The sequence below is a fragment of the Allofranklinella schreckenbergeri genome (assembly GCF_003703475.1).
Taxonomy (GTDB): domain Bacteria; phylum Pseudomonadota; class Gammaproteobacteria; order Burkholderiales; family Burkholderiaceae_C; genus Lampropedia; species Lampropedia schreckenbergeri.
The window spans coordinates 1-83410 of record NZ_RDQM01000013.1 but is presented as its reverse complement, the minus strand read 5'-3'; the positions used below and the strand labels follow the sequence as shown (position 1 = coordinate 83410).

Annotated in this window: 70 protein-coding genes, 2 tRNA genes and 1 pseudogene; 40 read left to right on the top strand and 33 right to left on the bottom strand. The window is 62.0% G+C overall.

Features of this window, described 5'->3' with window-relative positions; genetic code table 11:
* From EBQ26_RS10325 to hemB, 3 genes and pseudogenes are all read left to right on the top strand, one after another.
* Window positions 1–118: pseudogene (locus EBQ26_RS10325) on the top strand (IS5/IS1182 family transposase); the annotation flags it as partial.
* A 159-nt stretch (window positions 119–277) separates the two neighbouring features.
* The gene (locus EBQ26_RS10320; RefSeq protein WP_122238937.1) at window positions 278–2740 is read left to right on the top strand and encodes a CAP domain-containing protein; all 2463 of its coding nucleotides are present in this window, start codon (window positions 278–280) and stop codon (window positions 2738–2740) included.
* Window positions 2741–3019: 279 nt separating this feature from the next.
* Complete coding sequence (gene hemB, locus EBQ26_RS10315; protein ID WP_122238936.1) at window positions 3020–4039, top strand: porphobilinogen synthase; 1020 nt, start codon at window positions 3020–3022, stop codon at window positions 4037–4039.
* 170 nt (window positions 4040–4209) lie between these two features.
* Here hemB and EBQ26_RS10310 read toward each other — a convergent pair whose 3' ends face one another.
* Window positions 4210–5175: a helix-turn-helix transcriptional regulator gene (locus EBQ26_RS10310; protein WP_122238935.1), complete on the bottom strand. Its 966-nt coding sequence runs from the start codon at window positions 5173–5175 to the stop codon at window positions 4210–4212.
* Window positions 5176–5338: 163 nt separating this feature from the next.
* On the opposite strand from EBQ26_RS10310, the gene EBQ26_RS10305 reads away from it, so the two are divergent.
* Window positions 5339–7630 (top strand): TonB-dependent siderophore receptor, encoded by a 2292-nt coding sequence (locus EBQ26_RS10305; protein WP_238944300.1) that lies wholly within the window; start codon window positions 5339–5341, stop codon window positions 7628–7630.
* Window positions 7631–7664: 34 nt separating this feature from the next.
* Window positions 7665–8798, top strand: coding sequence for an alpha/beta hydrolase (locus EBQ26_RS10300; RefSeq protein ID WP_122238933.1), 1134 nt, complete (start codon window positions 7665–7667; stop codon window positions 8796–8798).
* A 70-nt stretch (window positions 8799–8868) separates the two neighbouring features.
* Here the strand turns inward: EBQ26_RS10300 and EBQ26_RS10295 are convergent, their stop codons facing one another.
* Complete coding sequence (locus EBQ26_RS10295) at window positions 8869–9798, bottom strand: recombination-associated protein RdgC (RefSeq protein WP_122238932.1); 930 nt, start codon at window positions 9796–9798, stop codon at window positions 8869–8871.
* Window positions 9799–9920: 122 nt separating this feature from the next.
* Between EBQ26_RS10295 and EBQ26_RS12730 the strand changes: the two genes are divergently transcribed.
* Window positions 9921–10085, top strand: a complete 165-nt coding sequence (locus EBQ26_RS12730) for a hypothetical protein (protein ID WP_238944299.1) — start codon at window positions 9921–9923, stop codon at window positions 10083–10085.
* Window positions 10086–10179: 94 nt separating this feature from the next.
* Here EBQ26_RS12730 and hisA read toward each other — a convergent pair whose 3' ends face one another.
* The 3 genes from hisA to hisB all read right to left on the bottom strand — a co-directional run bounded on the left by hisA (window position 10180) and on the right by hisB (window position 12498).
* The gene (hisA, locus tag EBQ26_RS10290; RefSeq protein ID WP_122238931.1) at window positions 10180–10923 is read right to left on the bottom strand and encodes a 1-(5-phosphoribosyl)-5-[(5-phosphoribosylamino)methylideneamino]imidazole-4-carboxamide isomerase; all 744 of its coding nucleotides are present in this window, start codon (window positions 10921–10923) and stop codon (window positions 10180–10182) included.
* Window positions 10924–11001: 78 nt separating this feature from the next.
* Window positions 11002–11697 (bottom strand): imidazole glycerol phosphate synthase subunit HisH, encoded by a 696-nt coding sequence (gene hisH / locus EBQ26_RS10285; protein WP_122238930.1) that lies wholly within the window; start codon window positions 11695–11697, stop codon window positions 11002–11004.
* Window positions 11698–11871: 174 nt separating this feature from the next.
* On the bottom strand, window positions 11872–12498 hold the full coding sequence (gene hisB, locus EBQ26_RS10280; RefSeq protein ID WP_122238929.1) for an imidazoleglycerol-phosphate dehydratase HisB: 627 nt from the start codon (window positions 12496–12498) through the stop codon (window positions 11872–11874).
* Window positions 12499–12700: 202 nt separating this feature from the next.
* On the opposite strand from hisB, the gene EBQ26_RS10275 reads away from it, so the two are divergent.
* Both EBQ26_RS10275 and EBQ26_RS10270 read left to right on the top strand, forming a co-directional pair.
* The gene (locus EBQ26_RS10275; RefSeq protein ID WP_122238928.1) at window positions 12701–14500 is read left to right on the top strand and encodes a hypothetical protein; all 1800 of its coding nucleotides are present in this window, start codon (window positions 12701–12703) and stop codon (window positions 14498–14500) included.
* A 163-nt stretch (window positions 14501–14663) separates the two neighbouring features.
* Window positions 14664–16406, top strand: a complete 1743-nt coding sequence (locus tag EBQ26_RS10270; RefSeq protein WP_238944298.1) for a hypothetical protein — start codon at window positions 14664–14666, stop codon at window positions 16404–16406.
* A gap of 162 nt (window positions 16407–16568) precedes the next feature.
* Here the strand turns inward: EBQ26_RS10270 and EBQ26_RS10265 are convergent, their stop codons facing one another.
* The 5 genes from EBQ26_RS10265 to EBQ26_RS10245 form a co-directional block, all read right to left on the bottom strand.
* Entirely contained in the window at window positions 16569–18113 is a 1545-nt protein-coding gene (locus EBQ26_RS10265) for an acetyl-CoA hydrolase/transferase family protein (RefSeq protein ID WP_122238926.1), read from the bottom strand.
* A 63-nt stretch (window positions 18114–18176) separates the two neighbouring features.
* Window positions 18177–19067, bottom strand: a complete 891-nt coding sequence (locus EBQ26_RS10260; protein WP_122238925.1) for an ABC transporter ATP-binding protein — start codon at window positions 19065–19067, stop codon at window positions 18177–18179.
* Window positions 19064–19981, bottom strand: coding sequence for an ATP-binding cassette domain-containing protein (locus EBQ26_RS10255; protein ID WP_122238924.1), 918 nt, complete (start codon window positions 19979–19981; stop codon window positions 19064–19066). The genes EBQ26_RS10260 and EBQ26_RS10255 overlap by 4 nt, the downstream gene beginning before the upstream one ends.
* 6 nt (window positions 19982–19987) lie before the next feature.
* Window positions 19988–20767, bottom strand: a complete 780-nt coding sequence (locus EBQ26_RS10250) for an ABC transporter permease (protein ID WP_122238942.1) — start codon at window positions 20765–20767, stop codon at window positions 19988–19990.
* A gap of 116 nt (window positions 20768–20883) precedes the next feature.
* Complete coding sequence (locus EBQ26_RS10245; RefSeq protein WP_122238923.1) at window positions 20884–21852, bottom strand: ABC transporter permease; 969 nt, start codon at window positions 21850–21852, stop codon at window positions 20884–20886.
* On the opposite strand from EBQ26_RS10245, the gene EBQ26_RS13040 reads away from it, so the two are divergent.
* The 3 genes from EBQ26_RS13040 (at window position 21851) to EBQ26_RS10235 (ending at window position 23644) form a co-directional block, all read left to right on the top strand.
* Window positions 21851–22051 carry a hypothetical protein gene (locus EBQ26_RS13040; protein WP_238944297.1) on the top strand — a complete coding sequence of 67 codons (201 nt, stop codon included), beginning with the start codon at window positions 21851–21853 and terminating at the stop codon, window positions 22049–22051. The genes EBQ26_RS10245 and EBQ26_RS13040 overlap by 2 nt on opposite strands.
* A 208-nt stretch (window positions 22052–22259) precedes the next feature.
* Window positions 22260–22901 carry an NYN domain-containing protein gene (locus EBQ26_RS10240; protein ID WP_122238922.1) on the top strand — a complete coding sequence of 214 codons (642 nt, stop codon included), beginning with the start codon at window positions 22260–22262 and terminating at the stop codon, window positions 22899–22901.
* A 251-nt stretch (window positions 22902–23152) separates the two neighbouring features.
* Complete coding sequence (locus tag EBQ26_RS10235; protein ID WP_122238941.1) at window positions 23153–23644, top strand: peroxiredoxin; 492 nt, start codon at window positions 23153–23155, stop codon at window positions 23642–23644.
* Window positions 23645–23939: 295 nt separating this feature from the next.
* Here EBQ26_RS10235 and rpsJ read toward each other — a convergent pair whose 3' ends face one another.
* The 4 genes from rpsJ to rpsG all read right to left on the bottom strand — a co-directional run bounded on the left by rpsJ (window position 23940) and on the right by rpsG (window position 28277).
* Window positions 23940–24251, bottom strand: coding sequence for a 30S ribosomal protein S10 (gene rpsJ / locus EBQ26_RS10230; RefSeq protein WP_046741059.1), 312 nt, complete (start codon window positions 24249–24251; stop codon window positions 23940–23942).
* Between the two features lie 26 nt (window positions 24252–24277).
* Entirely contained in the window at window positions 24278–25468 is a 1191-nt protein-coding gene (gene tuf, locus EBQ26_RS10225) for an elongation factor Tu (protein WP_095543731.1), read from the bottom strand.
* 145 nt (window positions 25469–25613) lie between these two features.
* The gene (gene fusA / locus EBQ26_RS10220) at window positions 25614–27722 is read right to left on the bottom strand and encodes an elongation factor G (RefSeq protein WP_122238921.1); all 2109 of its coding nucleotides are present in this window, start codon (window positions 27720–27722) and stop codon (window positions 25614–25616) included.
* Window positions 27723–27803: 81 nt separating this feature from the next.
* Window positions 27804–28277, bottom strand: a complete 474-nt coding sequence (gene rpsG, locus EBQ26_RS10215; protein WP_122238920.1) for a 30S ribosomal protein S7 — start codon at window positions 28275–28277, stop codon at window positions 27804–27806.
* A 40-nt stretch (window positions 28278–28317) separates the two neighbouring features.
* On the opposite strand from rpsG, the gene EBQ26_RS13035 reads away from it, so the two are divergent.
* Window positions 28318–28464 (top strand): hypothetical protein, encoded by a 147-nt coding sequence (locus EBQ26_RS13035; RefSeq protein ID WP_238944296.1) that lies wholly within the window; start codon window positions 28318–28320, stop codon window positions 28462–28464.
* Window positions 28465–28475: 11 nt separating this feature from the next.
* Here the strand turns inward: EBQ26_RS13035 and rpsL are convergent, their stop codons facing one another.
* Complete coding sequence (rpsL, locus tag EBQ26_RS10210) at window positions 28476–28853, bottom strand: 30S ribosomal protein S12 (protein ID WP_095540275.1); 378 nt, start codon at window positions 28851–28853, stop codon at window positions 28476–28478.
* Between the two features lie 269 nt (window positions 28854–29122).
* Window positions 29123–29212 (bottom strand) — tRNA-Ser (locus tag EBQ26_RS10205).
* A gap of 105 nt (window positions 29213–29317) precedes the next feature.
* Here EBQ26_RS10205 and ypfJ point away from each other — a divergent pair.
* From ypfJ to EBQ26_RS10190, 3 genes are all read left to right on the top strand, one after another.
* Window positions 29318–30169 carry a KPN_02809 family neutral zinc metallopeptidase gene (ypfJ, locus tag EBQ26_RS10200; protein WP_122238919.1) on the top strand — a complete coding sequence of 284 codons (852 nt, stop codon included), beginning with the start codon at window positions 29318–29320 and terminating at the stop codon, window positions 30167–30169.
* A 472-nt stretch (window positions 30170–30641) separates the two neighbouring features.
* Window positions 30642–31205, top strand: a complete 564-nt coding sequence (locus tag EBQ26_RS10195; protein WP_122238918.1) for a DUF2946 family protein — start codon at window positions 30642–30644, stop codon at window positions 31203–31205.
* A gap of 4 nt (window positions 31206–31209) precedes the next feature.
* The gene (locus EBQ26_RS10190) at window positions 31210–31482 is read left to right on the top strand and encodes a YfhL family 4Fe-4S dicluster ferredoxin (protein WP_122238940.1); all 273 of its coding nucleotides are present in this window, start codon (window positions 31210–31212) and stop codon (window positions 31480–31482) included.
* On the opposite strand, the gene EBQ26_RS10185 is transcribed toward EBQ26_RS10190, so the two are convergent.
* Complete coding sequence (locus EBQ26_RS10185; protein WP_122238917.1) at window positions 31471–32133, bottom strand: RlmE family RNA methyltransferase; 663 nt, start codon at window positions 32131–32133, stop codon at window positions 31471–31473. The genes EBQ26_RS10190 and EBQ26_RS10185 overlap by 12 nt on opposite strands.
* A gap of 71 nt (window positions 32134–32204) precedes the next feature.
* Window positions 32205–32930: an RNA pyrophosphohydrolase gene (locus EBQ26_RS10180; RefSeq protein ID WP_122238916.1), complete on the bottom strand. Its 726-nt coding sequence runs from the start codon at window positions 32928–32930 to the stop codon at window positions 32205–32207.
* A gap of 162 nt (window positions 32931–33092) precedes the next feature.
* Between EBQ26_RS10180 and EBQ26_RS10175 the strand changes: the two genes are divergently transcribed.
* From EBQ26_RS10175 to EBQ26_RS10160, 4 genes are all read left to right on the top strand, one after another.
* Window positions 33093–34844, top strand: a complete 1752-nt coding sequence (locus EBQ26_RS10175; protein ID WP_122238915.1) for a proline--tRNA ligase — start codon at window positions 33093–33095, stop codon at window positions 34842–34844.
* Between the two features lie 67 nt (window positions 34845–34911).
* The gene (locus EBQ26_RS10170; protein ID WP_122238914.1) at window positions 34912–35643 is read left to right on the top strand and encodes a lytic transglycosylase domain-containing protein; all 732 of its coding nucleotides are present in this window, start codon (window positions 34912–34914) and stop codon (window positions 35641–35643) included.
* Window positions 35644–35852: 209 nt separating this feature from the next.
* Window positions 35853–36065 (top strand): 30S ribosomal protein S21, encoded by a 213-nt coding sequence (rpsU, locus tag EBQ26_RS10165; RefSeq protein ID WP_122238913.1) that lies wholly within the window; start codon window positions 35853–35855, stop codon window positions 36063–36065.
* 107 nt (window positions 36066–36172) lie between these two features.
* Window positions 36173–36625 carry a GatB/YqeY domain-containing protein gene (locus EBQ26_RS10160; RefSeq protein ID WP_122238912.1) on the top strand — a complete coding sequence of 151 codons (453 nt, stop codon included), beginning with the start codon at window positions 36173–36175 and terminating at the stop codon, window positions 36623–36625.
* A 141-nt stretch (window positions 36626–36766) separates the two neighbouring features.
* Here EBQ26_RS10160 and cobA read toward each other — a convergent pair whose 3' ends face one another.
* From cobA to EBQ26_RS10110, 10 genes are all read right to left on the bottom strand, one after another.
* Window positions 36767–37627 (bottom strand): uroporphyrinogen-III C-methyltransferase, encoded by an 861-nt coding sequence (gene cobA, locus EBQ26_RS10155; protein WP_122238911.1) that lies wholly within the window; start codon window positions 37625–37627, stop codon window positions 36767–36769.
* A 30-nt stretch (window positions 37628–37657) separates the two neighbouring features.
* A complete protein-coding gene (gene rlmD / locus EBQ26_RS10150; RefSeq protein WP_122238910.1) occupies window positions 37658–39166 on the bottom strand; it encodes a 23S rRNA (uracil(1939)-C(5))-methyltransferase RlmD in 1509 nt (502 codons plus the stop codon).
* A gap of 184 nt (window positions 39167–39350) precedes the next feature.
* The gene (locus EBQ26_RS10145; protein WP_238944301.1) at window positions 39351–40820 is read right to left on the bottom strand and encodes a sensor histidine kinase; all 1470 of its coding nucleotides are present in this window, start codon (window positions 40818–40820) and stop codon (window positions 39351–39353) included.
* A gap of 160 nt (window positions 40821–40980) precedes the next feature.
* Window positions 40981–41790 carry an osmolarity response regulator transcription factor OmpR gene (gene ompR, locus EBQ26_RS10140; RefSeq protein WP_122238908.1) on the bottom strand — a complete coding sequence of 270 codons (810 nt, stop codon included), beginning with the start codon at window positions 41788–41790 and terminating at the stop codon, window positions 40981–40983.
* Window positions 41791–41952: 162 nt separating this feature from the next.
* Window positions 41953–44595 carry a [protein-PII] uridylyltransferase gene (locus EBQ26_RS10135; RefSeq protein ID WP_122238907.1) on the bottom strand — a complete coding sequence of 881 codons (2643 nt, stop codon included), beginning with the start codon at window positions 44593–44595 and terminating at the stop codon, window positions 41953–41955.
* A gap of 240 nt (window positions 44596–44835) precedes the next feature.
* On the bottom strand, window positions 44836–45324 hold the full coding sequence (bfr, locus tag EBQ26_RS10130) for a bacterioferritin (protein WP_122238906.1): 489 nt from the start codon (window positions 45322–45324) through the stop codon (window positions 44836–44838).
* A gap of 257 nt (window positions 45325–45581) precedes the next feature.
* Complete coding sequence (gene hisC, locus EBQ26_RS10125) at window positions 45582–46667, bottom strand: histidinol-phosphate transaminase (protein WP_122238905.1); 1086 nt, start codon at window positions 46665–46667, stop codon at window positions 45582–45584.
* Between the two features lie 49 nt (window positions 46668–46716).
* On the bottom strand, window positions 46717–47682 hold the full coding sequence (locus EBQ26_RS10120; protein WP_147474045.1) for a CobD/CbiB family protein: 966 nt from the start codon (window positions 47680–47682) through the stop codon (window positions 46717–46719).
* Between the two features lie 138 nt (window positions 47683–47820).
* A complete protein-coding gene (locus EBQ26_RS10115; RefSeq protein ID WP_122238903.1) occupies window positions 47821–48693 on the bottom strand; it encodes a PP2C family protein-serine/threonine phosphatase in 873 nt (290 codons plus the stop codon).
* Between the two features lie 42 nt (window positions 48694–48735).
* Complete coding sequence (locus tag EBQ26_RS10110; RefSeq protein ID WP_122238902.1) at window positions 48736–49740, bottom strand: serine/threonine protein kinase; 1005 nt, start codon at window positions 49738–49740, stop codon at window positions 48736–48738.
* 91 nt (window positions 49741–49831) lie between these two features.
* Here EBQ26_RS10110 and EBQ26_RS10105 point away from each other — a divergent pair, with 91 nt between their 5' ends.
* The 3 genes from EBQ26_RS10105 to EBQ26_RS10095 all read left to right on the top strand — a co-directional run bounded on the left by EBQ26_RS10105 (window position 49832) and on the right by EBQ26_RS10095 (window position 55124).
* Window positions 49832–50755, top strand: a complete 924-nt coding sequence (locus EBQ26_RS10105; protein ID WP_122238901.1) for a YicC/YloC family endoribonuclease — start codon at window positions 49832–49834, stop codon at window positions 50753–50755.
* A 146-nt stretch (window positions 50756–50901) separates the two neighbouring features.
* Complete coding sequence (locus EBQ26_RS10100; protein ID WP_122238900.1) at window positions 50902–53265, top strand: cyanophycin synthetase family protein; 2364 nt, start codon at window positions 50902–50904, stop codon at window positions 53263–53265.
* A 401-nt stretch (window positions 53266–53666) separates the two neighbouring features.
* Window positions 53667–55124, top strand: coding sequence for a DASS family sodium-coupled anion symporter (locus EBQ26_RS10095; protein WP_122238899.1), 1458 nt, complete (start codon window positions 53667–53669; stop codon window positions 55122–55124).
* A gap of 339 nt (window positions 55125–55463) precedes the next feature.
* Here EBQ26_RS10095 and EBQ26_RS10090 read toward each other — a convergent pair whose 3' ends face one another.
* The 3 genes from EBQ26_RS10090 to EBQ26_RS10080 form a co-directional block, all read right to left on the bottom strand.
* Entirely contained in the window at window positions 55464–57038 is a 1575-nt protein-coding gene (locus EBQ26_RS10090; protein WP_122238898.1) for a TolC family outer membrane protein, read from the bottom strand.
* Between the two features lie 4 nt (window positions 57039–57042).
* Entirely contained in the window at window positions 57043–58455 is a 1413-nt protein-coding gene (locus tag EBQ26_RS10085; protein WP_122238897.1) for an HlyD family type I secretion periplasmic adaptor subunit, read from the bottom strand.
* A gap of 65 nt (window positions 58456–58520) precedes the next feature.
* Complete coding sequence (locus EBQ26_RS10080) at window positions 58521–60254, bottom strand: type I secretion system permease/ATPase (protein WP_122238896.1); 1734 nt, start codon at window positions 60252–60254, stop codon at window positions 58521–58523.
* A 262-nt stretch (window positions 60255–60516) separates the two neighbouring features.
* Here EBQ26_RS10080 and EBQ26_RS10075 point away from each other — a divergent pair, with 262 nt between their 5' ends.
* The 14 genes from EBQ26_RS10075 to argF all read left to right on the top strand — a co-directional run bounded on the left by EBQ26_RS10075 (window position 60517) and on the right by argF (window position 77344).
* Window positions 60517–61968 (top strand): glycosyltransferase family 4 protein, encoded by a 1452-nt coding sequence (locus EBQ26_RS10075; RefSeq protein WP_122238895.1) that lies wholly within the window; start codon window positions 60517–60519, stop codon window positions 61966–61968.
* Complete coding sequence (locus EBQ26_RS10070) at window positions 61965–62738, top strand: ABC transporter permease (RefSeq protein WP_122238894.1); 774 nt, start codon at window positions 61965–61967, stop codon at window positions 62736–62738. The genes EBQ26_RS10075 and EBQ26_RS10070 overlap by 4 nt, the downstream gene beginning before the upstream one ends.
* Window positions 62739–62898: 160 nt before the next feature.
* Entirely contained in the window at window positions 62899–63069 is a 171-nt protein-coding gene (locus EBQ26_RS13030) for a hypothetical protein (protein ID WP_238944295.1), read from the top strand.
* A gap of 13 nt (window positions 63070–63082) precedes the next feature.
* On the top strand, window positions 63083–64336 hold the full coding sequence (locus tag EBQ26_RS10065) for an ABC transporter ATP-binding protein (protein ID WP_122238893.1): 1254 nt from the start codon (window positions 63083–63085) through the stop codon (window positions 64334–64336).
* Window positions 64337–64343: 7 nt separating this feature from the next.
* The gene (locus EBQ26_RS10060; protein WP_238944294.1) at window positions 64344–65516 is read left to right on the top strand and encodes a glycosyltransferase family 4 protein; all 1173 of its coding nucleotides are present in this window, start codon (window positions 64344–64346) and stop codon (window positions 65514–65516) included.
* A gap of 22 nt (window positions 65517–65538) precedes the next feature.
* Window positions 65539–67185, top strand: a complete 1647-nt coding sequence (locus EBQ26_RS10055; RefSeq protein ID WP_122238891.1) for a class I SAM-dependent methyltransferase — start codon at window positions 65539–65541, stop codon at window positions 67183–67185.
* A gap of 4 nt (window positions 67186–67189) precedes the next feature.
* Window positions 67190–68218 carry a glycosyltransferase family 4 protein gene (locus tag EBQ26_RS10050; RefSeq protein ID WP_122238890.1) on the top strand — a complete coding sequence of 343 codons (1029 nt, stop codon included), beginning with the start codon at window positions 67190–67192 and terminating at the stop codon, window positions 68216–68218.
* 301 nt (window positions 68219–68519) lie between these two features.
* Window positions 68520–69932, top strand: coding sequence for a cysteine--tRNA ligase (gene cysS, locus EBQ26_RS10045; RefSeq protein ID WP_122238939.1), 1413 nt, complete (start codon window positions 68520–68522; stop codon window positions 69930–69932).
* A 59-nt stretch (window positions 69933–69991) separates the two neighbouring features.
* The gene (locus EBQ26_RS10040) at window positions 69992–71005 is read left to right on the top strand and encodes an acetyl-CoA carboxylase carboxyltransferase subunit alpha (protein ID WP_122238889.1); all 1014 of its coding nucleotides are present in this window, start codon (window positions 69992–69994) and stop codon (window positions 71003–71005) included.
* Window positions 71006–71092: 87 nt separating this feature from the next.
* Window positions 71093–72070, top strand: coding sequence for a tRNA lysidine(34) synthetase TilS (gene tilS / locus EBQ26_RS10035; protein WP_122238888.1), 978 nt, complete (start codon window positions 71093–71095; stop codon window positions 72068–72070).
* A 313-nt stretch (window positions 72071–72383) separates the two neighbouring features.
* The gene (locus EBQ26_RS10030; RefSeq protein ID WP_122238887.1) at window positions 72384–73634 is read left to right on the top strand and encodes an ABC transporter substrate-binding protein; all 1251 of its coding nucleotides are present in this window, start codon (window positions 72384–72386) and stop codon (window positions 73632–73634) included.
* Window positions 73635–73820: 186 nt separating this feature from the next.
* Window positions 73821–74639 (top strand): acyl-CoA thioesterase, encoded by an 819-nt coding sequence (locus EBQ26_RS10025; RefSeq protein WP_122238886.1) that lies wholly within the window; start codon window positions 73821–73823, stop codon window positions 74637–74639.
* A gap of 530 nt (window positions 74640–75169) precedes the next feature.
* Entirely contained in the window at window positions 75170–76378 is a 1209-nt protein-coding gene (locus tag EBQ26_RS10020) for an aspartate aminotransferase family protein (protein ID WP_122238885.1), read from the top strand.
* 33 nt (window positions 76379–76411) lie between these two features.
* Window positions 76412–77344 (top strand): ornithine carbamoyltransferase, encoded by a 933-nt coding sequence (gene argF, locus EBQ26_RS10015; protein WP_122238938.1) that lies wholly within the window; start codon window positions 76412–76414, stop codon window positions 77342–77344.
* Between the two features lie 79 nt (window positions 77345–77423).
* On the opposite strand, the gene EBQ26_RS12725 is transcribed toward argF, so the two are convergent.
* A complete protein-coding gene (locus EBQ26_RS12725) occupies window positions 77424–77705 on the bottom strand; it encodes an LIM domain-containing protein (RefSeq protein ID WP_147474044.1) in 282 nt (93 codons plus the stop codon).
* A gap of 33 nt (window positions 77706–77738) precedes the next feature.
* A complete protein-coding gene (locus tag EBQ26_RS10010; protein WP_147474043.1) occupies window positions 77739–78176 on the bottom strand; it encodes a hypothetical protein in 438 nt (145 codons plus the stop codon).
* Here EBQ26_RS10010 and EBQ26_RS10005 point away from each other — a divergent pair.
* From EBQ26_RS10005 to EBQ26_RS09990, 4 genes are all read left to right on the top strand, one after another.
* Window positions 78171–79745 (top strand): 16S rRNA (cytosine(967)-C(5))-methyltransferase, encoded by a 1575-nt coding sequence (locus EBQ26_RS10005; protein ID WP_122238883.1) that lies wholly within the window; start codon window positions 78171–78173, stop codon window positions 79743–79745. The two genes, EBQ26_RS10010 and EBQ26_RS10005, sit on opposite strands and share 6 nt — an antisense overlap.
* A gap of 167 nt (window positions 79746–79912) precedes the next feature.
* The gene (locus EBQ26_RS10000) at window positions 79913–82243 is read left to right on the top strand and encodes a sensor histidine kinase (protein ID WP_122238882.1); all 2331 of its coding nucleotides are present in this window, start codon (window positions 79913–79915) and stop codon (window positions 82241–82243) included.
* A gap of 28 nt (window positions 82244–82271) precedes the next feature.
* Complete coding sequence (locus EBQ26_RS09995; protein WP_122238881.1) at window positions 82272–82946, top strand: response regulator; 675 nt, start codon at window positions 82272–82274, stop codon at window positions 82944–82946.
* Window positions 82947–83068: 122 nt separating this feature from the next.
* Window positions 83069–83144, top strand: a tRNA-Phe gene (locus EBQ26_RS09990).
* The last annotated feature ends 266 nt before the right edge of the window (window positions 83145–83410 follow it).

The following is an 83410-nucleotide window of genomic DNA, read 5'->3' as shown; positions in this document are numbered from 1 at the left end:
CAGCTTTGCCTGGCTGGACAAGAACAGACGCTTGTGGAAGAACTGCGAGCGCCTGCTCAATACCAGCTTGCAATTCATCCACTTGGCTTTCCTGGCGCTTATCCTAAAAAGATTTTGAACAGGCTCTAAGAGGATGTGTGCGCACACAATCCCAGCCCACCAAACAACGCGCTTACCACAGCGGGCTGCATGGCCTCTGGGGCGGTTGGCCCAAGTTTGCGCAAATCCCTCTCAAAACGTAACGCGCCACGCCTTTTTGTAAAAGGCTGCCGTTATCATGTCCCGTGACACGCTTTCATTGCTGCTCACTTCAGGAGGAGATATGCCGTTTACCCTGCCCCCCCGTCAACACGCCGCCTGGGCTGGCACTTGCGCCCGGCGCGTCGTCCATGGTTTCTGCACCAGCGCATTGGCCGTGGCCGCCTCTCAAGCCCTGGCGCAAGCGCCGCTTTTGCCGGACTTTGCCGAACCCAGCCTGGGCGCGCCACCCCAAGCCCAGCATGCCACGGGCCAAGCCCCGCAAGCCGGCGTGGCCAAATCGGCGCTGACGGGCTTTTCCGTCAACATCCGAAGCCGCGAGGCCGTGCGCAATTTTCACAACGCCATTTATTCCGCCTCTGAAAACATCGCCGCCGGCTGGACGGGCAGCGCCGCAGGCTGCGTCGCCGGGCAGGTCTCCGCCGCTTACCAGGACGCCACGCTGCGGCGCATCAACTACTTTCGTGCCATGGCGGGCGTGCCTGCCACGGTAACGCTGGATGCGACCTACACCCGCAAAGCCCAGCAAGCCGCCCTGATCATGCTGGCCAACAACGCGCTTTCGCACAAGCCGCCCAGCAGTTGGCGCTGCCACACCAGCGAAGGCGAGGAGGCCGCAGGCCGCTCCAACCTGTCGCTGGGTATGGCTGGCGCCACCTCCGTCACCGGGCAAATGGAAGATGAAGGCGACACCAACCTCGCCGTGGGCCACCGCCGCTGGCTGCTGTATCCGCCCACCAAGGTCATGGGCGCGGGCCATGCCGTGAACGACAGCACCAGCGTCAGCGTCGTGTGGGTGCTTGATGGCCCGCACTCCACACGCCCGACCGTACGCGATGACTTTGTCAGTTGGCCACCGCCGGGCTATGTGCCGCAAACGCTGGTTTTCCCGCGCTGGTCGTTCTCCTACCCCGATGCGGACTTTTCCCAGGCCAGGGTGGAGATGCGCTCAGGCGGGCACAACATCTCCCTGCGGCTGGAGCCTTACCAGGCTTTCATGGGCGACAACACCTTGGTATGGGTGCCCAATGCCCGCCCCAACGCCGCCAGCGCCGACGTCAGCTACGAGGTGCAGGTGCGCAATGTGCGCATCCAGGGCGTGGCGCGGGATTTTCACTACACCGTCACCGCCATCAATCCCGACCGTTACGGCGCTGACACCGTGCTGCCCGCCCTCACCGCCCAAGGCGGAGGCGCGTACGCCATCACCCCGGTGCCTGGCGCCACGGGCTATCAGTGGGCGGCCTTCAGCCTGCGTGATTTCACGCAAACCGAAGGCGCTGAAGCAGGCATGGGGCTGCTGCAACCCAATGTGTCGGGCTACTCCCCGCGCGATACCCGCGTCAAAGCCAGCGGCTCGGCCTCCTTCCATTTGGCCCACCCCATCCCGCAACGCCTGCAAATGCTGACTTTTACGCCCCAGTTCTACGTCCAACCCGGCGCGCAACTGCAATTTGCCAGCCAGTTGGGCTGGGCCACCCCCACGCAACGCGCCCTGGTGCAAGTCTCGCTGGATGGCAAATCCTGGCAAACCATCCACTCCCAGGCAGGCTCTGGCGGGGCTGGTGAACAGAGCTTCCAGCGCAAAACCGTCAGCCTCTCGGCCTTTGCCCACAAAAGCATCCAACTGCGTTTTGCCTACGAGCACCAAAGCGGCGCCTATTACCCGCAAAGCGATGTGGGCGTGGGCTGGTACATCGACGACATCCAGCTCACCAACGTCGCCCAACGCAGCGACCAGGCCCTGCAAAACACCAACGCGCCCAGCTTCCGCCACCAGCCCACAGGTTCGGAACGCCAATTTCTCGTAGCGCGCGCTCTGATGCATGGCTACCCGCTCGAATGGGGCCCCGCGCTGGAGGTCAAAAGTAACGGCGGGCCTGGCCCTCTCCCGCCCGGCCTGGATCCCAACGACCCCGCCGTGCAGGACGCCCAAAAGCTCTACCTGAGCTTTTACCAGCGCCCCTCCGACCCCGCAGGGCTGATCTATTGGGCCAAGACAATCAAGCGAGAAGGCCTGAGCACCCCCATGCTGCAAGGCTTTGCCAACTCCGAGGAGAGCAAGCGGCTGTATGGCGACATCAATCACAACACCATCGGCAACGTGCTGGACAAGATTTACCAGGCCCTGTTTGGCGTGCTGCCCGATGCTGCTGGCAAGGCTTACTACGTCAACGAATTCCGGCAAGGCCGCATGACCGCCGCCAGCATCACGCTCAACGTGCTCAACGGCGCCCAAAACGCCGACGCCCAGGCCGTGCGCAACAAGCTCGAAGCAGCCAAGCTGTTCACCCTCGTCATCGACCCTGAGCTGGACGAGAAAAATCCGCAAGCGCGTTACGCAGGCCCTGCCGATGAAGTCGCCGCCAGGGCTTGGCTGGCCCGCGAAGCCACCAGCGTCAAGCGCGTCACCGCCGCGCAGGCGCGGCAATTCGTGCGCGAGACCATTGCCGATCCGGGCGACCCCATCAAAAGCCCTTGAGCGATGACATGACCGCCAACGCCTTGTGCAGCGGCGCTGGCCCCACCGCCCACCATGGCGCAGGTTGATTGCCTGCGCCATATTTTTATATCAAAGCAAAACAATACAAATACCATATTGCCGAAATAAGGTTGTTTTATTTCTTTTTGATCGATAAAAAACCATCCCGGAAGGCTATTCAGGCCCACGCCCGCGCGCCATCGCCGACAATCGCAGGCCTTCTCGCCAGCGGCCATGCCGCCCATCTTCTTGCCACCAACTGCTTACCCCTGACGCACCATGCCCGCATCCAACCACTTCTTCGCCCCCTACCCCCTCACCCGCCCGCGCCGCATGCGGCGTGATGATTTCTCGCGTCGGCTGATGCGGGAAAACCGCCTCAGCGCCGATGACCTCATCCTGCCCGTTTTCGTACACGAGGCGCCCGGCTGCGCGCCCGTGCCCTCCATGCCTGGCGTGCAGCGGCTGGATATTGACGGCCTGCTGCGCACCGCCGAGCAGGCGCTGGAGCTGGGCGTGCCCGTCATCGACCTCTTTGGCGTGCCCGATCCCGCCGTCAAAACCGCCGATGGCCGCGCCGCCTGGGACGAGGGCGGCATCGTGCCGCGCGCCATCCGCGCCGTGAAAAGCCGCTTCCCCGAGCTGGGCGTGATGAGCGACCAAGCGCTGGACCCCTACACCACCCACGGCCAGGACGGCGTGATCGACGACAGCGGCTACATCCTCAACGAAGCCACCATCGAGGCGCTGATCCGCCAATCGCTGGTGCACGCCGCCGCCGGGGCCGACATCCTTTCGCCCAGCGACATGATGGACGGGCGCATCGGCGCCATCCGCGCCGCGCTCGAAGCCCAGGGCCACATCCACGTGCGCATCATGGCCTACGCCGCCAAATACGCCAGCGCGTTCTACGGCCCTTTTCGCGACGCCGTGGGCAGCGCCGCCAACCTGGGCAAAGGCAACAAATACACCTACCAGATGGACCCGGCCAACAGCGACGAAGCCCTGCGCGAAGTCGCCCTCGACCTGGCCGAAGGCGCGGACATGGTGATGGTCAAGCCCGGCCTGCCCTATCTGGACGTGCTGCACCGCGTCAAGCAAACCTTTGGCGCGCCCACCTACGCCTACCAGGTCAGCGGCGAATACGCCATGATCAAAGCCGCCGCGCACAACGGCTGGCTCGATCACGATGCGGTGATGCTGGAAAGCCTGCTGGCCTTCAAACGCGCAGGCGCCGATGGCGTGTTGAGCTACTTCGCCCTCGACGCCGCCCGCCTGCTGCGCCAGGGCGCGCGCTGAATACGCTGAATAAGCACCAAGGCAAATTATCAATCATTGTAAAAATGTCTTGATTCTCAACATGCCGAAAAAGGCACATTTTATTGCCCAATGATTTGAAATAAATTGCCAACCCAAGGCATTCAAACCCTCCACGGCCTGCGGCGCCCACAGCCTGCAGGCCGTTTTTTTCACCCCCGCGCCTGCAACGGGCTGATGCCGAACTGGCGGCGAAACGCAGTGGAGAAGTTGGCCGCATGGCGGTAGCCCGCCAGCGCAGCGGCGCCGGCCACATCCACCTCGCCACGCGCCAGGGCCGCCCGCGCCTGCTGCAAGCGGCGGCGGCGCTGGTAGGCAAAAACGCCCATGCCAAAAGCCTGCTGGAAGTGGCGTTGCAGCGTGGCCGCGCTCATGTGGTGGTGGCGCGCGATGGCCTCCAGCGACCAGCGATCGGCCTGGCCGCTGTCGAGCAGCTCACGCACCTGCTCCATCGGGCGGCGGCGCAGGGGCGCAGCGGCCCCGCGCCCGGCATCAGGGCCTGCCAGCCCCTGCAAAGCGTGGGCAGCCAGCATCTGGAAACAGCCTTGCAGATACAGCGCGTGCAGCTCGGGCGCCAACCCGGTGTCACCCAGCAGCCCTTGCAACACGGCATGCAGTGCGGGCGGCGTTTGCCAATGGGCGCGCTGCAAATGCTGCTGGCTCAGGCGGCTGACCGCATCGGCGCTGCTGCAAGCGGCTTGCGCCAGCCAATCGGGCGTCAGGCACAGGCTGACGGTGGACTCGCGCCCTCCCGGCGTGGCATAGCGCGTGAACGACTCGCCTTCAGCCAGCGCCACGGCATGGGCCGTGGGGCCGCCGCGCCCCGGCTGCATCAGCACGCGCTGCGAGCCGTAACGCACATCGGCACGGCCACGCAGCACCCAGGCGATGCGCAAGCCAGGTTTGAGCTGGATGTGGACGTTTTGCGCGTGCTCATCCACCACATCCACCAAATGCAAGGTTGCGCCCGCCGTCATGGGATGGGTTTGCACGCGCCCACGCAGAGCAAACGGCTGGACAGCATCCGGGCCGCACAGGCGATAGGCGCTGCCGGTGTGGCGGCTTTGGCGAGCCAGATCCCCCAGCGGGATCAGCGGTGACGGGCGGTTAGAGGGCATAGGCAAAGAGACCGCGCCATGCCGAAGTGCGTGGCGATGGGGCGGTACGCGATTGAGGGGCGCGCAAAGTTTTTTGCATTTTTCGCAAAGGTGGGGGCTGGCGCCAGTTTCTAGAATGAATGCGACAAATTATCAATTGAACCGCCGAACTCTCGCCTGTGCCATGAATAAAAAGAAGACCGTGCTATCCCCAACCTGGCTCGCCCTGGCCGTTTTGCCCGCCTCGCTGGCGCTGGCGCAAGCGCAACCCGCTCAAGAAACCCACTCCGGCAGTGCCACGCCGCAGCCACCTGCCACGCAGCTCAATGCCAGCCATGCCAGCGCCAGCGATGCCGATAGCCGCAACAAGCAGCGCGGCGTGGCTGCGGCCACGCTGCCCGCAGTCACCGTCACCTCCACCAGCCAGGAGTGGCAATCACCGCCCGGCTACGTCGCCCAGCGCAGCGCCACCGCAACCAAGACCGACACCCGGCTGGCCCACACGCCCGCCTCCATCTCCACCATCACGCGCACGCAAATGGACGAGCAAGCCGTGCACAGCGTGGCCCAGGCCTTGCGCTACACGCCCGGCGTGGTGGCCGAGGCGCGCAGCTCGGTGCGCTACGACACGGTATTTCTGCGCGGCTTTGGCGGCTTCGGACAAACGGCCAATTACGTGGGCTATCTCGATGGCCTGCGCCTGCCGCGCGGGCTGTCCTACCTCGTGCCGGGTGTGGACGCCTGGGCGCTGGAGCGCATCGACGTGGTGCGCGGACCCAACTCGGTGCTGTACGGTCAGGTCAACCCCGGCGGGCTGGTCAACCTCGTCGGCCGCCGCCCGGTGTTTGAAACCGTGCGCGAGCTGCGCCTGCGCGCGGGCAATCTGGGCCTGCGCGAGCTGGCAGCCGATCTGGGCGGCGTGATGGATGCGCACGGCACGCTGGCTTGGCGCTTGACGGCCCTGGCACGCGATGGCGAAAGCGCCAGCGGCCTGCCCGAGCGGCGCTATCTGCTCGCGCCCGCGCTGACCTGGCGCGCGCAGCCCCACACCACGCTGACGTTGCAAGCCTGGCTGCAACGCGACCCGCAAAGCGGCGACTACAACGGCCTGCCCGCCCACGGCACTTTGCTGCCGCACGCGCTGGGGCGTATCCCCCACAATCTGTTCACCGGCGAGCCAGCGTTTGAGCGCTTCGAGCGCAACCAGAACGCCCTCGGCTGGCGACTGGAGCACCGCTTTCACGACGGCCTCAGCCTGCTGCACCAAGGCCGCTGGCTGAGCGCCGATTCGCGCTATCGCAACGTCTCCGCCGCGCTGCTCAACCCCGCGCGCAGCATCCTCATGCGCCAGGCCAGCGCCGCCGACGAGGACCTGCACGGCCTGAGCACCGACACGCAACTGCGCTGGCAATGGCACACCGGCGCGCTGCGCCACACGTTACTGGCCGGGCTGGACTGGCAACGCAGCCGCGCCAACCGCCAGCTCGGCAGCGGCAAGCCGGGCCTGCCGCTGGACTTTCTCCAGCCCCGCTACGGCGTAGCCGTGCCCTTGCCAGCCTTCAACACCGACTCACAGCGCCGGCAAAGCCAATTCGGCCTGTATCTGCAAGACCAAATGCAATGGGGGCCGTGGCTGGCCCAATTGGGCCTGCGCCGCGACCGCGCCAGCCACCACGACCGCATCACGCGCTTGCCTGCAGGCACGCTCACCCGCCACGATCAGATCGACCGCAAAACCAGCATCAGCGCCAGCCTGATGTACCGCAGCGCAAGCGGCCTTTCGCCCTATGTGAGCTACGCCACCTCGTTTGAGCCAACCACCGCCATCAACTTGCACGGCGCGCCCTTCCAGCCCGGCACGGCCAAGCAAATCGAGCTGGGCGCCAAATACCAGCCCGACGGTGCGCCCTGGCTGCTCAGCGCCGCCGCCTACGAACTCACGCGCCGCAACGTGCTCACCAAAGACCCCACCCCTGGCGCGCCAGCCAACAAGCAAATCCAGACCGGCGAAGTGCGCGTGCGCGGCCTGGAACTGGAAGGGCGCACCGAGTGGGCGCACAACCTCAGCGCCATCGCCTCGCTGAGCTGGCTGGATGCCCAAGTCACCCGCAGCCACATCCCCGGCGAGCAAGGCAAAACCCCCGTGGCCGTGCCACGCCTGAGCGCCTCCGCCTGGCTGGATTGGCGCTTGCTGCAAGGCCATCTGGGCCTCTCTGCCGGGGTACGCCGCAGCAGCGCCACCTGGGCCGATGTGGCCAACACGCTGAAAGTGCCCGCCCACACTTTGCTGGACGTGGGCCTGCGCTACGACCTGGGCCATTGGCGCGGCGACCTTGCCGGTGTGCAACTGGCGCTGAACGTCAGCAACCTGAGCGATAAACGCTACCTGGCCAGTTGCGCCCCGGCGGGCGTGGGCATTGGCTGTTTCGCAGGCCCCGGACGGCGTTGGACGGCCAGCGTGCGTTACGCTTGGTAAAAAAGCCGCCCAACATCCCCAATCGCCCCTTCACATGGCCAAACCTTTGCTGACCCTGCTGATGCTGGCGTTGCCCTTGGCAACCCTGGCAGCCCCGCAAGCCCCGGCGCAAACGCCGCCAATGCCGCCCACATCCCAAACAGCGCCAACAGCGCTGCCTGCGCCACCTGTGCCACCACCCCAGGCCGCCGCCGCAACAGCCGCGCCCTCCTCCCCGCTGGGCGCGGCCATGCCGGCGCGCCTGCCCGGCGCGCACGCCTACTCCGTGCGCGCCAAAGCCACCGGGCGGCCCTACCGCATCCAGGTCAGCGCCATCGGCCGCCCGCCCGCCCAGGGCTACCCGGTGCTGTATGTGCTCGATGGCGATGCGCTGTTTCCCGTTGTCTCCATGGCGGCCCAAGGCATGGCTATGCGGGCTGATGAGAACGGCACCATCCCCATGCTCATCGTCGGCGTGGGCTACGACGATGCGCAATTGCTCGACATCCAGGCCCGCGCGCAGGACTACACCCCGCCCGCGCCCGACCTCGCCAACACCGGCGACCGCTGGGCCAAGCAACAAGGCGGGGCCGATGTGTTTTTGCAATTTCTCACCCAGGAGCTGCAACCGGCCATTGCCCAAAGCTACCCTGCAGACCCGTCGCGCCAAGCCCTCATGGGCCACTCCTACGGCGGCCTGTTCGCGCTCTATGCCATGTTGCAGCAGCCGCAGCACTTTCAGGTCTATATCGCCTCCAGCCCCTCGCTGTGGTGGAACGGGGGCTATCTGCACCAGGTGCGCGAGCGCACCTTGCCGGTGTGGCAGGCGGCCAGCGCCCTGCAAAACACCCCAAGCCCAGCCCCTGCTGGCAGCGCTGCGGCGCTGGCCTTGCCCACGGGCCTGCACATCAGCATGGGCAGCTATGAGCAAACCCCCTCACCTCGCATTGATGCGCAGTCGCCACGCGCACGCATGATGCAAGAGCGCGGCCAAGTCACGCACGCGCGCCAATTTGCCCAGGCCATGCAAAAAGCCCTGCCCGACCTGCCCGTGCAATTTGCCCAATACCCCCAGGCCACCCACGCCACCGCGGCATTGCACGCCGTGATCGACGGCCTGCGCTTTGCCAGCGATTGCTGGCAAACACCAAACTGCCAGCCGCCCGCAATACGCCACAAGCCCCATTGATGTGACAAATCACCGCACATCGCCCTGACCCCGGAGCGCAATGATTGGCAAGGCACACAACGCCGGTCGCTCAAGCCCCTTCGCTGCTGGCTTGGTCGCTAGTTTGGTCGCTGGCCTGCTCGCCGCCCAGCGCTTGCAGCAATTGCGGGATCAGCTGGCTTAGCTCGCCCGTGGTCAGGGCCACATCGGCGTCGAAATGGTCGTCGGCCTTGTCGCGGTCTTCATGCACGGTATCGGTGAAGGCCAGGCGTTTGATTTGCAGGCTGTCGGTGAGCAGGAATTGGCTGCGATCGCCCCAGCCCAGGGCCAGGCGCGTGGGGCGTTTGCCCGCTTGCAGGTGGCCGCGGATTTCGTCGATTTCCAGCGCATGGCGGGCGTAGCGCACGCTGGCTTTGGTGTCGTCGGCGGCTTTGAGTTCGCACTCGTCGCCAAGCTGGAAGGCGCCGGGGGCGCTTTGCTCCTCCAGCCAGGCGCTCATGGCGGCGGCGGGGGTTTCCTGCGTCTGGATCAGGCGCGGCACGAAGCCGGGCCATTGCTCGACCAGGGCGGTGAGGATGTCGTCGGCGCGCGGCAGGCTGGCGCTGTCGATGGCCAGCAGGCGCTGGCGCGGGTCGATCCACACCCATGTGCCCTGGGTTTTGGTGAAGGCCAGCGGCAGCAGGCTCAGGCGGATTTCGTCTTTCAAATCGCGCAGTTCTTTGCGGCCGGGTTTGCGGCCGGTTTGCGCTTCGATGGCCTGGGCTTTTTCGTCCAAATGGGTTTGCACCACGGAGGCGGGCAGGATTTTGGTCTGCGTGACGTGGCGCAAGATCCAGTGCCCGCCCACGGATTCGATCATGGCGCCGTGCTCGGCGCCGCGCGGGGGCTGCCAGCCGGTGGATTTTTCCTGGGTGGCGCTGCACGGGGTGAAGGCGAAGTTTTCCAGCGCGGCGGTGGCGGCAGAGAGGTCATCGCCCGTCCAGCTTTGGGCAATGCGAAACAGCAACAGGTTTTTGAACAAGGGGGTGGGTCCTTTGCGTCTTGGTAACGGGGGCGAAAGCGGCTTGGCGCGGTTTTAAAAAGGGCATGCAGCCAGGCGATGGGCGTCTGCCGCAGGCTTTTCCAATGAGGAAAAAGCACCTTATGCCCACGTTGCCGAAACAGGGGGATTTCTTTTCGGATGATCGAGAAAAAAATCCTGCCCAAGAGGGTTGTGCGTTGCATCCGCACAGCCTCCATATTACCAATCAAATTGAAATCAATTCAATACCCATCATGCCGAAACATGGGTATTTTATTTCTTTTTGATTTGTATAAATAAGCGTTATCGCCCTGCACGGTGCACGACGGTGCACGACGGTGCGATTGCGGGTGCAGGGCGGGGGCGTTGGCTCGCCTTCGCTCAAGCGCCTGAGAGTTCGTCGGCGCGCTCCTGGGCGCTGGCAAAGTCCAGATCGCCGGTGTAGATGGCGCGCCCGCAGATCACGCCTTCGATGCCTTCGGCTTCGACTTCGATGAGTTTTTCGATGTCGTCCATGCCTTTGAGGCCGCCGCTGGCGATGATGGGGATGTCCACGGCCTGGGCCAGGCGCACGGTGGCTTCGATGTTGATGCCGGTGAGCATGCCGTCGCGGCCAATGTCGGTGTAGATGATGGATTCGACGCCCAGGTCTTCAAACTTGCGCGCCAGATCGGTGACTTCCACGCCGGTGACTTTGCTCCAGCCGTCGGTGGCGACTTTGCCGTCCTTGGCGTCCAGCCCGACGATGATGTGGCCGCCAAAGGCGCTGCACGCATCGCGCAAGAAGCCGGGATTTTTGACGGCGGCGGTGCCGATGATGACGTATTGGATGCCCGCGTCGATGTACTGCTCGATGGTGTCCAGATCGCGGATGCCGCCGCCCAGTTGCACGGGCACTTCGCCGTCCACTTCTTTCAGGATGGCTTTGATGGCGGCCAGGTTTTTGGGCTTGCCTGCAAATGCGCCATTGAGGTCCACCAGGTGCAGGCGGCGCGCGCCCTCATCCAGCCAGCGCTGGGCCACAAGGGCTGGCTCTTGGCCGAAGGTGGTGGATTGGTCCATATCGCCTTGCACGAGGCGTACGCAATGTCCGTCTTTGAGGTCTATGGCAGGGATCAGCAGCATGGTGATCTGGGGGGCAGGAGTGGTTGCGCGCTGCGGCGCAGTGGGTTGAAGAAAGGGGGCAGCCTTTGAAATGCCGCTTCAGGGCTGCCAGTGCAGGAAGTTGCGGTACAGGGCAATGCCTTGGGCGGCGCTTTTCTCGGGGTGAAATTGGGTGGCAAAGAGGTTGTCTTTGGCGATGGCGCAGGTAAACGGGCCGCCGTAATCGGCCACGCCCGCGCAGTGGCTGGGATCGGCCAGCTCGGCGTAGTAGCTGTGCACGAAGTAGTACCAACTGCCGTCGGGGATGCCTGCCCACATGGGGTGCTGGGCGTTGGGGTGCTGGCCCTGCGCCTGCTGCGGGCGGTGCACGCGGTTCCAGCCCATTTGCGGGATTTTGAAGCGGCTGCCGTCGGCCTGGCGTTGCCCGTCGTCAAAGCGAAAGCGGCGCACGCGCCCGCCGATCAGGCCCAGCGAGGCGGTGCCTTGCGGGCCATCGCCCTCCTCGCTGCGCTCCAGCAGCATTTGCATGCCGACGCAAACGCCAAACAGCGGTTTGCTGCGCGCGGCTTCAAGCACCAGCTCCAGCAGCCCGCTGGCGCGCAGCTCGCGCATGCAGTCGCCCATGGCGCCCTGGCCGGGGAGGATGAGGCGATCCGCCGCAGCGATTTGCGCCGGGTCTTGGGTGAGGAGAACATTCCAGCTTGTGTCTTGCGCGGCATGGCGTGCGGCCTGCCAGACCGAGCGCAAATTGCCGCTGCCGTAATCCACAATGGCCAGGGTGTGACTGGGTTGCATGCAAGGTTCCAGAAAAACCGGGAATTCAAGAAAAGCGCCAGTGCCGCTGCGCGGGTGCATCCGTGGCGCATCGCCTATTCATGTTGCCACTCTTGGCGCGGGTGCAAATACCGATACAGGCCATCGCATATGCAGGCAACGCGCACGCCGCCAAGGCTGGAGATGCCACAGGGCTTACAACACCCCCTTGGTGGAGGGCACCTGGCCGGCCATGCGCGCGTCGTGCTCCACAGCCTGGCGCAAGGCGCGGCCAAAGGCTTTGAAGGCCGTCTCTGCCTGGTGGTGGGCGTTCTCGCCCTTGAGGTTGTCGATGTGCACGGTTGCCAGCGCGTGATTGGCAAAGCCCTGGAAAAATTCGCGCGTCAGTTGGGTGTCGAACTGACCCACCATGGCGCTGGTGAAGGGAATATCGAAAAACAGGCCTGGCCGCCCAGACAAGTCGATCACCGCGCGGCTGAGCGCCTCGTCCAAAGGCACATAGGCATGGCCATAGCGGCGCAGCCCCTTTTTATCGCCCACGGCCTGGGCCACGGCCTGGCCCAGGGTGATGCCGACATCCTCCACCGTGTGGTGGCCGTCGATATGCAGATCGCCCTCGCAATGCACATCCAGATCCAGCATGCCGTGGCGGGCGATTTGATCGAGCATGTGGTCGAAAAAACCAATGCCCGTGCGCAGGTTGGAAATCCCGCAGCCATCCAGGTTGACGCGCACGTGGATGCGCGTTTCTGCCGTATGGCGGTTGACTTCGGCCACGCGCGCGGCGTTGTGCTGAGTGGGAACAAGTGCGGAGGAGGTCATAAGCAATAGGTGAGGGGCAATCGTGGGGCGCGAAATTGTAGAGCGTGTTGCTGGCGCCACCAGCCCTTTTGCGCCTGCGCCGCGACAAGCGTGACAGGAGGTAACACCCCTGCGCAGCCCCGGCCCTGCCGCAGGGCCGCCAGTATCATGGCGCGCCTTTTGCGGCAACGCTTAGGCGCCGCTTGAACCACCTGGAGGAACCATGAAGAAAACCGCACTCGTCATTGCGCTGGGCGTCGCTTTGACGGCTTGCTCGAAGAAAGAAGAAGCCACCACCGAAGCGCCCGCTGCGCCCAAAGCCGCCCCGGCGGCCAATCTGCCCCTGTCCTACGCGCCCGCGGGCACGGCCTATGTGATGGGCAACTTTGAGCCTGCACCCAAGACGTATATCGACACCGTCACGCCTATGGTCAACAGCATCAAGGCTGCCGTGCTGCAAACCATCGACCGCTCGCTGGAGGCCCTGGCCCAGGAGGATGAACCCCAGGCCCAGACCGCCCTGCAATGGGTGAAAGAGCGCCTGCAACAGCCCGAAACGCTGGAGAGCATGGGCATCCGCTTCAACAGCATGGCTGCGGTTTACGAGATCGCCGCCCTGCCCGTCATGCGGCTGGAGCTGGCCGACACCCAGCGTTTTCAGGCTTTCATCGCCGAGATCGAAGGCAAGCTCGGTGAAAAAATCCCCACGGCCGAGGTCAACGGCCAGCCCTATTGGCACATCGCACTGGATCGACCTGAGCAGGCCCAGGACGAACAACCCCAGGAGGCCACGCAAGCTGCGCAGCCCGCCACTGCCAAGCCAACGCAGGCCCCAACTGGGCCGCAACTGGTGTGGGCCGTCGTTGGCCAACATCTGGTGATGAGCATCGTGCCCTCATCCGATTTGGCCCAAATGCCGCGCTTGCTGGGGCTGGAAAAGCCCGCCCGTTCCGTCATCGACTCGGGCGAGCTGGCCGCCGTCAACAAGGAGTTTGGCTACCAGCCCTACGGCCCCAGTTTGTTGCTGGATACGCGCCGCATGCTGGCGCTGGCCATGCCCGAGCAAAACAACTGGATCAGCCGCCAGTTGAAAGAGGATGGCATCGTCATCGACGCCACCTGCAAAGCCGAGCTGGAATCCATCGCGGCCAAAGCCCCGCGCCTGATGGGTGGCGCCAAGGAAATGAGCCAGCAAAAAGCCGTTTTCAGCGGCCTGCTGGAGCTGGAGAGCAAGATCGCTGGCGACTTGCAGAAAATCGCCGCGCCCGTGCCCGCGCTGGGCAGCAGCCGCCAGGGCGTGGAGTTTGGCTTCAGCCTCAACATCCAACCACTGGCCCAGTTCCTGCAAGCGCAAAGCCAGGCGGTGCAAGCCGCGCCTTACCAGTGCGCGCTGCTGGCTCCGCTGAACGAAGGCATGGCGCAAATGAACCAAAGCATTGCCGGGCTGTACGCCGTGGCCGGTTTCGCCTCGGGCGTGCGTGTGCATTTGCAAGAGCTGGATCTGGACACGCAAAAAGTGCGCGGCATGCTGCTGGTGGCCTCGCCCAACCCGCAAGGTCTGCTGGGTATGGCCCAAGGCATGATGCCCGAGCTGGGCAAATTGGGCCTGCTGCCCGACGGCCAGGCCAAGCCCTTGCAATCGCCCCTGCTGGGCACGATCAGCCAAGAGCAAGACAAGGCCTGGCTGGCCATGACCGACAAGAGCCTGGGCATTGCCGTTGGCAGCGATGGGCAAAAGCCGCTGGAAGATGCGCTCAAAGCCACGGGCCTGACCCCTGCCCCGCTGGTTTATTTCGGCGCCGATGGCCCCAGCTACGCCAAGCTGCAAAAAGAGTTCAACGACCTCTCCCGCAGCATGATGCCGCCCGAGGCCGATGATTTGGGCCTGCACCAGCTCGAGCAGTTGATGGAGCCGCTGAACCAGGCCGCCATCGACCTGTACCAATCGCTGCGCTTTGTCAGCAGCAACTACCACTTCAGCAGCCGTGGCCTGGAGCTGACCAGCGAAACCCAATTCCGGTAAAGCCGTGGCTGAAACCCGCTGCTGAGATTCACTGCTGAGATCCACCACTGAAACCCGCTATTGAGGCTGCCCGCCCGGGCAGCCTCAATGCCTTTATCCCCCCATTGCGCCCCATTCCATTCCCATGAAAAACAAGCCAAAACAACGCTTCGCCCTTTACACCTTGGCCGCTTCCGCAATGGCGGCCGCAGCGCTCATCTCCGGTTGCGCCAGCCTGGGCGCAGGCAGCGCACGCAACATCCCGCTGGCCTACGCCCCGGCGGAAACGGCTTTTGCCTTCGGCAATCTGGAGCGCATGCCCCAGGCTTACCAGGCCCTCAATACCCGCTGGATGAACACCCTGCACCCCAGCCTGCTGCAAACCCTGGCGCGCTTGCAGGAAGTGCTCGACGACTCTCTGGACGATGCCCAAGCGCGCCAAAAATCGCATGCGCTTTTGGATTTGCTGCACGCCAAACTCAGCCAGCCTGAAGGTTTCGCCAGCATCGGCCTGGACCTCAACAACATGCTGGCGGCCTTCTACGAAATCCACGCCCTGCCGGTGCTGCGGCTGGAGCTGGCCGATCCCGCCAAGTTCAACGCCTTCATGGATGAGGCCCAGGCCAAGCTTGGGCCGAATTTGGCCACTGGCGAAATCCAGGGCCAGCGCTATTGGCACTTCGCCGGCGCCCAGCCTCATCGCGCTGCCGACGGTCGCGCTGCCGAAGACGCCACAGCACCACCGGCGCGCGTGCGCAGCGTTGTGGCCGTCGTGGGCAAACACCTTGTCATCACCCTTGATATGCAACGCGAGGATGCACCGCTGGCGAGCTTGCTGGGCCTGAGCCGCCCGGCAAAGTCGCTGGTCGATAGCGGCGCCATTGCCGCCATCAACCAGCAATACGGCTACCTCAACGGCGGCGCCACGGGCTTTGTCGATACCCAGCGCTTGCTGGCGCGCACCATCGGCGATGGGCAAACGCCCACCTGGCTGTCCCAAGCCGTGCAAGACAAATTGCACACACCGCTGGATGCAACCTGCCGCAGCGAGTTGCAAAGCCTGGCCGCCAAGGCCCCGCGCCTGGTGGGCGGCGCCACCCAGCTCGACGGCCAGGCCGTCCGCCTGCATGCCTTGCTGGAGATGCCTGCCGAGCTGGCCCAGGACCTCAGCGCCCTGCCCGCCCCCGTTGCGGGCCTGGGCACCGTGCCGGGCAACCTCGTCTTTGGCGGCGGCGTGCATGCCGGCGCCGCAGCCAGCTTCCTGCAGAAACAGCTCAGCGCCGTGAAGGCTGCGCCCTACCGATGCGCTTACCTGACCCCGTTGAACGAGCTGGCGCTGGAAAGCGCCGAAGCACTGGCGTTCCTCTCCAGCGCCTCCGACTGGCTGCAAGGGCTGCGCGTGGAGTTTTCCAAGCTGGATTTGGCCGCTGAAACATTCTCCGGCACGCTGCTATTGGCTTCGGCCAACCCTTCGGCGCTGTTGGGCATGGTGCAAAGCTTTGTGCCGGAGCTGGCCGGTTTGAACCTGAAAAGCGACGGCGTGGCCAGCAAGTGGGACATCGAGCTGCCCACCGACGAGTCGATCTGGCTTGCCATGTCCTCCAGCGCCCTTGGCGCCGCCCTGGGCGAGGCCGACAAAGACAAGCTCAGCAGCTTGCTCAAAGCCCCCGCTCTGGCAACGCCGCCCCTGTTGTATATGGAGGCCAACGGCAGCGCTTATGTGGATATGCTCTCCACCCTCACCGAGGATGCGCTGGCCGAGCAATCCACCAGCGAGTGGGAGGATCTCTACAACTACGTCACCTGGCCCCTGACGGCAGCCTCCATCGCGCTGTACAAAGACCTCGACACCGTCAAGGCGCAATGGCTGCTGACCCCGCGCGGGATGGAGATGACGCAGGAGATGGTCGTCAAAGCCCAACCTTGAGCATTCCACTCAATACAAATCAAAAAGAAAAACAACTTTCCACCCATCATGCCGAAACAAGGTGGTTTTATTTCCCAATGATTTGTAATTAAAAGAAAAACCACGCTTTTCCAAGGCCGGGCAAGCGTGGTTTTTCTTTTGCGGGCGCTCCCGCCCTCAGCTTCAAGGCTTCATGCTGCCCGTCTCAACGTAGCGTTGGTGCCAGGACAGCGCCTGCGTCAAATCGTGGGGGGTGTGCTGGCCGGTGGCCTTGTGCTTGGCGCGCTCCAGATACTCGTTGAGCGCATCGCGGTAATCGGGGTGGGCGCAGCGCTCGATGATGCACTTGGCACGCTGCACGGGGGCCAGGCCGCGCAAATCGGCCAGCCCCTGCTCGGTGACCAGCACTTGCACGTCGTGCTCGGTATGGTCCACATGCGAGGCCATCGGCACGATGCAAGAGATGGAGCCGCCCTTGGCCATCGAAGGCGACATGAAGATGGAAAGGTAGGCATTGCGCGCAAAGTCGCCCGAGCCGCCAATGCCGTTCATGATGGCGCTGCCCATCAAGTGGGTGCTGTTGACGTTGCCATAGATATCGCACTCGATCATGGCGTTCATGGCAATCAGCCCCAGGCGGCGGATGATTTCCGGGTGGTTGCTGATTTCCTGCGGGCGGATGACGATGCGCTCGCGAAACTGGTCGATATGGGTATTGAAATACGCCGCGGCCTCCGGGCTGAGCGACAGCGCCGTGCAGGAGGCGGTGCGTAGCTTGCCGCTTTTGAGCATGTCCAGCATGCCGTCTTGCAACACCTCGGTATAGGCGGTGAGGTTTTCAAACGGGCCTTCATTCAAGCCCGCCAGCACGGCATTGGCGATATTGCCCACGCCGGACTGCAAGGGCAGCAACTCCTTGGGCAGGCGGCCTTTGGCCACTTCATGCTGCAAAAACTCGATGATGTGGCCCGCAATGGCTTGCGATTGCGCATCGGGCTGGGCAAAGGCGCTGTTGCGGTCGCTGGCATGCGTTGGCACCACCGCAATCACCTTGGCCGGATCGCAACGCAAGGTGGCCTCGCCAATGCGCTGGCCCGGCTCGGTCATCATGATGGGCTGGCGATGCGGCGGCAGCGCCGTGCCGTAGTACACGTCGTGCATGCCTTGCAGGCCCGGGTTTTGCCAGGCGTTGACTTCCAGAATCACATGGTCGGCCTGCTCGATCCACGTCTTGTTGTTGCCCACCGAGGTGCTGGGAATGAGGCTGCCATCGGGCAACACGCCGGCGACTTCAATCACCGCCACGTTCAAATGCCCCAAAAAGCCGAACCAGACAAACTGCGCCACGTGCGAGAGGTGGATATCGACGTACTGCATGTGGCCCGCGTTGATCTTGGCGCGCACGGTCGGGTCGCTTTGGTACGGCAGGCGCATATCGATGCCTTCCACCTTGGCCAGCGCGCCGTCGAGTTCCGGCGCGGTGGAAGCGCCCGTCCACAAGCCGATGCGAAACGGCTGGCCTGCCGCATGCGCCGCCTCGATACGCCGCGCCAGCGCCTGCGGCACCACCTTGGGATAACCGGCCCCGGTAAAGCCGCTCATGCCCACGTTGAAACCGGGCTGGATCAGCGCTGCGGCCTCATCGGCCGACATGATTTTCTGGCGCAAACCTTCGTGCTGAATGCGTTGCAGGGCTGCGTGTTCAAGGGTGGATTGGGTGCTGCTCATCACTGTGCTCAAAAGTCAAGTCAACAAACCTGCCATTTTAAAAACCCGCCCGCGATGTTCCGCTCAAGTTCCAGGTCCTGCGCCGTCCTGCGGCAGCGCCGCCATGGCGTCCGCCGCCCCATCATCGGCAGCGCGGCGACGGCGGCGCCCCAGGCGCGGCGCAGCGGCTACCAGTGCTTGGGTGTAAGGGTGTTGCGGTTGGTGAAAGACCTTGGCGGCACGGCCCCGCTCTACGACGGCGCCTTTATGCAGCACGAGCACGTCTTCGCACAAATGGGCGATGGGCGCAGGATCGTGGCTGATGAGGAGGAAGGAAAGGCCAAACTGTTGTTTGAGCTCCTGCATCAAGTCCAACACCTGGGCCTGGATGGTCACATCCAGGGCGCTCAAGGGCTCGTCCGCCACGATCAGGCGCGGGCGCGTGACCAATGCCCGCGCAATGGCTATGCGCTGGCGCTGACCGCCGGAAAACTCATGCGGAAAGCGCTCCAGCGCACTGGCTGGCAAGCCGGTGCGCTCCAGCATTTGCGCCGCCCGCGCCCGCAATGTGTCAGGGTCGCGCTCGCCCAGAGCGCGTAGCGGCTCGGTGACGATGCGCTCAATACGCTGGCGCGGGTCGAGCGAGCTGTAGGGGTCTTGGAAAACCATTTGGAAATCCGTGCGCGCCACGCGCAAGTGCGCAGGTGGCATGGCGTGCAAATCACGCCCGAGCAGGCGCACGCGACCACTGCTGGGCGCCTCTAGCGCCATGATGATGCGCGCCAGGGTGGATTTGCCAGAGCCGGATTCCCCCATGATGCCCAGGCTTTGCCCGGGCGCGAGCTGAAAGCTCACATCGTGCAGCACTTGCACTTGGGGCATTGGCCCCCACAGGCGCTGGCGCGGCAGACGGTAGTGGTGGCTGATGTGCTGCACTTCCAACAAGGGGCTGCGCGAAGGGGTGGGTGCACTCATGCCGCCTCCTGCACTGTTGGCGCTGCAGCGCCCCCCGGCTTGGCCGCCGAGTGGTGACCATTGCCGTTACCGTTGCCATCCTGGCCCTCCTGCTCAATGGCCTTGTCCAAAAACGCCGCCAAACGCTGGCGCGATTGCAGCAGTTGTTGTGTGTAAGGGTGTTGGGGATGGGCAAAAACCTGCTCGGTGGCGCCACTTTCCACAATGCGCCCGCCGGTCATGATGGCCACTTCATCGGTGTATTCGGCAATGACAGCCAAATCGTGTGAGATCAGCACCATGCCCATGCGATCTTCGGTCACCAAATCGTCAAGCAAATCGAGGATTTGCCGCTGCACGATGCCATCCAGCGCTGTCGTAGGCTCATCGGCAATCAACAAACCTGGCCCGCACGCCAAGGCCATCGCAATCGTGATGCGCTGGCGCTGCCCGCCCGAGAATTGGTGCGGGTACGCCCCCAGCCGCGCGCGAGCCTGGGCAATGCCCACCCGCTCCAGAAGCGCTGCCGCGCACTCCAACGCCTGGCGTTTGCCCATGCGCCGGTGCAGACGCAGCGGCTCGGCCACTTGATCGCCAATGGTGTGCAAAGGGTTGAGCGCCGTCATGGGCTCCTGAAACACCATGGCCATGCGATCCCCGCGCAAGGCGCGCAATTGGGCATTAGGCAGGCCGACCAGTTCACGGCCCTCCAATCGGATGCTGCCGCGCATGTCCGCGCCATCGGGCAGCAAGCCCATGATGGCCAAGGCCGTCATGGACTTGCCTGAACCCGACTCGCCCACAATGCCCAGGGTGCGGCCCGCATGCACCTGCAAATCGATGCCGTGCAGCACTTCGCGGCGGGCGGCAGAGCCAGATCGGCCCAGCCCCACGCGCAGATCGCGCATCTCCAATAAAGCGGGTTTATCGTCCATGGGCAATCACCTTGTATCCGAGAGTTTGGGATCCAACCAATCGCGCAATCCATCTCCCAGCAGATTCAAGCCCAACACGGCCAACGCTATCGCGGCGCCTGGGTACACTGCGAGCATGGGGGCATCCAGAAACAGGCTTTGCGCGTCAGCAAGCATGCGACCCCAAGAGGGGATGGGGTATTGCGTGCCCAAGCCCAGGTAAGACAGCGCCGCTTCGGCCAGGATCGCAATGGCAAACTGGATACTGGCTTGCACGATGAGAATGGGCGCCAAGTTGGGCACGATGTGCTCCCATGTGATCGCCCAACGGCCTTTGCCACAGGCGCGCGCCGCTTGTACGAAATCGCGTTGCCACAACACCCCTGCCCAGGAGCGCGTCAAACGCACGAAAACGGGGATGCTGGCAATGCCTATGGCCAGAATTGAAATCACCACCCCCGTGCCATAGGCTGCGCGCAGCATGATGGCGGTGAGAATGGCCGGGAAAGCAAAGGTCAAGTCGGCCAGGCGCATGATGGCTTCCTCCACCCAGCCGCGCCGTGCTGCTGCCAGCAGCCCCAGCGCCGTGCCACACAACAGGCCTATGCCAACAGCCACGATGCCGACCAAAACCGAGCTTTGCGCCCCCGTCATCAGTTGCGAGGCCACGTCATGGCCATAGATATCGGTGCCTAGCCAGTGCTGCGCGCTGGGTGCGGCCAAGTGGTGAGGATATTGCTCAGCGGGGGGGTGCGGAGTCCAAACCAGCGAGATCAGCGCCATGCTCGCCAACAACGCCGTCAACATTGCCCCAACCCAAAAAGAAGGGCTGCTGCGCACCACAGCCGCTGCCTCATTAGGCGCTGTGATGGCAACGTCGTTGATGGCACGCTGACCACCATCAGCATTGAGGGATTTTTCGCTCACACGCCCCTCCCTGCCGTCTGCACGCGCGGATCAATCCAGGCATAAAGCACATCCACAACGAAATTCACCACAATGACCATGCCGGCCAGCAGCACCACACAGTTGCGCACCACAACCAGATCGCGGTTGTCGATGGCGCTCAGAATCAAGCGCCCCAGACCGGGGAGTTGGAATACCGTCTCCACCACAACGGCGCTGGCAATCAAGCTGGCCAATTGCAGGCCTGCGACCGTCACCACGGGAATCAAGGCATTGCGAAGCGCATGGCGCAGCAGCGCTTCGTGCCGCGATAACCCCTTGGCACGCGCGGTGCGTACGAAGTCCTCTCGCATCACCTCCAAGATCGCCGAGCGCGTGATGCGCGCCAAAATGGCCGATTGCACCATGGCCAGCGAGAGCGCCGGGAGCAGCAAAGCGCGCAACGCAGGCCAAACTCCACCGCCATGTTGTGCGCTCCAGCCGGGGAAACCTCCCGCCGAAAACCACCCAAAATGCACGGCGAACACCAACACCAGCAAGATGGCAAACCAGAAATTAGGCACAGCCATGCCTAGCTGGGCCAAGCCCATCGTAAAGAAGTCACCCATGCGATTGTGGTGCGCGGCCGCAAAGACGCCGGCAGCCAACGCAAGTGCCAGCGTCAAGGCAATCGCCATACCTGCCAGGGGCAAGGTCACTTGCAAGCTTTGCAAAATCAGCTCACTAGCGGGAATACCGTAGGCATAGCTCTCCCCCATATCCCCATGCAGCAAACCCCAAATCCACTGGCTGTACCGTTGCCACAGCGGGTTGTGCAAGCCCAACTGTTCATACAAGGCTTGCACAGCTTCTGGCGGCGCGTCTGGCCCCAACATCACCTCCGCCGCATTACCAGGCAACACCTCCAGCACCAACATGACCAACACGGAAGCGCCCAGCAGCGATAGCAGCAAAGTGGCCAATCGCCGAGCAAGATAGGCTTGCATGAAGCTCCTCGAAAAAATGCAAAACAACAGCCCGCGCCGCAGCGACGCTGAATCCAGCAATACAGGCCTGGCAGCACAGATGCCTCAAAGGCCCGAAAGGGCGCGCAGTGTAACAACTGCACACTACACCCGTGCACGTCATCAAAGTCGCCGTGCAAAACGCCCAATCCTGGGGATGAGCGCGGCGCAAGGATTTTGATGGCACGCCCCCGCTGCGCGATGTTGTCTCAATGAGAGAAACAGCGAGGAGGCCTCGATACGATCTCCCAGTCTTGCAAGACTTTTCAAACACCTTCCGTCGGTTGACTTTTTATTTACAATCCTTTCGGCTTACCAAGCTGCGTACATTCTCAAAAAAATTTGCTTCCAGATTACGCACATCTCTCAAGTAACCAACCATCTTTTCAATGAAATACGATCCCAGCCTACTCAAAATCGCCGTAATTTATGACGGTAGCTTCTTCTGGCGCATCAGCAACTACTACCGCTTCACGCACGAGCGCCAAAGCCACCTCAACATCAGCGCCCTGCACAACTATCTTCGCCACCATATCAGCGCCCTGGAAAGAGATGGCGTGGCCGCTTTGTGCCAAATCACTGAGGCTCATTTTTTTCGCGGCCGTTTTTCGCTTAAAGCCGTGCAAGCCACGCGTGACCCTCTTAAACAGCTTGAAACCGATCGCTTTCAAGATCAGGTTTTGATGTGGGCTGGCGTCATAGCGCATTACCAACCAATGAACGAAGCAACCAACCCGCCCGAAGAAAAAGGCGTGGATATCAGCTTGGCATTAGAAACTTACGATCTTGCAATTCACCGTCATTTCGACTTGGTTGTGCTTTTCACGGGCGCGGCCGATTTTTCCCCATTGGTACGGAAGCTCCAAGGCGTAGGTTGCCGTGTCATGGTTCCTACATTTGATCTCCCCCATTACGCCAAGACCTCCCAACGCTTGTTAGAAGAGGCTACTTACTCCTTACCTCTATCGGATTTGATTGATGGCGTAGTGGATGATGAATACGAAAACCTCCTGGAAGAGGTATTTCGATAATTTGTGGGCGTATTAGCGCACACAGCTCATACCCGCCAGCCCCTGATCTCCAGGTGAGTCGACAAGACCTTGCTTGAGTGCGGTACAATCGCGGGTTCGCCGAACCTGTAGCCGATGGCTGATTTGAAAATCAGGCGCGCATCCTTGCGGATGCGTGGCTTATTGCATTGATAGTCAGTACGAGTCCTTCGGCTTATATGCCTGGTCGGCATTTCTTCAACGACTCAACAGACAGAGAGACTCCATTAACCATGGCGATCGTTGTCAACAAGCTCCTTCCCGAGTTCGAAGCCAGCGCAACCGGTGGTGTGACGGTAAGCAACACTTCACACAACGGGCAAATCCTCATCCTTTACTTTTACCCAAAAGACAATACCCCCGGCTGCACGACCGAAGCCCTACAGTTTAGGGATAAATACGAAAAGTTCGTAAAGCTGGGAGCTGTTGTTTTTGGTGTATCCCGTGACAATATGAAGTCGCACGACGGCTTCAAAGAGAAGCTGGAACTTCCGTTTGAATTGATTGCGGACACCGAAGAAAAAATGTGCCACATGTTTGGAGTCGTAAAAAACAAAATCATGTATGGCAAAAAAGTTAAAGGCATTGAGCGCAGCACCTTTCTTATCGCCCCAGACGGCACGTTAGCACAAGAGTGGCGCGGTCTGAAAGTGCCTGGCCATGTGGACGAGGTACTCAAAGCTGTTAAGGCTTTGAAAAATACGCTCGAGAAGCAGACGGCTTAAAAGCCTCCCATAAGAATAATATCTTTCAAAAGTCCGCTTGAATAAGCGGACTTTTTTTAACTTAACATGCCAAAAATTTCATCGAATATGACCAACCACAATCTTTTTATTTTTGATACATTCAATCTGGCATTCACAGCAATGCACTTATTGATCTGAAACAAACATTGATGGATTCTATTTTTTAGGATTGCTCAGTTTTCAATTCGTTAGTTTTTAGATCAATAAAAAAACAGGCTTGCGGTAAGGCAAGCCTGTTTGCTCTCAAAAGCCGGCTGTGGCGGCCAACTTTTGATTATTGCAATTTGATTTCGACGTCCACCCCTGCAGGCAGATCTAACTTCATCAGCGCATCCACGGTCTTATCTGTGGGATCGACAATGTCCATCAAACGCTGATGCGTGCGAATTTCCAACTGGTCGCGACTGGTTTTGTTGACGTGCGGCGAACGCAGAATGTCGAAACGCTTGAATCGCGTAGGCAGAGGAACGGGCCCCTTGACGATGGCACCAGTGCGCTTGGCGGTGTCAACGATCTCAGCAGCCGACTGGTCGATCAGCTTGTAATCGAAGGCCTTGAGGCGGATACGGATCTTTTGCTTGCTCACGGTGTGACTTCCTTCTCACCTGAGAGTTAGGCAATGATCTTAGCCACCACACCGGCGCCGACGGTACGACCGCCTTCGCGGATCGCGAAGCGCAGACCTTCTTCCATGGCGATCGGGGCAATCAGCTTGACGGTGATGCTGACGTTGTCGCCAGGCATAACCATTTCCTTGCCTTCAGGCAGTTCGATGGAGCCGGTCACGTCCGTGGTGCGGAAGTAGAACTGCGGGCGGTAGTTGCTGAAGAAGGGGGTGTGGCGGCCGCCTTCGTCCTTGCTCAGCACGTAGACCTCAGCAGTGAAGTCGGTGTGCGGCTTGATGGTGCCGGGCTTGGCCAGCACTTGACCGCGCTCGACTTCTTCGCGCTTGGTACCGCGCAGCAACAGACCGACGTTGTCGCCAGCCTGGCCCTGGTCGAGCAGCTTGCGGAACATTTCCACGCCGGTGACGGTGGTCTTTTGCAGGTCACGGATGCCGACGATTTCGATTTCTTCGCCGACTTTGATGACGCCACGCTCGACACGGCCGGTGACCACGGTACCGCGACCAGAGATGGAGAACACGTCTTCCACGGGCATGAGGAAGGTACCGTCCACGGCGCGCTCGGGGGTGGGGATGTAGCTGTCCAGGGCTTCAGCGAGCTTGAGGATGGCTTCTTCGCCGATGGGGCTTTGGTCGCCTTCCAGGGCCAGCTTGGCAGAGCCGCGGATGATGGGGGTGTCGTCGCCAGGGAAGTCGTACTTGGAGAGCAGTTCGCGCACTTCCATTTCGACCAGTTCCAGCAGCTCTTCGTCGTCCACCATGTCGGCCTTGTTCAGGAAGACGATGATGTAGGGCACGCCCACCTGGCGCGAGAGCAGGATGTGCTCACGGGTTTGGGGCATGGGGCCGTCAGCGGCGGAGCAGACCAGGATGGCGCCGTCCATCTGAGCGGCACCGGTGATCATGTTCTTGACGTAGTCGGCGTGGCCGGGACAGTCCACGTGGGCGTAGTGGCGGTTGGCCGTTTCGTATTCCACGTGCGAGGTGTTGATGGTGATGCCGCGAGCCTTTTCTTCGGGCGCATTGTCGATCTGGTCGTAGCCCTTGGCTTCGCCGCCGAACTTCTTGGACAACACGGTGGCGATCGCTGCAGTCAGCGTCGTCTTGCCATGGTCCACGTGACCAATCGTGCCCACGTTCACGTGGGGCTTGGTGCGCTCAAACTTACCTTTTGCCATTTTGAAATTTCCTTGAGAGAAAAGAACACGCCCGTGATTTTGGTTTTAGGTCTGCATGCCACTGCTAACTTCCTGCCCACGGGCGAAACAGGAGCGCGGCATCGCAGACCAACCCTTCTTGCGGATCGGGAAAGAGACAAGCAGTTTACTTTGCACGGGCCGCCACGATGGCGTCTGCCACATTCTTGGGTGCTTCAGCGTAGTGCTTGAACTCCATGGTGTAAGTGGCACGGCCCTGCGTCATCGAACGCAACTGCGTAGCGTAACCGAACATTTCAGACAGCGGCACTTCAGCCTTGATACTTTGACCGCCGCCAACGATGGCCTCCATACCTTGCACCATACCGCGGCGGGAAGACAGATCCCCCATCACAGTACCCGCGTAGTCGTCTGGCGTCTCTACCTCGACGGCCATCATAGGCTCCAGAATTACGGGATTTGCTTTGCGAGCAGCCTCTTTAAAGCCAAAGATGGCAGCCATCTTGAAAGCCTGTTCGGACGAGTCCACATCGTGGTAGGAACCGAAAGTCAGACGCACGCGCACATCGACGACCGGGTAACCAGCCAGCACACCGCTGGTGAGCGCCTCTTCCACGCCCTTTTGTACGGCAGGAATGTACTCGCGCGGCACCACGCCACCCTTGATCTCGTCGACGAACTCGAAACCCTTGCCGGGCTCCATAGGTTCGAGCGTGAACACCACGTGACCGTACTGACCCTTACCACCGGACTGACGCACGAACTTGCCTTCGACATCGGCCACCGACTTGCGCACGGTTTCACGATAGGCTACCTGCGGCTTGCCAACGTTGGTTTCCACACCAAATTCGCGCTTCATACGGTCAACGATGATCTCCAGGTGCAACTCCCCCATCCCAGCAATGATGGTCTGACCAGACTCTTCATCGGTGCGCACACGGAAGGAAGGATCTTCGGAAGCCAGACGAGAAAGAGCAATGCCCATTTTCTCCTGATCCGCTTTGGACTTGGGCTCAACAGCCTGAGCGATCACAGGCTCAGGGAATACCATGCGCTCAAGCACAATGGGAGCAGCCATATCGCACAAAGTATCACCCGTGGTCACTTCTTTCAAACCCACGCAAGCAGCAATATCACCCGCGCGGATTTCCTCAATCTCCTGACGCTCATTGGCACGCATCTGCACGATACGACCAATGCGCTCCTTTTTGCCCTTCGTCGCATTGAACACGGTATCACCCTTAGAGAGCACACCAGAATACACACGTACGAAGGTGAGCTGCCCCACAAATGGGTCAGTCATCAGCTTAAAGGCCAAGGCAGAGAATTTCTCTTCATCATCAGCCTTGCGACTAAGGCGCTTCTCTTCGTCATCCGGATCGGTGCCAGCCACATCGGGAATATCCACAGGCGAAGGCAAGAAATCCAACACCGCATCCAGCATGCGCTGAACACCTTTGTTTTTGAAAGCCGAGCCACACAACATGGGCTGAATCTCGGTCGCAATGGTACGCTGACGCAAACCCGCGATGATTTCCTTCTCAGACAAATCACCTTCTTCCAGGTATTTATTCATCAGCTCTTCAGACGACTCGGCAGCGGCTTCGACCATTTTTTCACGCCACTCCTTGGCGGTCTCAGCCAAGTCAGCAGGAATATCCTGATATTCAAACTTCATGCCCTGGGAAGCCTCATCCCAGATGATGGCTTTCATCTTGATCAGATCAACCACACCCTTGAAGTTGTCTTCTGCTCCAATAGGGATCACCACAGGCACCGGATTGGCATTAAGACGCAACTTCATCTGATCATGGACCTTAAAGAAATTGGCGCCGGTGCGGTCCATCTTATTCACAAACGCCAACCGAGGCACTTTGTGCTTATTTGCTTGACGCCACACAGTTTCCGACTGCGGCTGCACTCCACCCACGGCGCAATACACCATGCATGCACCATCAAGCACACGCATCGAACGCTCAACTTCAATCGTGAAATCCACGTGACCCGGAGTGTCAATGATGTTGATACGGTGCTCAGGACGGCTCAAATCCATCCCTTTCCAGAAGGCCGTCACAGCCGAGGAAGTGATGGTAATACCACGCTCCTGCTCTTGCTCCATCCAGTCGGTCGTAGCCGCACCGTCATGCACTTCACCCAATTTATGGGTCACACCTGTATAGAAAAGAATACGCTCGGACGTAGTAGTCTTGCCGGCATCAATGTGCGCCGAAATACCAATATTGCGGTAACGCTCAATGGGGGTTTTGCGAGCCATAGCTTAATACTCCATAACGGCCAAAGCCCGCCTGCGCAGCACAGAGCAGGTCGGGCTTAAAGCCACAAAAAATCAAGTCAATCAGAAACGGAAGTGGCTAAACGCCTTATTGGCCTCAGCCATGCGATGCACCTCATCGCGCTTACGCATAGCGCCACCACGACCCTCAGTAGCCTCAAGCAACTCATTAGCCAGGCGTTGCGCCATGGACTTCTCACTACGCTTGCGAGCCGCATCTTTAATCCAACGCATAGACAAGGCCAGACGACGCACGGGACGCACCTCCACAGGCACTTGGTAGTTAGCCCCCCCCACACGACGAGACTTCACCTCGACAACAGGCTTGACGTTATTGATCGCAGTAGTAAAGACCTCAAGCGGATCCTTATCTTTTTGCTTCTGACCAATAATATCCAGCGCACCATAAATGATGCGCTCAGCGACCGCTTTTTTACCCCCCTCCATGATCACGTTCATGAATTTGGACAACTCTACATTGCCGAATTTGGGATCCGGCAGAATTTCACGTTTAGGAACTTCGCGACGACGTGGCATTTTTCACCTCAAAAACTTGCTTCAGTTGGCACTACGCGCCATGCAGACCATCGGGGACTGCACTTACTCGACCAAGACGCCCTCTCACCCTTGGAAAAAGGAATCCCAGGCCACTACGCCTGCCGCTCGTCAAGCGGAAACAGGCACCGTAAAACAAAAAGAAAAACCAAATAAAAAACAAAAATGAAGGACTCGACCTCAAGCCTTCTTAGGACGCTTTGCACCATATTTGGAGCGCGCCTGCTTGCGATCTTTCACACCTTGCAGGTCAAGCGAACCGCGCACGATGTGGTAACGCACACCCGGCAAGTCCTTGACACGACCACCGCGCACCAGCACCACACTGTGCTCTTGCAGGTTGTGGCCCTCACCGCCAATGTAGGAAATGACCTCGAAGCCATTGGTCAGACGCACCTTGGCAACCTTACGCAAAGCGGAGTTTGGCTTCTTGGGAGTTGTGGTGTACACGCGCGTGCAAACACCACGGCGCTGTGGACACTCTTCCATCGCAGGACTTTTGGACTTAACCGTCTCAACAGTACGTCCGCGACGGACCAGCTGGTTAATAGTTGGCATTGATTTAAGTTCCTAAACGTGTTTCAAAACGTGATGATCCGCTGCTCCTTACACACATACGCCATAAAAAGCAGCAACCTCGCAAAAAGCGAAGCCCGGCATTCTCCCATAACTTGATCGCTCAAGCAAGGATGCGATGCCTTACAGAATTTGCCTATGTTCCATGCATGAAAGGACATGCCTTGGGCACCACAATATCCGCCGCAAAAGAAAAAACGCCGCCAAAACAAGGTTTGACAGCGTTTAGGATCACTAGCGATTCTGGCATTTGGCGGAGAGGGAGGGATTCGAACCCTCGGTAGGCTTGCACCTACGCCTGATTTCGAGTCAGGTACATTCGACCACTCTGCCACCTCTCCTGTTTTTTTTGCAGCTTCGTGTCGCTGCAAATTCTGGCATTATAGCAGATAGTTGAACGACATCCGTCACACACTATTCAAACATAAACACAAAGGAGTCTATTCATGCGTTGGCAAGGCCACCGTCAGTCTCGCAATGTAGAAGATCGGCGCTCGGGAAGCGCTATGGGCGGCCGCAGTCTAGGCATCGGCTCCATCGTTATCGCAGTCGTCTTGGGTTGGGTTTTCGGGATCAATCCTTTGACCGTTCTAGGCATCATGCAGGGCGTTGGCCCAGCGGTCACTCAGCAAGCGCCTGTCAATTCGAATGAAACAGCGGCCATCCCGGATAAGGCAGGTCAATTTGCCTCTGTGGTTTTAGCGGATACCGAAGATGTCTGGAACCAGCTTTTCCAAAACTATCAGGAACCGCGCATGGTGCTTTATCGCACAGCCACTCGCACAGCCTGTGGCGTCGGACAAGCGGCCATGGGGCCTTTCTACTGCCCCTCGGACAGCACGGTCTATATTGACTTGGATTTTTTCAATGAGCTGAAAAATCGCCTGGGCGCACCTGGCGAGTTTGCCCAAGCGTATGTGATAGCGCATGAGGTCGGACACCATGTCCAGAACCTGCAAGGCACATTGCAGAAAATCCATCGATTGCAAGGCAAAGTCAGCCAAACCGAATTCAATCAACTGAATGTGCGCTTAGAGCTACAAGCCGATTGTTATGCCGGCGTATGGGGGCATCACGCACATCGCCAACGCCAGATTCTGGAAAAAGGCGATATTGAAGCCGCCATGAATGCAGCAGCCAAAATTGGCGATGACGCCTTGCAGCGCTCCGCTGGGCGCGTCGTGAGGCCAGAGAGTTTTACCCATGGCTCCAGTGCGCAACGTCAACGCTGGTTTTACAAGGGGCTGCAATCCGGTGATCCAAGGGCCTGCGACACCTTCAATGCAGCATCGCTGTAACTTGGGTTTGTGGCGCAAAGGCGATCCCATCGCCTTTTGCCCCCTCCGAAACGCTCTTTCCCGGAGAAAGCCTCCAAAAGAAGCAAAAAAATACCCCTTTTCTGGCAGGATAGTCAAAGAGCTTTTTTTACTTTGATCTGGAAATCAAAAAATCCAAAGAATACAAATCAAAAGAAAACTCAGCCTATATGGAAATTGCCAAAACAAGGGAATTTTATTTCTTTTGATCTGTAAATAATTTATGCCATGGCTGACTGCGCGTGAACTCCGCCGCAATTGCCCCCTGTCGGAGCGTTGCGCCTTGGAGTCACTGCCTTCTTCGCTCCGCCTACAGCAGTAACGGGGCTGTGCCAAACACGATCGTGTCTCCACACACAGCTTGCCCCCCTCACTCAATGGACCGGGAATACGCCTCCCATGGATGAGCCACTACCCGCGCCAGGGCTGTTTGAAGCGGGCACAATGCGCCGCTATGGATGAAATCGTCAAACAAGCCATGCGCAAATGGCCCAATGTGCCTGCCTGTACGGGTTGGTTGGGTCTGGATGCCCGCGGACATTGGTTTATGCGCGATGCGGCCACGCAAGCGCGCGGCCCTTTTGCACAAGCCAAGGGTGCGCAGTTGCAACACGAGGCGCTGGCGCAATTCATAGGGCGCAACTACGGTTGCGATGCACAAGGGCAGTGGTTTTTCCAAAACGGCCCTCAGCGCGTGTTTGTTGAGCTGGAAGCTGCGCCCTGGGTGCTCCGCGTCACGGATGCAAAAGGTGACGACGATGGCATCGTCACCCACACGGGGCGCGTGGCACGTTTTCAGCAAAGCCTGGTTGATGAACAGGGCCGCGTCTATCTGCTGACCGACCTGGGTTTGGGCCTGGTACACAGCCAGGATATGCTGGCCTTTAGCAATCGGATGGAATGCGACGCACGCTGGCAGCCCTCTGAGGTTTGCAGCCATGAGCTGGAGGCGCGCTTTGGTTTTGTGCTCAGCCCGGCCCAACGGCAAGCACAGCAAATACAGCACACGCGGGAGTGAGGCCGTGGCCCTGACCATCACCAGTGAGTGCATCAATTGCGATGTGTGCGAGCCTGAATGCCCCAACGATGCCATTTCGATGGGCGAGTTGCACTATGTCATCAACCCGCATCAGTGCACCGAATGCGTAGGCCATTTCGATACGCCACAGTGTGTGGAGATTTGCCCGGTTGCGTGCATTCCCGTCAATCCAGAGCATGTGGAGTCACGCGAATCGCTGTGGCAAAAGTTTGAGCGGCTGCGTCAAGCGCGCGAAACCGCCTCCTCACGTGCGTAAGCCTTGGCCGATCAAGAAAGTCTCTGCCGAGCGACTGCGAGAAGCTTTGGGTTTATAGGCTTTGCTTTGGCGAAAGGTCTGGCGAAACAGCCGCGCCAAGGGATCGTAGCCAGAGCCATGGAAAACTTTGGCCACCATCACGCCTTCAGGACGCAAGTGCGTTTGGGCGAAATCAACCGCCATTTCGATCAGAGCTTCCATGCGCGCCGCATCAGTAGCTGCATGGCCACTGAGATTCGGCGCCATATCCGACACCACCGCATCCACAGGCCGCCCAGCGACAGCCTGCTGCAAAGCCTGTAAAACGGCATCGCTTTGGAAATCGCCCTGAATGAATTGCACGCCGGGCACGCTTTCCATAGGCAGCAAATCGACCCCCACCACTTTGGGCGTAGGGCGATCAGGCTCAGCCACGGTATCCGCTTTTCCCAAACCAAGCCGACGACTCAGATATTGGCACCACGCGCCAGGCGCGCAGCCCAAATCCACCACCACCTGGGCCTTGGCCAACAAATGGTGGACTTCATCGATTTCCTTGAGTTTGTAAACCGCGCGGGCGCGGTAGCCTTCTTTTTGTGCCAGTTTGACGTAAGGATCGTTCACATGGTCGTGCAGCCATGCCTTGTTCACCTTACCGCTTTTGCCTGCCATAACGGGCCTTTCAAATGAAGACGGCAGGGCCACTGGCCCTGCCGTAAAAATCTCTGAATGACTGGGGCAATTCAATCACTGGTTTTTTTCGCGATCGCGAAAGTCCCCTCTTTCACCAACCCACTTCCAGCGGACGGATCAGGATCGAAGCTCGCTCCCGGCGGCAACTCCACATGCGCCCCAACCAGCAACGAATTCACCCTGGGCATCGCACTGCGCTGACTCTGACGCACAGGCACCTGGGCATTTTCTTGCCCGGCATTGTTCGCGTGCCCCCCTTTATGGCCACGCACGCCACCGCGCAAGAAACGGTTACGGGCCTCCGTGCGCGGCACAAAGCGTGAAAGCTCTGTTAACGCCATCTCGTAAACGCCACGCTTGAATTCCACTACCACATCCAATGGAACCCAATAATCGTTCCAGCGCCAAGCATCAAATTCGGGGTGGTCTGTCGCGCGCAGATTCAAATCCCAGTCGTTGCCCAGCAATTGGAGCAAATACCAAATCTGTTTCTGCCCCTTGTAATGACCGCGCGCATCCCGGCGGATAAAACGGTCGGGCACCTCGTAGCGCAACCAGTCCCTGGTGCGGGCAATGATCCGGACGTGATGCGGGTGCAAGCCCACTTCCTCGTGCAATTCTCGATACATGGCCTGCTCGGGTTTTTCCCCCCGATCAATACCACCTTGAGGAAATTGCCAACTGTGCGTACGGATGCGTTTGCCCCAGAAAACCTGATTTTTCTGGTTGAGCAGTATGATGCCGACATTCGGTCTAAAGCCTTCCCTGTCAAGCATAATTGCACCTTTATTTCCAATCGGAAAAGCCCACAAAGCAGACTCTCCCTTGTCTGCGCCCATTATGCCCGAGAGTGCCTCCTGACCCATGGGCGCATAACTTCATCACCTCAGCCCTTACCTGTTCGCCGCCGACCACTTGGTCGCCGCGGCGCTTTTGCTATGAAAGCCTCCCAATTCTTCGTCTCCACGTACAAGGAAGCCCCCGCTGACGCGGAAATCATCAGCCACCAATTGATGATGCGCGCAGGCATGATCCGTCGCGTCAGCGCGGGCATTTACACCTATATGCCCATGGGCCTGCGCGTGCTGGGCAAAGTCCAAGCCATCGTGCGGGAGGAAATGAACCGCGCTGGCGCGGTGGAGCTGTGCATGCCAGTCGTGCAGCCCGGCGAGCTGTGGCAGGAAACCGGGCGTTTCGACAAGATGGGGCCAGAGCTGCTGCGCGTCAAGGATCGCCACGAGCGCGACTTCGTCATCCAGCCCACCAGTGAAGAAGCCGTCACCGATATCGCCCGCGCTGAGCTGCGCAGCTACAAACAACTGCCGGTGAACTTCTACCAAATTCAGACCAAATTCCGCGACGAGCGCCGTCCCCGGTTTGGCCTGATGCGCGGGCGTGAATTCATCATGAAAGACGCCTACAGCTTTGACAAAGACAAAGCGGGCGCTCAAACCAGCTACGAAGCCATGCGCCAAGCGTATCGCCGCATTTTCGACCGCTTCGGCCTGCGCTACCGCGCCGTGGCCGCCGATAGCGGTGCCATTGGCGGCGACCTGAGCGAAGAATTCCAAGTCATCGCCGCCACCGGGGAAGATGCCATCATTTACGCTCCGGAAAGCGACTACGCCGCCAACATCGAAAAAGCCGAAGCCCTGGCGCCACAGCAGCCCCGCCCCTCTGCATCAGCCCCTTTGAGCAAAACCCCTACGCCCGGCAACAGCACCTGCGCGCAAGTGGCTGCACAACTGCAAGTGCCGCTGCACACCACCGTCAAATCGCTGGTACTGGCAACCGACAAGCTGGATGAGCAAGGCCAAATCACGAGCACGCAGATCTGGCTGCTGCTGCTGCGTGGCGACCACGACATGAATGAGGTCAAAGTCGCCAAAGTACCGGGTCTGGCAGGTTTTCGCTTTGCCAGCGAGGCCGAAATCGTTGCGCATTTCGGCGCCAAGCCGGGCTACCTGGGGCCCATTCAGACACTCAAACCCGTCAAGGTCGTGGCCGATCGCGAGGTGGCCGTCATGGCCGACTGGATTTGCGGCGCCAACGAAGTCGACTTCCACTACACCGGCGTCAACTGGGGACGCGACCTGCCCGAGCCTGATCTCGTGGCCGACTTGCGCAACGTCGTCGAGGGGGACCTCTCACCCGACGGCCAAGGACGCCTGGCAATCGAACGCGGCATCGAAGTCGGCCACGTTTTTTACCTGGGCACCAAATACAGCAGCGCCATGGGCGCCACCTTCCTGGACGAAAACGGCAAGCCCACACCCTTTGAGATGGGCTGCTACGGCATCGGCGTTTCGCGTCTGCCCGCTGCGGCCATCGAGCAAAACCACGACGAGCGCGGCATCATCTGGCCCGATGCCATCGCCCCTTTCACTCTGGTGATTTGCCCCATTGGCATGGATCGCAGCGACGCCGTACGCGAGGCGGCCGAGCAGCTCCACGACCAATTGCAAGCCGCTGGCGTGGACGTGCTGCTGGACGACCGCGGCGAGCGCCCCGGCGCCATGTTTGCCGATTGGGAGTTGATTGGCGTGCCGCACCGTGTCGTCATTTCAGAACGGAATTTGAAAGAAGGTCAACTGGAGTACCAGCACCGTCGTCAAACCGAAGCCCAGAAGGTAACATTGGGTAACGTCATTTCGTTTTTGAAAGAACAGGGCGTTGCCCTGAAAGGCTGAGGCGCAAGGCGGGTTCCGTGCTCGATTGGGCGCCTCATACCGCCCATGCGACACGCCCCCACACCCGATGAAACAGCCCACTGCCCCATTTGATCCATTTCCGGCGTATCGATGGCCGCGCCTTTGGCTGCGCGGCCTGAAGCGGTTTGGGGCCAGCGCTGCGCTCCTGTCTGCGTCGCTTTGCGCCCTGCCCACCCATGCGGGCCATCAATTGGAAGAGCCTTTGGTCGATTCCGTGCGCTCGGCCTTGCAAGCGGCCATCAGCAATGCAACGCCGCCAGAGCCTGTCTTTGTGGACACCGCCAGCCGCCTGGCCTACCTGCGCTGGCTCACGGCCACCAGTGAAAAGCTGGCCCGTCGCATGCCCAATGTGACTCTGCGGCATGAGTTCTTGCAAACCGTCTGGTACGAAAGCAAACGCGCTGGGCTGGACGTTGCCATGGTGCTGGGGTTGATCCAGGTCGAAAGCGGCTTCAGAAAGCACGTCATCTCCCACGCAGGTGCACGCGGTTACATGCAAATCATGCCGTTTTGGACCCGCGTCATTGGTGATGGCGATGCCTCCAAGCTCTTTCACATGCAGACCAATTTGCGCTTTGGCAATGTGATCCTGCGGCACTACCTCGATATTGAAAAAGGCGATTTATTCATGGCCCTGGGCCGCTACAACGGCAGCCGCGGACGCGCCACCTACCCCAATGCCGTTTTGGCCGCCCAGCGTTATTGGGAGTTTGACGACCCCGGCGCCCCTGCCGGGCAGACTGAAGCCCAAGCCGATCAAGCCACCCCATCGACCTGAATGCAGTCATCGGCTTATGGCTTGTTTGCCTGCAAGCCCACATTCGGCCATTTCTTGGCAAAAATCCCCAGAAACTCTTTTATAATCGCGCGTTTTGCTGGCACATGCCCCATTGGCCATACTAGTTAACAAATGGGGCGAAACCGCTGGAGCCTGGAAGCAGGGCCTGATCTCCCCCGCCTTGGCGCTGGCACTCTTTTTTTCATCGAATGACTACCATCCGCGTCAAAGAAAACGAACCGTACGAAGTCGCACTGCGCCGCTTCAAGCGCACCATCGAAAAGCTGGGCCTGCTCAATGAATTGCGCGCCCGCGAGTTCTACGAAAAGCCCACGACCGAGCGCAAGCGCAAAAAAGCTGCTGCCGTCAAACGCCATTACAAACGCGTGCGCAGCATGCAATTGCCCAAGAAGATGTACTAATCGTGCATCTGCGTCGGAAACGCCCGTCGTTTCATTGACGAAAGCCGCGCCAGGGACGCCTCGCGCGGCTTTTTGTTGTTGCTTTCTCCCTTTTCTGGAGGTCAGCCATGAGCCTGAAAGACCAAATCACCGAAGACATGAAAAGCGCCATGCGCGCCAAGCAAACCCAGCGTTTGGGCACGATTCGCATGCTGCAAGCGGCCATCAAGCAGCGCGAGGTGGACGAGCGGGTCACCCTTGACGATGCTGCCATCGTGGCGATTGTGGACAAGCTCATCAAGCAGCGCCGCGACTCCATCACCGCCTTCGAGCAAGCGAGCCGACAAGATTTGGTCGAGCAAGAGCAAAGCGAGATCGACGTGCTGCAAGCCTATCTGCCCGCACGCCTGAGCGCGCAAGAGGTGCAAGCCGCCGTAGAAAAAATCGTGGCCGATCTGGGCGCATCTGGCCCGGGCGATATGGGCAAGGTCATGGGCCAGGCGAAGAAAGAGCTGGCTGGCAAGGCGGATATGGGGGCCGTTTCTGCTGCGGTGAAGGCGGCGCTGGCCCAACGCCCATGACTTTCAATTCAAAGAAAAAACAGATTCAACATCAACATGCCGAAACAAGTGAATTTTTTTGCTTATTGATTTGCAAATAGGGCAAGAAAATGGCACCTTGAACCATTCGGCACAGCTTGCCCCCCTTGCCGTGGGAGGGGTTTAAACGCCAAGCGGCCCAGCCGCCGCTTGCAACACCTCGCCCACCATGATGATGGCGGGGCTGCCCATGCCGTGGCGCTGCATGCTCTCGGTCAACTCGGCCAGTGTGGTGCGCACGGTTTTCTCCTGCGGCAGCGAGGCCGATTGCACCAGCGCCACCGGCGTATCGCCAGGCAGGCCCTGGAGCAGCCCTGCCTGGATTTGCGCCGCGCCGCGCACCCCCATGTAAATCACCAGCGTCAAGCGCGCCGCATGGGCCGTGCGGGCCAGCGCGGGCCAATCCAGCGCTTCGCCCGGCGCCGTTTGGCCGGTGATGAGCAATACGCCGTGGGCATGGTCGCGGTGCGTCAGCGGCGCCTGCAACGCATTGGCTGCCGCCAGGCCTGAGGTGATGCCATTGACCACGCTGGCGCGCACGCCCGCTGCGCGCAGGCGTTGCAACTCCTCGCCGCTGCGACCGAAGATCAGGGGATCGCCGCCTTTGAGCCGCACCACCACTTCCCCTGCACGCGCGTGCTGCACCATCAGCGCCTCAATGTGCTCTTGCGGGGTGCTTTGCCGCCCGCCTCGCTTGCCCACGTGGATGACGCGCGCGGCGGTCGAGGCCCATTCCAGCACGGCATCGCCCACCAAATCGTCCACCAGCAATACCGTCGCCCGGGCAATGGCTTTGATGGCCTTGAGGTTGAGCAAGTCCGGATCGCCCGGCCCGGCGCCCACCAGCACGCATTCCCCGCCCTGCGCTTGTGCCGCCGGGGTGCAGGCGCCCTGCTCCCGCAACCGGGCGCGCAGCGTGGCATGCAGGGCATCGGCGCTTGCTGGACTTTCTTCCAATGAAGGGGCGCAGTTCTGAGCAGTCATGGGGCGAAATACAGGGACGGTCGGCGATTGTCAAACGCGGTCGAACACCGCGATGCTTTCCACATGCGCCGTGTGCGGGAACATGTTGACCACGCCAGCGGCCGAGCAGCGGTAGCCAGCCTGGTGCACCAGCAAGCCCGCATCGCGGGCCAGCGTGGCGGGGTTGCAACTGACGTACACGATGCGCGCAGGCGGTTGCCAGGCGGGGTTGTCGTCAAACGCTTGCGCGGCTGTGCCCTCCTCCCCTTGGGCTTGGGCTTGGGCTTGGGCCTGTGCCGCGCCGCCCTGCCCTGCCTGGCCGCTGCGCTGCTGGTGGATGTCGGCCAGGGCTTTGGCCAGCGCAAAAGCGCCTTCGCGCGGTGGATCGACCAGCCAGCGGTCGGCCACGCCATCGGTTTGCAGCAGCTCCGGGGTCATGTTGAACAAATTGCGCGCCACGAATTGGGCGGGCGCCAGCGCACGCAGGCCCTGGCTGGCGCGCGTTTGCTGGTTGGCCTGCCAATTGGCCTGCGCGCGCGCCACCAGCGCATCGCTGCCTTCAATGCCCAGCACCTGGGCCGCTTGCGTGGCCAAGGGCAGGCTGAAATTGCCCAGGCCGCAAAACCAGTCGATCACGCGCTCGTGGCGCTGCACGGCCAGCAATTGCAAGGCCCGCGCCACCAGTACGCGGTTGATGTGGGGGTTGACCTGGGTGAAGTCGGTGGGCCGAAAGGGCATGCGGATGCCAAATTCCGGCAGGGCATAGGCTAGGCCGCGCTCGGGCGGTTGGGCGTCGAGCAGATGCACGGTATCCGGCCCTTTGGGTTGCAACCACCATTGGATGAAGGGGTGGCGCGCGGCGAAGTCGCGCAGGCGCTGCAGATCGGCTTCGCCCAGCGGCTCCAGGTGGCGCAGCACCAGCGCGGTGACGGCATCGCCACACGCCAGCTCGATTTGCGGGCAGGTGTCACGCGCATCCAGGCTGGCGATGAGCGCGCGCAGCGGCATCAGCAGGGCATCCACGGCAGGCGGCAGGATGGGGCATGTGCCCATGTCGGCGATGTAGCGGCTTTTGCGCTCGTGAAAGCCCACCAGCACCACGCCTTTTTTGGGCACATAGCGCACCGACAGGCGCGCGCGCCAGCGGTAGCCCCAGTCCGGCCCCTGGATGGGGCGCAGGATGCGCTCGGCCCGCACTTTGCCCAGGTGCCAGAGGTTGTCTTCCAGCACGCGCTGCTTGACGGCCAGTTGCGCGCTGGGCGTGAGGTGCTGCATCTTGCAGCCGCCGCACGCGCCCTGGTGCAGGCCGAAATGCGGGCAATGCGGCCGCACCCGCTGGGAGGATTCGCGCAGCACCCCATCGAGCGTGGCCTTTTCCCAGTTGTTTTTGCGGCGCACGGTGCTGGCGGTGACGACTTCACCGGCCAGCGCCCCTTCCACAAAGACGACTTTGCCATCGCGGTGCGCCACGCCCTGCGCCTCCATGTCCAAAGAGTCGATATGCAAGGCGTGGGCGGGCCATTGCGGCTCGCTCGCGGGGGGGATGGCGGGTGTGGACATGGTATTTGTGGGGCAAAGGCAAAACCCCCTCGTCAAGCGAGGGGGCTGGTCAAAGGGGGCGTCATTGTAGTGGGCAGCGCATGCCCGCCTGGCCGATCACACATTTTTTACATAACAAGAAAAATGACTTCAATACCAACATGCCGAAATATGATGATATTTTTTACTTTTGATTTGTAAAAAATCAGTAAGTCGTCGGTGTGAACGAGGTGCGCTTGACCTTGGGCCGTTGCAAGCGCTGTTCTTCCTGCCACTGCTTGTTGCTGGGGGCGCGGTCGAGCCGGATATGCGCCACCAGGCCCGTGCCGCCTCCCGTCGCATTGGTGATGGCAAACCGCCCGCCCATGCGCTGGATGGTCTTGTCCACAATGGACAGCCCCAGCCCGGCCCCCGCGGCCGAGGTGCGTGCGCTGTCGCCGCGGAAAAAGGGTTTGAGCAGATTGTTCAGCTCCGTCTGCGAAACGCCCGGGCCATAGTCGCGGATGCGCAGCAGCACGAATTTGTGGTCTTTTTCGGGCAAGACGGTGGCGGTGATTTCCACGCGGATGAAGTCCTCGCCCGGCGTTTTGCCGTAGCGGCGCGCGTTCTCCAGCAAGTTGGTGATGACGCGCGAGAGCTCGATCTCATCGGCGTACACGTACAAATCCGCCGGCACCTGGCTTTGCACCTCCATCTCGCCAAACTCCAGAATGGAAAACACGCAGTTGGCAACGATGGCTTGCAGGTTGACGCTGCTGCGCACGCCCGAGACAGGGCGCGCGTAATCCATGAATTTGTCGATGATGGCATCCAACTGCACGATGTCGGCCACCATGTGCTCGCGCGCGATTTCATCGGCCACGCTCATTTCCGTCTCCAACCGCAGGCGCGCCAGCGGCGTGCGCAAGTCGTGCGAAATGCCCGCCAGCATCACGGCCCTGTCCTGCTCAACCTTGGAGAGCTGCTCGGCCATGCGGTTAAAGCCAATGTTGAGCTGGCGGATTTCGCTGGTGGCCACCTCCTCGTTGAGCTGGCTGTTGTTGAAATCGCCCTCGTATTGCAGGCGGTAGGTGGCGTTGCGCAGCGCTTCGATGGGTTTATTGAGCAAGCGCGTGATGATGGCCGCGCCCGCCAGCGAGATCACCACGCCCATGGCCAGCCACAGCAGCATGGTGCGACGGCCCAGGGGCGCCATGCGGGAGCTGTCCATGAGCAACCAGGTGTAGTCATCACCCAGGCGAAAACTCACCCACAGCCCCGGCACGCCATTGACGGATTTGGCGACCAAAGTCTCCGTACCCAGGCGGCTGCGCAGCGTTTCGGTCAATTTGTTGCCCAGCGCCGTATCCGTCATCAGCACATAGGTGTCTGCCGGCTCGTGCGGCTGGATGCGCATGCCCTCTTGCTCGGAGAGCGTTTTGAGCAGTGAGACGCGGGCAATGGCATCCGAGTGGGTCAAGCCCGCGCGGCTGAGGTTGACCATGGTGGCAATTTGCTGCGCCGTGTACAGCGTGCGCGGCTCAAACTCCAGCGCACGAAACGATTGCAGCCACACCAGGCTGGAGAGCAATAGCAACAGCGTCAGCAAGATGAACGTGCGCCAAAACAGACTGACGCGAATGCGCCTGTGGCGCGAGCGATGGCTCTCGGCATCGTGTGCGTCGTAATCGTCCATGTCGTATCGGTGCTTTTCTCGTCTGCCCATGCCTTTTGCCCATGAAAAAGGCAGCTCGCGATCATAGCCGGGCTGCCTGGGTATTGAAAGATTTTGGTACAAATTAGAGGGTTTCGTAACAGAGCGATGCTCGCCACCTCGCCCTGCCCCCAGCTACCGTTCAATTATTGCCATCGGGCACAAACACATAGCCCACGCCCCAAACGGTCTGGATGTAGCGCGGGGAAGTGGCATCTTCCTCCACCAGCTTGCGCAGCCTGGAGACTTGCACATCCAGGCTGCGATCAAACGGCTCGAACTCGCGCCCGCGCGCCAGCAACGCCAGTTTCTCGCGCGACAGCGGCTGGCGCGGGTGGCGCACCAGGGCTTTGAGCATGGCGAATTCGCCCGTCGTCAGCGGCAGTTCCTGCCCGTTTTTATGCAGCGTGCGCGCTCCCATGTCGAACACGAACGAGCCAAAGGCCACGACGGCGTTGTCGCCAGCGGGCGCGCCGGGCGCCTCCATCGTGGGGCGGCGGCGCAACACGGCGTGGATGCGCGCCAGCAGCTCGCGCGGATTAAAGGGCTTGCCCACGTAATCGTCGGCGCCCACTTCCAGGCCAACGATGCGGTCCACATCCTCACTCTTGGCCGTCAGCATGATGATGGGCGTGCGGTCGTTGTTGCCGCGCAGGCGGCGGCAGATGGAGAGGCCATCCTCGCCCGGCAACATCAAATCCAGCACGATCAAATCAAAGGTTTCGCGCAGCATCACGCGATTGAGCGATTTGCCATCTTCGGCCACCATGACCTCGAAGCCTTCCTGCGTGAGGTAGCGGCGCAGCAAGTCGCGGATGCGGGCATCGTCATCGACCACCAGAATCTTGTCGCCACGGCCAGCGGTCGTGGTTTCCTCCGAGTCTTTGATCAGCACGTTCTCTTGCGCATTGGCGGCTGGGACGGTGTTGGCGGTTTTGGCTTCGCTGCTCATGGCTGGCTCCGGCGTTTGTAACAGGGGCGGATTCTCGCCACTTTCCGCTCGAAAAATAACGGCCAACTCATTGATTTAAATAAATGTTACATTTCTTTCGCTTGTCTGCCCTGCCCGCTGGCAGGCAGGTTGGAACAGGCCTGCCAGCGGTGCCAGGCCAGGTCAAGCCGCCTGGCAGCGCTGGCTCAATTGCTGCTCCAGCAAGCGCTGGCCATTCAGGCTGCGCAGCAGCTCGCCCTGGATCAGAAAGCTGTCTTCCGCGCGCTCGCCCAGCGTGGCGATTTTGGCCAGATGCACGCTGAGCCGGTGCTGGGCCAAAGTCCAGGCGATGTCGTACAGCAGGCCCAGGCGATCGGCCGCCGACACCGACAGCAGCCAGTGCTCGGCCTTGTCGTCTGGCTCCAGCCGAATGCGCACGGGCACGGGGAAATGCCGCGCCCGACGCGAAACCCGGCGCGCGCGCGGTTGGGGCAGCGGCTGGCACAACGCCGGGCCTTGCAAGGCCTGCGCCAAGTCGCGCTCCACAGATCGGGCCTGTGCCTGTGCATCGTCGGTGTATTGCAGCGCCACCTGGAAGGTATCCAGCGCGTAGCCATCGCTGGTGGTGTGAATGCGCGCATCCAGAATTTCGTATTCGGCCTGATCGAAATAGCTGACGATGCGGGCAAACAGGTCGGCACGGTCGGAGGCGTAAATCGCCACTTGCAACCCCTCGCCCAGCGCCGATTGGCGCGCCAGCACAATGGGCGGGTGCGGCGCCTGCGCACTGGGCGGGGGCAGCGCCGCCAGATGGCGCGCATGCCAGGCCAGCTCATCGGCGCTGTGACGCATGAAGTAGCCCGAATTCAGCCGTTGCCAGAAGGCTTGCAGGCAGGCCTGCCAAGGCTGGCCTTCGCACGCGGCGTCGTGTTGCAGCAGGGCGCGGGCCTGACTTTTGTGCATTTCCGTCTGCGCTTGCGGATCGGGCTGGCTGCCACCGAGCAAACGTGCAGTGGCGCGGTACAGGTCTTCGAGCAGCTTGCCTTTCCAGGCATTCCAGACTTTGGGGCTGGTGCCACGGATGTCGGCCACGGTGAGCAGGTACAGCGCGGTGAGATAGCGCTCGCTGCCCACTTTTTGCGCAAAGGCGGCGATCACATCCGGATCGCTCAAATCCTGCTTTTGCGCCACTTGGCTCATGAGCAAATGCTGGCGCACCAGAAAGATCACCAAATCGGCATCGGCGCGGGCCACGCCGTGGGATTGGCAAAAGCGCTTGGCAATGCGCGCACCGATTTCGGAGTGATCGCCCCCGCGCCCTTTGCCGATGTCGTGCAGCAAGGCGGCCAGGTACAGGATCCAGGGCTTGTCCCAGCCTGCCGCCAATGTGGAGCAGTAGGGGTATTCGTGCGCGTGCTCGGCGATGAAGAAGCGCCGCATGTTGCGCACCACCATGAGGATGTGCTGATCGACGGTGTAAACGTGGAACAAGTCGTGCTGCATCTGCCCCACGATGCGCCGGAAATCCCACAAATACCGCCCCAGCACGGAGGTGCGGTTCATCAGCCGCAGCGCGTGGGTGATGCCCTCGGGCTGCTGGAGAATTTGCATGAACATGCGGCGATTGGCGCTGTCGTGGCGAAAAGCGCTGTCCATCACATGGCGTGAGTTGTAGAGCGCGCGCAGGGTGCGCGCGGAGAGATCCTTCAGGCTGGGCTGGCTTTGGTAGAGCAAGAAGGTTTCCAAAATCGCATGGGGCTGGCGCTCGTACAAATCGTCCTGCGCCACTTCGATCATTCCGCCCTTGTCGAAAAACCGCGCATTGATGGGCCGCATCTGCCCGGCGTGCGGGTCCAGGCGCTCCTCGATATTGAGCAGCAAAATCTGATTGAGCTGCGTCACCGCCTTGGCGCACCAGTAGTACTGGCGCATCAGTCGCTCGCTGGCGCGCATGCCTTTGCCCGTCTGAAAGCCAAACAGCTGGGCCACCGCCGTTTGCAAATCAAAGATGAGCCGGTCCTCATGGCGGCCCGAGACGGCATGCAAGCGCGCGCGGATCAGGCTTAGCTCGGCCTCGCACGCGGCCAGTCGGCGCGCCTCCAGCGCCGTGGCCACGCCGCTAGCGGCCAGCGCATCCCAACTGCTGCCCAGCCCCGCCGCGCGCGCCATCCACATGATGATGTGCAAATCGCGCAGGCCACCGGGCGATTCTTTGCAGTTAGGCTCCAGCGCATAGGGCGTGTGCTCGTATTTGGCGTGGCGCTGGCGCATCTCCAGCATCTTGGCGCGGAAGAAGGCCAGCCCATCCAGGCTGCGGCGAAAGTGCCCGGCAAACGACTCGGCCAACGCCTTGTCGCCAGCGACCCAGCGCGATTCCAGCATGGTGGTTTGCACCGTGATGTCGCTTTGCGCCATCGCCAGCGCCTCAGGCTGCGTGCGCACGCTGAAGCCGATCTCCAGCCCCACATCCCAGCAACTGCTGACGAACTGCTCAATCTGCGCTTGCAGCACGCTGCCTTCATCGATGCGGTGCCCGGCTGGCAGCAACAGCATCACGTCCACATCCGAAGCGGGGAACAAGCCATTGCGCCCATAACCGCCCACCGCCAGCAGCGCCAAATCGCCCGGCAAATCGGCCTGCTGCCAGAGCTGGCGCAGCAGTTTGTCGGTGTGCTCGGCCAGCAGGCGCAGCAGTGACTGGATGCGCCTGCGCGGGCGCCCGGGTTGGAGCAGGCTATCGACGATGGCTTTTTTCTGCTGCTGGTAATGCGCGCGCAAAGCAGGCAAGGCGGGCAGCGGCGTAGGGGCGGCGGCAGAGTCGATCATGGCGGGGCAAGCGCAGGGCTGGACAGCAAAAAGGGCGAGAGTGTAACCCCAGAGCGCTGGATCGCCCCTTTTTTACCATTCAATAGGCAATAAAAATGCCATTTTTCGGCATGACATGCATAAAGCAAATTTTCCTTATGTGGAAAATGAAAACCAGGCGCGCGGGCTGCGCAAACCGCCGCGCCTGGCTGGCCTGGCCGCATGGCGTGGGCTATCAATGCCCCAAATCAATGGCCCAAGTCAATGGCCTGATTCGCCCATTTCGCTCATTTGCGCCTGCTGGTAGTTTTGCAGGCCCATTTGCTCGATCAAGCCCAATTGGGTTTCCAGAAAATCGATGCGCTCCTCGGCCTCATCGAGCAAACCCTCGAGCAGCTCGCGCGAGACGAAATCGTGCACGCTCTCGCAATGCGCCACGCCCGCCTTGAGCGTGGTTTGCAGCTCTTGCTCCAGGGCCAAATCGCATTCGAGAATTTCCGGCACATCCTCGCCAATGCGCAGCTTGCCCAGATCTTGCAAATTGGGCAGGCCATCGAGGAGAAAAATCCGCTCCATCAAATCGTCGCACTCCTTCATCGCCTTGATGGAGGCTTTGTATTCGGCCTTGCCCAGCACATCCAGCCCCCAATGCTTGAGCATGCGGTAATGCACAAAGGTCTGGTTGATGTGGGTCAGCAGGAGTTTGAGCGGGGCCTGCAAATGGTGCATGACTTGGGGTTCAGCGTTCATGGGGTTCTCGCATTGGTCATGGGGCGGCAAAACATCAAGCAAATCAACCAATCAAAGGAAAATATACATCAATCACATCATGCCGAAACAGCATTGTTTCATTTCCTTTGATTGGTAAAATTTTACAGCCCCGAAAAAGAAACGGCCGCCATTGTCGGCCAGCTCGCCCCTCAAACCCAAGCGCTGGCGCGCAAGCCCCCACAGATGCGGTTTGGTTGCGCGTGAGATTAATTCCATTTCCAAGCCGCGCTACTGGCTCAGCTCTGCTGCAAGCAGGCGTCCAGCGCATGCAGCAGGGCCTGGCACTGTTGCGGCGTGCCAATGGTGATGCGCAAAAAGTCTTGCAGGCGCGGCTTGCGAAAGTGGCGCACCAGCACGCGGCGCTCGCGCAATTGGGCGTGCAAGTCGGCCCCGGCATGCTGCGGATGGCGCACGAACAGGAAGTTGGCTTTGGAGGGCAGCACCTCAAACCCCCGCTGTTGCAGCGCTTGCGCCAGCGCCTCGCGGCTGGCCACGACTTGGCCGATGGTGCGCTCGTAATAGGCGTGGTGCTCGTAGGCAGCCTGCGCCCCGGCTTGCGCCAGACGGCCCAGGGGGTAGGAGTTGAAACTGTCCTTGACGCGGCGCAAGCCGTCGATCAGCCCGGCTTGCCCAAACGCCAGCCCCACGCGCAGGCCTGCCAGCGCGCGGGATTTGGAGAGGGTGTGCACCACCAGAAGCTGGGGATAGCGCTGCACCAGCGCCAGGGCCGATTCGGCGCCGAAATCCACATAGGCTTCGTCGATCAGCACCACTTGCTGCGTGAAGTGCTCCAGCAAGCGCTCGATGTCCGCCAGCGACAGCGCCATGCCCGTGGGCGCGTTGGGGTTGGCGATGACCACGCCCGCACATTGGGCGGGATCGACGGCCAGGTAATCCTCCACGCCAATGCGCCAGTCTGCGCGCAGCGGCACCTGCCGGGCGGGGATGCCAAACAGGCGGGCATAGACCTCGTAAAAGCTGTAGCTGATGTCGGGCATGAGCAGGGAACGGCCAGCGCGCACGAAGAAGGCGCGGAAGGCATGGGCCAGCACTTCGTCCGAGCCATTGCCCGCAAACACTTGCGCACTGTCAATGCCCTGCTTCGCATGGTGGCGCGCAACGGCCTCGCACAACGCCTGCGAAGCAGGGTCAGGGTAAAGCTGCAAGCCCTGCTGGGCCACCTGCGCCATGGCCTGCACCGCCTCAGGGGCCGGGCCATAGGGGTTTTCGTTGGTGTTGAGTTTGATGAGGCCCGCCACACGGGGCTGCTCGCCCGGCACGTAAGGCTCTAACTGCTCCAGGCCATCACTCCAGTAATGCATGCTTTTGCTCGAAAGGGAAAAGGGTAGAAAAAAACCGCTGGGCACAGGATCAGGACACTGCGCCAATGAGGCCAATGACCAGCCACAGCAACGCCCACAGCACCAGCGTGCGCCAAATCATGCCCGCCAGCGCGTGCAGTGCGGCGGCGGCATGCTCGCTGTCTTCCTCATGGAAGGGTGGCTGCGCATCCAGCAACTGGTGTGGCCCGCCTTGCAGCGTGGCCGCTCGCATGGCGGGCGGCATGGCAGGCGATTGGCCCATGGCGGCCACTGCGGTGGCCATCACCAGCGCATCGCTGTCGCCTCCCTGTGCGGCGACAGCGCGCCATGCACTCACCGCCTCATCAAAGCGGCCTACGGCAGCAAACATCAGCATCGTCACCCTGGCAGGCAACCAGTTCACCACCTGCCACGCCTGTTGGGCCGCGGCCGCCAGTGCAGGGCTGGCCCGTTGCGACAGCGCCTGGCGCGCGGCATCTTCATGCCAGCGCTGCACGTAGCCGCTGAGCCTGAACAGCACCGCGCCCAAGGGGCCAAAGCCCAGAAAGGCGAGCAGCAAAAAAGCGGTGAATACCCCGAAGACGCAGCGGTGCATATGCAACACGGACAGGCGCACGGCACAGGCTTGCAGTTGCAGCGGCGAGCGCTGCACTGGCGAGCTGGCGCTGAGATGGCATTCGCAAGCGTCGCCAAACTCTGCCGACCACCGTTGCAGCGCGGCTTGGGCGCGCTGCACATCGCCTGTGCCAAAGGCGTTGCGCACTTGGGTGAAGTGCAGGCCAAAGGCGCGGAAGTCGATCGCGGCATACAGCAACAGCACCATCCAAAGGAAAGCCCAGAAGCCGCCCAGCCACGCATCCAGCAACGCAAACACCCCCCAAGACAGCAGCGCAGGGGCCGCAACCGTCAGCACCCAAACCAACCAGGCCTGCGAGGGCACATCGGCATCGAACAAGCGGCGGATGCGATGCGCCGCTGCGCGCAGCAGGCCATAAAAACGGTGGTGCGCACGCAAGGGCCTGAATTGATCCAACGCCAACGCGGTGAAAAGAGCTAGGACAACCATATGCCAAAAATACCCAACCTGTCTCTCAAGCCGTTGGCTGCTGCACGCCTGCGCGGCCATCACGGCGAACGAAAGCCTTTAGCGCAACTACTGCTCTCTGCGCAAGGCCTTGTTGATGGCGTCCAGGCTACGCTCAATATCGTCATCGTTGAGCAAGTCACCGGAAATGGTGGTGGTGAAGTCTTCCGAGTCGGCAAAATCGTCGCTCAAGGGGGCGCGCTCCGTCTTGGCAAAGGCTTCTTCCTGCCAATCGACCATGATGGCGGTGATGTTGTCGCTGCCTTTGCCCGCTTTTTTATAGGCGTACTCCACCAACGCGGGCCCAACACTCTCAACCTCACCTTGGGTGAGGCGCTCGACGATATCCTCATCGCGCAGCGGCCCCCATAGACCATCCGAGCACAACAAAATCCGATCCCCCATGTTCAGGGTTTCAGGGCTGCTGAGGTCATAGATGGGCCGCGCGGGCGAGCCCAGGCAGGTGAACAACACGTTGCGGTTGAGCTCGCCAACCTTGGTCAGCACCGATTCGCGCAGCTCGGCATAGGAATGGTCGCGCGTGCGCGTCAAAAGTGCCATGTTGCGGGTCAGATACAGGCGCGAATCCCCGCAGTGAATCCATTGGATTTCCCCGTTTTGCACCACCGCTGCAACCAACGTGGTGCGTGGCGAATCAGGCATGCCTTTGTCGATGGCATAGCGCAGAATCTGGCGATGGGCCATCAGCAAGCCCGATTCGAGGAAGTGCCCCACATCATCCAGAACCGGCAGTGCCTGCTTCTTGAACAGCGCCGCCATGGTTTGCAAGGCAATTTGCGCAGCCGTCTCCCCTTCAGGATGCCCGCCCATCCCATCGGCCAACACGAACAAGGCGGCTTCTGGGGTATGGCAATAGCCCATGCGGTCTTCGTTTTTGGCGCGACCGCCCTGGTGGCTGGTTTGGAATACGGAAAATTTCATTGTCAATGGATGGATGGGTCGGCATCGCCCTACCCCCGGGCGTTAGCCAGCTTCTTTCTTATTCCCTGCGACCAGCGAGCTGATCTGCATACGCATTTTTTCTGCCATGCTCATTTTGCTGTAGCGCAACTCGGCTTCGCGAGCTAACTCTTTTTGCAAAGCAAACACCGATTGGGGGCGCGCCAGCGGATCCAGAGCCATGCACCACTCAACCACCTGAATCAGATTATCGGAGTAAATATTGCGCACCCGCTTGAGCGACAGCGCCAAGCGATCTTTCTCATTGCGCTGGGGCACATCGTTAGGCGGTACCCCAAGCATGCAGGCGTAAATACAGGCGCCGATGGCATAAATGTCCGTCCACGGCCCCAGCGAGCCATCGCGCTTGTACATCTCCGGCGCGGCAAAGCCGGGGGTATACATGGGGCGCACAAAGTTCCCCTCTTTGGAGAGCACTTCGCGGGCGGCGCCAAAATCAATCAGCACGGCCTTGTCGTCGTCCGTAATGAAAATATTGGCCGGCTTGATATCCAGATGCAGCATCTTGTGCTGGTGCACGATGCGCAGGCCGCGCAGGATTTCATCAAACAAGGAGCGGATGGTCGATTCGCGGAACACCTTGCGGCTGTCGGGGTTTCGCGCCGTCACAATGAACTCCTGCAAGGTTGAGCCTTCCAGGTGGTTCATCACCATGTAAACCGTTTCATTCTCGCGAAAGAAATTCAGCACGCTCACGACCGAGTCGTGTGAAATCTGCGCCAGCGAGCGCCCTTCCTCGAAAAAGCTTTTCAGCCCAAGGCGGTAAAGCGAGAGCTTTTCAGGCGCAATCTGGGGCACCAACTGACCAGGCTCGCGCGTCACCAGGGAGCTTGGCAGATACTCCTTCACTGCAACCGCATGGCCGTTTGGGTCAAGCGCCAGATAGACCACGCCAAACCCCCCGGAAGAAATCCGATGCACCAAGCGATAACCGCCCACCACCGTATTCGTCGGCAGCGGTGCTGGTTTGGGTTTGGGCGCATTCGCTGCGTTAGCTGAATTGGACATCCGGGATGCCAGAGATAATAGTTACTTGCGCCTCTCAAGGCCGCAAGTGACAACAAGTGAAATACGACAAAAGAGAAAGATACAGATTGCCATGGCAGTTTACAGCATGACAGGTTATGCCAGCGTGCAAAGCCATATCGCCGATTGCGCGCTGGTGCTGGGCGTGGAGCTGCGCTCGGTCAACAGCCGTTTTCTGGATTTGATTTTCAAAGTGCCCGACAGCTTCAAGCCCCATGAAGCCCGTCTGCGCCAAATCTTCACCGAACAATTGGGCCGCGGCAAAGTCGAAGTGCGCCTGACCATTGAGCGCGACGCCAACGATTCGGCGCACAGCCTCAACGCCGCAGCCTTGCAAAAACTGGCTGCGAGCCAGGACTTGATCAAGACCTGGTTTCCCGATGCGCGCGCACTCTCCGTCGCCGAAGTCTTGCAATTGCAGCAAACCCGCCGAGGCGACGAAGCGCTGGAGTGGACGCCAGCCATGGAGCAAGCCTTGCTGCAAGCCATAGCCGCCTTGAAAAGCGCACGCCAAAGCGAAGGCCAACGCCTGGTGCTCGTCCTGCGCGAAAAAATCGAGCAAATCAAAGCGCTGGCGCAAAAAGCGGGGCCGCTCATTCCGGAACTGGTCGAGCAACAACGCTGCAAATTTCTGGAGCGCTGGCAAGAAGCCCTGCAAGCAGCGCAAACGGCCACGCCCGGCACGCCCATCGACCCCAAAGATCTTGAGCCCAAAGCCATTGCCGAAGCCACCGCCTTTGCCATCCGCATCGATATTGCCGAAGAGCTGGCCAGGCTGAACGCGCATTTGGATGAAATCGACCAACTGCTGCAAAAAAGCGCCCCGGCCCAAGCCCCCTATCCCATCGGCAAGCGGCTGGATTTCTTGATCCAGGAACTGCATCGCGAAGCCAATACTTTGGGCAGCAAATCAGCCTTGTTGCAGCTCAGCCGCATCAGCATGGACATGAAAGTGCTGATTGAGCAAATGCGCGAGCAAGTGCAAAACATCGAATAAGCACACGTCAGCCCATTGCCGCGCACACCCGTTGATGGGCGGGCGCAGGTTTTTCTCGACAAGCCCTGCGGCGTCAGCCCTCAAAGCGGGCATTTGCGCTGCGCGCAAGCCTTTTCATCCCACCAAGCCATTCCATCTTTCTTGCCATGCCATTCAAAGATATCGCCCTGCTGCGCATCAATTACCTGCGCGGGCCCAGCATCTGGACCTATCGTGAAGTGCTGGAGGTCTGGCTGGATTTGGGGGAGCTGGAGGATTACCCCTCCAACAAAATCCCGGGCTTTGGCGATCGCCTCAAAGCCTGGCTGCCCGGCCTGATTGAGCACCATTGCGGCGTGGGCGAGCGCGGCGGCTTTCTCATGCGCCTGGACGAAGGCACCTGGCCCGGCCATATCCTGGAGCACATCATCATCGAGCTGCTCAACCTCGCCGGCATGCCCACAGCCTTCGGCCAAACGCGCAGCACTTCCCAAACCGGGGTGTACCGCATGGTATTTCGCGCCAAGGATGAGCAAGTCGCCCGCGCTGCGCTGCGTGAAGGGCACCGCCTCATCATGGCCGCCATCAACGACCAGCCTTTTGAGGTGGCCGCCGCCGTGGCTGCCATCCGCAGCGTGATTGAGGAGCGCTACCTTGGCCCCAGCACCGCCGCCATCGTCGATGCCGCCTTCGAGCGCCGCATTCCGGCCTTCCGCCTCAACGACGGCAACCTCGTGCAACTGGGCTATGGCTGCGCCCAAAAACGCATCTGGACGACCGAAACCAGCAACACCAGCGCCATTGCCGAAGGCATCGCCAACGACAAGGACATGACCAAGACGCTGATCCAGATCTGCGGCGTGCCCGTGCCCGAATGGCAAATCGCCGACACCCCCGATGAGGCCTGGCAAGCCGCGCAGGACATTGGCATGCCCGTCGTCGTCAAACCCACCGATGCTTCACGCAACCGTGGTGTTTTCGTCAACCTCAACACCGAAGAAGACGTGCGCATGGCCTGGCAAGCCGCCCAGCCGCATGGATACGAAGTCATGGTCGAGCGCATGGTGCCGGGCAACGAGCATCGGCTGCTGGTAGTGGGCGGCCAAGTCGTCGCCGCTGCCCGTAGCGAATCGCTGCGCATCACCGGCGATGGCTCCTCCACCGTCGCAGAGCTGGTGCAGCGCCAAATCAATAGCGACCCACGCCGCCAGAACCCAAGCGACGCCAAGGCCAGCGCCCAGCCACGCGCCACCTCCGCCGCCCCCACCGGTTCAGTGGAAGAAGTGGCCCATGCGGGCTTTCGCCTGCAACCTTTGGACGTGCAACAGCCCGACATCCTGCACGAACTCAAGGCGCAAGACCTCAGCCCCGACAGCGTGCCCGCCAGCGGCAAGCTCGTCATGGTCCAGCGCAGCAGCACCGTCGTTGTCGATTGCACCGATCACGTTCACCCTGAAACCGCCCAAGCCGCCGCACTGGCAGCCAAGATCGTCGGGCTGGATATCGCGGGCGTGGATGTGATGGCGCAAGACATTTCCCGCCCCCTGGCCGAACAAGGCGGCGCCGTCATTGAAGTCAACGCTGGCCCCGGCCTGCTCATGCACCTCAAACCCGCATTCGGCTCCCCCCAGCCCGTCGGCCAGGCCATTGTGGAGCACCTGTTCCCCACCCCCTCCGTGCAGGAAGGGCCAGACCTTTGCGGGCGCATCCCCATCATCGGCATCTCCGGGCGGCACGGCACGACCGGCATTGCCCGCCTGACCGCCTGGATGCTGCACCTCAGCGGCAAGCACACCGGCGTAGCCTGCCGCCAAGGCATTTTTCTGGACAAACGATGGGTGGACCGCCGCCCCAGCGACCACTGGGAGGCGGGCAACCGCCTGCTGATGAACCAGCAAATCCAGGTCGCCGTCATCGAAAACAGCCCCCGCAGCATCCTGGTCGAAGGCCTTTCCTACGACCGATGCCACATCGGCGTCGTCTGCGACATGCAAGGCCATGATGAATTGGGCGATTACGACATCCAGGAAAAAGCCCAGATGACGCGCGTGCTGCGCACCCAGGTGGACGTTGTGCTGCCCAGCGGCCAGGCCATTCTCAACGCCGACGATCCGCAAGTCGCAGCACTGGCCCCCCTCAGCGACGGCGGCGTGGTGTTCTACGCCAGCGACGAAGCCACCTACAACCGCTGGAAAGCCGAGCAGGCCCAGCTCGCCCAACAAGCTGCACAAACCGAACACGCTGCCAACGCCGCAGACGAGGGCGAAGGCGCTGACGCCCACACAGAACCCATGGCGGCGCGCTGGGTGCTCCCCCGCCACGACGCCATCGAGCTGCACTGCGACGCAGGCTGCCAACGCATCGAAGGCTGGCAAGCCCTGCGCGACCACGCCGCCACCCTGGGCTTGCAACCGGCCCAACTGCTGGCCGCCGCCGCCATCGCCTGGACGATGGGCATCGCCCCGGAACTCATCGGCGCAGGCATCCGCACCTTCGATCCCCGCCTGCCCAGCGCACACCGCCCGTCATAGCGTGAGAGCCTGCGATGCACCCTCCGCCCCCCCGTTGCGCAAGGGCGGAGGGCAGCAGGCACGCAGATCACCCAATTTATCAATCAAAGTAAAATCAAAACCATATATAACATACCATAAATGGCATATTTTTTTGCTCATTGATTGATAAAAAAACATGCCGCATCTGCGCCTTTGGCGGCCATAACACTTCGCCAGCCCCTCTCCCGCTTGCGCAAGAAAGTTGGCAAAGGTTGGGACAGTGGGGTAAGCGCTCTCCAGGGCAGCGGCGCGCACTCTCTCCAACCCTGCGACCAATCCTGCAACCAATAGCGCCACGGCTTTTGCGCTATGTCAACACATCAGCGCAGGGCCTGCGGCACCATGAGCGCGGATTGGTCCCGTTTGCGAAAGGAGAGAACATGGGCTTTAAACCAATACCCGCTGCCATTGCCCTGGCGCTGGGCTTACTCATCTGGTTCGGCATTCCTGTGCCCGAGGGTGTCACGCCCAACGCCTGGCACCTGCTGGCCCTGTTCGTGGGCGCCATCGCCGCCATCATCGGCAAGGCCATGCCCATTGGCGCGCTGTCCATCATCGCCGTGGCGCTGGTGGCCGTGACCGGCGTCACCAACGACAAGCCCGGCGGCGCCATTGCCGATGCGCTCAGCAGCTTCTCCAACCCGCTGATCTGGCTCATCGGCATCTCCATCATGATCTCGCGCGGCATCATCAAAACCGGGCTGGGCGCGCGCATCGGCTATTTGTTCATCGCCGTGTGGGGCAAGAAGACGATTGGCATCGCCTACTCGCTGGCGCTGTCGGAACTGATCCTGGCGCCCGTCACCCCCAGCAACACCGCGCGCGGCGGCGGCATCATCCACCCCATCATGCGCGCGATTGCGGGCAGCTACGACTCCGACCCCGAAAAAGGCACGCAAGGCCGCATGGGCCGCTATCTGGCGCTGACCAACTACCACGCCAACCCCATCACCTCCGCCATGTTCATCACCGCCACCGCGCCCAACCCGCTGGTGGTGGATTTGATCGCCAAGGCCACGGGCGCGCAGATTTCGCTCTCCTGGGGCACCTGGGCGCTGGCCATGCTGCTGCCGGGCCTGGTGGCGCTGGCGCTGATGCCACTGGTGCTCTACTGGCTGTACCCGCCCGAGATCAAGAGCACGCCCAACGCCGCGCAGTTCGCCAGCGAGCGCCTGAAGGAAATGGGCCCCATCAGCCGGGGCGAATGGATCATGCTGGGCGTGTTCGGCGTGCTGCTGCTGCTGTGGGCCGGCGTGCCCGCCATGATCTTCGGCAAGGCCGCCGCCGTGAACGCCACCACCACCGCCTTCATCGGCCTGTCGCTGTGCCTGATCACCGGCGTGCTCACCTGGGACGACGTGATCAAGGAAAAAAGCGCCTGGGACACCATCGTCTGGTTCGGCGCGCTGGTGATGATGGCCAGCTTTTTGAACAAGCTGGGCCTGATCGGCTGGTTCGCCAAAACCATGGAAAGCGGCATCGGCCACCTGGGCCTGGGCTGGGTGAGCGCCAGCGCGCTGCTGATGCTGGTGTATCTGTACGCGCACTACATGTTCGCCAGCACCACGGCGCACATCACCGCCATGTTCGCCGCCTTCTACGGTGCCGGCCTGGCCCTGGGCGCGCCCGCCCTGCCCTTCGCGCTGATGATGGCCGCCGCCTCCAACATCATGATGACCCTCACACACTACGCCACCGGCACCTCGCCCGTGATCTTCGGCTCGGGCTACACCACGCTGGGCGAGTGGTGGAAAGCCGGCTTTGTGATGAGCGTGGTGCTCGTCATCGTCTGGGTCGTCGTCGGCAGCGCCTGGTGGAAGGTGCTGGGGTATTGGTGACAGGCCATACGTGCCAGCACAGCGCTGCTGGCACCCCCCAGCACACGCGTGATGTTATGGGTCTGCTACAGCCTCAACGCCCATATATCCAGTCAAACAGAAACAAAAACTCCATGTTTCGGCATGATGGTCAAAATCCTTGTTTTCCTTTGATAGAAAAATATGAAAAGAAAAGGGCAAAGAGCTGGCAGCCGCTCTTTGCCCTTGTCGCTTTTTTGCCTTTTGGCTTACTGCATGCAAGCTATGCCTGAAATTCAAATCAAAAGAAAATCAAATCCATACCCATCAAGCCGAAACAACTGGTTTTTATTTCTTTTTGATATGCAAAAACAAGACCGATCAGGAAGCTGGCCGGTGCGCGCCCAGCTCGAGAACGTCGGCGGGCGAGAAAAAGCCGTCGATGGCTTGCAGGTTGTGGCCATCCAACTGGCCCGACACGGCCATCAAATCGATCAGGCTCAGCACAAAGTCGGTATTGGCCTGCGCGCGGCGCAAGCGCACTTCAAACAATTGCTTGCGCGCGTTGAGGATGTCGATGAAGCTGCGCGTGCCCGCCTTCAGCCCTTTTTCAGTGCCATTCAACGAGGCGGCGGCGGAGTGCTCGGCGCGCTCGAGGGCGCGGATGCGATCCATGCTGGCATGCACCTTTTCCGCCGCGCTGCTGCTGTGCAAGCGCACTTGTTCGGCTGCGGCATCGAGCTTGGCCTGTGCCGCCGTCAGGCGCGAAGCGGCCTGGCGCGTCGAGGCGTTGACATAGCCGCCGCTGTAGAGAGGCACATTCAACTGCACGCCCCACATGGTGTTGCGCGTGCGGGTGCCAAGGGTGCTGATGGTGTCGCTTTGCGAAAGCTGGCGCTGGGCAATCAAGTCCAGCGTCGGCAGGTGGCCCGCACGCTGCAACTGCACTTCTTTGCCGGCCAGGCTCAAGGCCAGGCGCGCGGCGGCGACTTCCGCATTGGCTTCGACCGCCTCTTGCTGCCATTGCGCGATCTGCGATTCGAAGGGCGCCAGGGTCAGGCTGTCCTGGGCGATGCCTTGAATGGCTTTGACGGGATGGCCCAGCGCCGTTTCCAGCACTCTGCGTGCGGCATCCAGGCTGTTGCCCGCCTCTATCTGCTTGACTTTGGCGTCGTCCAGCCGCGCTTCGGCATCGTAGATGTCGGTCAAGGTGGTTTCGCCCGCTTCGTGGCCACGCTTGACGGACGCCAGCATCCCCTCCAGCGCCGTGACTTCAGCCTGGGCGAATTGGGCTACGGCGTCGGCATACAGGCAGTTCAGATAGGCCTGAGCGATTTGCAAAATCAGCCTCTGACGTTCTGCCTCCAGCCGCTTGCCGGAGTGGTCCACACGCACCTGGGCCTGGCGGTACTGCACCCAGCGCGATTGGTTGAGCAGTGGCTGGCGCAAGGTCAGGGTGTAGTTTTTGCTGATGTAGTCGTTCTCGCGCGCCACTGTTTGGGTGACGTAGGCGTTGTTGTCGTAGCGTATGCCCGAGGCCGATACGTTGGGCAGCAAGGCTGCGCGCGCGCGGGGAATCTCCTCGCGCGTGGCCGCATGTTCGGCTTGCTGGGCGCGGTAGCCGCTTTCGGCGATCAAGGCGCGCTCAAGCGCTTGCCGAAAGCCCAATACTTCAGGCAGTTGCGCAGGCGCCTGGGGTGCAGGGGGCTGCACGGGCTTGCCGCCGAGCATCACCGGCCAGCGCAGGGCGCGCGCAAGCTCTGTTGCAGGTTGTGCGGATGAGGATGCGGATGCGGGCGCGGGCATTTGCTCAGGCGCGGCGGCGGGTACATCCCATTGCGGCTCATCGCCAAAGCCCCAGTGTTGCGCCTGTGCGCCTGCCAGCAAACAGGTTTGAATGGCCACGGCGGCCAACGCCTTGCGCCTCAATGCGGGAGAAAAATGCAATCGACTCATGATTTCAATGCTCCGTCATGGCCGTGAACATGCGGCGCATCAGCGGCTGCACCAGGTATTCCAGCAAGCTGCGCTCGCCCGTTTTGATGACGGCTTCGGCCGACATGCCCGGCACCAGCTCCTTGGTTTTGAGGTGGCTCATGGTTTCAGGCAAAAGCTCCAGGCGGCCCAGGAAATAGGGCATTGCCGTCATGGGATCGGTCAGCCTGTCGGCGGAGATGGAGATGAGCCGCCCCTGCACGGTGTATTGCGGCATGTCCTGAAAGGCGTGAAAGCGCACATCGGCCAGCATGCCCGGGTGCACGCGGTCCACCAAATGCGGCTGGATATGGACATCCAGCACCAGCTTTTCGTTGTCGGGCACGATGTCCATGATCTTGGCGCCGGGCGCAATGACGGCGCCCACGGACTGCACTTGCAGGCCCACGACGTTGCCATCCACCGGCGAGAGGATGCGCGCACGCCCAAGGTGGGTCTTGAGCGCGTTCAGGCGCTCCAGCAATACGGGCAGCTCCCGCCCCACTTCCGCCAGTTGGGCATCAATGCGCTGCAAATCGTCTTGTTCCCGGGCCTTGCGGCGAAAGCGCAGTTCAGCCACCGAGCTTTGGTTGGCGGCAATGCTGGCCTCCAGGTCGGCAATTTGAGAGGCGATGTCGGCCGCCTCACGCTGCTCTTGCAACAAGCGATTGCGCGGCAAATAGCCTTCCTGCGTCAGGTCTTTACTGCCCTGGAGCTGTTCTTGCAGCAGCTTTTGCTGCGCCAGACGCCCTTTTAGCCTGGCCTGCAAACCATTGCGCTGGGAGTTCAGCGAGGCAATGCCTTCATCGATAGAGCGCAGCTCGGATTGCAAGGCGGCGCTGCGGCTGGCGCGCAGGCGGCGCTGCAAATCCATGTGCTGCTGCGCTTCGGGGTCTTGCTGCGCGGCGTCCTTGAGCTCCTGGGGGAAGACGATATCGGGCAGGCGATCGCGCTCGGCCCGCAAACGCGCGCTCAAAGCCAGCGCCTGGTAGTACTGGGCGCGCACGCCGCTGAGTTCGGCCTGCAGGGTGGTGTCGTCGATTTCCAGCAGCACATCGCCTTGCTTGACGCGCTGGGCCTCATGCACGTGAACGCTGCTGACAATACCCCCGCTCAAGTGCTGAATGGGTTTGCGTTGCGACTCGATCACAATCGTGCCCGGCGCGGGCACGCCCTCATCCATGGGCGCCATCGCCGCCCAAAGCAAAAAGCCGCCCAAGCCCAGCAGCAACAGCAGCAAACCGCGCCGCAGCGGGCGCGAAGGGTTGCCAGAAAGGTCCGTCTTGGCGAGCGCCTGCTCCAGTTTTTTTTCCTGCCGGGTGGTTGCAGCGGCGGGAGCAGGGGCGCTCCCGCTCAGCTCCGTGGCGGAGCCGATTTCGGATTCGGTGGTTTTTTGCATGAAAAGCCTGTCCTGGCGCCTGCGGGCGCAGATGTCCGAAGGGAAGATGAGAAAGGCGAACGCGCTCAGGCTGGCGTTGCCTGGCGTGCGGGCTGTTGCCCCGCCCCTTGCTGGTTGGCGCTGGCCAAGGCGGCCAATACCTCATTGCGCGGCCCGAAAAGCTGCACCATGCCTTCGCGCATCACCAGCAGCAAATCCACAGCCGAAAGCACGCTGGTGCGATGGGTGATCACAATCACCGTTTTGCCTTCGCGCTTGAGCTGAGTGATCGCGTTGACCAATGCGGCCTCGCCAACGTCATCCAGGTTGGAGTTTGGCTCATCAAGCACAACCACGGAGGGGTCGCCGTAAATGGCGCGCGCCAGGCCAATGCGCTGCCGCTGCCCGCCAGACAGCACACTGCCGCCTGCGCCGATAGGCGTGTCATAGCCCTGGGGCAAGCGCAAGATCATTTCGTGTACGCCAGCGCGCTGGGCCGCGCGCACCACGGCTTGCGCATCCACTTCGCCAAAGCGAGAAATGTTTTCCGCCACGGTGCCGTCAAACAGTTCCACGTCTTGCGGCAAATAGCCCATGTGGGGGCCCAGCTCTGTCTTGTCCCAGGCAAAAATATCCGCCCCATCCAGGCGCACCACGCCTGCGCCAGCGGCCCATACGCCTACCAGCAGGCGCGCCAGCGTCGATTTGCCCGATCCCGATGGGCCGATCACGCCCACAACGGAACCGGCGGGGATGGTGATGTTGATACCACGCAGAATCGGCGTCGTGCTGCCGGGAGCGCCCGCCACCACATTCTCAAGCGCGTAATGGCCTTTGGGCGCAGGCAAGCTCATGCGTTCGGGCGCGGCAGGAAAGGCTTTGAGCATCTTTTCCAGCCGGCGGTAGGAAGCGCGTGCGCCGACAAAGTTTTTCCAGTTGCCAATCAGCAGCTCCACGGGCGCCAACGCGCGCCCCATCAAGATGGAGGCGGCAATCATCGTGCCTGGCGTGCTCTTATCTTCAATCACCAGCAAAGCGCCAGCGCCCAGAATCAGCGATTGGAAAGAAATGCGCACAAAACGCGTCAATGCCGAAATGCCGCCCGCGCGATCGCTGGCCAAAGTTTGCAGCCCCAGCATTCTGCGGTGCATGGCGTACCAGCGCGCGCGCAGCGCCGGGAACATGCCCATCGCCTCGATCACCTCCGCATTGCGCAAGCTGTTGGTGATATACAGGTTGGCCGCCACGTTGGCGCTGTTAGCCTCTGCCAGCGGGCGCTGGGTCATGCGCTCGGTCAAAAACGTCAGCGCCACCAGCATCAGCCCTGCCACCACCGACACCGCCCCCAGCAAGGGATGCAGCATGAAGATGACGAAGATGAAAATCGGCGTCCACGGCGCATCGAAAAAAGCAAAAAGGCCATTGCCCGTCAGAAACTGGCGCACGGAGACCAAATCCGCCATGGCCTGCCCGGCGTTGGAGCCGCTATGGCGCAGGTTTTGCTGGAAACTGGCCGAAAGCACGCGCTGATTGAGGTCTGCATCCATGCGCAGCCCCGCTTGCACCAGCAGTTGGGAGCGCAACCACTCCAACACCGCCATCAAGGCAAACAAGCCCAGCATGATGATGGTGAGCATGGTCAAGGTGGTTTCGCTGCGGCTGGCCAGCACGCGGTCGTACACCTGGAGCATGTAGATGGCCGGCACCAGCATCAACAAATTGATGAAGAAGCTGAATACGCCGGCCGTGAAGAAGAATCGCTTGAGACCCGAGATGGCTTGCGCCAGTTCGCTGCGGGTCGAAGAAGAAGGTGCTGTCATTCGTTGGCCCAATGAGATGGGGGAGCGATTCTAGCAAGGTTCGCCGCGCGCCCCTGGCGGGCCATACAGGGGCCATGCAGCCCGAATTCCTCTGGTAAGCTCGCGCCCTTTTTGGCGCTTGTTGTGGCAGCAAGCACGATGCTTCAACACCTTCGCCCTCCCATTGCCATGCATTCGCTGGCGGCCACGCATTTCCCGCACCTCAAACGGCTCGCTTTTGTCCATATCCGGGCCGCCTCGCCCTTCTCAGGCATCTTGGACCATGCTTTATATCGACTGCTCTTTTCTTGCCGATAACGCCCACCTCAATACCGGCATACAGCGCGTGGTGCGAAAAGTCGCCGAAAACCTGGCCCAAGGCCATGATCCGGAAATCGCCATGGCCGTGCGCATTGACGGCAAGCGTTTCGAGCGCATCGACCCGCAAGCGCTCTACCCGGCCACACCCGCCGCGCCCGTGCAGCAGAGCTGGGGTGAGCGCCTCTACCGCTATGCGTTACGGGTCTATGCCGCCGGGGTGGATTTGGTTTGCGCCCTGGGCGCCGACCATCCGCGCCTGCGCCAGTTCATGCATGCGCCCTTGCACCAGTTTGGCCTCAATTACCTGGTGATGCGCACGCTCGTCAATCCCGTGCGCCGGGTGCGCTCCTGGTTCAGCCCCCAGGTCCAAGCCCCTGCCAGCATGCCGCTGCCCCTGGACAACGTCGGGCCTGGCGATGTGCTGTTGCTGCTGGATTCGACGTGGACGTGCGACATCTGGCCCACGGCCAAAGCCTTCCGCCAGCGCGGCGGCGAAGTCATTGCCGTCATCTACGACCTGATCCCCATCACCCATAGCCAGTTTTGCGACGATGGCCTGGTGGTGGCTTTCAAGCAGTGGTTCTTCGATTCGTTTGACCACATTGACGGCTACATCGGCATTTCCCGCACCGTGCAGGACGACCTGATGCGTTTTATCAACGAGCAGTTTGGCGAGCGTACGCAAGAAAAACGCTTCGGCCACTTCCTGCTGGGCGCCGATTTCGCCCGCCAGGGGCAAGACCCCACGCAAACGCCGCCGGCCACCCCCATCCGCCCGGAGCTGATGCAAGCGCTGAGCGAGCGCCCCAACTACCTGATCGTTTCCACCATTGAGCCACGCAAAAACCACGCCTATTTGCTCAATGTTTTCGACCGGCTTTGGGATGAAGGGCTGGACGTCGGCCTGGTCATCGTGGGGCGCATCGGCTGGAAGGTCGAAGCCCTGCTCTCGCGCATCAACAGCCATCCGCAGCGCCGCCAGCGCCTGCACCTGTGGAGCAACCTGGGCGACGACGAGCTCGATTACTGCTACCGGCATGCGCACATGCTGCTGTTTCCCTCGCAGGCCGAGGGCTTTGGCCTGCCGATTGTGGAAAGTCTGGCCAAGGGCCTGCCCGTGCTCGCGAGTGACACCCCCATCCACCGGGAGATCGGCGCCCAGCGCATTGGCTACTTTGATCTGGCCAATCCGGACGATCTGGCGCGGCAACTGCGCGACATCCACCGCAGTGGCATCCCTGCGCACCTGAAGGTCGATCCCGACTACCACTGGATCGATTGGCAGCAAAGCAGCCAGATGCTCTACGAATGCCTGCGTGGCATGACGGCGCTGAAGGAAGAAGTCGCGCCCACTGCCCGCGCGCCCGCTGTGCCTGCATCGCCCCGGCCCGCCGCGGAGAGCGCCCAGTCATGAACCCCGCCCTGCTTTGGAATTTTGCCCGCCAGGAAATCGTAGATCGCTACGCAGGCTCGGCCCTGGGGTTTGCCTGGGCATTCGTGCAGCCCATCGTCACCCTGTTCATCTTCGTGGTCATCTTTGGCCAGATCATGGGCGCGCGCCTGCCGGGGCACACCAACGCTTACGGCTACAGCATCTATCTGATTGCGGGCATGTTGCCTTGGCTGGCTTTTGCCAACACGCTCTCGCGCACGGCCACGGTCTTTCAGGACAAAAAAGGCGTGCTCAGCAAAATCGGCGGTCTCTCGCTGCCCACGCTGCCCGTTTTCATCGTGCTGGCCGAAAGCATCACCTTCCTGATTTCGCTGGGCTTGTTCCTGGCCTTCTTGCTGGTGAGCCAGCAACCCGTCAAGCCCGCATTGCTGCTGCTGCCCTGGGTGTTTCTGATCCAGCAAATGCTGGCGCTGGGCCTGGGGCTGATACTGGCCGTGCTCCATGTTTTCTTGCGCGACGTGCGCGAGTTCACCGCCATCCTGGTGCAACTGTGGTTCTGGCTGACCCCCATCGTCTGGACGCCCCAGGCCCTGCCGCCAGCGCTGTACAAGCTGCTGCTGGCCATCAACCCGGTGGCGCCGCTGATCAGCGCCTACCACGCCATGTTCGTGCCCGGCCTGACGCCCGACTACAACGCCTTGACTATCACAGCCTTGCTGGCTGGCGGCGTACTGGCGCTGGGCTACGTGTTTGTCAAACGCATGGAAAAGGATGTGCGCGATTTTCTGTGAGCCCCCTCCGCGCCACCCCGGCACGCCTCGGTAGAGCAAGCAAAAAACCAACCAAAGTAAAAACCATTTCATACACACCATGCCGAAACAGCATGGTTTTTATTCCTATTGATTTGTAAAAATTATCCCCTACTCCCCTTGCACACGGAAAACCCCTGCCATGATCGCTTTTTTGCTCAGCGCCTTGCTGATCAACGCCGCCGCCCTGGCCGCCCTGGCGCTGGCACGCCATCGCCTGGCGCGCTGGCCCATGCCTGGCCTGTGGTGGCTGCTGGGCATCACCCTCGCCACTGTGCTGACGCTGCAAAGCGCGCGGGCCTTCTTGCCATGAAAGGGGCTGGCGCATGATCCGCGTGCAACACGTCAGCAAACGCTTTCGGCTCTACCGCCGCCCGGCTGATCGCCTGCTCGAAGCCCTGCTGCGCCGCCCCATGCACCACGTGCATCAGGCGCTGGACGATGTCAGCTTTGAAGTGCCCGCCGGCAAAACGCTGGGCATCATCGGCCACAACGGCGCGGGCAAATCCACCCTGCTGAAAATCCTCAACGGCGTGCTGCTGACCGACACGGGCCAGATCGAGCGCGGCGGCCGCATCACCGGCTTGCTGGAGCTGGGCACGGGTTTCAACGCCGAGCTCACGGGCGATCAAAACATCGACAACAACGGCTTGCTGCTGGGCATGTCGCCAGACGAAATCGCCCAGCGCCGCCAGGCCATCATCGACTTCTCCGAGCTGGGGCCTTTCATCCACGAGCCGCTCAAGACCTACTCCTCGGGCATGGTCATGCGGCTGGCCTTTGCCATCGCCATCCACGCCCAGCCCGACACGTTTCTGGTCGATGAGGCGCTGGCCGTGGGCGATGCCCACTTCCAGCAAAAATGCTTTCGCCACATCCGCCAGTTCCGTGAAGCGGGCGGCAGCATCGTGCTGGTCAGCCACGACCTCAACGCCATCAAGATGCTGTGCGACCAGGTCATGCTGCTGGACCACGGCCGCGTGGTGGACATCGGCGAGCCTGAACCCGTGGTCAACGCCTACAACTACCTCGTGGCCCGCATGGGCGAAGGCAATGCCGCCATGGTGCAAACCGAAGGCGGCAGTCAGGCCGATTACGGCACGGGCCAGGCGCGCCTGCTGGAAGTCGCACTCACCGGCCACGACTCGCGCGCCAGCACCGTCTCCAGCGGCGAGCGCGTCACCATCACCGTGGACTACGCCCTGGCCGAAGCATTGCCCGAGCTGACCCTGGGCATCTTGCTGCGCGACCGCTTCGGGCAAGACATTTTCGGCACCAACTCCCACCTGCTCGGCGTCACCCTGCCCACCGCGCCAGGGCGCTGGCAGGCGCGCTTTGACTTCGATCTGGACATCGCCCCCGGCAAATACACCATCACCGCCGCCCTGCATTCAGACGTCAACCACCTGCAAGCCTGCTACCACTGGCGGGACTCTGCCGCCACCTTCGAAGTCGCAGGCGTGCGCGGCACGTTGTTCTCCGGCATTTGCCGCCTGCATGCCCAACTCAGCGTTGCCCCCGCAGACCCCACGGCCCCTGCAGCTCCCCTCCCCCCTCCCTACACAGACGGCCACGCCTGAACCTCCCATGCGCATGCTTTTCGACGTCACCCGGCTGCTGCAATCGGGCTTGCACACCGGCATCCAGCGCGTGCTGCGCAGCCTGCTGGCAGGCTGCGACGCTGCGGGCCTGCCCGCACTGGCCGTATCGTTTGACGGCGCGCAATGGCTGGCCCACCCGCGCCTGGCACCCCACCCATTGCAAGGCCTGGCGCCGCAGCCTGCCCTGCCCCCGCACCCCATCGCCCCGGGGCCGGGCGATGCGCTGTTGATGTTCGATGCCTCCTGGTACCTCGATCCCTGGCCCGCCGTGGATGCCGCCCTCGCCCGCGGCGCACGCCTGGCGGCGATGGTGCACGACTTGCTGCCCGTGCAGCAGCCCCAGTGGTTTCGCCCCCAGTTGCAACCCTTGTTCACACACCACCTGGCCTGCATGGCCGAGCGCGCGCACGCATGGTTCGTCCCCTCCGCCACAGTGGCGCGGGGGCTGGCGCGGCACCTGGGCGGCGCGGGCGCTGCCCCCTGCCCGCGCATTCAGGTGCTGCCCCACGGCGGGGATTTCCTGCTGTGCAACGGCCCGGCGCGCCCGCCTGCATTGCCCCGCCCCAAAGCCTTGCCTGCAACGCCCTACCACCTGGTCGTCTCCACACTGGAGCCACGCAAGCAACATGGCCGCATTCTGGATGCCTTCGAGCGCCTCTGGCAGCGCGGCTTTCCCGCCTCGCTGGTCTTTATCGGCGCGCTGGGCTGGAAGATCGACGCCTTGCAAGAGCGGCTGCGCCAGCACCCCCAACTAGGGCAAAAACTGCACCACCTGGAAAACCTCAGCGACCCCGAGCTGGCCTATTGCTACACCCACGCGCAAAGCCTGATTTACCTCTCGCGCGATGAAGGCTTTGGCCTACCCGTGCTGGAAGCGGCCATGCTCGGCTGCCCCGTCATCGCCTCCGACATCCCCGTGCTGCGCGAAACCGGCCAGAACTGGCCGGTGTACCTCGATCCCGCCAGCACCACAGCGCTGGAGCATGCGCTACAGACCTGGCCCCCTCAATCACCACCAGGCGCCGCCCCACAGCGGCGCTGGGAGGACGTGGCCCGCCAACTGCACGCTGCCCTGCTGCCCTTGAGCGACGCCACGCGCCCCACCGCCACAGCCGCACCAGCCACCAGCGCCCCTCTGGCAGACTTGCCCCTCTCCTGAGGATCACGAAGAATTGCCTGTCATGACACACCCTGCTCCCCTGGAACCCTTGATTGAGCGCATCAAACAGGCCGCCACGCAGCCGCCGTTTTGTGACGTAGAAGCGCTTGTGCCCGAGCCGCTCGTCCTCGAATCGCCCCCGCCACCGCCCCCCGCTGCCGCACCCGCTGCACCCATCGCCTACCCCCTCCCCTCCAGCCTGGCCGAGTTGCTGGCCGCCACCGACGACGAAGCCTTTATCGAAGAAGCCTACGCCTGTCTGTTTCAGCGCCCGGCAGACGCCAGCGGACGCCAGCACTTGCGGCAACTGCGCCAGGCGGGCCGCAGCCGCGCTTTCCTCTATGGCCTGCTGCGCTCCTCGCCCGAAGCCGCCGCGCGCGGCGACCAAGCCGCACTGCCCGACGACGCCCTCACCATGCGCCTGTGGCACGCGCTGGAGCGCCTGCGCGAGGCCCGCCTGGGCTTTCTGGCCCAGCGCCTGGAGCAGCTCTACGCCCTGTGGCGCAGCGCCATGGCCCGCCTCAATGGCACGCGCCGCCGCCGCCGCATCGCCGTGCAAGCCTATCGCTCCGAGCAGCAACAGCGCGTGAGCGAATATGTGCAAACAGAGCAGGCCCAACAGCAGCAGCAAGCACAGCTTTTGCAAAGCCTCCTGGCCCTTCAGGCCCGCATCGACGCCAGCGTCGAGCATCTGACGCAAGAAACAAGCCAATGGCAAGCGCGCATCGCACAACAGCAACAAGCCACCGAGATGCTGCAATTGCGCCTGACGGCATTGCAACAAGCCGCCGCCCTGGGCCAGACCGCCCCCGCAGGGCAGCCAGCACCTGCCCCTTCGGACAACGGCACAGGGGCAAATTCAGCGGCAAATGCAGGGGCGAACGCAGAGACTGGCGCCCCACCCCTCTTGGCCGCTTCGCCTGCACACCCCGGCCAGGCAGCGTCCGCAGCGCTGGCCCACCGCATCGACGCCTATTACATGGCCTTTGAGGCCGCCCATCGTGGCAGTGAAGAGGCCATCGCCCGCAAGCTCGATCCGTATTTGCGCCATCTGCAAGAGCTGCCCCAGGCCCTGCGCCACCTGCCCGTGGCGGACATCGGCTGTGGCCGCGGCGAATGGCTGCGCCACGTCAACGCCCAAGGGCTGCACGCCAAGGGCATTGACCTCAACCCCGTCATGGCCGAGCACTGCGTGCAAGCCGGGTTGGACGCCATCCACGCCGATGCGCTGAGTTGGCTGCGCGCCCAGCCCGACCAGGCACTGGCCGCCATCTCCGCCTTTCACGTCGTCGAGCATGTGCCGTTTGAAGTGCTGTTCCAGCTCATCGAACAAGCCGTGCGCGCCCTGGCCCCTGGCGGCCTGCTGATTCTGGAAACGCCCAACCCGGAAAACCTCCTCGTGGGCAGCCACACCTTCTATCACGACTTCAGCCACCGCAACCCCGTCACCCCTTCGGCGCTGCAATTTCTGCTGCAATACCTGGGGCTGGAGATCGTGCAGGCGCTGCGCCTGAACCCCTATCCCGAGCAAGACCGGCTGCAAGTCGTTGACGCCCTGACCGACCGCCTCAACGGCCACCTCTACGGCCCGCAGGACTTTGGCGTCGTCGCCCGCAAGCCCGCCCCAACCGCTACCGACGCTGCCGACGCTGGCATGCCCGCCGCGTAACCGCATGAACATCATCGTCACAGCCTCCCAAACCCCCTTCATCGGCGGCGGCGCGTTCAACCACATCCAGGGCCTGGTAGGCGCCCTGCAACGCGACGGCCACCGCGTGGAGCTGGTGCGCTTTCCCTTCCAGTTCCAGCCCGAAGCCAGCATCCAGGCCCTGATGCGCCATTGCGAATCGCTGGACTTGAGCCGCCCCAACGGCCAGCGCGTCGATCGCCTCATCAGCCTGCAATTTCCCGGCTACGGCGTGCACCACCCGCACCACATCGTCTGGGTCATGCACCAGCACCGCGCCGTTTACGAGCTGTACGACCCCGCCCACGCCAGCGCCGAGCTACAAGCCCTGCGCGCGGACGTACACGCCTACGACCAGCGCGTGCTGCCCCGTGCGCGGCGGCTGTTTGCCAACTCCGCGCGTGTGGCCGAGCGCTTGCAGCAGTACAACGGCCTGGCCGCCCAGCCCCTGGCGCACCCGCCAGCGCTGGCCGAGCGCTTCGTCTGCGCCGAGGCGCAAAACTACATCTTCTTCCCCAGTCGGCTGGAGAGCCTCAAGCGCCAGCATCTGCTGATCGAAGCCGCACGCCATCTGCGCTCGCCTGTGGCCATCCTCATCGCTGGCACCGGCGGCCAGCAAGATGCGCTACAGCGCCTGATCGCCCAGCATGGTCTGGAGCAGCGCGTCAAGCTGCTGGGCCATTTGGGCGAGGCGGAAAAACTGGCCTTTTACGCCCACGCCCTGGCCGTATTCTTCGGCCCGTTCGATGAGGACTACGGCTACATCACGCTCGAAGCCATGCTGGCCGCCAAGCCCGTCATCACTTGCACCGACTCCGGCGGGCCGCTGGCCTTCGTCGTCGATGGCGAAACCGGCCTGATCGTGCCGCCCGAGCCGCAGGCACTGGCCGCCGCCATCGACCGCCTGCACAGCCAGCCCGCCGCCGCCGCCCGCATGGGCCGCGCCGGGCGCGCACGCTACCAGCAACTGGGCATCGACTGGCGCCACACCATCGATGCCCTGCTGCAAGCCTGAAACGCCGCCCGCCACGCCACATGGCAGCGATTTTACAATTCAAAAAGAAAATAAATACCCATATTTCGGCAATATAGTCATTGAATTTAATTTACATTGAAATATAAAAATAGACAATCCCCCGCATCCCCATCGCCCAGCGCAAACGGCGCGCCAGGGCCGAAAGGCCGATAATCCCGCCCTTGTCTTTTCTTGCCCGTCGCGCCCGCCTGCCCTGTGCGTGCAGGCCACCGCAGTCCACACACCGACGCGCTGGCCTGCCTTGCGCAACCGGCCGCCGCCCGGCGCGCCCGCATCCGCCATGACCGTCCGCATCTACAACACCCTCACCCGAACCCTTACCGATTTCACCCCGCTGGAGCCTGGCCATGTGCGCATGTACGTTTGCGGCATGACGGTGTACGACTATTGCCACCTGGGCCACGCGCGCTCCATGGTGGCGTTTGACGTGGTGCAGCGCTGGCTCAAGGCCAGCGGCTATCGCGTCACCTACGTGCGCAACATCACCGACATCGACGACAAAATCATTCGCCGCGCCACCGAGAATGGCGAAACCATCCGCAGCCTGACCGACCGCATGATCGCCGCGCTCAATGAGGACGCCGACGCCCTGGGCATCGAGCGCCCCACGCACGAGCCGCGCGCCACCGATTACGTGCCGCAAATGCTCAGCCTCATCGGCACGCTGGAGGCCAAGGGCCTGGCCTACCGCAGCGCCAGTGGCGATGTGAACTACTCGGTGCGCAAATTCCCCGGCTACGGCAAGCTCTCGGGCAAATCGATTGAAGAGCTGCGCGCGGGCGAGCGCGTGGCCGTGCTCGATGGCAAGCAAGACCCGCTGGACTTCGTGCTCTGGAAAAGCGCCAAGCCCGAGGAGCCCGAGCAAGCCAAGTGGGACAGCCCCTTCGGCCCGGGCCGCCCCGGCTGGCACATCGAATGCTCGGCCATGGGCTGCGCGCTGCTGGGCGAGCATTTCGACATCCACGGCGGCGGGGCCGATCTGGCCTTCCCCCACCACGAAAACGAAATCGCGCAAAGCGAAGGCGCGCACGGCAAGCCGCTGGCCAACGTCTGGATGCACAACGGCTTCATCAATGTGGACAACGAGAAAATGTCCAAAAGCCTGGGCAATTTCTTCACCATCCGTGACGTGCTCAAGGCCTTCGACGCCGAAACCATCCGCTTCTTCATCCTGCGCAGCCACTACCGCAGCCCGCTCAATTACAGCGACGCGCACCTGAAGGACGCGCGCGCCGCGCTCAAGCGCCTGTACACCGCGCTGGCCTCCACCCCTCCCACGGCCACGCCCGCACCGCTGGCCGCCATCGACTGGCAACAGCCCCACGCAGCGCGCTTTGCCGCCGCCATGAACGAAGACTTCGGCACCCCCGAAGCCGTGGCCGTGCTGTTCGAGCTGGCCGGTGAAATCAACCGCAGCCAGGATGCCGCCCACACCGCACAACTGGCCGCCCTGCTGCGCGCACTGGGCGGCGTGCTGGGCATCTTGCAAAACGACCCGCAAACCTTCCTGCAAAGCGGCGCCAGCGCGGCTGCGTTGGATGCCAGCGCCATCGAAGCGCGCATCGCCGAGCGCGCCGCCGCCAAAGCCGCACGCGACTTCGCCCGCGCCGATGCCATCCGCAACGAACTGCTGCGCCAGGGCATCGTCCTCAAAGACTCGCCCCAAGGCACCACCTGGGAAGCCGCGCAGTAAGAACCTGTTCCAAGGCTCCGCCTAAAATTTCCCCTCCCCGGGCAGACCGAGCACTCTTTATGGCCAAAAAAACGTATCTGGACTTTGAAAAACCCATCGCCGACCTGGAGCAGCGCATCATTGAGCTGCGCGCCGTGCACGAGGGCAACGAATCCGTCAACCTCAGCAGCGAAATCGAACAACTCAGCAAGAAAAGCCAGCAGCTCACGCGCGACATTTACAAAAACCTCAGCCCCTGGCAAATCACCAAAGTCGCCCGCCACCCCGACCGGCCCTACACGCTGGACTACGTGCGCGAAATCTTCACCGACTTCACCGAGCTGCACGGCGACCGCCACTTCGCGGAAGACGCCTCCATCGTCGGCGGCCTGGCCCGCTTTGACGAGCAGCCCTGCGTCGTGCTCGGCCACCAGAAAGGCCGCGACACCAAAGAGCGCGCGCGCCGCAACTTCGGCATGACCAAGCCCGAGGGCTACCGCAAAGCCCTGCGCCTGATGCAGATGGCCGAGAAATTCCAGCTCCCCGTCTTCACCTTTGTGGACACCCCCGGCGCCTACCCCGGCATCGACGCCGAGGAGCGCAACCAGTCCGAAGCCATCGGCCGCAACATCTTCGAGATGGCCCAGCTCAAAACCCCCATCATCAGCACCATCATTGGCGAAGGCGGCTCCGGCGGCGCGCTGGCCATCAGCGTGGCCGACGCCATCGTCATGCTGCAACACTCCGTTTACTCCGTCATCAGCCCCGAAGGCTGCGCCTCCATCCTCTGGAAAACCGCCGACAAAGCCGAAGAAGCCGCCCAGGCCCTGGGCATCACCGCCACGCGCCTGCAAAGCCTGGGCCTGATCGACACCGTGGTGGACGAACCCCTGGGCGGCGCCCATCAAGACCACAAACAAATGGCCCGCCAGCTCAAACGCGAGCTGGAGGCCACCCTCTCGCGCCTGCGCGAACTGCCCACGCAAGAGCTGCTGGAGCGCCGCTACCAGCGCCTGCTCAGCTACGGCAAATTCAGCGAAACCCCCGCCGCGCGGCAAAGCAGCTGGGCATCGCTGGGCGCCGATGCGCGCTAAGCGCCTGCTCCAACTCTTCAAGAAGCGCTCCCCCCCTCGTCATGGCGCCACGGTGCGCTCGCCCGGCCCTGTTGCCAAGCTGACACCATGCCCCCAGGCCCCATCGACCAGGCCCTGCAACGCTGGCGCCCCGCCCTGCCCCTGGCCGTGGCGTTCAGCGGCGGGGCCGATTCCACCACTTTGCTGCTGGCCTGCTGGCAACGCTGGCCGCAGCAGGTGGCAGCCATTCATGTGCACCACGGCCTGCAAGCTGCGGCCGACGACTTTGCTGCCTTTTGCCAGCGCTTTTGCGCCCAGCGCGGCATCGCCCTGCACACCGTGCATTGCAACGCCCGCCCAGCACGCGGGCAAAGCCCGGAGGATGCTGCCCGCCAAGCGCGTTACGCCGCCCTGACCCAAGGCGCGCACGCGCTTGCGGCCACGCTGGGCCAACCCATCACCAGCATCGCCCTGGCCCAGCACGCCGACGATCAGGTCGAAACCCTGCTGCTGGCGCTCAGCCGTGGCGCGGGCCTGCCGGGCCTGGCCGCCATGCCTGCCCACTGGCAACGCCCCGATTGCCCGCACCTGCACTGGCACCGCCCACTGCTGCAAGTGCCCGGCGCGGCGCTGCGCCAATGGCTGCGCGCGCAAGGGCAGGATTGGGTGGAGGACCCCAGCAACGCCGACCTTGCCTTCACCCGCAACCGCATCCGCCACCAGGTGCTGCCCGCGCTGGAGCGCGCCTTCCCCGCCTTTCGCAGCACGTTTGCGCGCAGCAGCGCCCACGCCGCGCAAGCCCAAACCTTGCTGGAAGAAATCGCCCTGCAAGACTGGCAGGCCGCAGGCCAGCGCCCCGCCATCGCCGCTTTGCAGGCGCTCTCACCCGCGCGCCAGGCCAATATGCTGCGCTACTGGCTCGCCAGCGTGGGCGCGGTGGCCCAGGCCGCACAATTGCGCGAGCTGCAAAAGCAGATTGCCGCCTGCACCACGCGCGGGCACCGCATCCGCCTCAAAGTCGGCCAGGGCTATGTGCTGCGCCAGGGCGATGCGCTGATCTGGCTGCAATCCATTCAATCCACTTAATACAATTCATAGCAAAATTCACCTATTAACCAATATGTCGAAAAAGGCATATTTTTTTGCCTATGATTTGGAAAAAATGGGGAAATCCGGGCTTTCTGGCGCATATCCAGGCCAGCGGCTGACAACTTCTGCAACCCTTTTGGCGCCAGCGGGTACAGCACCTGCGGTTTCACCCGATTGTCCAGGCGCGCGCAGTGCACCTATCCTGCCTGGCGCTGGCCGCTGCCAAAGCGGATCGGCCGTTTTTTTGTGGGCCACCCTAGCCGGCTTCGGCCCTTTTCTCTTTCGATTGCCTCAGCAAGGAGACCGAGACATGACAACCCCCCCTTTGCGCGCGCGCACTGCGCTGACTCTGACGGCCACAGCCCTGGCTTGCACTTTGGGCCTGGCCGCTTCGGCCCAGGCGGCCGAGGCCAAGCTGACCGATGGCCTGGTGAAAATCGGCGTGCTCACCGACATGGCCGGCCCTTACTCGGGCATGGGCGGGCCAGGCTCGGTGGTGGCCGCACGCATGGCGGTGGAGGATTGCCTCAAGGCCGAGTGCAAGGGCATGAAGATCGAGGTCGTCAGCGCCGATAACCAGAACAAGGCCGACATCGCCGCCTCCCGCGCGCGCGAATGGCTGGATGTGCAGCAAGTCGATGCGCTGGTGGATTTGACCAACTCCGCCGGCGCGCTGGCGGTGCAGCAAATCATCAAGGAGCGCGGCGGCATCGCCATGTACTCCGGCCCCGCCACCACGCGCCTGACCAACGCCGATTGCGCGCGCAACGGCTTTCACTGGATGTTCGATACCTACTCGCTCTCGGCCGCGCCGGTGGCGGCCATGACCAAGGGCGGGGCGAAAAAATGGTTCTTCGTCACCGTCGATTACGCCTTTGGCCACTCGCTGGAGAAAGACGCCACCGAAGTGCTCAAGGCCAACGGCGGCAGCGTCGTCGGCTCGGTGCGCCACCCGCTCAACGCCAGCGATTTCTCCTCCTTCTTGCTGCAAGCGCAAACCTCGGGCGCGGACGCCATCGCGCTGGCCAATGGCGCGCAGGACACGGTCAACGCCATGAAAGGCGTGCAGGAATTCGGCCTGGCCTCGGGCAAGCAGCAAATCGCCGCGCTGCTGGTGTTCCTCTCCGACGTGCACGCCATGGGGCTGGAAACGGCCAAGGGCCTGAAATTCTCCGAAGGCTTTTACTGGGATCTGGACGAGAAAACGCGCGAATTCTCCAGCCGCTTCGAGAAGCTGCACCGCGGCAACAAGCCCACCATGGTGCAAGCGGGCGTGTATTCGAGCACGCTGCACTACCTCAAATCGGTCGCCGCCGCGGGCACGGACGACTGGAAAGTCGTGGCCGAAAAAATGCGCGAGCTGCCCATTGAGGACGCAGTCATGCGCAACGCCTCCATCCGCGACGATGGCCGCGTCATCCACGACATGTACGTCTTCCAGGTCAAAACCCCGCAAGAATCCAAAGCCCCCTGGGATTACTACAAAGTGGTGGACACCATCGCCGCCGCCAACGCCTTCCAGCCGCTGGAACAATCCACCTGCCCGCTGGTGAAGAAATAATCCCTGCCCGGGGCCTGACCCACAGGCTTGGCGCCCTGCCCAAAGCCCGGCAGGCCAAGCCCCCTCGCGTGGCGCCCTGCTGTCAGGGCGCCATTTTCATTTACCAATCAAAAGAAATATTTCATACCTATTTTGGCAATTTGGTATTGAAAACAATTTTCTTTTGATAGAAACAACACACAAACCATGCACCCTTTTGATCGCGCCATTGCCCTGGAGCCGCTGGGCCAGAGCCGCTTTGCCGGCCACACCAGTGCGGATTACCAAAACATGGTCGGCCCCTTTGGCGGCATCACCGCAGCCGTATTGCTCAACGCCGTCATGCAACACCCCGATCGCCTGGGCGAGCCGACCTCCATGACCGTCAACTTCGCCGGCCCCGTGCCCGATGGGCCGTTCGAAATCCTCGCCCGCCCCGTGCGCACCAACCGCTCCACCCAGCACTGGCTGCTGGAGCAATGGGTGCAGGAAAACGGCCAGCCCGCCATCGCCACCACAGCCACCGTGCTCACCGCCGTGCGGCGGCCCACCTGGTCGGCCACCGATTGCCCCGCGCCCCTGCTGGGCGGCCCCGGCCCCGATCAAGCCCCCACCATCATCACCCACTTCACCCCCTGGCTGCGCCAATACACCCTGGTGCCGCTCGAAGGCGACATGCCCAGCGAGTGGGACGGGCGCGAAAACGCCGAAAGCCTCTCGCGCTTCTGGGTGCGCAAAACCACGCCACGCACGCTGGACTTCTGCGCCCTGGCCGCCGTCTGCGACATCTTCTACCCCCGCACCTGGCTGCGCCGCGCCCACCAAGTGCCTGCTGGCACGGTCTCCATGACGATGTACTTCCACGCCGGCGCGCAAGACATTGCCCAAGCTGGCGACGACTATCTGCTGGCCCAGGCGCGCGGCCAGGAATACCGCAACAACTTCTCCGATCAAAGCGGCCTGCTGTGGCGCACCGATGGCCTGATGCTCGCCAGCACGCACCAGATGCTGTACTACAAGCAGTGATGCGCGCCCTCGCCACATCCGGCGGGGCTCCAGCGAAGGCAGACGGCCCAAGCCAGGATCTGCACGATCTCCAAGCCAACTTTCCATCTTATAAAGGCGCCCGCCCACGCCCGGCGCAACGCGCAGCAGCCGCCTATTTATCTCCAGTATTGCCGCCGCAAGCGGCCAAACGTTTTAGAATCACCCCCGTCTGCTTCCCCACTGGGCTTTATATTTCCTTGAACCAATGCTTTCAAAGCTCGGGCTTGGAACATCCCCCGGCGGGCGTGATCATCTCGCGTCAGATGAACCCAACGCTGGGTTGACCTGGCCCACCTGACCTCCGGTTCAGGCTGCGGGTCCAGAGGGTTGAAGCAGACACCTCCCGCCTTGTTGGCCCGCTTGCTTGGCGGCACCCCTCTCCTCTCTCTTTTCCCTCCCCCCTTTCTCGCCTCATCGCGCGCTGAGCGCATATGGCCGTTTGACGCACTGTGGCGGCGCATAGAATGCGCCCTTTGCCCGCACAAGGGCTGCCGCTATCAGGAGCCGCCATGAGCCAGGACGCCACCGCCACTTCCCCCCATGTCATGAACACCTACGGGCGCGTGCCCATCGCCCTCGCGCGCGGCCAAGGGGTGCGCGTGTGGGATACGCAAGGCCGTGAATATCTGGATGGACTAAGCGGCATCGCCGTCAACACCCTCGGGCACAACCACCCGCGGCTGGTGGCTGCGCTGCAAGACCAGGTCGCCAAGCTCATCCACTGCTCCAACTACTACCACGTGCCCGGCCAGGAAGCCGTCGCACGCAAGCTGGTCGAACTCAGCGGGTTGAGCAATGTGTTTTTCTGCAACTCGGGGCTGGAGGCCAACGAAGCCGCCCTCAAGCTCGCGCGCAAGCTGGGCAACGACCGCGGCTATGCCAAGCCCAAGGTCGTCGTCTGCGAACACGCCTTCCACGGCCGCTCGCTGGCGACGCTGTCGGCCACCGGCAACCCAAAAATCCACGCGGGCTTTTTCCCGCTGATCGAAGGCTTTATCCGCGTGCCGCTCAACGATATCGAGGGGCTCAAGCACGCCGTTGCGGATGAAGAAGAAGTCGTTGCCGTCTTCTTCGAAGTCATCCAGGGCGAAGGCGGCATCCACCCCGCGCGCGCGCAATACCTGCGGCAAGTGCGCGCCCTGTGCGACGAGCGCGACTGGCTGATGATGGTGGACGAAGTGCAATGCGGCATGGGCCGCACCGGCAAATGGTTCGCCCACCAATGGACGGACATCCGCCCCGACGTCATGGCGCTGGCCAAGGGCCTGGGCTCGGGCGTGCCCGTGGGCGCTGTGGTCGCGGGCCCCAAAGCCGCCCACATCTTCCAGCCCGGCAACCACGGCACCACGTTTGGCGGTAACCCGCTGGCCATGCGCGCAGCGCTGGAAACCATCGCCATCATGGAGGACGAAAACCTCCTGGCCAACGCCGAAAAAGTCGGCGCCCATTTGCAAGAGCGCCTGCGCCAAACCCTGGGCAAGCTGGAAGGCTTCGTCGAAGTGCGCGGCCAGGGCATGATGATTGGCGTGGAGCTTGATCGCCCTTGCGGCGCGCTGATCGCTCTGGCCGCCGAGGCCGGCTTGCTCATCAGCGTGACCGCCGAAAACGTCATCCGCCTGCTGCCCGCGCTCATCATGACCGAAGCCGAGGCCGATGAGCTGGTTGACCGCCTGCTGCCCGTGGTCACGCAATTTCTGCAACAAAAACCTGCGGCCTGAATGGAGCACGCGCCCGCTACTGGAGACACCCGCATGAGCACCGCCATCAGACACTATCTGCAATTTACCGACCTGAGCGCCGACGAATACGCCTATCTGCTGCAACGCGCCGCCCTGCTCAAGCAGAAATTCAAAGCCTACGAAAAACACCAAACCTTGAGCGACCGCACGCTGGCCATGATTTTTGAAAAAGCCAGCACCCGCACGCGCGTGAGCTTTGAAACCGGCATGTACCAGCTTGGCGGCTACGTCGTACACCTGACCACGGGCGACAGCCAGCTCGGCCGCTCCGAACCCATTGAGGACAGCGCCCGCGTCATCAGCCGCATGGTGGATCTGGTCATGATCCGCACCTTCGAGCAAAGCAAAATCGAAGCCTTTGCCCGCCACTCGCGCGTGCCCGTCATCAACGGCCTGACCAACGAATTCCACCCCTGCCAAATCCTGGCCGATATCTTCACCTTCATCGAGCATCGCGGCCCCATCCAGGGCAAAACCGTCGCCTGGATCGGCGATGGCAACAACATGGCCAACTCCTGGCTGCAAGCGGCCAAGCTGCTGGGCTTCACCTTGCACGTCAGCACGCCCAAAGGCTACGAACTCGATGAAATGCTGGCCTTGGGCGAGCGCGCCGATGCCCGCCACCTGCGCGTTTTCGACTCCCCCCTGCAAGCCTGCCAGGGCGCGCATCTGGTCACCACCGACGTGTGGACCAGCATGGGCTACGAAGAAGAAAACGCCAAACGCCTGCAAGCCTTTGCCGACTGGAAGGTGGACGCCACCATGATGGCCGCCGCCCAACCCGATGCCTTGTTCATGCACTGCCTGCCAGCCCATCGCGGCGAAGAAGTGGACGCCGATGTGATTGACGGCCCCCAATCGGTGGTTTGGGATGAGGCCGAAAACCGCATGCATGTGCAAAAAGCGCTGATGGAATACCTGCTGATGGGCAAGCAAACGGCTTGATCCCCTGCCGTCATCCAAATCCGGGGCGCGGTCGTACCTGCAACGCCACGCCCATCAGCGCCAGCGCTCAACGCCCTTTTCACTGCCCCTTCAACGGCGCGCCGCAATGCATGCAACGGCGCGCAAAATAATTTCTCTTGCCAAAAACAGTTCCGTCATCCACGGACAAAGCCTTTTTCCCGCACGCTTTGCATTTCCAGCGATGGCTCACCCAAGCTGCGCTGGCCGGAATCAGGAAAAAGCCCATAGCAAATAGCCATTTCACCCACTTTGAATATTCGCCGTATATCCAAACATCCAGCAAGGCCAGTGCAAGCAACAAAACGAAAAAAGCAATCGTCGCATTTCTTGAAAAATACATATTCTCTCCAGCCGCTGCCTGGCATACAGAGCATTACTGCCCCTTCAAGGGAGCGCCGCAATTCATGCAGCGGCAAGCAAAATAATTTCTCTTGCCGAAAAGGTCGCCATCGTCCACGATCAACGGCCTTTTTCCGCACACCTTGCATCTGAAGTAATAGCCAACCAGCGAGCCACCTAAAACGGCTGTCACGATAAAGACAAAAAGCACCCAGTTCAGCAATCTCGGGAAAGCGCCATCCGTCAAAATATTCAGAAAAATCACCGCAATCAGCAAACCCAAAGGCACCAGGGTCAAATTTCGCCAGAAATACATCACTCCCTCCTTGCGTTTGAGCTTTCGCCCGGGGACAACCAATTCAAAAAGGCATCCTAACAGCGCCCTGAATGCGCAAGCAATGGGGTACAAACACTGCTTTCCCCGGCCATGGCGATCGGATGCGCCCGGCGGCTTTTCTACTCTGATATGCATTCTTCCCCCTCCCCAAACGAGCGCACGCCACTGCATACGCAAATGGCCCTGGCGGCGCAGGGTTTGCGCGGCGTGGAGCAAGGCCAATCGGCGCGCGAAATCGTCGCGGCCTGGCCGCCCTCGCCCGCCAAGCCGGGCGCGCAAGCGCTGCTGTATCACACACTGCGCCATTGGGGTCAGGCGCGGGCGCTGGTTGCCCAGTTGGCTCAGCGCAAGCCCCATCCGCAAGTCCAAGCCCTGCTGGCCGTGGCCTTGGCTTTGTTATTGCCCCAGGCGGTCAGCGATGCACCAGCGGCCTTGCCGAGCTATCAGCCCTTCACCGTAGTCGATCAAACCGTGCAGGCGGTGCGCAGCCACAAACGGCTGGCCGCGCAGGCGGGGTTTGTCAATGCCTGCCTGCGGCGCTTTTTGCGTGAGCAAGACAGGCTGCTGGCGCTGATCCACACCGATCCGGCCGTGCGCTGGAACCACCCGCGCTGGTGGGTGCAAGCCCTGCAAGACGACCACGCCGATTGGCAAGCCATTCTGGCGGCGAACAACGCGCGCGCGCCGCTGACGTTGCGCGTGAACACGGCCCAGGGCACGCGCGATGCGTATCTGGCGCACCTGCGCGATGCGGGTATTGAGGCCTGGCCGGTGCTGGAGGCCGGAATCGAACTGGCCAAGCCGCAGGATGTGCACACGCTGCCCGGTTATGCGCAAGGGGCGTTTTCCGTCCAGGACGCGGCGGCGCAACTGGCCGCGCCCCTGCTGCTCGGTGGCTTGCAGGCCACGCCGGAGCAGCAGGGGCAGCCGGGGCAAATGCTGCGCGTGCTCGATGCCTGCGCCGCGCCGGGCGGCAAAACCTCGCATTTGCTGGAATGGGCTGCCAGCCACCGGCTGCCCTTGGATGTGCTGGCACTGGATGTGGATGCCGGGCGCTGCGCGCGCATCACGCAAAACCTGCTGCGGCTGGGCTGGGGGGCTGCGCTGGATGCGGGCAAGGCGAGTGCGAAGGGGCTTGAAAAAGCCGCCGAACCCAGCGCTGCGCCGCCCGATTCCCCCACCGCGGAAGGGCCGCCAATGGACGCACGGCCTGCTGCGGCAGCGCCCCCAACTTCAACGACTTCGGACACGACTTGGCGTGCGGCCTTGCGTGTGGCCGTCCAAACAGGCGATGCGGCCCAACCCGAAGCGTGGCGCCCGCGTTGGCTGGGCGAGCATGGCCTGCTGGATGCGCTGCTGCTGGATGCGCCCTGCTCCGCCTCCGGCATCGTGCGCCGCCACCCGGACATCCGCTGGCTGCGCCGCGCGCAAGATATCGATGCCCTCGCGCGCACCCAGGCGCTGTTGCTGGCGCGGCTGTGGCCGCTGCTGCGCCCGGGCGGGCGGCTGTTGTATTGCACCTGCTCGGTCTTTCATCGCGAGGGGCGCGAGCCAATTCGCCAGTTTCTGCACACACATGCCGATGCCGCCTTGCTGGGCGACATGCTGCAACTGCTGCCCACCAGCGGCGCACCCAGCGCTGGCGATCCGGCAGGCGAAAACCACGATGGCTTTTTCTATGCCTTGCTGGAGAAAAAGGCCTAACCAACCCAACACCCACCAGCACCGGCAAAATACAAATCAATTATAAAAATCACTTTATACCCATCATGCCAAAACAAGGTTATTTATTTTCCTTTTGATTTATAAAATAAGCCTGCCAATGCACATCCCCGGGCCTGCGCTTACCCTTTTGTGATCCCCCGCTTGCCATGAACCCCTCCCGCATCAAACGAAGCCGCCTGAACTGGGCCTTGGGCGTCATCCTGGCCGTGGCGCTGGCCATTGCGCTGGTGCTGCTGTTTTTGCTGGCGTTGGCCACCGACATCCACGAGCTGTACGCGCAGTACTACCCGTGGCTGCTGGGCATCAACAGCGCCACAGCCATTTTTTTGCTGCTGGTGTTGCTGTGGGGGTCATGGCGGTTGTTTCGGCGGCTGCGGCAAAACAAATTCGGCAGCCGCTTGCTCATCAAGCTGGCCGCGCTGTTTTGCGTGGTGGGCATCTTGCCGGGGGCGCTGGTGTATGTGATTTCGTACCAATTCGTCTCCCGCTCGATCGAAAACTGGTTTGACGCGCGGGTCGAAAGCGCACTCACCGCAGGCGTGAGCATGGCCCGCTCCACGCTGGATGCCTGGGTTGTCAACACCACCGCGCGCGCGCGCTATTCCGCCACCCAGTTGGAGCAAGTGCGCCAAGGCTCATTGGGCATCGCGCTGGAGCAAATCCGCGAGCAGTTCGATGCCTCCCAAGTGGCGCTGTGGCGCGCCAATGGCGAAGTGGAATTCAGCGCCGGCCTGCCCAGCGGCACCCTGCTGCCCGAGCGCCCCGCCAACGCCGCCTTTCGCAGCGCCCGCGAGCAGCGCGAATGGGCCACGCTCGAAGGCCTGGATGCCGCCGAGCGCGATCACAACGCCCCCGTGCAAGTGCAAACGCTGGTGCTGGTGCGCGGGCTCGATGGCGACTTAAGCCTCTCGCCCGATGCGCAACGCTTTCTGCAAATCACCGTGCCCGTGCCCGCTGCGCTGGTCAAGGAATCCTTCATCGTCCAGCACGCCAACCAGGAATACCAGGAGCGCGCCCAAAGCCGCCTGGGCCTGCGCCGCATGTATATCGGCACGCTCACGCTCAGCCTGTTTCTGGCCGTGTTCGGCGCCATCTTGCTCGCCGTCGTGCTGGGCAACCGGCTGCTGCGCCCCATCCTCATCCTGGCCGAAGGCGTCAAGGAAGTGGCTGCAGGCAACCTCAACCCCAAAGTCGCCCTGCCGCGCAACGACGAACTCAGCGGCTTGACCCGCGCCTTTGCGCTGATGACGCACCAGCTTGCCCTGGCCCGCGAATCCGAGCAAAAAAGCCTGGCCGCACTGGATGCCTCGCACGGGCAATTGCGCACGATTTTGGACAACCTCACCGCAGGCGTCGTCGTACTCGACGGGCAGCAACGCATCGTCTCCACCAACCCCGGCGCCACACGCGTGTTGCGCGCGCCCCTGGCGGCCTATCAAGGTCGCCCTCTAGCCGAAGTGCCTGACCTGGCCGAATTCGCCGCCCAAATCGCCCCGCGTTTTGAAACCCTGCTGGCCGGTCGCGCCAAGCCCGAAGGCCCCGCGCAAAACCTCGGCGATCACCTCAACGACCGCACCGCCGACCACTGGCAGCACACTTACGAACTCTACGCTCCACCCCAAGGCGCCTCGCCCGAAGCGCATCAAGACTATTCGCTCACCATCGTCGCGCGCGGCGCCATGCTGCCCGACGGCAATCGCCTGCTGGTCTTTGACGATATTTCCGACGTCGTTTCCGCCCAGCGCGCCCAAGCTTGGGGCGAAGTCGCCCGCCGCCTGGCGCACGAAATCAAAAACCCACTCACCCCCATCCAGCTCTCGGCCGAGCGGCTGGAAATGCGCCTCAGCGGCAAGCTACCCGAAAAAGAAGAAGCCGTGCTGGCCAAATCCGTCAAAACCATCGTCGATCAAGTCGAAGGCATGAAGCGGCTGGTAGATGAGTTCCGCGATTACGCGCGCCTGCCCTCGGCCCAATTGCAAACGGTGGACCTCAACGCCCTCGTGCTGGACGTGCTGCAACTCTACGGCGCCGAAAACGCCAGCTTCGCCATCCGCGCCGAGCTGGACGAGCACATCCCCCCCATCCTGGGTGATGCGATGCAACTGCGTCAGGTTATCCACAATCTTTTACAGAATGCCCAGGATGCAAGCCTGCAAGCGCAAGAGAATCGGGCAGAATCGCCAGCAGCTATCGCCATCAGCACCCACTGGAGTGCCCATGCCAACCTCGTGCGCCTCAGCGTTCAGGACAACGGCACCGGCTTTGCCGCCAACATGCTCCAGCGGGTGTTCGAGCCTTACGTCACCACCAAAGCCAAAGGCACAGGCCTGGGGCTGGCGGTAGTCAAGAAAATCGCCGATGAGCACCACGCGGTGATCGATCTGGTCAACGTACAAGATGAGGAAGGCGCCGTGACAGGCGCCAAGGTCTCGCTATCATTTCGTGCCCTTCCCTCAGGGCAAGACGCGATAGCGTAGAAAACCAAAAAGCAGACACGAAACAAAAATGGCAAACATACTGGTTGTGGACGATGAGCTTGGCATCAGGGACCTGCTCTCGGAAATCCTCAATGACGAGGGACATCATGTGGACCTGGCCGAAAACGCAGGCCAGGCGCGCAGCGCCTGCAACTCCAGCAAATACGACCTCGTGCTGCTGGACATCTGGATGCCCGACACCGATGGCGTCAGCCTGCTCAAAGAGTGGTCGCTCACCGGCCAACTGGCCATGCCCGTCATCATGATGAGCGGCCACGCCACCATGGAAACAGCCGCCGAGGCCACCCGCATTGGCGCCTTCTCCTTCTTGGAAAAACCCATCACCCTGCAAAAACTGCTCAAGTCCGTCAACCAGGCGCTAGAGCAAAACGAAGCCGAGCAGCCCCAAAAGCCTGCGCGCAAAAACGCTGAACCCCTGGCAGAACAAGCCGCCCAAGCCGCCCCCCACATCATCCGCGCCATTGCGCCTGAGCAGCATTTGCCCGAGCCACAGCAATCCTTCCACCTGGATCGCCCGCTGCGCGAAGCACGCGACGATTTCGAGAAAGCCTATTTCGAGTTCCATCTTGCCCGCGAAGGTGGCTCCATGACCCGCGTCGCCGAAAAAACGGGCCTGGAGCGCACCCATCTCTACCGTAAACTGCGCCAATTAGGCGTAGAGCTGGGCAAACGCCGCCGTTGACGCCAAGCCATCCTGGCTAAAGCGTGCTTACCCCCAGGAATAGCAAAAATTTTTTAAATTTTTCGCAAAAAACCGCCCTCTTTCCCAAATCCCCCTAAAAATCCTGTTATAGTTCTGTTCTTGGCTCGGTAGCTCAGTTGGTAGAGCAGCGGATTGAAAATCCGCGTGTCGGTGGTTCGATTCCGCCCCGAGCCACCAAACACAAACGCCCAACCGTTCTCGGTTGGGCGTTTTTCTTTGCGCGCTCCGCACACCGCGTGGTGCCCCGTCCGATGTCCGCCGACACTTCTCCACCTGCTTTCAACCCCGTTTTTTCACAAAACAGGGCTGAAACCCGCAGTTGCGCGCGCCATCACGGCATCCGCACGTGTGATTTCTTCTCTTTTCGCGCTATTTCTTGCTCGATCCCGCCCCAACAGGCGCGTTGATCCCTTGCGCTACGCACAAACCAGCAGACAGTTCTG

Excerpts from the sequence above, each read along its gene's own strand:
- EBQ26_RS10195 (WP_122238918.1), top strand. The coding sequence starts at position 30,642 with ATGGATGAAATCGTCAAACAAGCCATGCGCAAATGGCCCAATGTGCCT.
- EBQ26_RS10320 (WP_122238937.1), top strand. The coding sequence starts at position 278 with ATGTCCCGTGACACGCTTTCATTGCTGCTCACTTCAGGAGGAGATATG.
- hisA (WP_122238931.1), bottom strand. The coding sequence starts at position 10,923 with ATGCTGCTGATCCCTGCCATAGACCTCAAAGACGGACATTGCGTACGC.
- EBQ26_RS10075 (WP_122238895.1), top strand. The coding sequence starts at position 60,517 with ATGCTTTATATCGACTGCTCTTTTCTTGCCGATAACGCCCACCTCAAT.
- EBQ26_RS10070 (WP_122238894.1), top strand. The coding sequence starts at position 61,965 with ATGAACCCCGCCCTGCTTTGGAATTTTGCCCGCCAGGAAATCGTAGAT.
- argF (WP_122238938.1), top strand. The coding sequence starts at position 76,412 with ATGAGCACCGCCATCAGACACTATCTGCAATTTACCGACCTGAGCGCC.
- fusA (WP_122238921.1), bottom strand. The coding sequence starts at position 27,722 with ATGGCTCGCAAAACCCCCATTGAGCGTTACCGCAATATTGGTATTTCG.
- ypfJ (WP_122238919.1), top strand. The coding sequence starts at position 29,318 with ATGCGTTGGCAAGGCCACCGTCAGTCTCGCAATGTAGAAGATCGGCGC.
- EBQ26_RS10260 (WP_122238925.1), bottom strand. The coding sequence starts at position 19,067 with ATGAGTGCACCCACCCCTTCGCGCAGCCCCTTGTTGGAAGTGCAGCAC.
- EBQ26_RS10030 (WP_122238887.1), top strand. The coding sequence starts at position 72,384 with ATGACAACCCCCCCTTTGCGCGCGCGCACTGCGCTGACTCTGACGGCC.
- EBQ26_RS13030 (WP_238944295.1), top strand. The coding sequence starts at position 62,899 with ATGATCGCTTTTTTGCTCAGCGCCTTGCTGATCAACGCCGCCGCCCTG.
- EBQ26_RS10105 (WP_122238901.1), top strand. The coding sequence starts at position 49,832 with ATGGCAGTTTACAGCATGACAGGTTATGCCAGCGTGCAAAGCCATATC.
- EBQ26_RS10080 (WP_122238896.1), bottom strand. The coding sequence starts at position 60,254 with ATGACAGCACCTTCTTCTTCGACCCGCAGCGAACTGGCGCAAGCCATC.
- ompR (WP_122238908.1), bottom strand. The coding sequence starts at position 41,790 with ATGAGCAGCGAAGCCAAAACCGCCAACACCGTCCCAGCCGCCAATGCG.
- EBQ26_RS10160 (WP_122238912.1), top strand. The coding sequence starts at position 36,173 with ATGAGCCTGAAAGACCAAATCACCGAAGACATGAAAAGCGCCATGCGC.
- EBQ26_RS10040 (WP_122238889.1), top strand. The coding sequence starts at position 69,992 with ATGGCCAAAAAAACGTATCTGGACTTTGAAAAACCCATCGCCGACCTG.
- cysS (WP_122238939.1), top strand. The coding sequence starts at position 68,520 with ATGACCGTCCGCATCTACAACACCCTCACCCGAACCCTTACCGATTTC.
- EBQ26_RS10000 (WP_122238882.1), top strand. The coding sequence starts at position 79,913 with ATGAACCCCTCCCGCATCAAACGAAGCCGCCTGAACTGGGCCTTGGGC.
- EBQ26_RS10010 (WP_147474043.1), bottom strand. The coding sequence starts at position 78,176 with ATGCATATCAGAGTAGAAAAGCCGCCGGGCGCATCCGATCGCCATGGC.
- cobA (WP_122238911.1), bottom strand. The coding sequence starts at position 37,627 with ATGACTGCTCAGAACTGCGCCCCTTCATTGGAAGAAAGTCCAGCAAGC.
- rlmD (WP_122238910.1), bottom strand. The coding sequence starts at position 39,166 with ATGTCCACACCCGCCATCCCCCCCGCGAGCGAGCCGCAATGGCCCGCC.
- EBQ26_RS10275 (WP_122238928.1), top strand. The coding sequence starts at position 12,701 with ATGAAGAAAACCGCACTCGTCATTGCGCTGGGCGTCGCTTTGACGGCT.
- EBQ26_RS10240 (WP_122238922.1), top strand. The coding sequence starts at position 22,260 with ATGAAATACGATCCCAGCCTACTCAAAATCGCCGTAATTTATGACGGT.
- EBQ26_RS10235 (WP_122238941.1), top strand. The coding sequence starts at position 23,153 with ATGGCGATCGTTGTCAACAAGCTCCTTCCCGAGTTCGAAGCCAGCGCA.
- EBQ26_RS10135 (WP_122238907.1), bottom strand. The coding sequence starts at position 44,595 with ATGATCGACTCTGCCGCCGCCCCTACGCCGCTGCCCGCCTTGCCTGCT.
- EBQ26_RS10065 (WP_122238893.1), top strand. The coding sequence starts at position 63,083 with ATGATCCGCGTGCAACACGTCAGCAAACGCTTTCGGCTCTACCGCCGC.
- EBQ26_RS10185 (WP_122238917.1), bottom strand. The coding sequence starts at position 32,133 with ATGGCAGGCAAAAGCGGTAAGGTGAACAAGGCATGGCTGCACGACCAT.
- EBQ26_RS10300 (WP_122238933.1), top strand. The coding sequence starts at position 7,665 with ATGGCCAAACCTTTGCTGACCCTGCTGATGCTGGCGTTGCCCTTGGCA.
- EBQ26_RS10180 (WP_122238916.1), bottom strand. The coding sequence starts at position 32,930 with ATGCTTGACAGGGAAGGCTTTAGACCGAATGTCGGCATCATACTGCTC.
- EBQ26_RS10255 (WP_122238924.1), bottom strand. The coding sequence starts at position 19,981 with ATGGACGATAAACCCGCTTTATTGGAGATGCGCGATCTGCGCGTGGGG.
- EBQ26_RS10305 (WP_238944300.1), top strand. The coding sequence starts at position 5,339 with ATGAATAAAAAGAAGACCGTGCTATCCCCAACCTGGCTCGCCCTGGCC.
- EBQ26_RS10250 (WP_122238942.1), bottom strand. The coding sequence starts at position 20,767 with ATGTTGACGGCGTTGTTGGCGAGCATGGCGCTGATCTCGCTGGTTTGG.
- rpsL (WP_095540275.1), bottom strand. The coding sequence starts at position 28,853 with ATGCCAACTATTAACCAGCTGGTCCGTCGCGGACGTACTGTTGAGACG.
- hisB (WP_122238929.1), bottom strand. The coding sequence starts at position 12,498 with ATGACCTCCTCCGCACTTGTTCCCACTCAGCACAACGCCGCGCGCGTG.
- hemB (WP_122238936.1), top strand. The coding sequence starts at position 3,020 with ATGCCCGCATCCAACCACTTCTTCGCCCCCTACCCCCTCACCCGCCCG.
- hisC (WP_122238905.1), bottom strand. The coding sequence starts at position 46,667 with ATGCATTACTGGAGTGATGGCCTGGAGCAGTTAGAGCCTTACGTGCCG.
- EBQ26_RS10175 (WP_122238915.1), top strand. The coding sequence starts at position 33,093 with ATGAAAGCCTCCCAATTCTTCGTCTCCACGTACAAGGAAGCCCCCGCT.
- EBQ26_RS12730 (WP_238944299.1), top strand. The coding sequence starts at position 9,921 with ATGCCCACGTTGCCGAAACAGGGGGATTTCTTTTCGGATGATCGAGAA.
- EBQ26_RS10115 (WP_122238903.1), bottom strand. The coding sequence starts at position 48,693 with ATGAAATTTTCCGTATTCCAAACCAGCCACCAGGGCGGTCGCGCCAAA.
- EBQ26_RS10050 (WP_122238890.1), top strand. The coding sequence starts at position 67,190 with ATGAACATCATCGTCACAGCCTCCCAAACCCCCTTCATCGGCGGCGGC.
- EBQ26_RS10265 (WP_122238926.1), bottom strand. The coding sequence starts at position 18,113 with ATGAGCAGCACCCAATCCACCCTTGAACACGCAGCCCTGCAACGCATT.
- EBQ26_RS10005 (WP_122238883.1), top strand. The coding sequence starts at position 78,171 with ATGCATTCTTCCCCCTCCCCAAACGAGCGCACGCCACTGCATACGCAA.
- EBQ26_RS10020 (WP_122238885.1), top strand. The coding sequence starts at position 75,170 with ATGAGCCAGGACGCCACCGCCACTTCCCCCCATGTCATGAACACCTAC.
- bfr (WP_122238906.1), bottom strand. The coding sequence starts at position 45,324 with ATGAACGCTGAACCCCAAGTCATGCACCATTTGCAGGCCCCGCTCAAA.
- rpsU (WP_122238913.1), top strand. The coding sequence starts at position 35,853 with ATGACTACCATCCGCGTCAAAGAAAACGAACCGTACGAAGTCGCACTG.
- EBQ26_RS10310 (WP_122238935.1), bottom strand. The coding sequence starts at position 5,175 with ATGCCCTCTAACCGCCCGTCACCGCTGATCCCGCTGGGGGATCTGGCT.
- tuf (WP_095543731.1), bottom strand. The coding sequence starts at position 25,468 with ATGGCAAAAGGTAAGTTTGAGCGCACCAAGCCCCACGTGAACGTGGGC.
- EBQ26_RS10100 (WP_122238900.1), top strand. The coding sequence starts at position 50,902 with ATGCCATTCAAAGATATCGCCCTGCTGCGCATCAATTACCTGCGCGGG.
- EBQ26_RS10245 (WP_122238923.1), bottom strand. The coding sequence starts at position 21,852 with ATGCAAGCCTATCTTGCTCGGCGATTGGCCACTTTGCTGCTATCGCTG.
- EBQ26_RS10110 (WP_122238902.1), bottom strand. The coding sequence starts at position 49,740 with ATGTCCAATTCAGCTAACGCAGCGAATGCGCCCAAACCCAAACCAGCA.
- EBQ26_RS10095 (WP_122238899.1), top strand. The coding sequence starts at position 53,667 with ATGGGCTTTAAACCAATACCCGCTGCCATTGCCCTGGCGCTGGGCTTA.
- EBQ26_RS10145 (WP_238944301.1), bottom strand. The coding sequence starts at position 40,820 with ATGGACGATTACGACGCACACGATGCCGAGAGCCATCGCTCGCGCCAC.
- EBQ26_RS10085 (WP_122238897.1), bottom strand. The coding sequence starts at position 58,455 with ATGCAAAAAACCACCGAATCCGAAATCGGCTCCGCCACGGAGCTGAGC.
- EBQ26_RS13035 (WP_238944296.1), top strand. The coding sequence starts at position 28,318 with ATGCAGACCATCGGGGACTGCACTTACTCGACCAAGACGCCCTCTCAC.
- hisH (WP_122238930.1), bottom strand. The coding sequence starts at position 11,697 with ATGCAACCCAGTCACACCCTGGCCATTGTGGATTACGGCAGCGGCAAT.
- EBQ26_RS12725 (WP_147474044.1), bottom strand. The coding sequence starts at position 77,705 with ATGTATTTTTCAAGAAATGCGACGATTGCTTTTTTCGTTTTGTTGCTT.
- EBQ26_RS09995 (WP_122238881.1), top strand. The coding sequence starts at position 82,272 with ATGGCAAACATACTGGTTGTGGACGATGAGCTTGGCATCAGGGACCTG.
- EBQ26_RS10090 (WP_122238898.1), bottom strand. The coding sequence starts at position 57,038 with ATGAGTCGATTGCATTTTTCTCCCGCATTGAGGCGCAAGGCGTTGGCC.
- EBQ26_RS10055 (WP_122238891.1), top strand. The coding sequence starts at position 65,539 with ATGACACACCCTGCTCCCCTGGAACCCTTGATTGAGCGCATCAAACAG.
- EBQ26_RS13040 (WP_238944297.1), top strand. The coding sequence starts at position 21,851 with ATGAAGCTCCTCGAAAAAATGCAAAACAACAGCCCGCGCCGCAGCGAC.
- tilS (WP_122238888.1), top strand. The coding sequence starts at position 71,093 with ATGCCCCCAGGCCCCATCGACCAGGCCCTGCAACGCTGGCGCCCCGCC.
- EBQ26_RS10170 (WP_122238914.1), top strand. The coding sequence starts at position 34,912 with ATGAAACAGCCCACTGCCCCATTTGATCCATTTCCGGCGTATCGATGG.
- rpsG (WP_122238920.1), bottom strand. The coding sequence starts at position 28,277 with ATGCCACGTCGTCGCGAAGTTCCTAAACGTGAAATTCTGCCGGATCCC.
- EBQ26_RS10060 (WP_238944294.1), top strand. The coding sequence starts at position 64,344 with ATGCGCATGCTTTTCGACGTCACCCGGCTGCTGCAATCGGGCTTGCAC.
- EBQ26_RS10025 (WP_122238886.1), top strand. The coding sequence starts at position 73,821 with ATGCACCCTTTTGATCGCGCCATTGCCCTGGAGCCGCTGGGCCAGAGC.